Genomic DNA, 113,475 nt, shown 5'->3' on the forward strand with positions numbered 1-113,475 from the left:
GGTGCTTGGCACGGGAGGTCCCACTTGTCCCCCGTCCGAGCGCTCAACTTCACAGAGAAATCCACAGAAGACGTCCAGTGAACGTCCAGGCGGACGTCACGGAAGACCTCATGGAAGACGTCACACAGGGCCCCGCACAAGGCGTCCGCGCGGTGGGAGGAAATTCCCTCGCTCGTACCGCATTGCCCTGGTAGGCATGGTCTATGACGACTGACGTGCGGGTACTTCGGCAGACCGAGTGGGACGCGTGGTACGACAACCTGGTCCGCGCCTTCGGCGGAGTGCCGGAGCCGTCCGAGGAACGCGCACTGGACAACGCGCTCACAGAGTACGACCGTTCCATCGGGATCTGGGACGGTGACCAGGTGGTGGGCACCGCGGGCGCGTTCAGCTTCCGGGTCACGGTGCCGGGTGGCGCCTCCGTACCGGCCGCGGGCATCACCATGGTGAGCGTGGCGGCCACCCACCGGCGGCGCGGGCTGCTGCGGTCCATGATGCGGCGCCAGCTGGACGACATCCGCGGCTGGGGCGAACCCCTCGCGGTGCTGACCGCCTCGGAGCCGGCGATCTACGGCCGGTTCGGCTACGGCATCGCGACGGAGCAGCTCAACGCCGAGATCGACACCAGCCGCGTACGACTGTCCGTTCCGCCCGGCACCGACGACGTACGTCTGCGGTACGCGGCACCGGCCGACGTGCTCGACGCGTGCGAGGCGGTGTACGCGCGGCTGGTGCCGGGGCGTCCAGGCATGCTGGCGCGGCAGCCCGGCTGGGAGCGCATCCAGGTGCTCGACCCGGAGGAACACCGGCATGGCGCGTCGCCTCTGCAGTGCGTGGTCGCCGAGCGGGACGACGAGGTCGTCGGCTATGCCCGGTTCCGCGTAAAGTCCGAATACGGCCATTCCGGGCACGACGATGTGGTGCGGCTGGAGGACCTGGAGGGTCTCGACCTCGCGGCGCGGGCGGCGCTGTGGCGGTTCCTCTTCGATCTCGACCTGGCGTCCTCGCTCCATACCCGCGGCCGGCCCGTCGACGAGGACTGGCAGTATCTGGTGTCCGACATCCGCCGCTGCAACCTGAAGCTGAAGGACGCGCTGCACCTACGGCTCGTCGAGGTCGGCGCCGCGCTCGAGGCGCGGACCTACCAGACGCCGGTGGACCTGGTGTTCGAGGTCGAGGACGCGTTCTGCCCCTGGAACGAGGGGCGTTGGCGGCTCTCGGGTGACGCGAAGGGCGCGTCCTGCGTGCGTACGGAGGATCCGGCCGATCTCGCCCTGTCCGTACGGGAGTTGGGGGCGGCGTATCTGGGTGGGGTGTCGCTGGCCTCGCTCGGGGCGGCGGGGCGGGTGCGGGAGTTGCGGCAGGGGGCGCTGGCCGAGGCCTCGGTGGCGTTCTCCTCGACTGTCGCGCCTTGGCTGCCGCACGGGTTCTAGGACGGGTCCTGGGTCTGCCGGCCCTGGGTCTGCCGGCCCTAAGTCTGCCGGCCTAGCTCTGCTGACAGCGCGGGCACCAGAAGAGGTTGCGGGCGGCGAGATCGGCGGTGCGGATCTCGCCGCCACAGATGTGGCAGGGCAGATGAGCCCTGCGGTACACGTACACCTCGCCGCCGTGGTCGTCCACGCGGGGCGGGCGGGCCATGGCCTCGGGAGTGTGTTCCGGGCGGACCGTGTCGATGCGGTTGTTGCGGACGCCCTCGCGCATGAGGTCCACGAGGTCGGCCCAGATCGCGTCCCACTCGGCGCACGTGATGTCCTTGCCCGGCCGGTACGGGTCGATGCCGTGCCGGAAAAGGACTTCGGCGCGGTAGACGTTGCCGACGCCCGCGATGATTTTCTGGTCCATGAGGAGTGCGGCGATCGTCGTACGGCTGCGGGCGATTCGGTGGTACGCCGTCGACGGGTCGGCGTCGGGGCGGAGGGGGTCCGGGCCGAGGCGGTCGTGTATCGCCTGCTTCTCGTCGTCCGTGATCAGGGCGCAGGTGGTGGGGCCGCGGAGGTCGACGTACGCGGTGGGGTTGGCGAGGCGGAGGCGGACGGTGTCCGTGGGCGGGGGTGCGGGGGCGTCGCCGAAGGTGACCTTGCCGAAGAGGCCGAGGTGGATGTGGATCCAGTCCTCGGACCTGAAGCGCAGGAAGAGGTGTTTGCCGTGGGCGTCGGCGTTCTCGAACCCGGTGCCGTCCAGGAGGGCTGCGGCGTCTGCGAACTTGCCCTGTGGGCTGGTGACTTGGGTGGTTCCGCCGGCGAACCTGGCCTCGTAGTCCTCGGCCAGGCGGTGGATCGTGTGCCCTTCGGGCACGGGGGCCTCCTGCGTGTGCGCTCTGGCGGGGGGATGGGTTTTCGCCCCCTCCGCCCTTGCCCGTCCCTTGCTTCCTGGGGGCTGCCGCCCCCAGACCCCTGCTGTCGCGCTGAACGCGCTCGTCCTCAAACGCCGGACGGGCTGAAAGATCTATCCCGGCCGGAGCTGAAGAGTGCCGACCCTATGGGTGGGTGGGGGATCGGGATGGCACCGCCTCGTCCTCGTACGCCGGACGGGCTGAAAACCCCTGCCCGGCGCCGAAAGATCAGGCCTGCGGGTGGTGGGGCGGGATCGGGGGGAGGTCGCCTGTTGTTTCGTAGGTCGTGAGCATGTTGATGCGGCGGACGTGGCGTTCTTCGCCGGAGAAGGGGGTGGTGAGGAAGGTCTCGACGAACTTTGTCGCCTCTTCCTGGGAGTGCATGCGGGCGCCGACGGCCACGACGTTGGCGTTGTTGTGCTCGCGGCCCAGGGCGGCGGTCTCCTCGCTCCAGGCGAGGGCGGCACGCACGCCGGCGACCTTGTTCGCGGCGATCTGCTCGCCGTTGCCGGAGCCGCCGATCACGATGCCGAGGGAGCCGGGGTCCGCCGCCGTCCGCGTCGCGGCGCGGAGGCAGAAAGGCGGGTAGTCGTCCTGGGCGTCGTAGATGAGGGGCCCGCAGTCGACGGGCTCGTGGCCGGCGGCCTTGAGCCACTCGACGAGGTGGGTCTTCAGTTCGAGACCGGCATGATCGGAGCCGAGATACACGCGCATGGTCCGAGTGTGACACGGCGGTTTCGGATCGGCCTCGCCGGGTGTCGTCGATGAAAACTGTGAGCTGCACCATAGAACCTCAAGGAAACCTCAAGTAACGATCTGGATTCAAAGGTTCAAGAATTCCTTTGCCTCCGATTCACTGGACCGGCTCGTACGCCCCACTTGCACCGCTCGTACGGGCGATCTGCTCACCCGGCGAAAAGGAATCCCCCTCATATGACCTCGCAGCCGACCCCCACGAAGGCCGCAAGCGGCCCCGGAGACCCCGGCCCAACGGGAGAACCCGGTGGTGGCCTTCAGGCCGGGCTCAAGAACCGTCATCTCTCGATGATCGCCATCGGCGGTGTCATCGGAGCCGGGCTCTTCGTGGGCTCCAGCTCCGGTATCGCCACCGCCGGACCCGGCATCCTCCTCTCGTACGCCTTGGTGGGGACGCTCGTCGTCCTTGTCATGCGGATGCTCGGTGAGATGTCCGCCGCGAACCCGACGTCCGGCTCCTTCTCGGCGCACGCCGACCGCGCGCTCGGGCGCTGGGCCGGGTTCTCGATCGGCTGGCTGTACTGGTTCTTCTGGGTGGTCGTGCTGGCCGTCGAGGCCACCGCCGGGGCCAAGATCCTCGAAGGATGGATTCCCGCCGTTCCCCAGTGGGGGTGGGCGCTCATCGTGATGATCGTCCTCACCGCGACGAACCTCGTGTCCGTGGGGTCGTACGGAGAGTTCGAGTTCTGGTTCGCCGGGATCAAGGTCGTGGCGATCAGCGCGTTCGTCGTGGTCGGCGGGCTCGCCGTCTTCGGCCTGCTGCCGGGTGTCGACGCCGAGAAGGCCGGACTCGCGAACCTCACCGACCACGGCGGCTTCCTGCCCAACGGACCCGGCGCGATCCTCACCGGTGTGCTGCTGGTCGTCTTCTCCTTCATGGGCAGTGAGATCGCGACTCTCGCCGCCGGTGAGTCCGAGGACCCGCAGCGCGCCGTCACCAAGTCCACCAACAGCATCATCTGGCGCGTCGGCGTCTTCTACCTCGGCTCGATCTTCGTGGTCGTGGCCCTGCTGCCGTGGAACGACCCGTCGATCAAGGAGCAGGGCTCCTACGTCGCCGCCCTCGACTCCCTCGGCATCGCGCACGCCGGTCAGATCATGAACTTCATCGTGCTGACCTCCGTACTCTCCTGCCTCAACTCCGGGCTCTACACGGCCTCCCGGATGGCGTTCTCGCTCGGGCAGCGGAGGGACGCGCCGAAGGCGTTCGCCAGGACCACCTCCCGCGGTGTGCCGCTGGCCGCGATCATCGTCTCCGTCACCTTCGGCTTCGTGGCCGTCTTCTTCAACTACAAGTTCCCGGACTCGGTCTTCCTCTTCCTGGTCAACTCCTCCGGTGCGGTCGCCCTGTTCGTGTGGCTCGTCATCTGCTTCTCGCAGCTTCGGATGCGGAAGATCATCCAGCGCGAGTCGCCGGAGAAGCTGGTCGTGAAGATGTGGCTGTACCCGTATCTGACCTGGGCGACGGCCGCGCTGATCGTCTTCGTGCTCGGATACATGCTGACCGACACGGAACACGACGGCCGGGAGACGGTCCTGCTGTCCCTGCTCGTCGCGGCAGTGGTGCTCGTGATCGCCGTGATCCGGCAGAAGCGGGGAGCCGGTGCGCCGGCCGTGCACCGCGTCGCCGACGAGCCGCATGACGACGCTCCGGTGAAGGTCGGCTGAGCCGGCCGGCTCTCCCGAGGACAGTTGGGAGGGGCCCGCGGCGTTCGTCCTCGCCGCGGGCCCCTCCCTGCCGTCTGCCTCGGCGGTTCTGCGCTCTATTAGGGCGCTCTATCAGGGTTGCTCAATCTATTAGGGTTACTCAATGTTCGAAGGACGTTTGGTAAGGCTCCGTGCGCTGCGCTCCGACGACGCGGAGCATCATCTCCGGTGGCGCAACGACCCGGAAGTGGTCCGCTGGGCCGCAGCCGGCGATCCAGGTTTCGGCCCGGTCACAGCAGAGGCGATCGGGCTCGGCTTCGACACCATGCTGCGCCTGCCCCCGAGGGAGTCGGCCGTGTTCACGGTCGAGGATCTGGCAAGCGGCAGGGTGATAGGCATGGCCGACTACCGGGACCTGGACCCGCACGCCGCAGTGGCCACACTCGGAGTCACCATCGGCGAGCGGGAGTTCTGGGGTTGCGGCCATGGCAGCGACGCGTTGCGGCTGCTCGTGAGCCACCTGTTCGGCGCGTACTGCCTGAACCGGCTGGAGCTGGACACGTGGAGCGGCAACGAACGCGCCGTGCGCGCCTTCACCAGGCTGGGCTTCCGTGAGGAAGGCCGCCGCCGGTCGGCGGTACTGATGGAGGGAGAGCGCTATGACCGTGTGCTCTTCGGGATGCTTCGCGAGGAGTGGGTGCACCCCGCGTGACGCCGCAGAAGCTCTTCCAGGGCCGGCGGCACCCCCGCGCGCTCACCTCCTGTCCTACGCTCACTGATCCCTTGGAACTGATTCCTTGGAACCGATCATCTAGAGCACGGTGAAGTCCTTCTTGACCTGTTCGTAGATCTCGAGCGCCTGGTCCTCGACGTCCGGCTGGTACCAGATGTTGACCTGGTACGACTTCCCGTCGGCGTCGAAGCCGAGCAACTGGGCGTGCCAGGGCGTCCCTTGGAGCGTGAAGAGGTACTCCCAGACGATCGCGGGCCTGCCCCTGAAGGTCGTCTCCTCCAGGCGGATCTTCTGATAGCCCTGCCCCTGGCGGGCGTTCTGCTCCGAGGTCTGCCATGTCTCCATGAGGTCGCCCTTGGCGAGGGAGGACTTGGCCACGAGCTCCTGTTTGCCGTCGGGCGACGTGTAGTGCACCTCGGAGCCCGTCTTCAGGTCCCGCCGCCAGCCCTTGGGCGTCACCCACGCGTACCCGCCGGCCTCGCGGTGCGCGCCCGGGGGCAGGCTGGGCGGACGCGAGGTGCCCTCGACGGTGGGCGAGGCGCTCCCCACCGAATCGCTCGGCGCCGCTGACGTCGGGGGGCTCGCCTTGTTGTCATCGGGCGGTCCGCCGGTCGCCGCGATGACCAGCCAGACGGCCACCCCCGCCACGGCCACGGCGCTCGCGGTGACCAGCCCCAAGCGGCGCCGGCTCGGGCGCGGGCCCGCAGGCACGGCGGGGCCGGGGAGTTCGCCGGGGGGCATCGACGTGGGAGCGGACGCCGACGGCATCTGGGCCTCCGTCACCGCCTCCGCCGTTGGAGACGGAGAGGGAGAGGGGGTGAGGGAGGGGAAGGGGGAGGGGGTTGTGGAGCCGAGCTCCGCGCGTAGCTCGGAGGGGACTTCGGTGGAGGCGTTCACTGCGCCGGGGGCGCTGAAGGTCTTCCCTGTGTTGAGTGGCTCGGGCGTGGCTTCCTCGACTGCGGGCGGCGGCTGCCGGCGCTTCCTGAAGTCGAGCGAGCTCGTCCGCGTCGGGGCGTGGTGCGCCGGTATCGCGTCCTCTATGGGGTCGGGGTCAGGCTCCATTCGGGGTGGGGGCTCGGACCGGCGTTCCGGCTCGTACGCGGGCTCCGGCTCGTACGCGGGCTCCGGCTCGTACGCGGGCTCCGGCTCGTACGCGGGCTCCGGCTCGTACGCGGGCTCCGGCTGCCGTACCTCGCTCATCAACTCCGCGTCCAGGAGCACGGGTGTGGGCGCCTCGGCGTGGACCGGCGGAACGGGGGGCGCGGTCCCCGGCGCTTCGTGCGGCGGCTTTGGGTCGGGGCCGTGATCGGGACCGGGGCCGTGGCCGGGGTCGCGGTCGCGGTCGCGGTCAGCGTCGGGGCCGTGGTCGGGTCCTGATCCCTCCGTGTCCGGATCGGGAGCGGCTCCTCCGGCCTCGCCCGCCTCGCCCGCTCCCCCCGCAGCGACTGCCTCTCCCGGCGCCTCCGCGCCCAGGAACACCAACCGTCGGAGTTCCGCCTCGAGTTCCTCCAGGCCGGGTCGGGTGGACGGCTCCTTCTCCAGGAGTTCCGCCAGGATGTCCCGCAACTCGCCCGCGGACGCGGGGAGTTCGGGTTCCTCGTACAGGACGGCGTGCAGGGTGGCCAGGGTGGTGGCTCGGGAGAAGGGCGACCGGCCGCCGAGTGCCGCGCAGAGGGTCGCGCCCAGGGACCACACGTCGGAGGGCGGGCCCTGCGGGCGGCCCGAGACGCGTTCGGGCGCCATGTAGTCGGGGGAACCGACCAGCATCCCGGCCATGGTCAGCGCCTTCGCGTCCTGGATCGCGGCGATGCCGAAGTCGGTCAGGACGACTCGCCGACCGCTCCGCTCGACCAGGACGTTGCCCGGTTTGATGTCGCGGTGCAGCACTCCCCCTGCGTGCACCTGGCGCAGTGCCACGACCAGTTCGAGCCCGATACGGGCCGCCTCGCGCGCGCTGAGCGGCCCGTCCTCCACCACGATCTGCTCCAGCGAGCGGCCGGCGACCAGTTCCATGACGATCCAGAGGCGCTCGCCCTCATCCACGACGTCGTAGATGCGTACGACATTGGGGTGGTCGATCCGGGCCGTGGCCCTGGCCTCACGCAAAGTGCGTTCCCGGCGGGTGCGGGTGTCCTCCGGGTCCAGTCCGTCTATCCGCATTTCCTTGACGGCGACCTGCCGGTCGAGCATGTCGTCGGCGGCTCGCCACACCCGCCCCATTCCCCCCTGTCCAATGCTTTCGACCAACCGATAACGCCCCGTCACCAATAACCCCGGAACACCGCCCTGCACATTCCCCGACAATCCCCGCACCCCCTCAACACCCGTCACAATCGCCCGTAACACCAGAACCACTCAGAAACACAATGGTCACACTTCATGCCGTACCAGCATAGTGCGGAGAAATCTTGTGGTACCTCTTCAAGTACTGCGAATTCAGGCGCAGCCAAGGGGGACGAACATGAGTTCTCGTCGGACGACGATCATCGCTGGATCACTGCTCACGGCATCTTTCTCGGCCGTGATGATCCTTTCCTACACCGCCGTGGCGGACGACCAGGGACCGGGGAGCAGTAAAGGGGGAAAGGCGGTTGACGAGGCACCGGCGGGTGTAAAGCTGACCACCCAGCTGCCGGAGAGCATTTCCGTGGACAACAGTTCACAGAATACGGCGATCACCGCCACTGTGAAGAACGAAGGGACCGAGGAAAGCGGCGACATCAGGCTTTTGGTCGTCGGTTTCGACGGCCTGACGGTCAAAGGCGTGAAGGACTGTTCCGCGATTGCGGAAGGGGATCTTCCCGAGGGATCGAACAGTGGTTTCAGTTGCGCCGTAGGCAGGCTCGCGGCGGGCAAGTCGAAGTCGTACGACGTCGACGCCACTTTCGATCTGAGCAAGACCGGAAAGATCTGTCTGCCGGTGCAGACGAGCGACGGGGCGAAGACGTTCTGGCAGCAGGGCCCGGTGCCGTTCGGTACGACGAACCCGTCGCCGAACGCCCCGGCCACCCCGCTGCTGCTCGGCACCGACAACACACCCGTGGCACCCGGCGGTGACGAGCTGCCCAGGACCGGCGGCGGGAGCGACGTCCTGCCGCTCGGCGCGGCGGGCGCGGCGCTGGTCTCGGCGGGGGCGGCCGGCCTGTGGTGGGTTCACCGGCGGCCGCAGCAGCGCTGAATCGGGAATCGGGAGGCGAAAGGTGAAGGGGCTGGGAGCCTCGTGCGGCTCCCAGCCCCTTCACCCTGCTTCACCGGCCTTCACCGGCCTTCACCGGCTTCAAGACCTTCACCGGCCTTCAGGCGTTCACCGGCTTCACCGGCCGGACGTCAGCGGTTGATGAACTTCCAGGCCGTGGGCAGCACGCCCATCGCCAGCGCCGCCTTGAGGGCGTCGCCGAGCAGGAACGGGGTGAGGCCCACCGCGACGGCCGCGCTGAGCGACATGTCGGCGGCGGAGGCCAGATACGGGACGCCGATCGCGTAGATGATCGCCTCGCCCAGCAGCATCGTGCCCGCCATGCGCAGGACGGAGCGGTCGGCGCCGCGGCGGGCGAGTGCGCCCACGACGGTGGCGGCGAGCAGCATGCCGAGGATGTAGCCGAAGGAGACGGTGGCGCCTGAGCCGCCGCCGGCGAACCACGGGACGCCGGCCAGGCCGAGCAGCGCGTACGTGGCGAGGGAGAAGAGACCCCGGCTGGTGCCGAGGGCGGTGCCCACGAGGAGTGCCGCGAAGGTCTGGCCCGTCACCGGGACCGGAGAGCCCGGCACGGGGAGGGCGATCTGGGCGGCGAGGCCGGTGAGGGCGGCTCCGCCGAGGACCAGGGCGGTGTCCCTGACGCGGGAAGCGGGGAGCAGGTCGGCGAGGACCTCGCCGGGGCGTATGCCCGGGCGGGTGGTGGCGGCAGCGGTGCTCATGGGGACTCCGGCGGGGTGACGGCAGGTTCGGGACACGGTGACGCTATCCCAGGGGTGCGTGGGCGATCACCGTCAGCCGTCGACAAAGGGGGGAGCGGGGGGTTGGTCGGCTTCTCACAAAGAGGGTGGGGTACACCTGCGAGGGCGTGATGCTGGTCACTGAGGTGGGATCGGTCTGGGCACGGGGGTGAGGCCTGCCGGAACTGTGGGGTCCCGCCAAAAGTTCTTTCGCCCCCTCCGCCCCTGCCCGTCCCGTACCTGGGGGCTGCCGCCCCCAGACCCCCGCATCGGCCTGGACGGCCTCGTCCTCAAACGCCGGACGGGCTGAAACGGACCGGAGTGGCGAAGAAACCCGGCCCTAGCAGGATCCACCGGGCAGGCCCTACCCTTCACCCCATGGTTGCCCAGGCTGAGAACTTCGCGTCGCGTCGCTATGTCGACCTGCGCCGCCAGGGCACGGCCACCTGTCGCCGCACGGTGTAGGCGGGACGGAGCGGATCCGGCTCGCCGAGACGAAGACGGCGCAGTGTCGGACCGGCCCCGAGGAAGTTCTCCATGCTCTCCATGCCCCGTACCGCGGCACCACCCCGAACACCCCCTCCCCACACTCCCCATCGAGCCGCCGACAGCGCGCGCCGCAGGACCAGCGCCAGTGTCATCCTGCGGTCGGTCCTGGAGCACGGGCCGGTCGCGCGGAGCACCGTCGCCCGGCTGACCGGGCTGTCCCCGGCGTCGGTGACCGACTACTGCGCCGAGTTCGCGGGGCTCGGCCTGATCCAGGAGGCGCCCACGCCCCGGCAGTCGAAGGGCGTGGGACGCCCGCACGTACCGGTCGACCTGGACGACGCCCGGTTCGTGGTCGGCGGAGTGCACGTGGCGGTGCCGTACACGACGGTCGCGCTGCTCGATCTGCGCGGCCGGGTGGTGGCGGAGCGGGAGTTGAGCCACAGCGGTGACACCGAGCCGGGCCGGGTACTGGCGAACGCCGCCGACGGGCTCGGCGCGCTGCTGGCCGACGTTCCCGGCCGTACGCCGCTGGGCGTGGGCGTGGCGACCGGGGGCTGGGTGGACCGGGACTCCGGGACCATCGTCGAGCACCCCATGCTGGGCTGGCGCGAGGTCGCCGTACGGGATGCGATCGGCGCGCGCACCGGGCTGCCCGTCCATGTGGACGGCCACGCGCGCGCGTTGGTCAACGGGGAGCGGCTGTTCGGGCGGGCGCGCGGCAGCCGGAGCGTGCTGCATCTGTTCGTCGGCAACGTGGTGGACGCGGCCTTCGCCACCCATGACGAGGTGCACTACGGCCCCCGCTCCCAGGCCGGGGCGATCGCCCATCTGCCGCTCGCGGGCGGCACCGAGCGGTGCGGCTGCGGCCGGACCGGCTGCCTCCAGGCCGAGTTGAGCGAGCGGACACTGTGCCGGCGGGCCCGCGAGGCAGGGGTCATCGCCGGCGTGAACCCGATGCACGTCGTGGCCGCGGCGGCGGAGGGTGACCGGACCGCCGTACGGCTGCTGCTGGACCGCGCCCGGATGATCGGGCGGGCCGCGGGGCTGCTGCTCGACGTGCTCAATCCGGAGACCGTCGTCGTCACCGAGGTCGGTGTCATGTACCGGGAGGACTGCCTGCGGGCGCTGCGCGAGGCGGTCGGGCGCGACCGGGCGGCAGACGTCGTGCCGACCAGCTTCCCGGAATCCGTACTGGCCGTGGCGGGTGGTTCGGTGGCTCTCGACGTGTTCTACCGGGATCCGCTGGGAGCGTCACCCGAGCCGATACCGGGGCCGCCGCCGTCGGAGCCGACACCGGGACGATCGCCGAGGCCGACTCCAGGTCGGTCACCGGAGCCGACGCCAGGGCCGTCGCCAGGCCGATCACCGGAGCCGACGCCAGGCCGATCAGCGGGGCCGACGCCACGTCGGTCGCCGGAGCCCATGCCAGGCCGGTCGCCGGAGCCGCTGCCGGGACAGTCGTCGGGGCGGATACCAAGGCCGTCTTCGGGGCCTCACCGGGGCCGATTTAATTCAGAAACTCCGAATATTGACAGGCCTGACGGGCGACAAGGAGCATCCTCCTCATGAGCAGCTCGCGAGTGCAGGTTCCGCTCACCAAGTGCCGTGTCATCGACCTCATGCGGGTCGCACGCGCGCATTGTTGCTGACGCGTTGACGCACTGACGTCCACTCGCACATCCGGCTTCCCTTCTGCCGCGCCTCCGGCGTGTACCTCCTCGCCCCCGGCGTGCGCCCTCATGCGCTCATTCACCTTTTCCAGGCTCTGCCCTGTCCGGTAATTCCGCGCGTCCTCCTGCCACTTGAATCCCCGGAGTACTCCCATGTCACCACTGTCCTCCTCCGCGTCCGGTATCGACCGGCGGCTGTTCCTGTCCTCCCTGCTCGGCGCCGCCGCTGTCGCCGGCCTCAGCGGCTGCGCGGGCAGCAGTTCCGCCAGCACCTCCTCCAAGGGATCCACGTCCGCCCCGCTGGCCGCCAAGGTGCCGTCCGGTACGAGCCTCAAAATCGCCTCGTACCAGGGCAGGCAGCAGATCCAGTTCAAGCTGGCGGGCCTCGACGACCTGCCCTTCACCGTGGCCGACTGGCCGAACATCGGCGCAGGTCCCGATGTCATCAACGCCTTCCGCGCCAAGTCCCTGGACCTCGCCAACAACGCGGGCATCCCGCCGATCCAGGCGCACTACCAGGGTTTCGACGCGAAGATCGTCGCGATCAACGTCACCCGCAAGCCCAACTACGCCTTCGCCACCAAACCCGGCAGCGACATCAAGGACATCCAGGGCTTCAAGGGCAAGAAGCTGGCGTTCTCACAGGGTCAGGCACAGGGCGTCGTGCTCCTGCGCGCTCTCAAGGAGGCGGGGCTGTCGTACGACGACGCGGAGCTGGTGCCGCTGACCAGCAACCAGTTCCTCACCGCGCTCCAGTCCGGCCAGGTGGACATAGCCCCGCTCGGCAACGAGCAGGTGCCCGCCTACCTCAAGCAGTACGAGTCCAAGGGCGCGCACATCATCGCCACCGACGTGGTGGACCTCCTCAACCTCCTGTGGGCGCCCACCTCCGTGCTCGCCGACCCCGCCAAGGCCTCCGCGATCGCCGCGTACATCCCGCGCTGGGCGCAGGGCACCGTGTGGGCGTACGAGCACCCCGACGAGTGGAACGAGGAGTTCTTCGTCAAGACGCAGAACCTCACCCTCGAACAGGCTCAGTCGATCACTGAACTCGTCAACAAGCCGCTGTACCCGCCGAGTTGGGACGAGGCGGTGAAGTGGGAGCAGGAGACCGCGGATCTGCTGGCCGAGGGCGGTTTCGTGAAGGCGTTCAAGGTCGACTCACTCTTCGACCGGCGCTTCGAGGGCATCGCGGCGAAGTCCGTACCCGCCGAGTACCGGAGTTGACCGCCATGACCACCACCACGACCAGCACAGTGACCACCACGGCCCCCGCTCCTGTGGAGGTCACACGGAAGCCCGCTCGAACCCGGCGCCGCGGACTCGCCCCCGGCAAGCGGCTGCCCGCCTCCCGCATCATCGGCCCCGCCCTGTTCTTCGCCCTGTGGGCCGTCGCCTCGGCCGCCGGGCAGCTTGACCCGGGCGCGATACCGGCGCCCTGGACGGTCCTCAGCACCGCCGGTCACCTGTGGACGGACGGCACACTCCCCACGGATGTGCTCACGTCCCTGGAACGCGCCGGGTACGGGTTCGCGCTCGGCCTGACCGCCGGGGTGGTCCTGGCGCTCGCGTCCGGGCTCAGCCGGGTCGGCGAGGCACTGATCGACGGGACGGTGCAGCTCAACCGGGCCATCCCGACACTCGGTCTGATCCCGCTGTTCATCCTCTGGCTGGGCATCGGCGAGACCTTCAAGATCGCGATCATCGCCATCGTCGTCTACATCCCGATCTATCTGAACCTGCACTCGGCCCTGTCCGGCATCGACCACCGCTATGTCGAACTCGCCGAGGTCCAGGGGCTGTCCAGGGTCGCCTTCATCCGGCAGATCGTCATCCCCGGCGCGCTGCCCGGCTTCTTCGTCGGGCTGCGGCTCGGGGTGACCGGGTCCTGGCTGTCCCTGGTCGTCCTGGAGCAGATCAACGCCACCAACGGCCTCGGTTACATGATGTTCCAGGCCCAGAACTACGGCCAGAGCGACGTGATCCTCGTCGGTCTGCTGATCTACGGGGTCTTCGGTCTGGTCTCCGACAGCGCGGTCCGTCTCATCGAACGGAGGGTGCTGTCATGGCGACGCACGCTGAGCAACTGACACCTACACAAAAGCAGCCCACCGTCCAACTCCGGGGCCTGACACGCTCCTTCGAGGGCCGCAAGGTCCTCGACGACGTCGACCTCGACCTTCCGGCGGGCCAGTTCACGGCCCTGCTCGGGCACAGCGGCTCCGGCAAGAGCACCCTGCTGCGGGCCATCGCCGGCCTCGACCACACCGTCGTCGGCAGTGGCCAACTGTCCGCCCCTGAACGGGTGTCGGTCGTCTTCCAGGACTCCCGGCTGCTCCCCTGGCGCCGGGTCCTGGACAACGTACTGCTCGGCGCGGACGGCAAGGAGGCCGCCGAACGCGGTCGCGCCGCGCTCTCCGAGGTGGGCCTCGCGGGTCGCGAACGGGCCTGGCCCAACGAGCTGTCCGGCGGCGAGGCCCAGCGCGCCGCCCTGGCCCGCTCGCTGGTCCGCGAGCCCGAACTCCTCCTAGCCGACGAGCCGTTCGGCGCCCTGGACGCGCTCACCCGGATCAAGATGCACGTCCTGCTGCGCGAGCTGTGGGAGCGCCACCGGCCCTCCGTGCTGCTCGTCACGCACGACGTGGACGAGGCGATCGTGCTCGCCGACCGGGTGCTCGTGCTCGACCAGGGGCGCATCGGCCTTGACCTGACCGTCGACATCCCGCACCCCCGCTCGTATCGCGACCCGCTGCTCGGTGAGTACCGCGAGCGGCTGCTCGCCGCCCTGGGCGTCACGGAGGACCACAAGTGACCACATCACCGACCGATTCGCGTCAGCTGCACCTCAACGCCTTCCTGATGAACACCGGGCACCACGAGGCGTCCTGGCGGCTGCCCGAGAGCGATCCGTACGCGAGCGTCGACCTCGCGCACTACGTCAACCTCGCCCGAATCGCCGAACGCGGCACCTTCGACTCGCTCTTCCTCGCCGACGGCCCGGTGCTGTTCAACAGCGTCGGCCAGCGCCCGTCCGGCACCCTCGAACCCATCACCCTGCTCACCGCGATCGCCACGGCCACCCAGCACATCGGCCTGATCGCCACCGCCTCGACCTCCTACAACTCCCCCTACAACCTGGCCCGCAGATTCGCCTCCCTGGACCATCTCAGCGGCGGCCGGGCCGGCTGGAACATCGTCACCACCGCCGGCGCCGAGGCCGCCCGCAACTTCGGCCTCGACGACGAGCCCGCCCACGCCACCCGCTACGAGCGCGCCGCCGAGTTCCTCGACGTGGCGCTCAAGCTCTGGGACAGCTGGGAGGACGACCTGGTCGTCGGCGACAAGGCGACGGGCGTCTGGGGCGACGAGCGCAAGCTCCATCCGCCGCGCCACAAGGGGACGTACTTCAGTGTCGAGGGCGCCCTCAACGTCCCCCGCACACCCCAGGGTTACCCGCTCCTCGTACAGGCCGGGTCCTCCGACGACGGCAAGCGCTTCGCGGCCCGGTACGCGGAGGCGGTCTTCACCGCGCAGCAGACCCTCAAGGACGCGCAGGACTTCTACGCCGACCTCAAGTCCCGTACGGGCGCGGCGGGCCGGGACCCGGACCACATCAAGATCCTGCCCGGCATCGTCCCGGTCATCGGCTCGACCGAGGCCGAGGCGCGCGCACACGAGCGGGTCCTCGAGGACCACATCGTGTACGAGCACGGTCTGTACCGCCTGGAACACCTGCTGCATCTGGAGCCGGGCACGCTCGACCTCGACGCCCAACTGCCCGCCGACCTGCCGCCGGAGAGTGCCATCGAGGGCGCCAAGAGCCGCTACACACTCGTGGTCGAACTCGCCCGGCGCGAGCGGCTCACCGTCCGCGAGCTGATCGGCCGGCTCGGCGGGGGCCGCGGGCACCTGACGTTCACCGGTACGCCCGCGCAGGTCGCAGACGCGATCGAGGACTGGTTCCGGCTCGGCGCCGCGGACGGCTTCAACATCATGCCCGCCGTACTGCCTTCCGGCCTCGAACTCTTCGTCGACCAGGTCGTGCCGATCCTGCGCACCCGCGGTCTGCTCCGCACGGAGTACGGGCCGCGGCAGACCCTGCGGGAGCGGTACGGGCTTCCGCGGCCGGCCAATCAGTACGCAAGCCCGGTACTCGCCGCCCACTGAGACCGTCCACTGAGACCGCCCACGGAGACCGTCCGCTGAGACCGTCCGCTGAAATCGCCCACTGAGACGGCCCGCTGAAATCGCCCGCGTCCGAACCGAAAGGACCCGCACATGTCCGAGATAGAGATCCGCAAGGTCACCGCGAAGATCGGCGCCCAGGTGTCCGGCATCGACATCGCCAAGCCCCTCGACGACGAGACCATCGCCGCCGTCCGCGCGGCCCTCAACGAGCACAAGGCGCTGGTCTTCGACGCCGACGGCCTGGACGACGAGGGCCAGCAGGCCTTCGCCCGCCAGTTCGGCGACCTGACCACCGCGCACCCGACCGTGCCCGCGGTCGCCGGCGCCCCGAACGTGCTGCCCGTGGACAGCGAGCGGGGCCGCGCCAACCACTGGCACACCGACGTCACCTTCGTCCTCAACCCGCCCCAGGCCAGCACCCTGCGCAGCATCACCATCCCGCCGTACGGCGGCGAGACCCTCATCGCCAACTCGGCGGCCGCCTACCGCGATCTGCCCGAGCCGCTGCGCCAACTCGCCGACAGCCTCTGGGCCGAGCACACCAACGACTACGACTACGCGGTGCCGGACGAGGAGATCGACGCGGAACAGGCCGAGCAGCGCGCCCAGTTCACGTCCATCAACTTCCGCACGGCCCACCCGGTCGTCCGGGTCCACCCGCTGACCGGCGAACGCGGGCTGTTCATCGGCGGGTTCGCGCAGCGGATCCTCGGCCTGTCGCTGGGCGAGTCCCGCAAGATCCTCGACATCCTCCAGGCGTACGTCACCCGGCCCGAGAACATCCTTCGCTGGCGCTGGTCCCCGAATCAGCTCGTCCTCTTCGACAACCGGATCACCCAGCACTACGCCATCGACAACTACGACGGACAGCCCCGCCGTCTGCACCGCGTGACCGTCGCCGGTGACGTGCCGGTCGGCATCGAGGGCAAGGAGAGCTACTCGATCGCGGGCGACGCCTCGCACTACACCTCGGTCACAACCGTCGAGTAACAAGGCGACCGCCCCGTCCCCCGAAAGGCCCTCGCATGCGTCACGCGAGGGCCTTTTTGTTGCTAGCGTGTAGTTGCACATACATTGCAATAAGAGGTCGAGGGGACCCGCCATGCCCGTCTACACCCTGCCCGAGCTGCCGTACGACTACTCCGCACTCGCCCCCGTGATCAGCCCCGAGATCATCGAGCTGCACCACGACAAGCACCACGCGGCGTATGTGAAGGGTGCGAACGACACGCTCGAGCAGCTTGCGGAGGCGCGCGACAAGGAGTCGTGGGGTTCGGTCAACGGGCTGGAGAAGAGCCTCGCCTTCCACCTCTCCGGCCACATCCTGCACAGCATCTACTGGCAGAACATGACCGGTGAGGGCGGCGGCGAGCCGCTGGCCGCGGACGGCGTGGGCGAGCTGGCGGACGCGATCACCGACTCCTTCGGTTCCTTCGCCGGGTTCAAGGCCCAGCTCACCAAGGCCGCCGCGACCACGCAGGGTTCGGGCTGGGGCGTCCTCGCGTACGAACCGCTCAGCGGGCGTCTCGTCGTCGAGCAGGTCTACGACCACCAGGGCAACGTCGGCCAGGGCTCGGTCCCGGTCCTCGTCTTCGACGCCTGGGAGCACGCCTTCTACCTCCAGTACAAGAACCAGAAGGTCGACTTCATCGACGCCATGTGGGCCGTCGTCAACTGGCAGGACGTGGCCCGGCGTTACGCGGCGGCGAAGTCCCGCGCGGATGTCTTGCTGCTGACCCCCTGAGACGGGCCTGGCCCTTCTGGGGCATGCGTAAAGCGTCCTGCTCGTGATCGTCTTCTCAACCTTCACGTTGCAGGCGGATGGAAGGAAAGCCCCCGCGAGGACATGACTCGCGGGGGCTTTCCCTTACTCGCGGGGGGCTTCCGCTACTTGCGGGGCCTTCCCCTACTTGCGGGGCTTTCCCTTTTTCCTTACGCGCACGGCACGTTGAGCGACAGCAGGGCGACCGTCCCGTCCTCGACCCGGAGTTCGGTGATCGCCGCGTTGCGCAACTGCGGGAACACGCGGCGGTATTCGCTCAGCGGGACGGACAGCAGCGAGCAGAGGACCAGGCGGAGCAGGGTGTTGTGGGCGACGACCAGGACACGCTCGCCCGGATGCGCGGTCGCGATGCCGCGCAGGGCCTTCACGCCGCGGGCCGTCGCCGTGCGGGGGTCCTCCGCCTCCGGGAAGGGGTACGCCACCGGGTCCGTCAGGAACGCCTTCGCGCGGGCCGGGTTCTCGGCCGCGAACTCGGCGAGGGTGCGGCCCTCCAGGACCCCGAAGTCGCATTCCCTCAGGGCGGGTTCGCGGTGCGGGGTGAGGCCGAGGGTGCGGCAGGCGGGCTCCGCGGTGGCTGCGGCGCGGGACACCGTCGATGTCCAGACCGCGTCGACGCCGTGCTCGGCGGACCAGCGGCCGAGTGCCTCCGCCTGGGCGCGGCCCTCGTCGGTGAGAGCGATGTCGCTCACGCCGGCGTAGCGGCGCTCGGCGTGCCAGACGGTCTGCCCGTGGCGGGCGAGGAGAAGGGTCGTCGTTGACCCGGGGGGCGTGCTCATTCCTCGCAGTATCCAGGGCGTGAGGGTGTGGCGTGGGGTGATCGCAGGGCTTTCCTCGCCCCCTCCGCCCCTGCCCGTCCCGTACCTGGGGGCTGCCGCCCCCAGACCCCCCCAGTTGGCCCGAACGGCCTCGTCTTCAAACGCCGGACGGGCTGGAAATGGCCCCGTGGGCGCTTTCGCCGCTTACGCTCACGGGTCCGGGCGTCTTTAAGGAGGCGTACATGCCGTACAAGTGGTGCAAGAACTGCGGCAGGATGCGGGACTTCCGTCATCTGGTGAACGACGCGGAGCGCGCGGCGACCAGGGAGGTCGTGAAGCAGGCCAATGTGGACGCCTATATCCGCTGCGCCCACGAAGGCTGCCGCAGGGTCCAGCGGCGCGGCAGGAGCAGCGACGGCGGGACCCTCCCCGAAGAGCTGAGGATTCCCGCCGCCGAGTAGGACCTGGCCGGCTAGGACCTAAAGGTTGCTGAAGTCCGGCCCCACCGTCCGCGACCGCTTGATCTCGTAGAAGCCGGGCGTGGACGCAACCAGCAGCGTGCCGTCCCAGAGCCTGGCGGCGGCCTCGCCCTGGGGGGTGGGGGTGACGACCGGACCGAAGAAGGCGATCTGCTCGCCGTCGGCGCCGGGGACGGCGATGACGGGCGTGCCCACGTCCTGGCCGACCTTGTCGATGCCCTCCTTGTGGGAGGCGCGCAGCTCGGCGTCGAACTCGAACTTCTCCTGGTCGGCGTAGTCCAGCAGGGACGCCGGAAGGCCGACCTCGTCGAGCGCGGCGGCGATCGCCTCGGAGGTCGGGCCCTGGCCCTCGTTGTGGATGCGGGTGCCGAGCGCGGTGTACAGCGGGCCGAGGATGTCGTCGCCGTGCTTCTGCCAGGCGGCGGTCACCACCCGGATCGGCGTCCAGGCCTTGGTGGCGAGCAGCTCGCGGTACTCCTCGGGCAGCTCGTCCAGCTTCGGCTCGTTCAATACCGCGAGGCTCATGATGTGCCAGCGCACCTCGATGTCCCGGACCTTCTCCACTTCCAGAACCCAGCGCGAGGTCATCCAGGCCCAGGGGCACAGCGGGTCGAACCAGAAGTCGACGGGGGTCTTGCCGGAACCGGAACTCGTCTGGGCGGTCTGCTCGGGCATGCTTCTCCTCGAAAAGTGGTGTTACCGAAGCCAACACCGTCGGTCGCCCGACCCATTCCCGGGTGCCCGGTGTCAGGGGCACATGGCAGGATCGGCACTGTACCGATCTGTCCGGCCAGCCCTGAGGGAGTGCCCCCGTGCCCGGTGAGAATCTGTCCCGCGACGAGGCCCGGGAACGGGCGGCGCTGCTGTCCGTCGACGGTTACCAGGTGTCTCTCGACCTGCGCTCCGCCGTCGGGGACCAGGCCACCGGTCCGGCCGCCGACGGGGCGCCGCGCACCTTCCGCTCGGTGACCACCATCCGTTTCCGCTCCGCCGAGCCGGGCGCCACCAGCTTCGCCGACCTGATCGCGCCGAGTGTGACGGCCCTCTCGCTGAACGGCAAGGACCTCGATCCCGGCGAGGTCTTCGACGGCACCCGGATCACCCTCGAGGATCTCCAGGCGGACAACGAACTCGTCGTCGACGCTCAGTGCGCCTACTCCCGCACCGGCGAGGGCATGCACCGCTTCGTCGACCCCGAGGACGGCGAGGTGTATCTGTACACGCAGTACGAGCCCGCCGACTCCCGGCGCGTCTTCGCGAACTTCGAGCAGCCCGACCTCAAGGCCCCCTTCCGCTTCGAGGTAAGGGCCCCTGAGGGATGGACCGTCTGGAGCAACGGAGTCGGCGAACTCACCGACGGTGTCTGGAAGTTCGCCGAGACGAAGCCGATCTCGACGTACATCACCGCCTTCGCCGCCGGCCCGTACCACTATGTGACCGACAGCTACACCCGCACCTTCGACGACGGTACGACGCTGGAGATCCCGCTCGGCGCGATGTGCCGCAAGGGCCTGGCGCCCTACTTCGACGCCGAGGACGTCTTCCTCGTCACCAAGCAGGGCCTGGACTTCTTCCACGAGCACTTCGACTACCCGTACCCGTTCGGGAAGTACGACCAGGCGTTCGTGCCGGAGTACAACCTCGGCGCGATGGAGAACCCCGGACTGGTCACGTTCCGCGAGGAGTTCATCTTCCGCGGCAAGGTGACGCAGGCGTCGTACGAGGGCCGGGCGAACGTCATCCTGCACGAGATGGCGCACATGTGGTTCGGCGACCTCGTCACCATGGAGTGGTGGGACGACCTGTGGCTCAAGGAGTCCTTCGCCGACTTCATGGGCGCGTTCTCGCTGGTCGGCGCGACCCGTTTCAAGGACGGCTGGATCACCTTCGCCAACCGCCGCAAGGCATGGGCCTACCGCGCGGACCAGCTCCCCTCCACACACCCGATCACCGCCGACATCCGCGACCTCCAGGACGCCAAGCTCAACTTCGACGGCATCACGTACGCCAAGGGCGCCTCCGTACTGAAGCAGCTCGTCGCGTACGTCGGCCAGGACGCGTTCCTGGAGGGCGCGCGCCGCTACTTCAAGCGGAACGCGTACGGCAACACGCGCCTCGGCGATCTGCTGTCGGTGCTGGAGGAGACCAGTGGGCGCGACCTGGCGGCCTGGGCGCGGTCCTGGCTCCAGACGGCCGGGGTGAACTCCCTCACCCCGCAGGTGATCCTGAGCGCGGAGGGCCGGATCACCGAGCTGGCGATCCTCCAGGAGGCGGCGGAGTCCCATCCCGAACTGCGGCCGCACCGGGTGGCGGTGGGCCTGTACCGCCGGACACCGGACGGCGCGGTGGAGCGGTACGCGCGGGCCGAGCTGGACGTCGACGGACCCCGTACGGTCGTCGCCGAGCTGGTCGGCGCCGAGGCCCCGGATCTCGTCCTGGTCAACGACGACGACCTGACGTACTGCAAGATCCGTTTCGACGTGGGCTCGTTGGCGACGCTGCGGGAGCGGCTCGGTGAGATCACGGATCCACTGGCGCGCGCCCTGTGCTGGTCGGCGCTGTGGAACCTCACGCGTGACGCACTCATGCCGGCCCGCGACTTCCTCGACCTGGTGCTGCGCTTCGCGGGACGCGAGTCCGACATCGGTGTCCTGCAGATGCTGCACGCCTGGGCCGACTCCGCGCTCACCTTCTACGCGGCACCCGACTGGCGTGCGGAGGGCGAACACCTGCTCGCCGAGGGCGCGCTGAAGGAGCTGCGGTTCGCGGAGCCGGGCAGTCAGCACCAGCTCACCTGGGCCCGCTTCTTCGCGCGGGTCGCGTCCGGCCCGGCCGATCTCCAGCTCCTTCGGGGCCTGCTGGAGGGCACGGCGAAGATCGACGGTCTCGATGTCGACCAGGAGCTGCGCTGGGCGTTCCTGGAACCGCTGGCCGCGCACGGGGTCGCCGACGAGGCCGTGCTGGCCGCCGAACTCGCCCGCGACGACACGGCGTCCGGCAAGCGCCACCAGGTCCGCTGCCTCGCCGCCCGCCCCTCGGCGGCGGTCAAAGCGCAGGCCTGGGCCTCCGTGGTGGAGTCCGACGCCCTCTCCAACGCGCTCGTCGAGGCGACCATCGCGGGCTTCGACCAGTCGTCCCAGCGGGAGTTGCTCGCTCCGTACGCCGCGAAGTACTTCGCGGCGATCGAGCGCGTCTGGGCGGACCGCTCGATCCAGATCGCCATGGACGTCGTGAAGGGGCTCTTCCCCTCCTTCCAGGACTCCCAGGAGACCCTGGACGCGACGGACGCGTGGCTGGCGGCCCACGAGAACGCGGCACCGGCGCTGCGCCGGCTGGTGCTGGAGGCGCGGGACGACCTGGCCCGCGCGCTGCGGGGGCAGGCGGTCGATGTGGCCGCCGCGGGCTGACGAACGTGGCCACCAGCTGGGGGCACCGGTTGCGGCCGGTGCCCTCAGGGGGTGGTGAACACCGGCGCACTCAGTGGTTACGAAGTAAAGATATGCAGAGCCGTAACCCGTACTACTCCCTATCCGGAGCAGCGCCTTTCGGCACTCGAACGCCCGTACTTTAGGGCGGGCTTGTCCGGATTTGTCGACGAGCGTGTAACAGCGGTTAGAGCGCGGCCCCGGTGCGGGAAACCCCGGTTCATGAACCACAACACCCCGCTCTCCCACACCCCCCACTCCCCCCGCCCCCTGCGTCACCTGTCCCACGTACAGCGGCGGGTGCTGACCACCGCGCAGCTCCGGGCGCACGGTGTGAGCGCCGCCGAGACGAACGAGCAGTGCCGGCCCGGCGGCCCCTGGCAGCAGTTCCTCCCGGGCGTCTTCCTTCTCCACGCCGGGCCGCCCACCTCCGAGGAGCGGCTGCACGCGGTCCTGATGTTCGCCGCCCGCTCCCCCGCCCAGCCGGCGCCCGCGATCCCCGTCCAGCCGGGAGCCGAGGCGCCGCACGCCCCCCAGCCCTACACGGACGCGCTCATCACCGGCCTGGCGGCCCTCACCCTGCACGGCTTCACGTCGGCGCCCCCGCTGCTCTCCCTCGACAAGATCGACGTCCTGGTCCCCCGCCTGCGCCGCCTGCGCTCCACGGGCTGCGCCCGCATCGTCCGTACGCCATCCCTCCCCGCCCCCTCGTACATCACCGGCGTCCCGGTCGCCCCCGTCCCCCGCGCCCTCGCCGACGCCGTCGCGGAGCTGTCGGACGCGAACGCCGTACGCCGGCTGCTGACGGAGGCCGTGCGCGGCGGGCACTGCGAACCGGCCGCCGTGGTACGGGAGTTGACCCAGGCCAAGCTGCTGTCTCGCCCCCATGTGGTGGACGCGGTGGACTCGCTTCTCGCCGAGGGGCGCTCGATCGCCGAGGACCGGCTGTACCGGATGGTCGAGGAGTTCGGCCTGCCCGATCCCGTCTGGAATGTGGACCTCCGCCTGCCCGGCGGCCCCCACCTCGGCGGTCTCGACGCCTACTGGCCGGAACAGGCGGTGGCCGTCGAGCTCGACACCCGTGCCCCCCGCCAGGATGAGGACGCCCTCTGGTCGGAGTACGCCCGCAAACGCGAGCACCTGGAGCGCCTGGGCATCACCGTCGTGTACATCACCCCCAAGAAGCTGCGCGACGCGATGGACCAGCAGGCCACCGTCGTACGCACCGCCCTGATGGCGTCGAACGACCGCGATCCCGCGGCCTATGTCGTGGTGCTGCCCCGGTAGTGACGGACCGGGGTCGTATCAGGAGGGGAGAGGAGGGGCCGCCGGGGTGCCGGTGGCCCCTCCTCGTCGTGGGGCGGTCACTCAGGCTGTCCCCGCACGGTCGGCTTGGGCCAGCTCCGGCGCAGTTGACCATCGGTCATGGCGGAGGTGTGTGCTGCCGGGGTCTCCTCCATGCCGAAGCCATGCAGCAGTACCTCGGCGTACCGGCGCCAGGCGTCGGGCGCGACCTCGTGGGTGCGGTCGGCGACGGCGCCGACCATGTAGAAGAAGGCGTACACGTCGGCGCTTGCGAAGTCCTCGCGGACCGCGCCCGCTGCCACCGCCCGTTCCACCAGGCCGTCCACGAGGCGGCCCAGGTCGTCGCGCAGCGCGGCGATCGGCCGCGTGTCGATGCTCGCGTTCGACAGGATGAACTCCATCGCCTGGTCCCGGGCGCGCCACTGCGCCGCTTCGAGGAGGTAGTGGCGCAGCGCCTGCCCCGGGTCCGGCTGCTGCCCGGCTGCCGTGATGAACTCCAGGAGCACGGCGAACCGTTCGGCGAACAGGGCGTCGATCAGCGTGTTCAGGTCCGGGAAGCGCCGGTACACCGTGGCGACTCCGACGCCCGCCTCACGCGCGATCTCGTTGAGGGTGACGGCGGGGCCCCGTTGCGCGAACATGCGGGCTGCCGTCTGCATGATCAGCCGACGGTTTCGTTCCGCGTCCGCTCGCAGCGGGCGTTGCGTATCCGGGGTCACGCCAAGGCATTCTCCACCATGGCGGGGCTGCTCCGGCGGCTGAGCAGGAGCAGGCCGCCCGTACCGACGCTCCACAGCAGCCACGAGTAGACACCGCCGCGCTCGAACACCCCTGCCGTGCTCGTGGACATGCCCACGAAGGCCTCGCTCAGCAGGCCCAGGGAGCCGACGGTGATGCTGAAGACGCGGTACGCCGGCGGCAGCCCGAGGCTCCGCAGTGATCCCGCCATGATCGCCAGCGTGTTCGCGCACAGGATGCCGACCGCCGCCCCCGCGACGTGGATGACCAGACCGGAGTCGGGGCCGTCCTGGGATCCGTGGAACAGCCCGACGAGCACCATGCCCACCCCGTGCACGATCCCGAGGCCGATGACGACGCGCTGCACACGGCCCGTGACCAGGCCGGACAGCAGCACCACCGCGGCCGCGAACAGGATCCCCTCGGCGATGAACGACGCGTTCATCAGCTGATGCGAGGGAGAGCAGATGTCGCGACCCTGGAACTGCGTGCCGCAGTCGGGTACGCCGAGGTCGCTGATGTAGTTCGTGGCGTAGCTGTACGGCGGATCGGTCCAGGCCGCCGCGGTGACCGCCTCGGCGACCACCCATTGCACCGCGTTCACCACCAGAACCACCGCTCCCAGCGAATACCAGACCCTGCGCGACATCGGAACTCCTCTCGCCATGACATGACGACGCCAACGATGCCGTCACCCTACCAGCAAGTGGATAGATCTATCCGATTAGGCGGCCGAGTGCCGTCGACGTCCGCAAAGACCAGCCGGTCCCCTCGGCAGTGGACCGAGGGAACCGGCTCCGCCATCGGCGGCGGAAGGACAACTCGCGCTCAGGCAGCGCTACTTACCGCAGAACTCCGCCTCGATCACCGCCACGCTGTCCCCCGACCAGTCGTTGTTGAAGTTGAAGGAGAGGGCGTGGCTGCCGTCGGGGGTTGTCAGGGCGACGGAGGACGAACCGTGGATGCCTCCGTCGTGGCCCCAGAGTTCGACTCCGCAGCTGAGTTCCAGGCCGACGATGCCGAGGCCGTAGCCGCTGTTCGTGGCCTCGTCGACCAGAATGGTGGTCTTCATCTCCTTGAGCTGCTGCGGCGGGAGGAGCTTGCCGCGGAGGAGGGCCGTGTAGAAGCGGTTCAGGTCGGAGGAGCTGGAGACCATCTCGCCCGCGGAGGAGGCCAGGGAAGGGTTCAGTTCCGTGACGTCGTACGTCGGTCCCGTCGTCGTCTCGGCCAGCTTGCCGTAGGCACGGCTGCTCGGCTGGGGCACCTTGGGATTCGTGCCCGGGAGGACCGTGGCGTGCAGGCCCAGGGGCTTGATGATGCGGTCGGTGATCTCCGAGCCGTACGAGTTGCCGGTGACCTGCTTGATCACCATGCCGGCCAGCACGTAGTTCGTGTTGGAGTAGTTCCACGAGGTGCCCGGGGCGAAGTCCGGCTTGTGGGTCATGGCGATCGCGACCAGCTGGGCCGGGGTCAAGGTGTCGTAGCGGTGCTTGAGGAAGCCGTCCTTGAGGAAGTACGTACTGCCGAAGTCCTCGTCGTCCGTGTAGTTGTTGATACCGCTGGTGTGATTGAGGAGCTGGCGGATCGTGATCAGGCGTCCGTCGTGGCCGTTGCCGCGCACCACGCCCGGAAGCCACTCCTCCACCCTGTCGTCCAGCGACAACCGCCCCTCCGCCTCCAGTTGGAGCAGGACGGTGGAGACGAAGGTCTTGGTGATGCTGCCCACGCGGTAGCGGTCGGCCGTACTGCGGGGCTCCTTCGTCCTCAGGTTGCCCACACCAGAGGTGGCGGACCAGATGCCGTTCTTGTCCTTCACCGCCGCCGTGACGCCCGGTACGCCGTCCTGCACGGCGGCGTCCATGGCCGCACGGGTGGCTCTGTGGTCGCCCTTGGCGGGCGCGGCCGCCACCGCGGGTCCGGCCAGGGCAGCCGCCAGCGCCAGGGCGGTCGCCGCCACCAGTCCCGTACGCAGTGGCGTGTGATGTATGTCGTTCATGGGGTTCCCCGTTCATCGCCGAGATCGGTCGGGAAGGGGGACCCGGTGGGTGGGCGCGGAGGTTGCCCGGCCCCGTCCGGTTGAGCGAGATCTAGCCCTTTTTGAGGACCAGCTCCGTGTTGCGGTCGCGCGAGGTTCCCCCCAGAGACGTGCCGGCGCCCGGCGCGTTGAAGGAGAGCTCGCGGTAGAGGGCGGCAAGCCCCATCTGGGTGAGGTCGGTGAAGTCCGTGGCCTGCGGGGCGGCGGACTCGACGAGGGTGGTGAAGAGGGAGATTGTGCCGTCCCTGTTGTCCACCAGCTCGATGATGCGGGCCAGTTGGGGGAAGTCGACGTGCGAGGCGGTGGAGATCTCCCAGAAGGAGCGGCCGCCGGGCGCCGGGTGCGGGGTGATCTCGTTGCGGTGGATGTGACCGTTCACCCAGGCCAGGACGTTGGCGTGGCCGGCGAGCGTGGCGAGGACGTCGTCGCCGTCGTGGCGCTTCTCGTTCGGGCGGGCCGGATCGCGGCGGGTGTTGCCCATCGACTTGCTGGTGTGGTGGCTGAAGACGACGGCGTAGGAGTCCTTGTTGTCGCGGAGCGTCCTGTCGAGCCACTTCAGCTGAGCCGCCCCGAGGGAACCCTGGTAGTACCCACCCGGGTCGGTGGTGTCGAGGCTGATGCCGATGACGTCGTCGGAGATGCGGAAGGAGTAGTACTGGGTGCCCGCGGAGACGTTCGCCGACGAGTAGCCGTGTCCGATGGGGCCGACGCCCGCGTACGCCGGGTCGAGGTGCGTCTTCAGGTACTCGGCCGGGGTGAAGGGGGCGCGCTTTTCGTCCGGGGTGACCGAGCGCAGGTCGCGCGCGTGGGCCTGCACGAACTCGCGGTACCGCACACCGTTGGGGTCCGTGTCCTTCCTGATGGCGTCCTGCAGGGCCTTGGACTGCGCCGCCGACGCGTTCATCAGTTTCTTGCCGCCGACCGCGAAGTCCCTGAGGAAGGGGTCACCGTGGGAGGCGAAGGTGCCGAGCGGCATGGCGTCGTGGTTGCCGACCGTGGAGTACCAGGGGAGGTTGAGGCCGGGGCTTCGCAGTTCGGCGGTCGCGGCCGCCAGGAAGCCGCCGATGTGCGGGAAGCCGGCCTGCTTGTCGGAGTCGCGGGCGGCCGAGTCGGGCTGCCAGTACTGCTTGAGGCCGCTGTTCTGGACACCCTCGTAGGCGCGCGGGTCACCGGTGTTGGGGGTGATGCGGCCACCGCTCATCACCTTCATGAACCATTCCAGCTCGGACTTGGCGTTGTTGTCCGTGTTGTCGCCGGTGGTCATCGCGAAGTGCAGCGGGGAGCCGGTGACGGGGGCTCCCGGCAGCGAGTTGACCCGCTCGACGAGCGAGACCGCGCCCTGCACGGACAGGATCTCGTGCGGGCGCCAGGCGTGGATGTCGGCCGAGCGCAGGAACTCCAGGCGCAGCGGGTGCTGGGTGTCCATCAGGTGCAGGTCGGTGAGCTGCACGAACGCGGCGAGCGCGGTACGCCGGTCCGCCCGGCCCGACTTGGCCGAGGCCAGCTCGCTGCGCACGACCCGCTTCCAGCCGGGGCCGTCACCGAGCCGCCGGTACCCGGTGGAGCTGTTGCGCGGGGTGGCCACGCTGCTCAGGGTGGTGCCGCGCTCGTAGGGGTCGAGCCGGCCGACGGGCGCCCTGCCGGACACCGTCACCGGCGCCTCGCTCGCGTCGGCGGCGCTCACGCCGGTGGCGGCCTCCGTCGCGGCGTGCGCGTCGGGGCCGGGCCGCAGGGCGATGCCGATTCCCGCGGAGAGGGATACCGCGCCGGTGGCTGCCAGCAGGGTGCGGCGGTTGAGGTCGGATGCAGCGGCGGCGACAGAGCGTATGCGCGACATGGCGCGATCTCCCCGATTGCGAACGCGTCGACAGTGGTCGCGGGAGGCTCGCGTCGCGAACGCCCCGCTCATACTGGATCGTTGGCACCGGGGATGACCTGCGCGTTAACTGGACCACAACGAGCAGCGCCGATCACCGTACGTCGATCTTGGACCACTCCGCGCAGCCATGGGCGTCCATGGAGCCCACCTCCAACGGCTTGGAAGCGGTCACTCCGTGTTCATCTGCCGGGGGAACACGGATGCTGACGAGCGGTTGCGGGTGAGCGATCCCGGAGGAACGCGGGCGAGTGATCCCGGGGGAACGGTCACGGGCAAGTGATCGCCGGGGGAACGGTCACGGGCAAGTGATCCCCGGGGAACGGTCACGGGCAAGCGATCCCTGAGGATGAGCCGTAACAGGCAAGCTGTAACAGGCAAGCCGTCGCAGGCGACCTACTTCGCCATGCGGCCCACGGCCGGGCGCTGCCGCCACAACGCCAGTCCGATATCGACCAGTCCGACCCGGTTCAGCCCGGATACAGCGTCCAGCGGGTGCCAAGCCGCCAGATCTGTCGAGCCGTTCACCTCCGGGCGCAGTTCGCCGCCGGTGATCCGCCCCTCGTAGATGAGCCGCAGGGCGTGATGGTCGGCGACGACTCCGAGGCGGCGCGGAATCCGTCGCCGGAACGAGTCCACGCCGAGCAGCCCGGTGGCCTCGAAGACATACCCCGTCTCCTCCTCGACCTCGCGGACGACGGTGTCATAGGGGTCCTCACCGTGGTCCATGCCGCCGCCGGGCAGCATCCACTCGGGAGTGCCGTCATCGTCCCAGCCGCGGGCGAGCAGCAGCTCCCCGTCCCTGACGCATATGGCGTAGGCCGCCACCCTCAACTCCTCGCGCACTCCGTGACGTTAGCGCGCCAAGTCCGGATTGGCCGGCGAATACTCAGGCGCGGACCAGGTCAGCGGGCTGGCGGCCGGGGTTTCGAGGACCTCCTCGACGAGGAAGCGGACCGTGCGTTCCCCGTCCCCGTCGAACTCGGTGCGTGCCGTGCCAGTGAGCTGAAGCACCGTCCCCGACACCCAGTCCAGGAAGAGCAGCCCGGCCCGCGGCTCGACCGACAGGTTGCCGAGGCTCAGGAACATGGCGTTGCCGGGATAGTCGGGCCAGCTCAGCTCGCGGGCAGAAGCGGCGCACACGAAGCCCGGGTTGCCGCCACGATGGCTGGCGTCGGCGCCGTGCTCATGGACGGTGGCGAGGAAGAAGGTGTCCGAGGACTCGATGAACTCCCGCTGCTCCGGGCTGAGTTCAGGACCGCGCAGCGCCGTCGCCGAGGCGCGGTCCACCGTCTCGTACGACTCCCTGCACTGGAGGTACTTCGGGCAGTTGGAGAAGACCTGGTCGGCCACGATCGCGAGGCCGCGGGGCGTCGGACGCGCCCGGCCGTTGAGGCGCATACGGCGACGGGTGCGCGGGTCGAGCGCGATGGTGCCCACAGGGGTGTTCGGCACGGCGAGCGCGGTCGCGAGCGGGTCGCCCGCACGGACTCCGCCCGCCACCGAGATCTGGTGCGGAGCCGTGGCCCGGACGAATCCGGGCTCACCGGTGAGCAGCGAGGCCCACACGGCGCCGCTCACCGGATCCGCGGCGCCGAGCACCAGCATGGGCTGCCGTTCCAGGAAGGCGGCGGCCACCGGCCGGATGCCCTGCCCGACGGCACGGTCCATATGGTCGGCGGCCTCCCGGACGCCGACCCGGTCCTGCATGGCGCGCGAACCGGCGTGATACGTCACGACGCATCCCTCTCGTGGAAGAACCCTCTGGAAGAAACCGCAGGTTCTTTAGAAGAAACCGCAGGTAGGAGCCGACTCGGACGGTGCCGGCGCCCCCTCGGCGCCGCTCTCCGCGTAGATCTCCAGGCGGGTGCCGTCGGGGTCGTGGAAGAAGATGCCGCCGGAGGTCCCGCCCTCGTGGTGGGCAACCACACCCTCGTACGCGAACTCCACGCCGTACTCACGCAGAGCCGTTTCGTACGTCTTCACCTGGTCGATCGAGTCCACTTCCAGCGCGAGGTGGTGCAGGCCCGCGCGGCCGGTGTCGTGCGGCCCCTGCGCCTGCTGCCACAGCGTGAGGACAAGACCGCTGTCGCCTCCCAGGAACGCGTACCGCCGGTCCTCCTCCTTGCCCTCGCCCATCACGCCGAAGCCGAGCACGTCGCGGTAGAAGCCGAGTGAGCGGTCGAGGTCCGTGACGTTCAGACCGATGTGGCCGGTGCGCGGAGTCATGACAGTCCCCTCTGTCGTTGGCCAGGCCCCCCAGAGAACCTAACCTCTGTCATTGACATTAAAGGTTAGAATCAAAGAACGCAACCGGTCACATAACCTTGAGCGGTTAGCAGGGAAGGGAGCCTCCGCCATGACCGTCACCCACGACCCGCGCCCGCTCACCGGGGAGCCGGTCTCCCTCGACCTGCTCAACACCCGCTGGATGCACGAGGGGACCGTGCGGGATCTGCTGACGGACACCGACGGGCTGGCGGTGTGGCTGGCGGGCAACCGGCTCGACTTCCCGGCGAGCGGCGCCGTTCTGCGGCACACGCTCCAGGCGCGGGACGCCCTGCGAGCCGCCGTCGACGGATCCCTCGCCGAGGGCGCCGACGACATCGACGCCGTCCTCGCGCACGGGCGGGTGCGCCTCACGCTGACCGCCCGCGGGCAGGGCGAGAACCCCGAGTTCAGCGACCCCTCCTGGGGGCCGGCCTGGCTCGCCGCGCGCGACTATCTGGAGCTGCTGCGCACCGCCCCCGACCGGATCCGCGGGTGCGCGCACGAGTCGTGCATCCTGCACTTCTTCGACACCTCACGGAACGGCACGCGCCGCTGGTGCTCGATGGCGGGGTGCGGCAATCGCGCCAAGGCGTCCCGGCATTACGCGCGCCACACGAAAGGCGACTGAACGCGCCGTACGAAGGGCGACTGAACGCGCCACGCGAAGGGCGACTCAACACGCCGCACGAAGGGAGGCCGAAAAGGGGCAAGTTGCCGCCTTTCGGGATTCATCCCCCTCGTCGCACAGGGGGTTTTCCCCACACCCCCATATCGATTCGGTCAACTCTCCCTAAACATCCTTCCCATGAGTAAAGCTGAGCGATCATCCGGGATCATCTCCCGGACGTCCGCGGCCGGAACAGATCGACCCCGGTCGCTCACCCGCTCGTTCCTTTACCTACAGGGATGCTGATGACCCCCGACTCTCAGCGCGCTCCGATATCGGGCGCGAGACGCGTGGCCCGCATAGCCGTGGCCGCGGGACTGGTGGCCGCGCTTTCCGCGGCCGGGCCGATACCCATGGCCTTCTCCGCAGGAGCCGACACTCCGGCGGCGGACCCCGTCGTCAAGTCCGCGAGCGAGAAGCTCGGTTCGGACGACGCGGACCTCCTCGCCGACGCCAAGGCGGCCGGCGACAAGAACGTCACGATGATGATCGCCACCGCTCCGGGCCAGACCGAGCAGGTCGCCGGCCAGCTGGACGCGGTGAAGGGCGGCTCGGTAGGCGAGACCTACGACGAGCTCGGCTACGTCCGCGCCACCGTCCCGACGGCCAAGGCCGACTCCGCCATCGAGGCCGCGACGAAGCTGTCCTCCGTGCACGGGATCGACCTGCGCCAGGAGATCGCGCTCGACGACCCGACACCGAGCGCCGACACCGCCAAGACCTCGGGCAACGTCTCCACGGCGGCCACCTACCCGGCCCCCTCCAAGAGCACGCCCGCCGAGAACCCGTACAACCCGTCCTTCGAGACGGGCGCCGTCGACTTCGTGAAGGAGAACCCGAAGGCGGACGGCCGGGGCATCACCATCGGCATCCTCGACTCCGGTGTCGACCTCGGGCACCCGGCGCTGCAGAAGACCACCACCGGCGAGCGCAAGATCGTCGACTGGGTCACCGCGACCGACCCGATCCTGGACGGCGACGCCACCTGGCGCCCGCAGATCACCCCGGTCTCCGGGCCCACCTTCACCTACAGCGGCAAGACCTGGACGGCGCCCGCGGGCTCCTACCAGGTCAGCCTCTTCCGGGAGTCCTCGACCGCGGGCGGCGACGCCGCGGGCGACGCGAACCGGGACGGCGACACCACCGACACGTGGGGCCTCCTGTACGACGCGGCGGCCGGCACGGTCCGCGTCGACCTGAACAACAACGGCGACTTCAGCGACGACACTCCGCTGAAGCCGTACAAGGACGGCTACCAGATCGGCTACTTCGGCACGGACAACCCGTCCACCGACGTCGTCGAGAGCCAGCCGTTCGTCGTGGAGATCCGCAAGGATGTCCCGATGGACCCGTACGGCGGTTCCTGGGTCGGTCAGAAGCGTGACTTCGTCAACATCGGCGTCATCGAGTCCGAGCACGGCACGCACGTGGCGGGCATCACCGCCGCGAACGGCCTGTTCGGCGGCAAGATGAACGGCGCGGCCCCCGGCGCGAAGATCGTCTCCTCGCGCGCCTGCACCTGGAGCGGCGGCTGCACCAACATCGCGCTCACCGAGGGCATGATCGACCTCGTCGCCAACCGCGGCGTCGACATCGTCAACATGTCGATCGGCGGCCTGCCCGCGCTGAACGACGGCAACAACGCGCGCGCCGAGCTCTACACGCGCCTCATCGACACCTACGGCGTCCAGCTGGTGATCTCCGCGGGCAACTCCGGCCCCGGCGCGAACACCATCGGCGACCCCGGCCTGGCCGACAAGGTCATCTCGGTCGCGGCCTCCATCTCCAAGGAGACCTGGGCGTCCAACTACGGCTCGCAGGTCTCGAAGGACTACGCGCTGCTGCCCTTCTCCTCGCGCGGCCCGCGTGAGGACGGCGGCTTCACGCCGACCCTGACCGCCCCCGGCGCCTCCATCAACACCACGCAGACCTGGCTGCCCGGCGGCCCGGTCGCCGAGGCGGGCTACACGCTGCCGGCCGGCTACTCGATGCTGCAGGGTACGTCGATGGCGTCCCCGCAGGCCGCGGGCGCCTCGGCGCTGCTGCTGAGCGCCGCCAAGCAGAAGAACATCGACCTCACCCCGGCGACCCTGCGCACGGCGCTGACCTCGACCGCCGATCACATCAAGGGTGTTCAGGCGTACGAGGAGGGCGCGGGCCTCATCAACATCGTGGACGCGTGGACCTCCATCAAGGCCGGCGCGACCGCCCACGACTACACGGTGAAGGCGCCGGTCGACACCGCGATCGACTACGCGCTCAAGACCCCGGGCTTCGGCACGGGTCTCTACGACCGTGAGGGCGGCCTCAAGGCGGGCCAGAAGAAGACGTACGACGTCACGATCACCCGTACGTCCGGCGCCGACAAGGCGCTCACGCACGAGCTGTACTTCGAGAACAACACCGCCGGCACCTTCAAGATCGTCGGTAACGACGTGGTGAAGCTGCCGCTGAACCAGCCGGTGACCGTCAAGGTCCAGGCCGCCCCGAAGACGGCCGGTCTGAAGAGCGCGATCCTCGAGGTCGACGACCCGAAGACCGAGGGCGTCGACAAGCAGATCCTGTCGACCGTCGTCGTCTCCGCACCGCTCAACTACACCTACGCGGCGTCGGGTTCGGTGCAGCGCAACAGCTCCACGTCCTACTTCGTCACCGTCCCCGAGGGCGCCAAGTCCCTCGAGGTGGCGATCAGCGGGCTGAAGGCGACGAGCCAGACCCGGTTCATCGCGATCCACCCGTACGGCGTTCCGGTCGACAACACCTCGACTCCGTACTGCTACAACAACTACCTCAACGGCAACGGCTGCAAGCCCGACGTGCGTTCGTACGCGGACCCGCAGCCCGGTGTCTGGGAGATCGAGGTCGAGTCGCGCCGTACGTCGCCGCTGCTCGACAACCCGTACAAGCTCGACGTCTCCGTGCTCGGCGTGGCCTTCGACCCGGCCGTCGTCACCGTCCCCGAGGCCAAGGTCGGCACCCCGGCCCCCGCCTCCTGGACCGTGAAGAACAACTACGCCGCGCTCGACGGCACCCTGAAGGGCGGCCCGCTCGGCTCCTCGCTGACCACGCGGCCGACCATCGCCGACGCCGAGACGCAGACGACGACGGTCGAGGTGCCCGCGGGCGCCGCGTCCCTCGACGTCGCCATCGGCAACGTCTCGGACCAGGCGGCGGACCTCGACCTGACGGTGTACAACGCCGCCGGGACCGTCGTCGGCCAGTCCGCCGACGGTGACTCCGAGGAGGCCGTCTCCATCCCCTCGCCCGCCGCCGGTACGTACACCGTCGAGGTCGTGGGCTACGCGGTCCCGTCCGGCTCGACCGCGTACGACTACCAGGACGTGTTCTTCTCGTCCGCGCTCGGCACCGTCGACGTCGACGAGTCCACTCCGGTCAAGCTCGCCACCGGCGCCTCGGCCTCGGTGTCCGCCTCGGTCACCGCCGCGGCCGCGGCGCCCGAGGGACGCGAGTTCTTCGGTCAGGTCCAGCTGGTGAACGCCCGCGGCACGGTCGCGGGCCTCGGCAGCGTGAAGATCGAGAAGGTCACGCCGTAGCTTCTACGGCTTCGGGGCGGGCGTCCGGTCACGGGCGCCCGCCCTTTCTCATGCGCCCGGTCATGCGCGGGCGAGCCTCATACGCCCGGTCATGGACGGGCGAGCCTCGTGCACCGGGTCATGCGCAGGCGCGTCTCGTACGCCCGGTCATGGACAGGCGAGCCTCGTGCACCGGGTCATGCGCAGGCGCGCCTCGGGCACCCGGTCATTCGCAGGCGAGGTCGCCGAGTTCGCGGGAGTCGGGCAGCGCGTCGAGGATCCAGGTCCGTTCCTGGGTGATCTCCTGCTCACTCGTCGTCCAGGTGTCGGGCGAGGCCTCGCCCCGCGCGATGCCGACAAGGACGTGGTCGCCCTTGTGGAGCTGTGGCTCGGCGTCCTCGTCCATCAGGAAGGTGATCTCGTCCTTCCCCTTGTCCGGCTTGTAGTAGCGGGTCACGTCCAGCGTGATGCGGTCCTGGGCGGTGCCGGGGAGCGGCTCGACCTGCGCGACCGTGCCCTCGACGATGAGACGGGAGCAGGCGATGTATTCCGAGGCGCTGAACGAGGATCCCCCCTTGGCGTCGTCCTGAGGACCGGCCGCCTTGTCCGCCGTGCTCGACGCCCCCGAGTCGTCGCTCACGCCCTGCCCGGCCTGCACCACGAGCCAGCCCGTGCCCACCATCAGACCGGCGGCGCACGCGACGGCGAGGGCGCCGAAGGCGATCTTCAGGGGGCGCCTTTTCTTCGGGGCACGCACACGGACCGGCTTCACCGGCCCGACCACCGCCGCCGACTTCGCACCGTCCGCCAGCGCTTCCCCGATGAGCGTCAACTGCTCGCGCAGCAGCGCCACATCCGCGAGCGCCTGCCCGTGCTCCGCCATGAACTCGGCGTCGTTCTCGGCTCCTTCGGGCAGCGGTTCGTCCGTGATCGCGGCCAGGAGCGCGTCGACACCTTCGTACTCGGCCACGTCACACCACCTCGTCCTCGTGCAGGCGGGCGCGCAGAGCCCGTACCGCCGTATGCAGCCTGCTCTTGACCGTGCCCTCCGGGATGCCGAGTTCCTCGGCTATGCCCCGGACGGGCAGGTCGGCGTAGAAACGCAGGACGAGTACCTGACGCTGGGAGTCAGGCAGTTCGTCCAGCCCCCGGGCGACGGCGAGCGAGAGCACGTTGGAGTCCTCGTCACTGGAGTGCTCCGGCTGCCGCAGCGAGGCCAGGCGTTCGCCTATCCGCTCCTGGCGGCGCTTGGCCCGGTGCCAGTCCATCGCCAGGTTGGAGGCGACGACCGCGGCCCACGCGGACACGTCACGCGGCGCCTCGTCCCCCTTCGCCGCGCGCTCCAGCAACCGCAGGCGGACCTGCTGCACCCCGTCCGGCAGGTCCGCCTGCGGTACCCCGCCGAGCGCGAGCACGGCCCGCACCCGGCGTTCCTGCGCCGCGTCCAGGGGGTCGTCCACCCCATGGCCGCCCACATGGCCGCCCCCCTGGCCGCGGCGGGCCTTTCTGCGCAGCACAGCACCCCTCCCCTCCCGCGTTTCCCCTACGACGCCGGGGCGGGCGGAAACGTTCGCCTGATCCGGCGTTCTTTTTTCCCGGTCCCCTCCGGCGCCCTCTTTGGAGAGGTACGTCACACCGGTCCGGGACCCCGCGTCCCACTCCTCGGGCGACCGGGCGAAAGGATTGGACACGCGGGCCCCGGTCAGACGCATCATGGAAGCGCCGGACCACGTAATAGGCAAGCAAAGGGAGTCGCCGTGAGGGTCGGAATCGTCGGAGCCACCGGTCAGGTCGGCACAGTCATGCGCAGGATCCTGGTCGAGCGGGACTTTCCCGTCGACGAGCTGCGCCTGTTCGCCTCGGCCCGCTCAGCCGGGTCGGTCCTCGACGGGGTGACGGTCGAGGACGCTTCCACGGCGGACTACTCGGGCCTGGACATCGTGCTGTTCTCGGCGGGCGGCGCGACCTCGAAGGCGCTGGCCGAGAAGGTCGCCTCACAGGGCGCCGTCGTGATCGACAACTCCTCCGCCTGGCGCAAGGACCCGGACGTACCCCTCGTGGTCTCCGAGGTGAACCCGCACGCGATCGCCGACCGCCCCAAGGGCATCATCGCGAACCCGAACTGCACGACGATGGCCGCCATGCCGGTCCTGAAGCCGCTGCACGCGGAGGCGGGCCTCGAAGCGCTCGTCGTCGCCACCTACCAGGCGGTCTCCGGCTCCGGAGTCGCCGGCGTGGCCGAGCTGCACGGCCAGGCCCTCAAGGTCGTGGCGGAAGCCGACAAGCTCACCCACGACGGGGAAGCGGTCGACTTCCCCGAGCCGCAGGTCTACAAGCGGCCCATCGCCTTCAACGTGCTCCCCTTCGCGGGTTCGCTCGTCGACGACGGTCTGAACGAGACCGACGAGGAGCACAAGCTCCGCAACGAGTCCCGCAAGATCCTGGAGATCCCCGCCCTCAAGGTCTCCGGCACCTGTGTCCGCGTCCCGGTCTTCTCCGGGCACTCCCTCCAGGTGAACGCCCGCTTCACGCGTCCGCTGAGCGTGGAGCGCGCCACGGAGCTCCTGGCCGGCGCCCCCGGCGTCGTCCTCTCCGACATCCCCACCCCTCTCCAGGCCGCCGGCAAGGACGCCTCCTACGTCGGCCGCATCCGCCCCGACGAGACCGTCGACCACGGCATCGCCCTCTTCGTCTCCAGCGACAACCTCCGCAAGGGCGCGGCGCTGAACGCGGTCCAGATCGCGGAGCTGGTGGCGGCGGAGCTCAAGGGCTGACGTCCGGGGGTGGGGGGATTTTTTTCGCCCCCTCCGCCCTTGCCCATTCCCGTCACTTGGGGGCTCCGCCCCCGAACCCCCGCTCCTCAAACGCCGGAGGGGTTACACCTGGCCCGTCCGGCGTTTGAGGACGAGCGCCTTCAGCGCGACAGCGGGGGTCTGGGGGCGGCAGCCCCCAGAAACAAGGGACGGGCAGGGGCGGAGGGGGCGAAAAACCCCTACCCCCTACCCCCTACCCCCTGCGCACCTCGTACAGAAAGCACCCGTGCTCCACCGCCCGCACATGCACCAGCGCCACAGCCGGGTCTTCGAAGGCGTCCCGGAAAGCCCCGTCATCCAGGGCGTCGACCAGCCGTCCGCCCAGGATGCGCCCCTCGGCGGAATAGCGGCGGAGCGTCCGATGGGAGTTGGCGAAGGGGTAGCCCGGCGCGGCCGACCCCGGGCACTCCTCCGCGTGGATGAAGACCGGGCCCTGCTCGTCGTAGGCCCCCGGATCGGCGCCCGTCTGCGCGGCCCAGCGCCGCAGCGGGGCGTACGAGACCAGGGCGATCAGCTCTCCCGGCGCACTGCGGCGCAGACAGCAGCGCAGCGGCGGCCCGCCCTCCTCGTCGGTCACGGGAATCATCCCGCGCCCCGCGTCGTCAACGGAGCGCAGCTCCTTCAGGATCACGGGCGCGATGGGTCGTGCGATGTACGTCGTCATGGCTCCAGCATCACGCGCCCCCGCCCGGTTCTCCGGCGGGAAACAGACATCGCGTTCCGCGCGGCTCCCGTGGAAGGATGGCGCAACCCACCCATATCGAGGAGATGACCGCGTGCCTGGCACAAACCTGACCCGCGAAGAGGCGCAGCAGCGGGCGAAGCTGCTCACCGTTGACTCGTACGAGGTCGATCTCGACCTCTCCGGCGCGCAGGAGGGCGGCACCTACAGGTCCGCGACCACGGTGCGATTCGACGTCACCGAAGGCAGCGCCGAGTCCTTCATCGACCTCGTGGCCCCCACGGTCCACGAGGTCACCCTCAACGGCGACCCGCTGGACGTCGACGCCGTCTTCAAGGACTCACGGATCGCGCTCCCGGGTCTCCTGGCGGGGCGCAACGTCCTGCGCGTGGTCGCGGACTGCGCCTACACCAACACCGGCGAGGGTCTGCACCGGTTCGTCGACCCCGTCGACCAACAGGCCTACCTCTACACCCAGTTCGAGGTCCCGGACGCCCGACGTGTCTTCGCGTCGTTCGAGCAGCCCGACCTGAAGGCCACCTTCCAGTTCACCGTGAAGGCGCCCTCCGGCTGGACCGTCATCTCCAACTCGCCGACGCCCGAGCCCAAGGACGACATCTGGGTCTTCGAGCCGACGCCGCGGATCTCGACGTACATCACGGCCCTGATCGTCGGCCCGTACCACAGCGTGCACAGCGTGTACGAGAAGGACGGGCAGTCCGTCCCGCTCGGTATCTACTGCCGTCCCTCGCTCGCCGAGTTCCTGGACTCGGACGCGATCTTCGAGGTGACGCGGCAGGGCTTCGACTGGTTCCAGGAGAAGTTCGCCTACGCGTACCCGTTCAAGAAGTACGACCAGCTCTTCGTGCCGGAGTTCAACGCGGGCGCGATGGAGAACGCGGGCGCGGTGACGATCCGGGACCAGTACGTGTTCCGGTCCAAGGTGACCGACGCCGCGTACGAGGTGCGTGCGGAGACGATCCTGCACGAGCTGGCGCACATGTGGTTCGGCGACCTCGTGACCATGGAGTGGTGGAACGACCTGTGGCTGAACGAGTCGTTCGCCACGTACACCTCCATCGCCTGCCAGGCGTACTCCCCCGACTCGCGCTGGCCGCACTCCTGGACCACCTTCGCCAACTCCATGAAGACGTGGGCCTACCGGCAGGACCAGCTCCCGTCGACGCACCCGATCATGGCGGAGATCCGCGACCTGGACGACGTGCTCGTCAACTTCGACGGGATCACCTACGCCAAGGGTGCGAGCGTGCTCAAGCAGCTCGTCGCGTACGTCGGCATGGACGAGTTCTTCAGCGGTGTGCAGGCGTACTTCAAGGCGCACGCGTACGGCAACACGCGGCTCAGCGATCTGCTGGGCAAGCTGGAGGAGACCAGCGGGCGTGATCTGAAGACCTGGTCGCAGAAGTGGCTGCAGACGGCGGGCATCAACATCCTGCGCCCGGAGGTCGAGACGGACGCGAACGGTGTCATCACCTCGTTCGCGATCCGCCAGGAGGCCCCGGCGCTGCCCGCCGGCGCCAAGGGCGAGCCGACGCTCCGCCCGCACCGCATCGCCGTCGGCCTCTACAGCCTGGACGAGGCAAGCGGCAAGCTGCTGCGTGACGAGCGCGTCGAGCTGGACGTCGACGGCGATCTGACGGCCGTACCGGAGCTGATCGGCAAGCGCCGCCCGGACGTCTTCCTGCTCAACGACGACGACCTGTCGTACGCGAAGGTCCGTCTCGACGAGGACTCCCTCGCCTTCGTCACCGAGCACCTCGGCGACTTCGAGTCCTCCCTTCCCCGCGCCCTGTGCTGGGCCTCGGCCTGGGACATGACACGCGACGCGGAGCTCGCGACGCGCGACTACCTGTCCCTCGTCCTGTCGGGCATCGGCAAGGAGTCCGACATCGGCGTCGTGCAGTCGCTGCACCGCCAGGTGAAACTGGCGATCGAGCTGTACGCCGACCCGAACGCCCGCGAGGCCCTGCTGACCCGCTGGACGGACGCGACGCTGGCCCATCTGCGGGCCGCCGAGCCCGGCAGCGACCACCAGCTCGCGTGGGCGCGCGCCTTCGCGGCGACCGCCCGTACGCCGGAGCAGCTCGACCTCCTGGAGGGCCTGCTGGAGGACCGCGAGACCATCGAGGGCCTCGCCGTCGACACCGAGCTGCGCTGGGCGTTCGTGGGCTGCCTCGCGGCGGTCGGACGCTACGACGAGGCGGAGATCAACGCCGAGTACGAGCGGGACAAGACGGCGGCGGGTGAGCGGCACGCCGCCACCGCCCGTGCCGCGCGTCCCACCGAGGAGGCCAAGGCGGAGGCCTGGGCCCAGGTCGTCGAGTCCGACAAGCTCCCGAACGCCGTGCAGGAAGCGGTGATCGGCGGCTTCGTGCAGACCGGCCAGCGCGAGCTGCTCGCGCCGTACACGGACCAGTTCTTCGCCGTGGTGAAGGACATCTGGGACTCGCGCTCGCACGAGATCGCCCAGCAGATCGCGGTCGGCCTCTACCCGTCCATCCAGGTCTCCGAGGAGACCCTCGCCAAGACGGACGCCTGGCTGGCCTCCGCCGAGCCCAACGCTGCCCTGCGGCGGCTGATCTCGGAGTCCCGCTCGGGCGTCGAGCGGGCACTGCGGGCGCAGGCGGCGGACGCGGCGGCGTCGTCGTAGTCGGCTGACGCGGCGGCGACGAGACGTACGTGAAGGGGGGCGCCCGGCGTTGTGCCGGGTGCCCCCCTTAATTTGTTGTCTTATTTGTTGCCGAAGGGTCAGCCCGGAAAGATTCCGCCGGTGACGTTGACGAACGTGCCGGTGATGCCGCCTGCGTGGTCGGAGGCGAGGAACGCGGCCGTGGCGGCGATCTCGGCGAGGGTGGGGTTGCGGCGGGTCATGCGCATACCCGCCAGGCTGGCCAACAGGCCCTGGATGGCGCTCTCGTCGAGCTGCATCCCACTGTCGACCGCGTTGAGCTTCTCTACGGTCAGGGTCTCGGGCACCCCGGCCGCCCACAGACCCACGGCCCGCACCCCGCGCGGTCCCAGCTCCATCGCCAGATTGCGCACCAGCGTGTCGATCGCCGCGTCCGCCGGACCCGTGCCGCCCATCATCGGACTGCCGTGCGCCGAACCGCTGTTGAGGGTGAGGACCACACCGGAACCGCGCTCCGCCATGTGCCGGGCGGCGGCGCGCGCGGTGATGAAGTTGGCGCGGACACCGGTCACCACGGGCCGTACGAAGTCGTCGACAGGCATGTCGAGAAGCGAGGCGCCCTGCACGTCGCCTCGCGTGACGAGGTTGAACGACACGTCGATGCCGCCACCGTCACCGGCCACCGTCGCCGCGTGCGCCTCGACCGCCGCCTCGTCCAGCGCGTCGATCACGGCCGTCTCGGCGTCCCCGCCCGCCGCCGCGATGTCCTTGGCCACCTTGTCGAGCGTCTCCGCCGTACGCCCCACGAGGTGTACGCGGGCACCCTCGCGGGCGAAGGCACGGGCGACCGCGCCGCCGATGCTTCCGCCGGCGCCGTAGACGATCGCGGTCTTGTCGCTGAGCAGCATGCTGGTCTCTCCTCGGGATACGTGGTCGTACGTATCAGTCGTGCAGACCTGCGACGACCTCGAAACTCATCGCTGTGCATGGCCAGTTCCGACAAGTCGTGGCCCGTCATGGCTTCCTATGGCTTGCGCGCCGAGAGGACCGGCTGGAAGAAGCCGCTGCTCTCCGGTGCCGCCCACTCGGGCTCGACGAAGCCCGCCTCGGCGACGAAGCCGGCCAGTCTGCGCCGGGTCAGGGCCCAGTAGGTGGTGCGCCGCACCTTGACGCGCCAGTCGTCACCGTCGGGAAGGAGCTGGAAGAACTCCAGGTCGTAGCGTTCGCCGTCGTCGTGCCAGTCCCAGAGCTGGAAGGTGACGGCTCGGCCGCCTGGTGTCGGCGCGAGCTGGGGAGGGGTCGAGAGGGGCCGGGAGGCGAGGATCTCGTCGTAGGGGCGGGTGCTGATGATCAGGAGTCCCCCGCCGCGAAGGACGCGGCGCATCTCGGCGAGCACCGCGAGTACCTCCTCCTCGGTGAGCAGGTGGGGAAGGGCGTTGTCGGCGCACACGACGACATCGAACGCGCCGTCGGCGAAGGGCAGTTGCCGCATGTCGGCCACCGCCGTGGGCAGTCGCACCTCGCGGAGAGCCGCCTCCCGCCCCGCGCGGCGGACCGCCACCGGACTGATGTCGGAACCCGTGACCCGGTGACCGCACCGGCCGAGACCGATCGCCTGGGTACCGATCCCGCAGGAACAGTCGAGCACCGACATGGGCCCCGCGCCGAGCTCCGCCCGGATCATCGCGTCCAGGGCTCTGCCCTGCCGGGCCAGGCTCGCGTCCCAGTCGGCGTAGGTGAGGTGATAGTCGGCCGCGAGCTGATCGTAGAAACCTGCCACCGAAGCGTCGTCGCCCATACCGCTCAGGCTAGGACCTGTCCGGCCGAAGAGGCAGGTCAACTCACCTGCCTGCTCGGGCAGCTACTGACGGGCTCGCTCAGCCGGAGCCCGGCCGTCCAGCGACGCGCTGAGCGCCGCCTCGACGCTCACCGCGTCCGGCGACTCCGCGGCCCAGGCCACATACCCATCGGGCCGCACCAGCAAGGTCGTACGCCGACCACTCGCCCAACTCTCCACGGCAAGGCGGTCCTTGCGGCCCTCGTACTCCCCGACCTCGTACGACTGCGCGGTCGCCCCCGGTGTGACGAGGACGAACCTGCCGCCGCGCAGGGCCTCGTAGAGACGACCGCTCTCCAGGGCGACGTCCGGTACGCGCTTGCCGACGAAGGGATGGGAGCCGCGCGGCGCCCCGTACTCGTATCCGATGCCCGTGATCTGGCCGGCGGCCTTACGGCCGATCGGGCCGACGTGGTTGAGAATCGTGGTGGCGACGGCACGGAACGCCAGTGTCCCGGGGTGCTTGGCCATCGCGAGCCGCACGATGCCGCCACTGCTGCGCAGCACCGCCTTGCCCACGGGGTGGCGCTCGGCCTGGTAGGTGTCCAACAGGCCGGTGTCCGCATGGCCGTTGACGACCGACGCCAGTTTCCAGCTCAGGTTCGCCGCGTCCTGAAGGCCGGTGTTCATGCCCTGACCGCCGGCCGGGGTGTGGACGTGGGCGGCGTCCCCGGCGAGGAACACCCGGCCCACCCGGTATGCGGGCGCCTGGCGCTCGTCACTGTGGAACCGTGACATCCAGCGGGCGTCGCGCATTCCGTAGTCGTGGCCGAGGGCCAGCCGGACCACCTCCCTGATCTCGTCGAGCTCGACCGGCTCGCTGTCGGGGACGTCACGGCCGCGCTGCCAGCAGATCACGCGGTGGTAGCCGTCACCGAAGGGCGCGATGAAGGCGAAGGCGTCACCGGCGGCGTTGGCGGTCAGGATGTTCTCCGGCTGCTCGTCGAGCAGCACGTCCGCGAGGACGACGGACCGGATCACCGACTTGCCGGGGAACGGCAGCCCGATCGCGTCACGCACCGCACTGCGCATCCCGTCCGTACCCACGACGTAAGCGGCCCGCAGCCCCGCCGCCTTCCCGTCGGCGCCCCGGACTCGGAGGTTCACCCCGTCCGCGTCCTGGCTCAGCCCGGTCACCTCGGTCTCGTACACGAACCGCACCCCGGCCTCCTCCGCCCGCCGCCGCAACGCCTTCTCCACCTCGTACTGCGGGATGACGAGGAGGTGGTTGAAGCGGGAGGGGAGGGCGCCGAGCTGGACGGTGAGCCGCCCGAAGAGCCGGATACGGTCGAGGGTCTGCCCCTTGGCCTCCAGGTCGTCGGCGAGGCCGCGTGCGTCGAGCTGCTCCAGGCTGCGGGCGTGCAGAACGAAGGCGCGCGAGAGGTTGCTGATCTTCTGCGGGCGCTTCTCGACGAGGGTGACGGGGACGCGGGCCGTGGCGAGGTCGCCGGCCAGCAGAAGGCCGGTGGGACCGGAGCCGACGACGATGACGGCGCCGGGCTCAACGAACTCAGCAGATTCCGCAGACTCGGTGGAGCGGGTCTTGCCGTTCATTGCGACCTCCTGATGCCAACGCTTGTTGGTCAACGTTCGTTGGCCAACGCTCGTTTGCCAACATAGGGTGACCTCGCTGGACTGTCAACGGCTGTTGGCCTACGGTTGTTGGCATGGCCGTAAAGGAACCCTCCGCGAGCGCGAGCGCCGACGCCCCCCGCCGCTCCGACGCCACCCGCACCGCGATCCTCGCCGCCGCCCGCGAACGCTTCGCGGCGGACGGCTACGAGCGCGCCACGATCCGTGCCATCGCCAAGGACGCGCGGATCGACCCGTCCATGGTGATGCGCTACTACGGCTCGAAGGACGGGTTGTTCGCCGCCGTCCTCGACGTCGATCTGCGGCTGCCGGATCCGCAGGACCTGGACCCGCACGATGTGGGCCGCGTCCTGGTGGGCCACTTCCTCGACCTCTGGGAGAAGAACGAGGTGTTCACCGCGATGCTCCGCGTCGGCGTCACCAACGAGGCCGGGGCCGAGCGGATGCAGAGCGTCTTCAGGGACCAGATCGCGCCGGTCGCCCTGCGCGCCTGCCCCGATCCCGAACAGGCGCCGACACGGGCCGCGCTCTGCGCCTCACAGCTGCTCGGACTGGCGCTCACCCGCTATGTCCTGCGGTTCCCGCCGACCGTGGCGCTGTCCCGCGAGGAGATCGTGGTGTGGCTGGGACCGACGGTGCAGCGGTATCTGACGGCGCCGAACCCGTAAGGGGCACCAGTGAGCCCACCACCACCGGGCCCGGGAAACACATCGAGGGAGCCCGCGTACCCCAACGGGTGCACGGACTCCCTCGACGGAAACGGAGAGAGGTGGAAGCGGGCCTAGCTCTGCTTGTAGCCCGCCTTCTGGCCCAGGTTCTTGTCGGACTTGTCGAAGACCATCACAAGACCGGCGATGACCGCGAACAGCAGCAGCGGCGCGCCAACGAAGAGCCCCAGCGTGTCGATCACGCTCAGGCCCTTGCCGGGGTCGTCACCGTCGTCGCGGGTCAGCGCGAGCGCGGGAGACGTCATGAGCAGCATCATCAGCGTCGTACCGGCAGCCAGGGCGCCGGCGCGCAGGGCGTTCTTCTTGTCCACGGTGCCAACGTAGCGAACGCCCGAGTGGGCCGCGCGCCCGGGGGTGCCGTACGAGGTCTCCCCGACGTCTCCGCGAGGTCTCAGCCGCCCCCGCCCGCATGCCCGCCGTCTCCCGCACGGCCCCGCAGCACATCGATCAGCGCGTGCAGCCGGGGCGAGGCGGCCAACTCCTCCAGTGTCACCGGCCGCCCCTCGGCGTCGGCGATGGGCAGCCGCCAGTTCGGGTACTGGTCCCAGGTGCCCGGCAGGTTCTGCGGGCGGCGGTCGCCGACCGTGTCCGGGAGCCAGACGCCGATCATGCGGGCCGGGGTACGCAGCAGGAACCGGTGCACGGCCTGGATCTCGGCCTCCTCCGACTCCGCGGAGAGCCCCCCGGTCACGCCTTGCAGCAGCCCGAGCCGGGCAAGGAGCGCCAGCCACTCCCCCGTCTCGGCGGCCGCGGCGGCCCGCTCCTCCTCCAGGGTGCCGGTCAACAGGCCCAGCCGGTCGCGGAGTTCGACGTGCTCGCCGGTGAGCCGGGCGGCGGTGGACGGGAGGTCGTGGGTGGTGGCGGTGGCCAGGCAGTCGGCGCGCCAGCGTTCGGGCGGGAGGGGGAGTCCGTCGCCGTCCCAGTCCCGTTCGAACCACAGCACCGACGTGCCGAGCACCCCGCGCTCGTGCAGCGTCTCGCGCACCCCGGGTTCGACGGTGCCGAGGTCCTCGCCGATCACCAGCGTCCCGGCGCGTGAGGCCTCCAGGGTCAGTACCGCGAGCATCGCCTCGCCGTCGTAGCGGACGTACGTCCCCTCCGTGGGCGGCTGCCCCTGTGGGACCCACCAGAGCCGGAACAGGCCCATGACGTGGTCGATGCGCAGGGCGCCCGCGGAGCGGAAGAGGGCGCGCAGGAGGCGTCGGTAGGGGGCGTAGCCGGACTCGGCCAGGCGGTCGGGTCTCCAGGGCGGCAGGCCCCAGTCCTGACCGCGCGCGTTGAAGGCGTCCGGGGGTGCGCCGACCGACATGCCCGAGGCGAAGTACTCCTGCTGGGCCCAGGCGTCGGCCCCGTCCGGATGCACTCCGACGGCCAGGTCGTGCACGAGTCCTACGGCCATGCCCGCGTCGCGCGCGGAGCGCTGGGCGGTGGCGAGTTGGGCGTCGGTGAGCCAGGCGAGGCGGCTGTGGAAGTCGACTCGGTCCATCAACTCGCCCCGGGCGCGGGCGGTTTCGGGCGAGCGCGGATCGCGCAGCCCAACAGGCCACTGCTGCCACCGGGAGCCGTACACCTCGGCGAGTGCGCACCAGGTGGCGTGGTCCTCCAGCGCCTCGCCTTCCTCGGCGAGGAAGTCGACGTACGCGGCCCGCCGTCCGGGCCCGAGCGGCACCTCGCGCACCAGTTCCAGCGCCTCGCGCTTGAGCTCCCACACGGCGTCGCGGTCGATCAACGCGCCTTTGTGCAGCACGGATTCGCGGAGTCGGTCGGCGCGTTCCAGCAGCGTACGGATCCGGTCGCGGTCGTCGACGTACGCGAACTCCGGGATGTCCTCGACCCGCAGATGCACCGGGTCCGGGAAGCGCCGGGAGGAGGGCCGATACGGGGAGGGGTCGGTGGGGGCACCGGGTACGGCCGCGTGCAAGGGGTTGACCTGCACGAATCCGGCGCCGAGTGCCCGGCCCGCCCAGGCGGTGAGTTCGGCGAGGTCGCCCAGGTCGCCCATGCCCCAGGAGCGGCGGGAGAGGAGGGAGTAGAGCTGGACGAGGAGTCCGTACGTCCGTCCGGGCGGCGCGGGCAGTCGGGCCGGGGCCACCACGAGGTGGACGTCGGCGGTGCGGCCGTCGGGGGCGGTGGCGTGCAACGCGTGGACGCCGAGCGGGAGTTGCTCGACCGACGCGCGGGTCTCACCCTGTTCGGTGTCGATGCGGACGCGCGTGCCGTCCGGCAGTCCGGCCAGTTCCTCGGGGACTCGGCCGCCCCAGCACACCACGGTCGGCGGCAGCAGCCGGTCGCGCACCTCGGCCTCCCGGGACGCGAGGGCGGCGGCGATGGCCTCCGGCGTGCTCGCGTCGACGCCGAGCGCCGCCAGGACCGCGACGACCGCGGTGTCCGGGGCCGCGACCGTGCGGTCGGGTGACGGGCTGTAGGAGGCGGCGACGCCGTGCAGTCCGGCGAGCCGGGACAGCGGCGTCGGTGGCGGGTCCGCGGGCCGAGCCATCTAGATCCCCGACGCGGCGCCGGTGGAGGTGGGCTCGCTCGTCAGGTGCGCCACGTCGGCCAGCGGCGGCTCGCTGGTCAGCGGTTCGGCGTCGGGGAGCGGGGGTTCGCTGGTCAGCGGGGTCTCCGCGTAGGCGTCCTCCGCGCCGAGGACGCACAGCTGCGGGTCCTCACGCAGGCCCTGAAGGTCGGCGGACGGCTCCGCCCCCCGTTTCGAGAGGGCCGCGAGCAGAAGGTGTGCCGAAGCGGCCACGAGGACTCCTTGTCGTCGTACGGAGGCCCAGGACCTCCCAGGCCCTGTGCGGGTTCACCGCAGCCCTACCCAGCAGGCGCGACGGCAGACGTACCCGGACGAACAACGTGGTACTGGTCACGTTCCGTTCCCCCGCAGCCCTTCCAGGTTGGTGCAAACACGCCTGTTCGGCCACTCACCTGGTCGCAGCCCGCAGAAGCTCCCGCCGCTCAGCTATTCACTCACTACATATACCGAGTACATAATGATGCCCATGAGCACCCGCCACATCCTGCTGGGGCTGCTCGCCGGAGGTCCCAGCCACGGCTACGACCTCAAGCGACGCCACGACGAACGCTTCCCGCAGGCCCGCCCGTTGGCCTACGGGCAGGTCTACACGACCTTGCAGCGCCTGGTCCGCGACGGTCTCGCCGAGGTCAAGGGCACCGGCTCGGACGGCGGCCCGGAGCGGACGCTGTACCGCTCCACCGATGACGGATCACGTGAACTGGCCCAGTGGGCAAGTGAGATCACACCCCCGGCGCCCTTCGTGACAAACGAGATCTTCGCGAAGGTCGTCGTCGCGATCCTCGCCTCGGCGGACCCGGCCGGCTATCTGGGGGCGCAGCGCGCCGCGCACATGGCGCGGATGCGTGAGCTCACGGCGGTGAAGACCGCGCCGGGCGCCGATCTCGCGACCGTCCTCTCGGCCGACTACGCCCTCAACCACCTTGACGCCGACCTCCGTTGGATGACCACGACGGCGGCCCGGCTCACCACTCTGACCGCGGAGGTCGACGCAGCATGAGCAATCCACTCCTGGCCGCCAGGAGCCTGTTCAAGGCGCACGGTGCCACCCCGGCGCTGCGCGGCGCCTCGGTGGACCTGCGCGCCGGCGAGATCCTGGCCGTCACCGGGGCCAGCGGCAGCGGCAAGTCCACGTTGCTGCACTGCCTGGCCGGCATCGTCCGCCCGGACATGGGCACGGTGGAGTACGGCGGTGAGCGCCTCGACCTCTTCCCCGAGAAGCGGCTCAGCGAGTTGCGGCGTACCGACTTCGGGGTGGTGTTCCAGTTCGGGCAGCTGATCCCCGAGCTGACCGCCCTCGACAACGTGGCCCTGCCGCTGCTGCTGGCGGGCCTCTCGCGTACGGCGGCACAGGAGCGGGCGGGCGAGTGGCTGGAGCGGTTCGGCGTACGCGGGCAGGAGGCGCTGCGGCCCGGTGAGATGAGTGGCGGGCAGGCCCAGCGGGTGTCGCTCGCGCGGGCCCTCGTAACCGGCCCGAAGGTCGTCTTCGCGGATGAGCCGACCGGCGCGCTGGACTCCCTCGCCGGGGAGCAGGTAATGACCGCGCTGATCCACACGGCCCGCGAGTCCGGTACGGCGGTCCTGCTGATCACGCACGACGCACAGGTGGCGGCGTACGCGGACCGGGAGGTCGCGCTGCGGGACGGAGTGGTCGTCGGTTCCGAGGCCGAGCCCGTGGCCGGCTCTGAAACGGCCGACTCCGAAGCCGCCGACTCCGAAACGACCGGCTCCCAAGCCGCCGACGCGTCCGCGGAGGTGACCCCGTGAGGACCGATCTCCGGCTCGCGCTGCTGCTGACCCGTGGTTCCGACCGGCGGGAGTGGTGGCGGGTCACGCTCACAGCCGTGGGGGCGGGGCTCGCCACCGGCTTCATGCTGGCGGCGGCCGCGGTCGCCTCGCTGCGGGGGCACTACAGCGTATCCATCGGCAACGGTCTGCTCAACGACCCCGGCGAGCGCTCCGGCATCGTCCTCGCCCTGCTCCTCCTGCTCGTCCCGGTGCTCGGCTTCCTCGGGCAGTGCGCCCGGATCGGTGCCGTGCACCGCGACCGGCGGCTGGCCGGGCTGCGGCTGGCGGGGGCCGCTCCGGCGCAGGTCCGGCGGATCGCCGCGCTGGAGACGGGGCTCGCGTGTCTCGCGGGGTCGTCGGTCGCGACCGTGTTCTCCGTGCTGTTCGTGCTGGGTGAGTGGCGGAATCCGCCCGCCGCCGCCTGGGCGGCGTTCGCGAGTGTCGCGGTGGCCGTGCCGGTGCTGGGCGCCCTGGTGAGCACGCTCGCGCTGCGCCGGGTGGTCGCCTCACCGCTGGGGTGGGTGCGGCGGACGCGCCCGAGTACCGGCCGGGGTCCGGGCACCGCGTTCCTGACGGCGGCACCGGTGATCATGTTCGTGGGGCTCGCCATGGCACCGCATCAATTCGGCGGATTCGACACGGCGCCGCCGCTCGTCTTCGGCGTGGTGATCATCACCAGCGTGGGCGCCGTGCGGGCGACCGCCGCCACCGCCCGCCTCACCGGCCGCAGGCTCGCCGCCCGCACCGGAAACCCGGCGACACTCATCGCCGCCGAGCGCCTGCGCGACGACCCGTGGGCCGCCGCCCGCACCCACGCGGCGGTCCTGCTGGTGACCGTCGTGGGGACCGGATTCATCGGCATCCGGCAGGTGCTGCTCGACGAGCTGAACGGACGCGACCGGGACTCCCTCGCCGCGGACATCTCCTTCTACGTCACCGGGGTCGACCTCACCGGCGCCGCCATCCTCGTCGCCCTCGTGATCACCCTCTCCGGCCTCGCCGTAGGCACCGCGGAGTCACTGGCCACCCGCCGCCGGGGGCTGGCCGCGCAGGCCGCCGCCGGGGTGCCGCACGCCGTGCTCGGCCGGGCGCTGCTCCTGGAGACGGCTCTGCCGCTGGCCCCCGCGGTCGCACTGGCCGGTGCCGGGGGCATGGCGATCAGCACCTGGTACGCGTGGCTCGCCGCCGGCGGCTCAGCGGTGCCGCTGCTGCCCCTGCTGGCCCCCGTGGCCGTGTACGCCGCCTGCCTGCTGGCCGCCGCCACGTCACTGCCGCTGCTGCGCCGCTCCATCCACCCGACGGAACTACGCTTCACGTGACATTTCACACAGCTCCGGCGCGCGGACATGTACGGAAAAGGCCGCCGGCTCCCCGGGAGGCACAGGGGTCCTCCTGGGGAGCCGGAACGGGGCGACGGGGTGCCGTACGACGCACGGCGCCAGTGGCACCGTACGACCGTGAACGGCAACACGAAGGCCCGGATCTCAGGCGGAAATGCCGTCGATCCGGGCCATCGCGTCGTCCGCGCCGTACGGCTGCAGATAAGGCAGCCAACGCGGGTCCCTGTGTCCGGTTCCGATGATGCGCCAGGCGAGCCCCGTAGGCGGGGCGGGTTTATGGCGCAGGCGCCAGCCGATCTCGACCAGGTGACGGTCGGCCTTGGTGTGGTTGCAGCGGCGGCAGGACGCCACCACGTTGTCCCAGGCGTGCTGACCTCCGCGGGAGCGCGGGATGACGTGGTCGACGCTGGTTGCGACGCCACCGCAGTACATGCACCGGCCACCGTCGCGGGCGAAGAGCGCGCGACGGGTAAGTGGAACGGGCCCCCGATAAGGGACCCGTACGAACCTCTTCAGCCGGACCACGCTGGGTGCGGGGACAGTAACGGTCGCGCTATGCATGAAGGCGCCGGATTCCTCGAGGCTGACAGCCTTGTTCTCCAGGACGAGGACGAGCGCGCGGCGGAGCGGTACGACGCCGAGCGGCTCGTACGACGCATTGAGGACCAGGACGTGCGGCACGGATGCCTCCTTGTACGCCGGCGGCGCGTGGCTCGCGCCGGGACGATCTGTGGCCAGTGTCCCCGAATGCCTGGTGGAAGCGCCACCATGTGCCGGTAACGGGCTGGGAGTGTTTTCGACCACACCCTCTTCATCCCCAGGTGGGTACGGCCTCTCCCCCCAACATGGCAACGATCGACACACAATGCCCCGTTAGTGTGGTGGTTCTGCCCGATCGGTGCCCCTCATATGTCCCTGCCGCGGGCGGACAGCTACGCCTGGAGGTACCTGCTGTGTCCTTGCACGTCCTACTCGCCGCCGTTACGCCGTCGCCGTCCCCCACCCCCACCCCGTCGGCGACGGACCCGGCGGCGGCAACGCTTCAGGACGCCCAGGAAAGCGCGACCAACGCCGCGAGCTGGGTCGAGCAGAACTGGTCGACGTGGCTCAGCATCGGCCTGCGGGTCCTGCTGATCGTGGTCATCGCGGCGGTGCTGAGAGTGGCGGTACGGCGGGCGATCAGCAAGCTGATAGAGCACATGAACTCCACCGCCCAGGCGGTGGACGGCACGGCGCTCGGCGGGCTCCTCGTGAACAACGAGCGCCGCCGCCAGCGCTCCCAGGCCATCGGCTCGGTGCTCCGCTCGGTCGCGTCCTTCGTGATCATGGGCACGGCCTCGCTGATGGTCCTCGGCACGTTCGAGATCAACCTGGCGCCGCTGCTCGCCTCGGCGGGTGTCGCGGGCGTCGCGATCGGTTTCGGCGCCCGCAATCTCGTCACGGACTTCCTCTCCGGCGTCTTCATGATCCTGGAGGACCAGTACGGCGTCGGGGACACGATCGACGCGGGCGTCGCCTCCGGCGAGGTCATCGAGGTCGGCCTCCGCGTGACCAAGCTCAGGGGCGACAACGGCGAGATCTGGTACGTCCGCAACGGCGAGGTCAAGCGCATCGGCAACCTCTCCCAGGGCTGGGCCACCGCCGGCGTCGACGTCATGGTCCACCCCTCGGAGGACCTGGACCGCGTCCAGTCCGTCCTGAACGAGGTCGGCGAGGCCATGAGCAAGGAAGAGCCCTGGAGCGAGCGCCTCTGGGGCCCGATCGAGGTCCTCGGCCTCGACACCGTCCTCCTCGACTCGATGGTCGTCCGCGTCTCCGCGAAGACGATGCCCGGCAAGGCGCTGAGCGTCGAACGCGAGCTCCGCTGGCGCATCAAGCGCGCCTTCGACGCCGCGGACATCCGCCTGGCCGGCGGTCCCCCGGCCCAGCCGGACGACGAGCCCCCGGCCGACCCGACGGCAGGCATGTCGGCCCCGTCGGCCTACGCCTCCTCCACGTCCCCGCAGTCCCAGGCCGCTTCACCGCTGACGCCGCCGAGCGTGACGAAGTAGCCGGTCGGCAGCCGTAACGGTTCAGCACGCTCGTTCGAGTGAACGGGTGCGGTCTTTCCATGTCGTACGACGCCCGGGTGGCCCATGGTTCTGCCGGGGCATCCAGTGCGGGCGTAGCCTGGCACCACTGCGACAAGGAGAACCAGCGATGAGCGCCGAACCGATTATGGAGCCGGTCATGACGCAGGTAGACCCCATCGATCTGTTGATCGCGTTCGAAGAGGCGTCTCCGATGCCGATTCGACCCGAGTACGTCGAGGGGACGGTCATCGTGCCGCCGCAGCCGGATTACAACCACAGCAAGAGCGCCGTCAGACTCACCCTCCAGCTCTGCACCGCCGGATTCGAGTTGGCGGGTTTGGGAATGGGATTCCGCGCCGCCCATAAAGACGGCAGCACGATGGACCTCGTCATTCCCGACTTCTACGTCCTGCACCGCGAACCCACCGAGTTGGACGTGTCGTACCTCAAAGCCCACAAGGGGTGGTATGCCATCAGCATGATCGCTCTGGTCGGCGAGGTCACCTCCACCAACCACGAGACGGACACCGGCCCCAAGCTGCGCACCTACGCCGCCACCGGCGTCCCCGTCTACGTCCTGATCAACCGCAACACGAAGACGGCCCACTGTTACTCGGACCCGATCGTCCCGAGCGACGACCCCACCAAGGCGTACTACGACACCGAGGCGAAGGTCGACCTCGGGCAGCCGCTTCCACTCCCCGCGCCGTACCCGACTCTTGAGACAGCACCGTTCCTGGAAATCTGAAACGGCTCCCAGTGCCAGTCAGCCACCCGTGACCTCACGATGCGCGGCGCGCACGATGTCACCGGCCTCGCGGATGGCGCGGTCGCGGACAACCGGATCCGGGCTGCTGATGGCCTCCTCGGCAGCAGGCAGCCGCCGTGCGGTCTCCGGGTACCGCTCGATGTCGACTAAGACCCCCCACTCCCGGTAGAACATCCGGATCGGTACGACGCTGTCCTCGTCACCGGCCCGCACGAAGGCCTTCTGCAGGTCCTCGAAGAACTCCGGGAGGCGGGACGGGGCGACCGTGGCCACGGCCTGGCGCAGGGCCGGAAGCGTCAGCTCGGGCCGAGGAATGAGCGGACCGTCCCCGTCCGCGTACGGCATGGTCATCGCCCCCCCTTCTGCTCGTCGAACACCGCCGTGGCACGTGCCCACGCTAGCGCCATTCCCGTCACTCCTCCGCGCTCGCGAGCAGATCGGACCGCCGAGCCAGGTCCCACTCCCCGTACACGGTTTTGCCGACGCTCCGGGGCTCGCTTCCCCAGCGATCCGCCAGTGCCCCGACGAGTAACAGCCCCCTCCCGAACTGATCAGTCCCCTCTGCCACGCGCGGGCACGGCAGCCGCTCGCCGCGCGGGTCACTCACCTCGACCCGCAGGGCGGTGCCGGTGAGCGTGATCCGTACGCGGATGAGGCGGTCTCTCAGGCTGCCGTGCAGCAGGGCGTTGGTCATCAGCTCGGAGACGACGAGGGCGGCGTCCCCGGCGAGGTCGAGGTGCCCCCACTCGGTGACCAGCCGGGCGGTTCGACGGCGGGCGAGGGTGACACTGCGGGCGAGCGGGGTGTAGTCGAGACGGTCCTCGTGGAGAACGGGTGGGGCGTCGGCCATGGACACGTACCTCCTTGTGACACCGCCAAGTGAGCGGCTGAGCACTGAATGTAAATGGCCACTATTTCCGGAGGCAATAAACTCGGGGAAATTATTCCCGAACGAGTGAAGGAGGTCGACTCTGTGATGCCTACGGGACAAACTGTGACCGTGACGCGATCAACCCAGCCCGTGAACAACCGGGCGTCAACTGTCTTGGGCCGCAGGCTCGGTGGAGAACTCCTACGTCTGCGCGACGCGGCAGGAAAGACGCAGCAACAGGCAGCCGAGTCCATCAGCGCGACCAACACCAAGATCGTGAAGATGGAACGCGGCTGGGTACCGATGCGGGACCTGGACATCCGGGTGCTGTGCGAGTTCTACGGCGCGGAGGACCACAAAGCCGTAGGCCGACTGATGGAGTTGGCCAAGCTGGACCGCGAGCGCCGCAAGGCCAAAGGATGGTGGCAGCACTCGCCGCATCCGGGCACACTGTCCGAATACATCGCACTGGAGGACGTTGCGAGCCGGGTGCGCTCCTGGCAACTCTCCCTGGTCCCAGGCCTGTTCCAGACCGCCGAGTACGCCCGCTCGCTGATCGTCACCGAGGGCGTGGGCGTGTGGGAGGACCCGGACGAAATCGAGCGCCTCGTCGAGATCCGAATGCGCCGCCAGGCACGCCTGCATGACCCGCGCCCGCTTCAGGTGTACGCCGTCATCTGGGAAGCGGCGCTAAGACAGTTGATCGGCGGCCCCAACACCATGCGCGCACAACTGGAGCAGCTCCTGGAGGTCACCAAGCTGCCGAACGTACGCCTACAAGTAGTGCCATACCGCGCGGGCGGGCACCCCTGCATCTCGGGCCCGTTCACCATCATTTCGTTCGCCGAGAACGAGGCTGTGGACGTGGTCCACGCCGACACCATCGCGTCTACTGTGTGGGTGGAAAACGAGGCCGAGAGCGCCGCGTACAGCATGTTCTTCGAACGTACGGCGCGGCTGAGCCTCGCTCCGCACGACTCGGTCCTGCTGATCGACACCATTCGCCAGGAGATCTGACCCATGCACGAGTTCGACTTCGTCAAGTCCAACTACAGCAACGCCGGTGGCGAATGCGTCGAAGTCGCCCGCAACATCCCCCACACCATAGCCATCCGCGACTCCAAGTCCCCCGAAGGCCCGATACTCCGCCTGACCCCGACCGCCTGGGCGGAGTTCACCGCCACACTGGACCCCAAGCTTGTTTCCTGACGTCCCGCCGAGTGCTTGATCACTGGTGGACCGATGCGGTGAGTCGTTGCAATGAGGCGTGGGCGGGTGGGCCCCAGGTGGGTTTGCCTCCGAGACGGCCGCGGACGCCGTCGTTTGCGATGTGGATGTTGCTGAGGGCGCGCAGCACCGCCCAGCCGCGAGCGCGGCGGAGGGTCGCGGCATCCGGGCTTAGCCGGTAGGTCTCGTGGAAGAGGTCGGCGGCGCCGTCCGGCAGCAGGATCCAGGCGGCGGCGAGGTCGCAGGCCGGGTCGCCTGCGACGAGGTCGCCGGAGTCGATCACGCCGGAGAACGTGCCGTTCGTGGTCAGGATGTTGGCTGGGTGCAGGTCGCCATGGAGCCAGGGGCTCATCCTCATCTTCCAGTGGAACGTCGGCGGATTCGCCGTAGCGAGTCGGCGCCTGACAGGCCGAGGCCGACGGCTGCCGGAAGCGCCGGAAAACCGGTGGAGCCGTCGGAGGGCGTGTCCGTACCGTGCGTGGGGTGACCTATCTGAGCCCCCTGGGATATCTGCTGGGCATCGAAGGTGCCGCCTTGCTGCGCGGTTTCAGGGAGGGAAGCGCCGACCGGGTGTTCGTCGAGGCCCGGATCGCCGAGATCCGCGCCCTGCTGGATACGCCCTCCCTCGCGCACGCCGAAGGGGTCACGGCGACTCCAGGCACGATCAGCGCGGCCGACGTCTACCAGGAGTGGGCGCCGTACTATGACGCCCCTGGTAACCAGATGATCGACATTGAGCAGCCCGTTGTCCGCCGCATCCTGGACAGCCTGCCCATCGGCACGGCGCTGGACGCGGCCTGCGGCACCGGCCGCCACACCGCCTATCTGCATGAGCTCGGCCACCACGTCATAGGCGCGGATGCCTCACCGGGCATGCTCGCCCAGGCCCGCAAACGCCTGCCGGATGTCGACTTCCACGAGGCCGACCTGCAACGGCTGCCTCTTCCCGACAACGCGGTCGACACCGTCGTGTGCGCGCTCGCTCTGACACACGTCCCCGATCTGGCCTCGGTGCTGGCGGAGTTCGCACGAGTACTGCACCCTGGTGGGAACCTCGTGATCTCGGACGCTCACCTGCTGGTGTCCTACCTCCGGCCGACCTTGGCCCGCCGCCCCGGCCCGGACGGCCGCCCGTCCCTCCTCGCCGAGTACCACCGCCCGCTCAGCGCCTACCTCGCCGCAGCCCTCCCACTGGGCTTCCAGGTCCGACGCTTCGAGGAACCCCGCCGCCCGCAACACTCTCTCAACCCCGACACCACTCCGAACCCAGTCCCGACCCATCTGTCCTGGGACCTGCTGCACTGGTATCCGGAAGCGTCAGCTGCGGCCCTGGACGATTCCCCGATCGCGGTCATCTGGCACTTCCAGCTCGAAGACGCCCCGAAGAGCTGAGCGACCGGACCAGATCAACTGAAGCGTGGTCCGGCATCCACACCTCCAGGACCACACCACCCGAGATTCCCAGAAGCCCAGGTTCTCAACTGAACTGGTCGCCGCAGGTCACAGAGCTGAGCCGGACCAGATCGGCTGAGCCGGGACAGCGCTCGGCGAGCCTCTACCTGGTGACCGGGCCCCCTGTCCGAGGGGAGCCTCCCCGGCCTCGCGCAAGTAACGACTGTGTTGCCACCAGCGGCCGCTATTGACGCCCTCGCCGACTGCGGCTTAGTTTCCTCACACCAATAGGAAACCTTCCTAACAATGATCTTCCGGTGGACTTCCCGGCGGCCACGCTGAGAGGCTGTGCGGCTGAAAGGCAGGTGACGCAGACATGGCAGGATCCGCCGGCACGCCGGGCACTCCGAGCGTTCTGCGCGCCATGAACGACCGTGCCGCCCTGGACCTGCTGCTGGCGCACGGCCCGCTCTCGCGGACCAGGATCGGCAAGCTCACCGGACTGTCCAAACCCACCGCCTCGCAGCTCCTCGCCCGCCTGGAGGCGGCCGGACTCGTGCTCGCCACCGGGACCATCGAGGGCCGCCCGGGCCCCAACGCCCAGCTGTACGTGGTCAATCCGGGCGCGGGTTACGCGGCGGGCCTGGACGTCACCCCCGAGCGCATCCTCGCCGCCGTCGCCGACGTGACCGGGCGGACGGTGGGTGAGTACGAGCTCCCCACGCCCGGCAGGCGCCCCGCGCAGTCCGTCGTACGCCAGGTCACCGACGCCCTCGACGGCGCGGTGAAGGCGGCGGGGCTCGCCAGGGACGACGTCCGGCGGATCGTCATCGGGACGCCCGGCGCCTTCGACCCCAACACCGGGCGGCTGCGGTACGCCTCGCACCTGCCCGGCTGGCACTCCGCCGGGATCCTCGACGAGCTGGCGGCCGCGCTGCCGATGCCCGTCGAGTACGAGAACGACGTCAACCTCGTCGCCATCGCAGAGCAACGGCTCGGTGCGGCGCGCGGACACGAGGACTTCGTACTCCTGTGGAACGAAGAGGGGCTCGGTGCCGCGCTCGTCCTCGGCGGGCGGCTGCACCGCGGCTGGACCGGCGGCGCGGGCGAGGTCGGCTTCCTGCCGGTGCCGGGGGCGCCGCTGGTACGACAGGTCACCAAGGCCAACAGCGGTGGCTACCAGGAACTGGCCGGTTCGCAGGCCCTCCCCAAGCTCGCCCGCGAGCTGAACATCCGGCCCGTACCCACCGGTCCGCACGCCGAGGTCGCCGCCGCCCTCGTCCAGCAGGCCGCCGCCCATGACGACGGCCCCTACCGGCAGCTCCTTCAGACGTATGCGACCGGGCTCGCCACCGGTCTGGCCTCGCTCGTCTCCGTGCTCGACCCCGAGCTCGTCGTGCTCAGCGGCACCTCGCTCACCGCGGGCGGCGAACCGCTGCGCGCCCTGGTCCAGGCCGAGTTGGAGGAGCTGGCCGCGTCCCGGCCACGCCTCGTGCTCGGTGACGTACACGAACACCCCGTGCTGCGCGGCGCGTTGGAGAGCGCCCTGGCGGCCACCCGCGACGAGGTGTTCGACACCTCCCGCTGAACCCCGTAGATCCCTCCCACTGAACTCGTAGACCCCTTCCGCGAACACCTTCACCCTGCCCTAGGGAGACCCCGCCATGCCCGGAATGTCCCGACAGGTGGCCGTCGCGCTCGCCGCCTCCGCCTCCATAGCCCTCCTCACCTCCGCCTGTACCGGCCAGACCCAATCCGGCGCGAACGACGACGCGTCCGCGGAGACGACCATCAACTTCTGGCACGCCTGGAGCGCGCCGAGCGAGGTCGCGGCCGTGAAGTCCCTGGTCGCAGGCTTCGAGAAGGCGCACCCCAACATCCACGTGAAGATCGTCGGCAACATGACGGACGACAAGGTCAACCAGGCGCTGCGCGCGGGTGGGGACAATGCCCCCGACGTCGTCTCCTCGTTCACCACCAACAACGTGGGCAGGTTCTGCTCGTCGGGCGCCTTCGTCGACCTCAACCCCTTCTTCGAGAAGGCGGGCATCGACCCGGAGAAGACCTTCCCGAAGGCCATGAACGAATACACCCAGTTCGAGGGCAACCGCTGCACGGCCCCGCTGCTCGGTGACGCCTACGGGCTCTACTACAACAAGACCGCCTTCGAGAAGGCGGGCATCTCCAGCCCCCCGAAGACCTGGTCCGAATTCGAGGCCGACGCCAAGAAGCTGACCATCTCCAAGGGCGACAGCTACTCCCAGCTCGGCTTCATGCCGAACTACCACGGCTGGGAGTCCACGACCGAGCACTACTTCGGGCAGTTCTCGCCGACGTACTTCGACTCGTCCGGCAAGTCGAACGTCGCCAACGACCCCGCTTTCGAGGCCGGGTTCACGCTCCAGAAGAAGCTCGTCGACGAACTCGGCGGCTTCCAGAAGCTGGAGACGTACCGCTCCAAGCTCGGTGACGAGTGGGGCCCCAAGCACCCCTTCCAGACCGGCCAGGTCGCCATGCAGCTGGATGGCGAGTGGCGGCTCGGCATGGCCGAGGAGGCCAAGCCCGGCTTCGAGATCGGCGTCGCGCCGCTGCCCGTCCCCGACGACCAGGTGGACCAGTACGGCAAGGGTTACATCACCGGCACCATCGCCGGCATCGCCGCCACCAGCAAGAAGCAGAACGCGGCCTGGGAGCTGGTGAAGTACATGACCACGGACACCGCCGCCGTGGTCGGCTTCGCCAACGCCATCCACAACGTGCCCTCGACGCTCGCCGCCCTCAAGTCGCCCGACCTGAAGTACGACCCCCGCTTCAAGACCTTCCTGGACATCGCGTCGAACCCCAACTCGACGACAACTCCCGCCTCGATCAACGGCGGTTCGTATCTCGTGACGATCCAGGAGTTCGGATACGACTACGAGAGCGGCAAGGAAACCGATCTGAAGGCGGGCCTGAAGAAGGCCGCCGCGCAGATCGACACGGACATCGCGCAGGCGAAGTAGCAGCGTCATGAGCGCCACGTACACACTGCGCGCCAAGCGCCGCCGGGCGGCGCTGAAGACGGCCGCCTTCATGTCGCCCTGGCTGATCGGTTTCGCGGTCTTCTTCGCGTACCCGCTGCTGTCGACGGTCTATTTCTCGTTCATGCACTACGACGGCTTCCAGCCGCCGACGTGGGTGGGCACGAAGAACTGGAAGTACGTCTTCGAGAGCTATCCGCTCTTCTGGCCCGCCCTGCGCAACACCCTGTGGCTCGTTGTCATCATGGTGAGCCTCCGGGTGCTCTTCGGGCTGGGCGTCGGCCTGCTGATCACGAAGATCAGGACGGGCGCGGGTGTCTTCCGGACCCTCTTCTACCTGCCCTACCTCGCCCCGCCCGTCGCCGCCACGATGGCCTTCGCGTTCCTCCTCAACCCCGGTACGGGACCGGTCAACTCGATCCTGGAGAACATCGGGATCCCGGCGCCCGGCTGGTTCAACGACCCGGCCTGGTCGAAGCCCGCCCTGACCATGCTGGCCCTGTGGGGTGTCGGCGACCTGATGGTCATCTTCATGGCCGCGCTGCTCGACGTACCCAAGGAGCAGTACGAGGCTGCCGAGTTGGACGGCACGTCGGCGTGGCAGCGGTTCCGGTACGTCACGCTGCCGAACATCTCGCCCATCGTGATGTTCGCGGTGGTCACCGGCGTGATCCAGACCATGCAGTACTACACACAGCCGCTGATCGCCGGGAAGGTCGCGTCGGGCGTCATCCAGGGCGCCGGAACCCAGTTCGTGCCCGGCTATCCCGACAAGTCGACGCTCACCCTCCCCCAACTCGTCTACAACCTCGGCTTCCAGCGCTTCGACTACGGCTCCGCCTGTGTGGTCGCGCTCGTGCTCTTCGCCCTGTCCATGGCGTTCACCGCGTTCCTGATGCGGCGCCGGGGCGGTCTCATCCAGGCAGGTGACTGACCCCATGACCACTCAAGTACTGGACAAACCAACGGAGTTGAAGGCCCCCGTCTCGCCCGCCGAGCGCACCGCCCGCCGCAAGGCCCTCCTGGAGTGGGTCGCCGTACACGCCCTCGGCGTCGCGGCCGCCCTCTTCTTCGTACTCCCCTTCGTGTTCGTGTTCCTGACCTCGCTGATGAGCGACACCCAGGCACTCAGCCGCGATCTGATCCCGCACACCTGGGAATGGGGCAACTACCGCAAGGTCTTCGACACCCCGGGCTTTCTGACCTGGTGGAAGAACACCCTCCTGTACGCCGGTGCCGGCACCGTCCTGACGGTGGTCTCCTCGATCCCGGTCGCCTACGCACTCGCCAAGTTCCGCTTCCGGGGCCGGAATCTGTCGCTGATGCTGGTCATCTCGATGATGATGCTGCCGCCGCAGGTCGTCATCATCCCGATGTACCTGTTCTGGGCGAAGCAGTTGGACCTGTCCGGCACCCTGTGGCCGCTGATCATCCCGATGGCGTTCGGAGACGCGTTCTCGATCTTCCTGCTGCGCCAGTTCCTGATGACGATCCCGAACGAGTACCTGGACGCGGCGAAGGTCGACGGCTGCGGAGACCTGCGGGTGCTCCTGAGGGTCGTTCTGCCGATGGCCAAACCGGGTATTGCCGCGGTCGCCCTCTTCCAGTTCTTCTACGCGTGGAACGACTACTTCGGGCCCCAGATCTACGCTTCCGAGAACCCCGGCGCCTGGACGCTCTCCTACGGCCTGGAGTCGTTCAAGGGCGCGCACCACACCGACTGGAACCTCACCATGGCCGCGACCGTGCTGGTCATGGCCCCCGTGATCCTCGTGTTCTTCTTCGCGCAGAAGGCGTTCGTCGAGGGTGTCACGCTCACCGGAGTGAAGGGTTGACACGTATGAAACTCACCGTGGTCGGCGGAGGGTCGACCTACACACCCGAACTCATCGACGGCTTCGCCCGGTTGAGGGACACCCTGCCCGTCGAGGAACTGGTGCTCGTCGACCCTGCGGCGGAGCGCCTGGAGCTGGTGGGCGGACTGGCCCGGCGGATCTTCGCGCGGCAGGGGCACCCCGGCCGGATCGTCACGACCGCGGACCTGGACGCGGGCGTCGAGGGCGCCGACGCCGTACTGCTGCAACTGCGCGTCGGCGGGCAGGCGGCACGCAACGAGGACGAGACCTGGCCGCTGGAGTGCGGCTGCGTCGGGCAGGAGACGACGGGCGCGGGCGGCCTCGCCAAGGCGCTGCGCACGGTGCCCGTGGTCCTCGACATCGCGGAGCGCGTCCGCCGCACCAACCCGGACGCCTGGATCATCGACTTCACCAACCCGGTCGGGATCGTTACCCGCGCCCTGCTCCAGGCCGGCCACAAGACCGTCGGGCTGTGCAATGTGGCGATCGGCTTCCAGCGGAAGTTCGCCGCGCTGCTCGGGGTGACACCCGCCGAGGTGCACCTGGACCATGTGGGCCTCAACCACCTCAGCTGGGAAACCGGTGTGCGCCTGGGCGGCCCCGAGGGCGAGAACGTCCTCCCCAAACTCCTCGCCGAACACGGCGACACCATCGCCGACGACCTGCACCTGCCACGCAGCGTCGTCGACCGCCTGGGTGTCGTCCCCTCCTACTACCTGCGCTACTACTACGCGCACGACGAGGTCGTACGAGAACTGCGCACCAGCCCTTCGCGGGCCTCCGAAGTGGCGGAGATGGAACGGCAGTTGCTGAAGATGTACGGCGACCCGACGCTGGACGAGAAGCCGGAGCTGCTCGCCAAGCGCGGCGGCGCCTTCTACTCGGAGGCGGCTGTGGACCTCGCGGCGGCACTGCTCGGCGGGGGCGGCAGCCCCTACCAGGTGGTGAACACGTACAACAACGGGACGCTCCCCTTCCTGCCGGCCGACGCCGTGATAGAGGTCCAGGCCTCGGTCGGCCCCCAGGGGCCGACGCCGCTGCCGGTACCGCCCGTGGACCCGCTCTACGCGGGCCTCATGGCGAACGTGACGGCGTACGAGGACCTCGCCCTGGAAGCGGCCCTGCGCGGCGGCCGGGACCGGGTGTTCCGTGCCCTCCTCGCCCACCCCCTCATCGGCCAGCACGAGTACGCCGACACCCTCACCGACCAGCTGATCGCGCACAACCGGGAGCACCTCGCGTGGGCATGACCTCATCGGGATCCGGCGCCGGGACGGCCGCCGGATCCGCCCCCACGGCCCTGGTCCTGGCCATCGACGCGGGGAACAGCAAGACCGACGCGGCCGTGCTGGCCGCGGACGGACAGGTGGTCGGGACGGCGCGCGGCGGTGGTTTCCGCCCGCCGGCCGTCGGCGTGGAGACGGCGGTGGACTCGCTGGCCGAGACCGTCGGCCGGGCCTTCGCCGAGGCGGGCGTCAGCTCGGTCGCGCATGTCTCCGCCTGCCTCGCCAACGCCGATCTCCCCGTCGAGGAGGAGCGGTTGGCGGCCGCGCTGCACGCGCGTGCCTGGGGGGCGAGTGTGGAGGTGCGCAACGACACCTTCGCGATCCTGCGGGCCGGGATCGCCGAGCCGCGCGGAGTCGCGGTGGTGTGCGGGGCGGGTATCAACTGCGTCGGGATGCGGCCCGACGGGCTCACCGCGCGCTTTCCCGCGATCGGGCGGATCTCCGGGGACTGGGGCGGTGGTGGGGGCCTCGCCGAGGAGGCGCTGTGGCACGCGGCGCGTGCCGAGGACGGCCGGGGCGGACCCACCGCTCTCGCCCGCACCCTCCCCGCCCACTTCGGTCTGCCCTCCATGTACGCCCTGATCGAGGCACTCCATCTGGAACACCTCGGGGACGCCCGGCGGCATGAGCTGACGCCGGTTCTGTTCGCCACCGCGGACGAGGGCGACCCGGTCGCCCGCTCCCTCGTCGACCGCCTCGCGGAGGAGGTGGTCGCCATGGCCACGGTCGCCCTGACCCGCCTCGCCCTCCTGGAGGAACCCACCCCGGTCCTCCTCGGCGGCAGCATTCTCGCCGCCCGCCACCCCCAACTCGACACCCGCATCCGGGACTTGCTGGCCGACCGCGCCCCCAAAGCGGTCCCCCAGGTCGTCACCGCCCGCCCGGTCCTGGGCGCCGCCCTCCTGGGCCTGGACCACGTCGAGGCCCCGGCCTCGGCACACACCCGCGTGCGAGCGTTCTACGAGGGGAACTGAAGGCTTCTTTCGCCCCCTCCGCCCCTGCCCATTCCCGTCACTTGGGGGCTCCGCCCCCAAACCCCCGCTCCTCAAACGCCGGAGGGGCCGAATCTCTCCCGGCCGGCGCTAGAGATCTTCAGCCCGTCCGGCGTTTGAGGACGAGGCCGTCCAGGCCGACAGCGGGGGTCTGGGGGCGCAGCCCCCAGGAAGCAAGGGACGGGTAGGGGCGGAGGGGGCGAAAAAACCCTCCTCCGCCCCCACCCCGAACGGGAACCGAACACATACCGGGGACGTGTTCAGGGGAAGGGGGGCGTTGCGGGGAGCTTCGCGCTGCGCTGTGATCCGCACAAGATCGAGTGAAGAGCTGTGCGGATGACAGTCCCTGCGACGATACTTGCGGCCGTGCACCTCGTCCGTGCTCCTCGCACACGGACCATAGGTGCCCGACGGATGACCATGGGGGAGGTCGAGTGACACACCCGCCGAACGGCAGCACAGCACCACCGGGAACACCGGGGATCCCTCCGGCACGCCCGGCCGCACCCACGATGCCGGCCCTGCCGCCGCAGTCCGGTCCGCCGCCGGCCCCGCGACCGACCGGATCCGAGAAGCCCACCGGCGCACACACGCCGGCGCAGACCCCCTCCCCCGCTCCCCCACGCCGCACGGCCTGGGCGGAGGGCGTGGACACCCTGCGCGCCGCGGCGACGACGGAACCGGGCCGCCTACGGATCATCGGCGCCGTACTCGCCCTGCTGGTCGTCGCGTTCGGCGCGGTCACCGCCTGGCAGATGACGGACCGTTCGGCCGCCGCGGACAACGTGCTGAACAGCAGCCAGCCGCTGAGCGCCAGCGCGGCGGACATCTACCGCTCGCTCGCGGACGCCAACACGGCTGCCTCCAGCGGCTTCCTGGCAGGCGGTCAGGAGACGGAGGCGTCCCGCATCCGGTATGAGGCGGACATCCAGACGGCCGCCGAGAAGCTGGTGACGGCCGCTTCCAACTCGGAGCCGGGCTCGCCGTCCGCCGATACCATCGCCAAGCTCAACAAGCTGCTGCCGGAGTACAAGGGCCTGATCGAGCGGGCCCGCGCCAACAACCGGCAGGGCTTCCCGCTCGGCGGCGCCTACCTGCGGTACGCGAACGCGACGATGCAGGACGAGATGCTCCCGGCGGCCAAGGATCTCTACACCAAGGAGAACCAGCGCCTGGAGGCCGACTACGCCGACGCCACGCCCTATCCATGGGCCGCGATCGGCCTCGGCCTGCTCGCACTCGCCGGCCTCGCCTGGGCCCAGCGGCGCAACTACCGCCGTACGAACCGGGTGTTGAACCAGGGCATGGCCGCCGCAACCGCCGCCTCCGTGGTCGTACTGCTCTGGCTCGTGGTCGGGCACAGCGTGGCCCGGGCGGGACTCAACGAGTCCTACGACCACGGCGTCCGCTCCCTGAACGTGCTGAACGACGCCCGGCTCGCGTCACTGAACGCGCGCGGCAATGAGAACCTGACGCTGGTCAGCCGGGGCGCGGAGACCAAGGAGCTGAAGGACGGCACGGTCGTGGACGCCTTCGACTACGACTTCCAGCAGGAGATGGACGACCTCACCAAGAAGCTGGCCGCCGCCTCCGCCCTCGCCGACGACCAGGCGGGCGAGCAGCCCGTGGCGACCGCGACGGGCAACATGGAGGAATGGAAGCGCCGTCACCTCGTCGCCCGCGAGGCCGACGACGACGGCAACTACCAGGCGGCGCTGGACAAGGTGATCGGTTCCAAGAGCGACAAGCCGACCGGCGAGTGCTTCGACGGCGTCGACAAGAACCTGGCGCTGGCCCTGGCGCACGAACAGACCGAGTTCAAGCAGTCGGCGGGCAACGGCCTGGACGCGATGACCGGTCTGCCGGTGGGTGCGGCGATCCTCGCGGTGCTGGCCGCGGCGGGCGCGGTGCTGGGCATCGGACGCAGGCTTTCGGAGTACCGGTGAGAGGAGGAGCGGTGAGAGGAGGAGCGGCAATGAGTGCACGACGTCTGAGGGCAAGCCTGAAGGGCTGGGGCGGCGTGGGTGCGATGGCCGTCGCCTGCGCACTCACCGCGGTGTTCGCCCTGTTGCTGCCGTTGAGCAGCGCGCGCGGTGACGGCAGCACCGGGATCGGCGGCCAGGGGGTGGCCCAGGGCGAGCAGGCGAAGGCCGGCGAGTGCACCGATCCGCAGGACCAGAGTCTGGCGCCGTCCGGCCTGGACGGCCCGACGATCCAGGCCATCAAGAACCGCCCGGAGAAAGACCGGCGGCTGATCGTCGGCGTCGACCAGAACAGCTTCCGCTGGGGCTACCGCGACCCGAACAACACGGAGAGCGGCAGCGACCTCGAAGGCTTCGACATCGATCTCGTGCACGCGATCGCCAACGACATCCTGGGCGACCCGAACGCCGTGCAGTTCCGCGCCATCCCCACCAACCAGCGCATCCCCGCCATCCAGAGCGGCGAGGTCGACATGGTGGTCCGCACCATGACGATCACCTGCTCCCGGCTTGAGGAAGTCGCCTTCTCCGCGCCCTACTTCGCGACCGGCCAGCAGGTTCTGGCCCCGAAGAACTCGACCATCACGGGGTACGACAAGTCGCTGGCGGACCAGAAGATCTGCACGGCGGCGGGTTCCACCGCGTACGACAAGCTGGACGCCGACAAGAAGGCGGGCAAGCTCGCCCCCACCGCCGACATCTCGACCACGGTTCCCAACCAACTCGACTGCCTGGTAAGGCTCCAGCTCGGTGAGGTCGACGCCGTGGTGACGGACGGCGCGCTGGCCGCGAGCCAGGCCGCACAGGACCCCACGGTCGAGCTCAAGGGCAAGTCCTTCACCACCGAGTACTACGGCGTGGCGATGAAGAAGGGCGCCGACGATCTGGTACGCCGGGTCAACCAGGTCCTGGCCAACTACCGCCAGAGCGGCTGGCAGGCGTCGTACGACAAGTGGCTCTCCCCGACCCTCGGGGCCGACTCCCCCTCATCCGATCCGCCCGCCGCGCAATACAAGTAGCGGTACGGGCAGCAGTGGCAGTACTGGTAGCGGTACACGTGGCCGACACGGCCGAAAGCGAGAGGTGATCGATGGGCGTCACGGGACCCCCCGAGCCGGTGATGGACCGGGACGAGGTGGACCGTGCGCTGGCGCGGCTCGGCGCGGAGCACGAGGCCATCGAGACCTCGCTCCTCGCCCTCCAGGACCACGCGGGCCGCAGACTCCTGGAAGGCGCCGAGCTCACCGGTACGACCAAGGAGCGCTGGTCGGCCGCCGATGCGTCGATCACCTTGCTGTGGGCGTACTTCGACGCGTACACGGACGCGATGCACTCGGCCCGCGAGATCCGCTCCCGCAGACGCTGGTCCAGCCGCGAGGACCTGGTGGAACTGACCGAGCTGCTGCGCGGCGCGAGCATCACGGTCGCCGGTTCCGCGACGGCCACGGCGAACGCGCCGACGCTCGCCGGCTCCGGCAAGCTCAGCGAGCGGTTCTCGCTGGTCGCGCTGGTGGAGCGGATGAACGAGCTGTACGCCTCCTCGCTCGACATGGTCATCGCGGCGGACGCCGTCTGGTCCGCGCTGCCCGCCAGGATCGATCTGCTGGCCGCGGAGCTCCAGCGCACCCGCCGGCTCGCGCACTCCGTCGGCGTACGTCCCGGTGAGCACCCTTCGGGCGACGACCTGGAGCGGATCACCCGCACGCTGACCACCCTGCGCGAGCGCGTGGTGTCCGACCCGCTGGCCTTCTGGCTTCCCGCGCAAGGGAGTTCGGCGCCCGGCGGCGGACGCCCTGACACCGCGACGTACGACCGCGAGGCGCGCTCCCTGGAGGACGTGCGCCGGGAGATCGACGCCGTGCTCACCGTCCGGCAGGACGCCGAGGCGCGCCTGGTGAAGCTGCGGGACGTGCTGAGCCGCGCGGACCGCACCCTCGCCGAGGCGAGGAGCGCCCGTGGTGAGGTGCTCGCGAAGATCGCCGCGTCCGAGGTGCCCGCGGTCAGCGGCCCGCCGACCGTGCTGCAGGAGCAGTTGCAGACGGCCGCGGAGTACCGCAGGCATGCCCAGTGGCACCGCCTCTCGCCGCTCCTGGAGGCGCTGGAGGAGAAGGCGGAGGACGAACTGCTGCGCGCCCGCGAGTCGTTGACCGCGGTCACCCAGCCACTGGCGGTCCGCGCCGAGCTGCGCGGCCGCCTGGACGCGTACAAGGCGAAGGTCGCCCGGCACGGGCTCGCGGAGGACCCGTTCCTCATCGAGCGCTACGACGCGGCGCGCCGCATGCTGTGGAGCGCGCCCTGCGATCTGCGGGTCGCGGAGGACGCCGTACTGCGCTACCAGCACGCGGCGGCCGACCTGCTCAGCCCGCGGGTGCCCGAGCAGGGCAACGGGCCGCAGGACCGTAAGGGGGAATCGTGAGTCAGCAGTCTGTGGAGCAGCAGAAGTGCCAGCGGCCCGGTTGCTCGGGTTCGTACGAGGACATGGGCGGCGGTGAGCTGTACTGCGACACGTGCGGTCTGGCGCCGGTCGTGTCCGCGGGCGGGATGGTGGGCTCGCCGCCGACCGGGATCACGGCGGGCGGCCGGAGTTCGCGGGGCTCAAGCAGCTCCAACAGCCGTAGTTCACGGGCGAGTTCGCGTACGTCGTCACGCTCCTCGCAGTCGCGGCGCTCGGTCTCCGGGCGACTCTCGCGCTCGCTGTCCGGTTCCTCGACGGGCCGCTCGGTGTCGGTGCGCAGCTCCGGTTCGGCAGCCGGCTCCACCGGGCGCGGCCGGCTCGGTGCCGGCCTGGTCGAGGTGCCGGGGGTGCCGCGGCCCGATCCGCGCGGGATGGTCCAGGAGAACCCGGAGGTGCCCGAGCGCAAGCGGTTCTGCTCGCGCTCCGACTGCGGTGCGCCGGTGGGGCGTTCGCGCGGTGAGACGCCCGGGCGCACAGAGGGGTTCTGCACGAAGTGCGGCAACCCGTACTCGTTCGTGCCGAAGCTGGCCGCGGGCGACATCGTGCACGGCCAGTACGAGGTCGTGGGCTGTCTGGCGCACGGCGGGCTCGGCTGGGTGTATCTCGCCGTCGACCGTGCGGTGTCCGACCGCTGGGTGGTCCTCAAGGGGCTGCTCGACACGGGCGACCAGGACGCGATGGCGGCCGCGATCTCCGAGCGCCGCTTCCTCGCCGAGATCGAGCACGCCAACATCGTGCGGATCTACAACTTCGTCGAGCACCTCGACCAGCGCACCGGCTCCCTCGACGGCTACATCGTCATGGAGTACGTCGGCGGCAAGTCGCTGAAGGAGATCGCCAACGACCGTCGTACGGCGGCCGGGAAGCGGGACCCGCTGCCGGTGGAGCAGGCCTGCGCGTACGGCATCGAGGCCCTGGAGGCGCTCGGTCATCTGCACAGCCGCAACCTCCTGTACTGCGACTTCAAGGTCGACAACGCGATCCAGACCGAGGACCAGCTCAAGCTGATCGACATGGGCGCGGTGCGCAGGATGGACGACGACGAGTCGGCCATCTACGGCACGGTGGGCTACCAGGCGCCGGAGGTGGCGGAGGTCGGCCCGTCGGTCGCCTCGGACCTGTACACGGTGGCCCGCACGCTGGCCGTGATGACCTTCGACTTCCAGGGCTACACGAACGTGTTCGTGGACTCCCTGCCCGACCCGGACAACATCGAGGTCTTCCGCCAGTACGAGTCGTTCTACCGGCTCCTGGTGCGGGCCACCGACCCCGACCCGGCCCGCCGGTTCGCCTCCGCGCAGGAGATGGCCGAGCAGCTCACCGGCGTGCTGCGCGAGGTCGTCTCCGTCCAGACCGGCCGCGCCCGCCCCTCGCTCTCCACCCTGTTCGGGCCCGAACTCAAGGTCACGGACACGGAGTTGTTCGGAAAGCTGGACGGGGACGTGTCGCGTCTCGGTGCGCGGGCCCTGCCGGTGGGGCGCCGGCAACGAGCGCTGCCCGCCGCCAACGGCGGTGGACTCGCCATCACTTCGGGTGCCGCCACGGCCCTTGTCGCCTCCGGCAATCTGGTCAAGCCCGTCCCGGCCGCCGCCACCGCACTCGCGCTGCCCGTCCCCCGGGTCGACCCGGGCGACCCCAACGCCGGTTTCCTCGCCGGGCTGATGGCCTCCGCGCCCGCGGAGCTGATCACCGCACTGCACGCGGCGCCCGCCGGCTCCCTGGAGCTGCGGCTGCGCGAGCTGCGGGCCCGCCTGGAGATGGGCGAACTGGCCGCTGCCGCCACGGCACTTGAGGCCCTGGAGGCGGATCACCCGGACGACTGGCGGGTGGTCTGGTACCGGGGCGTCGCCGCGCTCGCGAACGGCGAGCAGGAGATCGCGGCGCTGTCCTTCGACGCGATCTACGACGCGTTCCCCGGCGAGCCGGCGCCCAAGCTGGCCCTCGGCGTGTGCGCGGAGGTGCTCGGGCAGCTCGACAACGCCGCCGAGTACTACCGCCTGGTGTGGACGACCGATCCCAGCTATGTGAGTTCGGCGTTCGGACTGGCCCGCGTGCAGCTCGCCTCGGGCGACCGCCGTGGCGCCGTACACACACTGGAATCCGTACCGGAGTCGTCGATCCACTACACGGCGGCGCGGGTCGCGGCCGTGCGGGCGCGGCTGCGGCAGCGACTCGCCGAGGAGGCGCCCGCCGCGCCGTTCCTCGACGAGCTGACGGCTGCCGCGGGGCAGGTCGAGGCGCTGGGCGGCTACGGTCTCGACGCGGTGCGACGCGAGCAGTTGTCCACAGAAGTACTGGGCTGCGCCCTGGACTGGGTACTCTCCGGTAGCCAGGTGTCCGCTCCGGCATCCGGCGGTGGACGTGCGCTGCTCGGCAGCGAGCTGGACGAGCGCGGCCTCCGCTTCGGTCTGGAGCGCTCGTACCGGACGCTGGCCCGCCTCGCTCAGGGCGGCGAGGAGAGAATCGATCTGGTGGAACGTGCCAACCGTTACCGCCCCCGGACGTGGGTGTGATTGATGTCCCAGATGCCCCAGCCGACGGCCCTTTCGCGGTGCCCCAGTTGCGAGGAGCCGCTGGAGGCGGGTGACCGCTTCTGCGGCGCGTGCGGGTACGACCTGTCGGCGGTGCCCGCACCGCCGCAGGACGAGCCGACGATCGCCATGAACGGCACGTCGCCGCACCCGCCTTCTGCCGTCCCGTCCGTGGACTGGCCCGTCGCGCCGGAGGTGGACAGCTCCAACACACCGGCGCCGGTGCACCGGGCGGCGGACATCCAGGGCACCGACTCGGGCGGCTCCGAACTCCCGCACCCGGTGGGCGAATCCGCGGGCGTACGGTTCGACAGGCCGCGCGAGCCGGACGAGTACCCCTTGGCGCCCCCGGCCGAAGCGCCGCTCGCCGACCCGCGCACCGCCGAGCCCGCGACACCCGCCGCGGGCACCAGGCTGTGCGTCGCCTGCCGCTCGGGCAGTGTCGACAGCGACGGCTACTGCGAGAACTGCGGGCACGCGCAGCCGCGCGAACGCGATCACATGGAGCAGGAGTTGAGCGCGGTCTCCGCGGTCAGCGACCGGGGCCTGCGCCACCACCGCAACGAGGACGCGTTCGCGATCTCCTCGACCGCGCTGCCCGACGGCTCACCCGCGGTCGTGGCGATCGTCTGCGACGGCGTCTCCTCGGCGACCCGCCCCGACGAGGCCTCGCTCGCCGCGTCCCAGGCGGCCAACGAAGCACTCCTGGCGGCCCTGCCGCTCGGTACGCATCCGCAGCAGGCCATGCACGAGGCGATCATCGCCGCCTCGGAGGCCGTCAACTCCCTTGCGGACCCGCCCGCTTCGCACGACGAGCACGCCCCGCACGTGAACGCGCCCGCCTGCACCCTCGTCGGCGCCGTCGTCACCCCCACCCTGCTGATCATCGGCTGGGTCGGCGACAGCCGCGCCTACTGGGTTCCCGTCGACCGCGCCTCGCCCCCGGCCCGGCTCACCGAGGACGACTCGTGGGCCGCGCAGATGGTCGCGGCGGGCCTGATGAACGAGGCGGAGGCGTACGCCGACGAGCGCGCCCACGCCATCACGGGGTGGCTCGGCGCCGACTCCTACGAACTGGAGCCGCACACCGCTTCCTTCAAGCCGGACCGGCCGGGTGTAGTGGTGGTGTGCACCGACGGACTGTGGAACTACGCGGAGGCGGCCGAGCACCTGGCCGAGGTCGTACCCCTGGACGCCGCCGAGCGTCCGCTGCACAGCGCACAGGTCCTGGTCGGTCACGCCCTGGACGGCGGGGGCCACGACAACGTAACAGTGGCGGTCCTGCCGTTCCCGGCCCCCGCGCAGGGGGCAGGATCGGCCTGAGGCCGCGAACGGGGAGCGGCCTCGGACCGGAGGGGACCGGTCCGGACACAGTCATCACCCCCGTAGTACGTACTACGGGGGCTTTGAGGGGGACGAAGAAGGCATGGCCAATTTCTCGAAGTCGAACGTGCCGCAGTTCTCGGTCGACGTCTACCAGAACGAGTACCTGCCCGACGGCGCCCGCGAGGTCAGCGCGATCGTCACGGTGAGCTCGACGGGCGGCGGCACCATCGGAAGCGCGGTCGCCGCGCCCCACCTGTACACCGCCGGGCAGGGCCCGGACGCGGCCGTGGCGATCATGGTCGACTGTTCGGGCTCGATGGACTACCCGCCTACCAAGATGCGGGGCGCCCGGGACGCGACGGCCGCCGCGATCGACTCCGTGCGCGACGGCGTGCACTTCGCGGTGATCGGCGGCACGCACGTCGCCAAGGAGGTCTATCCGGGCGGCGGCCGGCTCGCGGTCGCCGACGCGGCGACCCGCGACCAGGCCAAGCAGGCGCTGCGCAAGCTGAGCGCGGGCGGCGGTACGGCGATCGGCACCTGGCTGCGCCTCGCCGACCGGCTGCTGTCCTCGGCGGACGTCTCGATCCGGCACGGCATCCTGCTCACCGACGGCCGCAACGAACACGAGTCGCCGGAGGATCTGAAGGCCGCCCTGGACTCCTGCGCCGGGCGCTTCACCTGTGACGCGCGTGGCGTCGGTACCGACTGGGAGGTCAAGGAGGTCACCGGGATCGCCTCGGCCATGCTCGGCACCGCCGACATCGTCGCCGACCCGGCCGCCCTCGCCGCCGACTTCACGCACATGATGGAGACGGCCATGGGCAAGGAGGTCGCGGACGTGGCGCTGCGGCTGTGGACGCCCGTCGGCACGGAGATCAAGTTCGTCAAGCAGGTCGCGCCCACGGTCGAGGAGCTGACCGGCCGCCGTACCGAGGCGGGCCCGCGCGCCGGTGACTACCCGACCGGCTCCTGGGGTGACGAGTCCCGCGACTACCACGTGTGCGTGGAGGTTCCGTCGGCCGGCATCGGCCAGGAGATGCTGGCCGCCCGCGTCTCGCTGGTGATCCCGCAGAGCGATGGCAGCGTGCAGAACCTCGGCGCCCAGGGGCTCGTACGAGCCGTGTGGACCGACGACATGGCGGCGTCCACGTCGATCAATCCACAGGTCGCGCACTACACAGGTCAGGCGGAACTGGCACAAGTCATCCAACAGGGCCTGGACGCACGCAAAGTGGGAGATGTCGACGGAGCAACGGCCAAGCTGGGACGTGCCGTTCAGCTCGCCAGCGCCTCGGGTAACGCCGATACTGCGAAACTGCTTGCGAAGGTGGTCGACGTTGTCGATGCCGCTGCAGGTACTGTGCGATTGAAGGCAAGGGTCGAGGAAGCAGACGAAATGACCCTTGAGACACGGTCCACAAAGACTGTTCGTGTAAAGAAGTGAGCGAGCCCGGCTCTCCCAGGAGCCGGAGCAACCCGGCCGTACCGGCCGGAAACGGAGAGGGGGAAGCGCCGACATGCCGACCTGCCCGAACGGACACCAGTCGGGTTCCGACGACTGGTGCGAGGTCTGCGGTCACCGCATGGCCGGTGCCGTGCCCCCGCCCCCTCCACCCCCGCCGCCCGCGGCCGGGTACGGCTATCCGGCGGCGCCCGGCCCCGGCGGGCGCGGCCATCTCTCCGCCGTGCCCGACCCCGCTCCGGAGCTCTGCCCGCAGTGCCGTACGCCCCGTGAGGGCGCGGCGCCGTTCTGCGAGCAGTGCCGGTGGAACTTCCTCACCAACACGGCGACCTCGTACACGCCTGCGGCGCCGCGCCCGCAGGGGCCGCTGCCCGGGGGGCCTGGCGGCTCGCCTGGCGCCCCCGGTGGTCAGCCTCAGGGCCCGAATCCGGCGCAGCGGTTCCAGCAGGGACCGCCCACCGGAGCCGGTCCCGGTCCCGGTCAGGACCCGTACGAGTACCAGGGCTCACGGCCCTCGCAGATGAACCGCCCCGCCGAACCGATTCCGCCGGGTCCGCCCAACCCGTACGGCGGCGGACCCCCGCCCTTCGGCGGCGACCCGTCACGTCCGGTCCCGCCGCCTCCCGGGCCCACGCCCGGCGGCCCCGACGCCCGGCAGGCCTTCACTCAGCAGCCGGCCTCGCCCGGCTACCCCCAGAGCACCCAGCCCGGGCCCCCCGGCCCGCCCCTCGGCGGCGGTGACGACGACTCGGTGATCTCCCCGCCGTCGGCGGGCAGCCCCGCCGCACCGGGCACCCAGCCCCGCCCCGGCGGCCCGAACGGCCCCGGCCAGGCCCAGGGCGGCGGCTACGGCTACCCGCAGCCCGCCTCGACCCAGGCGCCGCCCGGCCCCGGCAGCCGGCCGCCCTACCAGCAGCAGCCGCTGTCCTGGACGGCGACGATCGGTCCCGACCGCGAGTACTTCATGGCGATGATGCAGCGCTCGGGCCCCGAGGCCGCGGGCCTGAACCTGCCCGCGTACTCGCCCGAGCAGCAGCGCCCGCTCATCGGCAACCAGATGACGATCGGCCGCCGCCGGCACTCCACCGGCGAGTCCCCCGACATCGACCTGTCGGTGCCCCCGGAGGACCCCGGCGTCTCGCACCAGCACGCGGTCCTGGTCCAGCAGCCGGACGGCAGCTGGGCGGTCGTCGACCAGAACTCGACGAACGGCACCACGGTCAACGGCGGCGAGGACCCCATCCAGCCCTTCGTACCGGTACCACTCCAGGACGGCGACCGCGTACACGTGGGCGCCTGGACGACGATCACCATCAGGCGAGGCTGACACCAAGGCCCCTTCCGTCAGCACGGCCGGCGTCAGCACGGCCGGCGTCACCACGGCCGGCGTCACCACGGCCGGCGTCACCACGGCCGGCGTCACCACGGCCGGCGTCACCACGGCCGGTCAAGGGCGTCACGGCAGTGGCCAGGCGCATGGACCCTCGGGGTCGTCCAGCCACGCCCAGGCGCGCTCGCCGCTGACCGTGACCCCGTAGCGCTCCCGCACCGGCCGCCCCTCGCGCTCCCACAGCGCGTAGGCCTCGTACGGATCCAGGCTGCCCGCCGTGAGGGTCAGCAGGAACCGGAACAGCTCGTCGCTCCTGGCCCGGGGCGCCAGTCCGCCCAGGTGCGGCGGCTCCGGCTCGGGGCGAGTGCTGCCGCGCAAGGGCACGAAGTAGGCGGCCGTGTGCAGAAAGCGCCCCTCGGCGTACCCGCCGTCCCGCACCCGCAGCGTGATCAGACCCGTGGCCAGCGGCGCGAGGATGCGGGCGCCCGGGGTGCACTGGGGCAGCCAGGCGTGCGGGACCGTGGTCAGCGTGCAGGTGGCGATGATCCGGTCGAAGGGGGCGCGCTCGGGGACTCCGCGGGCGCCGTCGCCGGTGACGACGGTCGGGTGGTGGCCGGCGGCGGCCAGATGGCGGCGCGCGGACTCGGTGATCTCCGGGTCGAGGTCGACCGTGGTCACGAGCGCGTCGCCGAGCCGATGGGCGAGGAGGGCGGCGTTGTACCCGGTGCCTGCCCCGATCTCCAGTACGGCGTCCCCGTCCCGCACCTCCAGCTCGGTCAGCATCTTCGCCATCAGCGACGGCTGGCTGCTGGACGAGAGCAGCTCGCCGTCCCGCACCCGGGTGGCCAGCGGACCGTCCGCGTACGCACCGCGCAGCCAGCGCTCCCGGTTCCGCGGGTCGGGATCCTCGCCCCACACGCGCTCGAAGCCGCTCTCTCCCCCGACGTAGTAGTACGGCACGAAGAGATGGCGCGGAACCGCCTCGAACGCCTCCCGCCAGACCGGATCGGCGTCCCAGGCCCCGCTTCTGTCGATCTCCCGCACCAGCGCCGCCCGCACCCCCATGGCGAGGTCGTCAGGTTCCCGGTCGAGAGCGTGCGCGCTCATACCTCCACTGTGCTGCCGCAGGAGCCGGGAGGCGAGCGCCGGGCCGGCGGCGGCAGGTAGACCTAAGCCTTGAGTCCTCGGTCACCCCGTCTGAGACCATGGACGGGTGACAGAGATCCGGCGCGGCACGCTTCAGGAGCAGACCTTCTACGAGCAGGTCGGCGGGGAGGAGACCTTCCGCCGCCTGGTGCACCGTTTCTACGAGGGAGTCGCCGGGGACCCGCTGCTGCGGCCCATGTATCCCGAGGAGGACCTCGGTCCTGCCGAGGAGCGCTTCACGCTGTTCCTGATCCAGTACTGGGGCGGCCCGACGACGTACAGCGAGAACCGCGGCCACCCCCGGCTGCGGATGCGGCACGCTCCCTTCGCCGTCGACCAGGCCGCGCACGACGCCTGGCTGAAGCACATGCGCGTCGCCGTGGACGAGCTCGGCCTCTCCGAGGAGCACGAGCACACGCTGTGGAACTACCTGACGTACGCGGCGGCTTCGATGGTGAACACGGCCGGCTGACCTGACTCAGGGCCCCGCGCGGGTCAGCGGACGCTGACGTCCAGGGCGCCAAGTCCCGCCCGGCGCACGGCGATCGACCCGAACGGGGTGCGCAGCCGCAGCCACGCGCCGGACGAGTACAGCCCCAACGGGCTCTCGTCGGGCGGCACTTGGCGGGCGGGGCGGAGGAACCCGAGGGACTGCGCCGCGTGCGCGGCCCGTACCGGCAGGCTGGTGTCGCCGACCGGCCGGGACCAGATCTCCCGCCCGAGCCGGTCGAGTTCGGCGCGGGTACGCCGCTCGACCGCCAACTCCTGCGTACGGAGCCGGAATTCGGCCACGGCGGCGGCGACCATCGCCCGCACGGCGTCCGGCGCGGGCAGCCCCGGCTCCGGACGCCAGCCGCGGCGAGGCGGCAGCACCCCGGCCCACGGCGGCCCCGTGACGGCCCCCGGAACGGCCATCGTGGCCGCCGACTCGTCGATGGACTCCAGGAGTTCACCGGCCGAGACGGTCACGTCCAGCAGGACGTCGAGCCCGTCCTCGTACGGCTTGGCAAGGCGCGCCGTGCGGATGGCGAGTACCTCGAAGGACGGCGGGCGCCCGAAGACCGCGAGCGTGGTGCCGGATGCCTGGAGGCGTACGGCGGCGGCGCGGTCGTAGTGGACCAGCCGTCCGAGGAAGGCGGCGAGGTCCGCCGCCTCCCCTTCGTCGGCGAGGTGCAACTGGGCCGTCATGCGGCGACGGCCTCGTCCTTGTCATCTCGGTACTCCGCGAGGAACTCCTGTTCCTCGGCGGTGAGTCGGCGCGGCCGCTGGGCCTCGAAGTCGAACGGTACGACCACGGTCGAGGCCCGGACGTAGAGCTGATCGGCGTCCTTGACCTCATAGGCGATGGTGAAGGACGCCGCGCGGATCTCCGAGATCCACAGCTCGATGTCCACCGGTGTGTGCCGGTGGACCAACTGCCTCTTGTAGTCGATCTCGTGGCGTGCCACCACAGACCCCTGCTGGAAGTCCTTCTCCGGGCGGAACAGGAAGTCGATGCGCGCCTCCTCCAGATAGCGGAGGAAGACCACGTTGTTGATGTGGCCGTACGCGTCCATGTCCGCCCAGCGCAGCGGGCAGTGGTAGATGTGCCGCAAGATCGATCAGCCCCGGGTCAGCTTCTTGTAGGTGGCACGGTGCGGGCGCGCCGCGTCCGGGCCGAGTCGCTCGACCTTGTTCTTCTCGTAGGACTCGAAGTTGCCCTCGAACCAGTACCACTTCGACTCACCCTCGTAGGCGAGGATGTGCGTCGCGACCCGGTCCAGGAACCAGCGGTCGTGGGAGATGACCACGGCCGCACCGGGGAACTCGAGCAGCGCGTTCTCGAGGGAGGACAGGGTCTCCACGTCGAGGTCGTTGGTGGGCTCGTCGAGGAGCAGCAGGTTGCCGCCCTCCTTGAGGGTCAGCGCCAGGTTCAGGCGGTTGCGCTCACCGCCGGAGAGGACACCGGCGGGCTTCTGCTGGTCCGGGCCCTTGAAGCCGAACGCGGATACGTACGCCCGCGACGGCATCTCGACCTGGCCGACGTTGATGTAGTCGAGCTCGTCGGAGACGACGGCCCACAGGGTCTTCTTGGGGTCGATGTTGGCGCGGCTCTGGTCGACGTAACTGATCTTGACGGTCTCGCCGACCTTGATCGCACCGGAGTCCGGGGTCTCAAGGCCCTGGATCATCTTGAACAGCGTGGTCTTGCCCGCGCCGTTCGGACCGATGACCCCGACGATGCCGTTACGCGGCAGCGTGAAGCTCAGGTCATCGATGAGGACCTTGTCGCCGAACGCCTTCGAGAGGTTGTTGACCTCGACGACGATGGAGCCCAGACGCGGGCCCGGCGGGATCTGGATCTCCTCGAAGTCCAGCTTCCGCATCTTGTCGGCCTCGGCCGCCATCTCCTCGTAGCGGGCGAGGCGCGCCTTGGACTTGGTCTGCCGGCCCTTGGCGTTGGACCGGACCCACTCCAGCTCTTCCTTGAGCCGCTTCTGGCGCTTCTCGTCCTTGCGGCCCTCGACCTTGAGGCGGGTGGACTTCTTGTCGAGGTACGTGGAGTAGTTGCCCTCGTAGGGGATCGCGCGGCCGCGGTCCAGTTCGAGGATCCACTCGGCGACGTTGTTCAGGAAGTACCGGTCGTGAGTGACGGCGACGACTGCGCCCGCGTACTTCGAGAGGTGCTGCTCAAGCCAGTTCACCGACTCGGCGTCGAGGTGGTTGGTGGGCTCGTCGAGGAGGAGCAGGTCCGGGGCCTCGATCAGCAGCTTGCAGAGCGCCACGCGGCGCTTCTCGCCACCGGAGAGGTTGGTGACCGGCCAGTCGCCGGGCGGGCAGCCCAGCGCGTCCATGGCCTGCTCCAGCTGCGCGTCGAGGTCCCAGGCGCCTGCGTGGTCCAGGTCTTCCTGGAGCTTGCCCATCTCGTCGAGGAGCGCGTCCGAGTAGTCGGTCGCCATCAGCTCGGCGACCTCGTTGAAGCGGCTGAGCTTGCCCATGAGCTCGGCGGCGCCGTCCTGGACGTTCTCCAGGACCGTCTTGGTCTCGTCGAGCTGCGGCTCCTGCATGAGGATGCCGACGCTGTAGCCGGGCGAGATGTAGGCCTCGCCGTTGGAGGGCTGCTCGAGACCCGCCATGATCTTGAGAACGGTGGACTTACCGGCGCCGTTCGGCCCGACCACACCGATCTTCGCTCCGGGCAGGAAGTTCAGGGTGACGTCATCAAGAATCACCTTGTCGCCGTGCGCTTTGCGCGTCTTGCGCATGGTGTAAATGAACTCAGCCAAGAGAAACCGTCCGGACGCTTGAAATCGGCAGTGAGCAGATACACCCCATCTTGCCTGACTGCCAGGCCTGGGGGGAAACCAGTTCGGGCAGCCCTCCGTGACCTGGCCCTTCCCGGCGGTGCAGGAGGACACTCGTAGACAGGGGACCCGTGGTGGACAGGGACCCGGAGGTGATCGTGATGGCGCAGACCGCTGTCGGATGGCACGTCGAGCTGGAGTTCGAGGAGGATCCGCACCGCACGCGCGCCGCAGCACTCGTACGGCTGCCGGACGGGAGTGAGGTGCGCGCGCACGGTTACGCGAGCCGCCACCCTTCCGACTCGAACCAGCCGCGGGTCGGCGAGGAGGTCGCCGGAGCCAGGGCGCTCAACGAACTGGCGATGAAGCTGCTGACCAAGGCGCACGACGAGATCGACCAGGAGTCGGGCAGGACCTCGCATCCGTTGACGTGAGGTGAGGAGAGCCGGGCCGGGCCGGGCGCCGTGCGAATCACGGTCACCCGGCCCTTAGGCCCTGCGCGCCCTCAGCGTGGATGTGCCGTGAACACCTCGTGCAGTACGTCCATGTAGGCGCCGTGGCCGGTGGAGCTGGGCCAGTCCGTGCTCGACTCGGCGGCCGTGCCCTCGCCCCACTCGTTGTAGGTCACCAGGAGCTGGAAGGGCTCACCCGAGGTGGCGACGGTGGTGGCCTCCTCGCGGAACCGGTCGAGGTCGCGCGGGACGGTCGGCTCCTTCGCGGTGTTCAGCCAGAAACCGGGTGACACGATCGCCGAGTACCCCTTCTGCACGTCCAGGCCGGAGGCGTACTGGTGCCAGCCCTCGGGCTGGTTCGCGCAGTCCTTGTAACCGCCGAACACCTTCAGGACGACGTAGTAGCCCTCGGTCTCGTTGGCCTGCGACCACCGGGTGGCCATGTCGCACGCGTCGCCGCCCCCGCCGTACACGAAGATCACCGGCTTGCCGTCGACGTGCAGCCAGGTCTGCTGGTCGGAGTACTTGCGCAGGTAGGTCAGGCTCTCCCTGATCTCCGCGGCGGAGGGGTTGGCGTACGCCTCGTGCTCGTAGTACACGGTCCAGGAGAAGCCGAGTTCCGCTCCCTTGGACATCAGCAGGGGCAGCCGTACGTCCTCGCGCTTGCCCTCGCCCCACCAGGAGGAGATACCGGCCTGGAGACCGCCGTACTGCATGTCCTTGATCTGGCGCTCGACGGTGGCCGGGTCGTCGACGTCGTACTTGCCGGCCGAGGGCGTGTACTGGCTGCCGCCGTCGGTGAAGTTCTCGTCGTACCAGGGGTAGTAGAAGGCCGCCCGTACGGGCAGTTTCGTGTCGGTGACGGTCGCTGCCTTCCCGGCGGCCGGCTTCGGTGCCGGGGCGGCCTTGGTCGAGGCCGAGGGCTTCGGCGACGCGGTCGCGGAGGGCGACGGTGTCGGGGACGTGGAGGCGGTGGCGGACGGCTGGGCGCCGGAGGCCTGCGGCGCCGATACGGTCGTGGCGGCCGAGGACTGTTCGCCGCTGCCGTCCTGCCCGAACACTCCGAGCGTGTAGGCGACGGTGGTGGCCACGAGGGACAGGGCGACGGCGGACGAGATGACGGCGGCCTTGCCGAAGGCCATGCCTCCCGACTTGCGCAGGGCGTGGCTCGTCGCCCTGCCCGCCGTGGACGGAACGTGGAAGGCCGCGGTGGCCACGTCACTTCCGCCCGCACCGGCGCCGGCTCCCGCCCCCAACGCCAACAGACCCAGCAGAGCGGGCGGTACGGCCACCAGCGCCAGGTCGGCCAGCAGCCGCTCCGCCGGAACCACGCCGACCGATACGCCGCCGCACTCCGGGCAGCCGCGCACATGCCGGGCGATCCGCTTGCGCCACAGGCCGGCGGGGCGCCCGTCCCAGCCGCGGAGCACCGTGTTCATCTCGGCGCAGCGCGGCACGGCCCCCAGCGCACGGACCACCGCCCGCGCGGATTCCAGCCGGGCCTTCATCCGCTGCACCGCGACCGCGGCATGCGGAGTCGGCACCTCCATCGCGGTGGCCAGTTCGGCCCGGGTCAGCCGGCCCGCGACCTCCATCCACCACAGGGACAGCAGGTGCCGGTCGTCGGCGTCCAGCCAGCGCGTGGCCTCGGCCGTCTCCTGCCGCTGCCCCGACAGGTTCAGCACGGTGATCGTCAGGTCGACGAAGTCGGCTCCCGGATCCGCGAGGAACGCCATGTCCTCCAGTACCTCGAACCCGGCGGTCGCGGGCGCGCTCTGCCGCAGCCGCCAGTGCCGGCGCACCTCCCGCATCGCGATGGCCACCAGCCAGGACCGGAACGCCTCCGGGTCACGCAGCTTGGGCACGTCCCGGATCATCTGCAGCATGACGTCCTGCACGACGTCGTCGGTGTCGGCGGGGGCGTCCAGCGCACGTCCCACGATGTTGTAGATCAGGGGCAGATAGTCGGCCACGAGTGTGTCGAGGGCACGCTGATCACCGCCCTGCGCGGCCCGCACCAGGGCGGCCTGCGTCCGGGGCTCGTCCGGCCCGTCGTACCCGCTGTGTGATGTCTCGGTCATGACTGGAGGAGGGTTCCTCGTCGGCGTCGGCATAACAGAAATCTCTGCGCCGTTATCATCACATCGCTTCATGAGCACTCGGCCAGGGCCCCTGGACCTGCCCCCGCCGGCCCAGCTCAACTACGGCGGGCTGCCCACACCATGCGCTCGGTGCGCACCCTCAGGTCGGTGCGGCGCAGGACGCTGTGCGGGCCGTCGGTGTCGAGGAGTTGGTCGAGAGCGGTCAGGTCCTCGGCCGTGAGCGCGGCTGCGAACGCCGGCGCGCATACGACGCAGGCTGCTGAGTGCGTAGCGACTCACCGCGTCAATTCACGTATCCCGTGGCCGCTTGCGGAATGCGCAAGACGATGACCCGCCGCCCCGCCGAACACGCCGAACACGCAAACGGTCACGGGAACGGCAGGTCGGCCTTCCCGGCGTCCTCACCGCGCTGGTGACCACGCCGGGCCTCCTGGTCGAAGATGCCCAGAATCTCGCACGGCCCGCCCTCCGCGCCGACGGCGTGCGGCAGCATCGTGGGGAACTCCGCCGCCTGGTTGGTCTCGACCCGCAGGCGCCGGTTACCCAGGAGCAGGACCGCGGTGCCGGAGAGGTCGACGAGCCACTCGCGGCCCGGGTGGGCACTCATACGCGAGGGAATGTCGGGCGCCGGATCGGTCAGGCGCCGGCGTACGACGGTCACGCCGGGCTCCGCCTTGATGGGCCAGCGCGTCAGCCCGTGGGCTCCGTCGATCATCGGGTTGGAGATGACGTCGACCGTGGCGGTCTCGACCAGTTGGTCGAGGGAGGCGTCCAGGGCGCGGGCCAGGGTGACGAGTTGGTCCAGGGCCAGCCGGCGTCCGCCATTCTCGATGCGGCTGAGCGTGGACTGGCTGATGTTGGCGCGGCCGGCCAGCTCCTCCAGGGACCAGCCCTGGGCCACACGCAGGGCACGGATGCGCTTGCGCACCAGGCTGTCCAGCTCACCGTCGCCTTGCGTCATAGGCAAAATTCCATGCCTGTACGGCAACGTGCGGCCGCCCGGCACTGTTCGCCGCGACCGGGCTGGACAGCCCATCCGGGACCGTCGGTACACCGGGGCCAGGCCCGACAGCCCACCCGGGACCGTCAAAACACCGGGACCAGACCCGCCAACCCACCCGGGACCGTCAAAACACCGGGGCCAGGCCCGACAGCCCACCCGGGACCGTCAAAACACCGGGGCCAGGCCCGACAGCCCATCCGAGACCGTCAAAACACCGAGGCCGGATCCGCCAACCCACCCGAGACCGTCAAAACACCGGGGCCAGGCCCGACAGCCCACCCGAGACCGTCAAAACACCGGGGCCGGATCCGCCAACCCACCGCGCCCCGGCCCGACAACCCACCAGGAACCGTCAACCCACCGCACCCGCTCACGCCTACCGCGTAAGCCCCGCGACGATCGTCGTGAGCGTGCCCTCGACCACCGCGTCACGCTGCTCGGCCGGCAGCCGGGCCAGCGGACCGTCGAGGATGAGCAGAGAAAGGCCGTGGACGGCCGACCACGCGGCGACCTCGGCCGCGGGCCGGTTCTCCGGCCGCATCCGGCCCGTCGCCACCAACGCGTCGAGCGTGCTCGACAGCTCCACGAACGCCGCGAACTCCGGCCTCTCCTCCGGGATTTCGAGGCCGGTGAAGTCACCGTCCTCCGTCGGCGTACGACAGAAGGCGGTGCGATAGAGCCCCGGGTGCTCGATGGCGAAGCGCACGTATCCACGCCCGATCGCCTCGGTCCTGCGCACGGCCTCCTCACCCGGATCGTCCAGTGCGGGCAGTACGCGCACCGCCTCGACCATCGACTCGGCGAGCTCCAGCTGACCACGGATCTTCACGGCCTCGAGGAGGTCCCCCTGCCCACTGAAGTGGCGGTATGCCGCGGTGGGCGACACGCCGACGCTGCGGGCCGCCTCACGCAGGACGACCCGCTCCGGGCCACCCTCCGCCGCGAGCTCGAAGGCGGCCTCGATCAGCGCGTTGCGGAGGTCGCCGTGGTGGTAGCGGGACTTGCCGCCCGTGATCGATTCCATGGGCCCATTCTGCCCCTGTCCTGGCTTCATCCTGCCTCCGTCCCGACTTCACCCTGCCCGAAGTTGACGCCATTAACTTCCTAAAGTTGACGTCGTTAACTTTGTATGCCACGGTCCATGTTAATAGCGTAAACATCAAGGGGGATGACCATGTACGACCGAATTACGGAGCTCGCCCTCCGCCGGGGCCGGCTCGTACTGACACTCACCGTGGTGGCCGTGGTCGCCATGGGGGTCATCGGCTTCGGGGCGTTCGGCAAGCTCCTGGGCGGTGGCTTCGAGGATCCGAGCGCGCCCTCGACGCAGGCCCAGGAGCTCATCGACGAGAAGTTCGGAGGTGAGAGCAACCTGGTCCTGCTGGTCCGGGCCGACGACGGCGCCATCGGTTCAGCCGCCGCCGAGCGGGCCGGCAACACCCTCACCTCGGAACTCAAGGCCGAGCCGACAGTGGCGAACGTGATCTCGTACTGGGACACCGGCGCCTCCTCGCTGACCTCCCGCGACGGGAACGAGGCGCTGGTGCTGGCCCACATCAGGGGCGGCGAGACCGAACAGGCCGACAACGCCTCGGCGATCATCGACGAGTACACCGGCGACCGGAACGGGCTGACGGTGGAGGCCGGTGGAGCGGCCGCGGTCAACAAGGATGTGACCAGCCAGGTCGCCAAGGACCTCGCGACGGCCGAGCTGATCGCGGTGCCACTGATCCTCATCCTGCTGGTGATCGCCTTCGGCAGCGTCGTCGCGGCGCTGATTCCCCTGGCCATCGGGCTGATCGCGATCGTCGGCACCTTCGCCGAGCTCTACGTCCTCGGCAGCCTCACCGACGTCTCGGTGTTCTCCATCAACCTCACCACCGCCCTGGGCCTCGGCCTCGGCATCGACTACGCGCTGCTCATGATCAGCCGGTTCCGCGAGCACCTCGCCGAGGGCGCCGACGTCCCCGAAGCACTCCGGCACACGGTGCGAACGGCCGGCCGGACGATCACCTTCGCCGCTGCGACCGTCGCCATCGCACTCTCCGCCCTGCTGGTCTTCCCGCAGTACTTCCTGCGCTCGTTCGCCTACGCGGGCATCGGCGTCGTGATCATCGCCGCCGTCAGCGCCCTGCTGGTCGTACCCGCGCTGCTCGCCGTGCTCGGCCACCGGGTCAACAACGGCCGGCTGCCCTGGGCGAAGACCGTACGCAACGCCGAGGCGCCGTTCTGGGGCCGGCTGGCCCGCACGGTCATGCGCAGGCCCGCCCTGACCGCGCTGCCGGTCCTCGCGATCCTGCTGCTCGCCGCGAGTCCACTGCTCGGTGTCACCTTCGGCACGCCGGACGAGCGGGTCCTGCCGGAGAGCGCCCAGAGCCGGCAGGTCGCCACCGCCGTGCAGAGCAACTTCACCGGCAGCGACGAGTCCGCCGTACAGATCGTCACGACCGGGCCCGTGGCTCCGGCTGGCCTGAGCGCGTACGCGACCGACCTGTCGCGGCTCGACGGCACGGCCCGCGTGGTGACCTCCGCCGGCACCTTCACCGACGGCCGGTCCACCCCGCCCGGCCCGGCGGCCGCCGCACTCGGCCGGCCGGACGCCCAGCGGATCACCGTCGTCAGCGACCTCACTCCCAAGTCCGACGAGGCGCAGACCCTGGTCAAGGACGTACGGGCGGTCGATCCGCCCGCCGGGACCGAGGTGTTGGTCGGCGGCAACGACGCGCGGCTCGTCGACTCCAGGGACTCGATCGCGGACCGGCTCCCGTTCGCCGTCGGTCTCGTGGCCGTCACCACGTTCGTGATCCTCTTCCTCTTCACCGGCAGCGTGATCCAGCCGCTGCGAGCGCTGGTCCTCAACGGCATCAGCCTGACGGCGGCCATCGGCGTCATGGTGTGGATCTTCCAGGACGGCCATCTGTCCTCGCTGCTCGGCTTCACGCCACAGCCCATGGACACCTCGATGACCGTGCTGATGTTCTGCATCGCCTTCGGTCTGTCCATGGACTACGAGGTCTTCGTGACCAGCCGGATCAAGGAGCTGCACGATGCGGGTGCCGACACCGAGACGGCCGTCACCAGCGGCCTCTCCCACACCGGCCGCATCGTGACCATGGCAGCCGGCCTGCTCGCGGTGAGCTTCTTCGCCTTCGGCACGGCCAACGTCAGCTTCATCCAGATGTTCGGGCTCGGCAGCGGCCTGGCGATCCTGATCGACGCGGTGGCCGTCCGCGGCGTACTCGTACCGGCGGCCATGCGACTCCTTGGCCGTACGGCCTGGTACGCGCCGAAGCCGCTGCGCGCGGTCCACAAGCGGCTGGGCATCTCCGAGGCAGCGCCCGCCGAGGAGAAGCGGACGCCGGCCAAGGTCTGACCCTGTCTGCGCCCTGGGTGCTCGGCCGGGATCTCCGGCCGAGCACCCAGGACATTTTATGAACGCGTTCAATTTTCTGGGCAATGCAATCCACTGGGACGTCGAGAACCCCGGGCCCTGATGGGTCCGCTCCTCGCGGGTGAGGTGCTTGGGGGACGGCGGGTTCGGGACCGGGGTGGCGGCGGGGTCAGGCAACAGGTCCGGGGACAGTTCGCTCTTGCCGGTGGCCGCCTGCGCCAGGCTGGTTCCACTCGCGACAGCGGTGAGAGAGAGCCCCGAAAGCAGGGGCACTGCCGCGCTTGCCGCGCTTGCCGCGCGTGCCACGCCAAAACACCAGGTCAGCACCGTGGCCAAAACTTGCTGACACGTGCGTGAAGTGCCAAGCGGACGGCGCAGAGCGGGCCGGCGGTCGACACCACCGGATGCCGAACCGACCGCCCCTGGAACGATCAGCGACGGATCAGCGGCGCAGCTCGTATCCGCCGAACCCCTTGGCGCCGGAGGCCTCGCTCCACCAGTGCTCGAGATCCTGCTGGTCCATCGCCGCCCAGTCCGGAGTGTGGGTCACCTGGGCCCGCCCCAGCCTGCGGCCGAGCTCCACCGTGGCCCGGCCGACCGCCACCCGCTCGGCACCGTACGTCTCCAGTGCCGACTCCCAGCTGTCGCCGGCCCGCAGCGCGCGTTCCAGCGCGGCCGCGTCCTGCAATGCCTTGACCGCGCCGCTGCCCGAGTTCGGACGGCCGACCGCGGCCGCGTCCCCGAGGAGGACGAGCCGTCCGAACGCGTAACTCGGCGCGACCATGTCGTACATCGGCTGTACGAAGGTGTCCTGAGGCAGGGTTTGGTGTACGACGTCCTGCCAGAAAGGCGGGAGGTGGTCCGCCACCAGCCGCAGGTGATAGAGCCTCAAGTCCCCGGTCATGAGCCGGGGCTGGACGGTCTGCGGATCGGCGAACCGGGATACCGCGGAGTCCGGCGGCGTCGCGTAGAGCACCCAGTTGACGGTCGCACCGCCGCCGCCCGAGCCGGGTATGCGGTAGATCAGCATGTGTCCGCCGGGGAATACGACGGTTGCCGCGTCCTCCCCCTGAAAAGCCTCCGCCGGGTCGGGGAGGCGCTCGGCGGGCAGGGTGCCGCGCCAGACGACGAATCCGCCGTACTCCGCAACGGCCCGCGGGTGCATCGCGGCCCACACCACCGAGCGGTAGCCGTCCGCTCCGATCACCAGGTCGAAGCGTTCCTCCGTGCCGTCCGCCAGGTGCACGACCGCGCCGTCGGCCTCCGGACTCACCCGTGTCACCTGGACGCCGGTCCGGTAGTCCACCCGCTCCGGGACACGATGACGCAGCTCCTCCCAGAGCGACCCCCAGTTGCACGAGCGGAACGGTAACTGCAGGACGCCTATCTCGCGGCCCCCACGAGACGCGTCATCGCGCACCACCCAGGACCGCCGCGTCAGTTGGATCCACGGTATGGCGGCGTCGAGAACCCGGCCGCCTCCAATTCGGCATACCGGTCATCGTGCAGAGCAAGGCCGACTCCGCGTTCCTCGAGCCGAGCAGCGGCCCGCTCGAAGACCACCACCTCGTCCGCTCCGATCCGCGTGGCGGCAAGTGCCGCCGCACAGCCCGCCACGCCCGTCCACGAGGCCGATTCGTCCTCCGACCACGCCCTGCCTCATCCCCGTACCCGCACCCGTGCCCATCCCCGTCCCCGTCCCCGCGGAGCATGGGCAGACGTTGGCTATCGCGCCACGGCCATCGGCCACGGAGCCCGCACGATCATCGACGTCCACCCGCCCAACGGCCCCTGGGAACCAAAAGGTTCCGCGTCTCGCGCGGTAGGTGAACTCACGTGGCGAACAGCAAAAAAGCCCTCCCGGAGGGAGGGCGGAGACTTGCGCCCCCGGCAGGACTCGAACCTGCGGCCAAGCGCTTAGAAGGCGCCTGCTCTATCCACTGAGCTACGGGGGCCGGGTGTGGTGGCCTGTGTCCTGGTGCCCAGGTGTGGGCTGATCCCTGACCTTGCCGGGGACAAGGATAAAGCTCCTGAATCCCTGTCCCTCGCGCTTCGCCTCCGTGGCTCGATGTGGAGGTTCGGTGAAGCGGTCCTGATAATCGCAGGTAGGTACGAAACGTGCACCGCTTTTGGCGTCTCACGCATCGGGTGTTGTGCACTCGTTATGCCTGCGCCCCAGTCATCCCTTCCGCCCCGTAATGCCCTGTCGGCGCGCAGACATACTCATATGCTTCAGAAATACTCCAAAATTGGGCATTCTTCACATGTGGTGACCTTGGACGTACGGCCTCAGCTGCTCGACGCACTCTCCGCCCTGCGCGACCGTGTCGCCGCCGCACGCTTCCCGCTGCCCCTGGCGGGGGCTCCACGCGCGCGTGCCAACCGCGACGAACTACTCGCACAGCTCGACGACTATTTGGTGCCCCGGTTGAGAGAACCCGAAGCACCCCTTCTCGCCGTCATTGGAGGTTCGACCGGTGCCGGGAAGTCCACGCTGGTCAACTCCCTGGTGGGGCGCCGGGTCAGCGAGGCGGGCGTGCTGCGGCCGACGACCCGTACGCCGGTCCTGGTGTGCCACCCGGAGGACCATCACTGGTTCAGCGGGATGCGGGTGCTGCCCGACCTCACGCGCGTGTGGGTGCCCCATCAGGAGCCCGGTGACGAGCTGCCCGCGCTCGGCGAGCGCGGGGAACGGGTGCTGCGGATCGAGACCGCGGACACCCTCCCCCGCGGCCTCGCCCTCCTCGACGCTCCCGACATCGACTCCCTGGTCGCCGACAACCGCGTACTCGCCGCCGAACTGATCTGCTCGGCCGACATCTGGGTCATGGTCACCACCGCCGCCCGGTACGCCGACGCCGTGCCGTGGCATCTGCTGCGTACGGCCAAGGAGCACAAGGCGACCCTGGTCACCGTGCTCGACCGGGTGCCCCACCAGGTGGTGTCCGAGGTCTCGCGGCAGTACGGCGCCCTGCTCACCAAGGCGGGACTCGGCGAGGTGCCGCGCTTCACCGTGCCCGAGCTGCCCGAGTCCGCCTGGGGCGGCGGCCTGTTGCCCGCCACCGCCGTGGCCCCGCTGCGAACGTGGCTCACGCACCAGGTGCAGGACCCGGCAGCCCGGCATGAGGCGATGGCCCGTACCGCCTACGGAGTCCTCGACTCGCTGAAGTCGCGGATGCCTGAGCTGGCCAGCGCGGCCGCCGCACAGTACGCCGCCGCGCTGCGGCTCACCGCGGTTGTCGACGGGGCGTACGACAGCGAGCACGCGCGCGTGAGGGGGCGTTTGCAGGCCGGGGCCGTGCTCTCCGGGGACGCCCTCAAGCGGTGGCGCGCCTATCCGCTCGACTGCACCGCGGGCGAACTGCTCGACGCGCTGGTCGAGAGCCTTGCCTCACTCCTGCTGTGCTCCGTGACGGCCGCCGACGAGCGCGTGGACGAGGCCTGGCGGCGTGAACCGGCCGCCGGCGCCCCGGGGCTGACCGACCGTGATCCGACGCTGGAGAGCGCCGAGCACCGGATCGGGATGGCCGTACGGCGGTGGCGGCGCATCCTCGAGGAGTACGCCGAGGAGGAGGTGCGCGACCTCGACAGGAGTGTCGCGCAGGACGCCGAGGTGGTCGCCGCACTGGTCGCCACCGCGCTGCTGGGCGGTCGACGGGCGCGGTCCGCGGGCGAGGGGCTCGCCGAGCGGATCGGGGCACATAGCGCCCTGCGGCTGCGCGACCGCGGCGGACGGCTGCTCACCGACTACCTCGACAGGGCCCTGCACACCGAACGCGAACGCCGTCTCGCCCCGCTCGACGCACTCGACGTACATCCAGAACCCCAGGCCGAACTCATCGCCGCGCTGTCCGTACTGCAGAAGGAGAGGTGACCGCGGTGACTGCCGTCACTGACCACACGGATCACGCCGACCGCCCAGACCAGCCCGGGGAGGGCCACCTCGAAAACACCTCCCCCGAAGAGGCCACATCCGAAAAAGACCTCCCCGGTGACACGAGTTCCGAAGATGCGGAAGAGAACGAGGGCAAGAAGCGCGAAGCCGAACGGAACACCGGCGAAAACGAGCCCTCCGAGGATGAGCCCTCCAGGAACGCCCCCTCAGGAGATGCCCACGCGCCCTTGGAGCGTCAGGAAGCAGGGCACGCACGCGTGAAGGCCGACGACTCCTCCGCGCGCACGGAGGGCGGCCCCGCCTGGGACGACGGGCTGATCGCGCGCCGCGTCTCCGAGACGGCCAACGCGCAGGCGGCGCCCGTCGTGGAGCCCAAGCCCGCGGTACAGGCCCCGCCGGCCCCCCTCGCGTACGACGGACCGCTGCGCTCACGCCTCGACGCGCTGCGCGAGCTGGTGGGACTGTCCCGCACCCGGCTCGACAGCAGGACACTCGCCGAGGCCGGCCGGGTCCTGGACGAGGCGGCGGCGCGGCGCAGGCTCTCCGGGCAGCACACCGTCGTCGCGATCGCCGGCGCCACCGGGAGCGGCAAGTCACAGCTCTTCAACGCGCTCGCCGGGGTGGCGATTTCGGAGACCGGTGTACGCAGGCCGACCACCGCGGCACCCATCGCCTGCAGTTGGAGCGACGGCGCCGCGACGCTCATCGACCGGCTCGGCATCCCCGGACGGCTGCGCAGACGCCCGTTGCAGAGCGCGGAGGCGGAGGCGCAGTTGCGCGGCCTCGTCCTGGTCGACCTGCCGGACCACGACTCGGCGGCGGTCCAGCACCGCGAGCAGGTGGACCGCATCCTGGCGCTCGTCGACGCGGTCATCTGGGTCGTGGACCCGGAGAAGTACGCGGACGCGATCATCCATGAGCGCTATCTGCGACCCATGGCGGGGCACGCGGAGGTCATGTTCGTCGTCCTCAACCAGGTGGACCGGCTGCCCGGAGAGGCCGCCGACCAGGTCCTCGACGACCTGCGGCGACTCCTGGACGAGGACGGGATCGCGCTCGGCGAGTACGGCGAGACGGGTGCGACCGTGCTCGCGGTGTCGGCGCTCACCGGGGACGGCGTCGGCGAACTGCGTGAGTCCCTCGGCCAGTTCGTGGCCGAGCGAGGCGCCGCCGCCCGCCGCATCTCGGCCGACGTGGCCGCCGCCGCGGCGCGACTGCGCCCGGTCTACGCGACAGGGCGGCGGGCCGGCCTCAGCGAGGAGGCGCGCGACGAGTTCGCGGCCCGCCTCGCGGACGCGGTGGGCGCCGTCGCGGCCGGCGACGCGGCCGAGCGCGCGTGGCGCCGCAACGCCAACCGCGCCTGCGGCACGCCCTGGCTGCGGCTGTGGCGCTGGTACGAGGACCGGCGCGAACCCCCGACCGGACGGCTGACGGTACGGGCGCCCGAGGACGAGGAGGCCACCGCACGCCAGCGCGTCGAGCAGGCCGTGCGTACGGTGGCGGACCGGGCGGCGTACGGACTGCCCGCGCCCTGGGCGCAGGCGGTACGCGAGGCCGCCGCACGTGGGGCGCAGGGGCTGCCCGAGGCGCTGGACGAGATGGCGGCGCGCGCCACCGCACCGGTGGGCCGGCCGCCGCGGCCCGGCTGGTGGCCGGTCGCCGTGTTCGCGCAGGCATCGATGACGATCCTGCAAGTCATCGGCGGACTGTGGCTGTTGGGGCAGATCATCGGCATCACCTCGCCCAATCTCGGGGTGCCGGTGCTGCTGATGGTGACCGGCATCATCGGTGGCCCGGCCGTCGAGTGGAGCAGCAGGATGGCGGCACGCGGGCCAGCCCGGCGCTACGGACTCGAAGCGGAACGACGGCTTCGGGAGGCCGCGGCCGGCTGCGGAAGAGCACGCGTACTCGATCCGGTGGCTGCGGAACTGCTGCGCTACCGGGAGGTCCGCGAGCAGTACGTACGGGTCATGGGGGCGGCGGCGCCTGTCGGCTGACCCGGCACGACCACGTCCGCCTGACCGAGAACACCTACGTCCACACCCCCGTCGGGTGACGCGGTTGTCCACAACCGGCGGGTAGCACACACCGCTCAGCGGGCCCGGCCCGGCGAAGGCAGTCTGAACTCGCGGCGATCGCAGCGCATGCGGTCGCCGCGACAGAAGCGGCAGACGCGACAGAGGCGTCGAACGCATCAGACGCATTCGTACGGGAGAGGTGTTCGGGGATGAACGAGACAACGGTGTGCGCGGTGGGCAATGTGGCGACGCCACCTGTGTACCGGGACTTGGCCAACGGGGCGTCGGCGAGGTTCCGGCTGGCGGTGACGTCCCGGTACTGGGACCGCGAGAAGAGCGCGTGGACGGACGGGCACACCAACTTCTTCACGGTGTGGGCCAATCGAGCGCTCGCCACGAATGTGGGGGCATCGCTGTCGGTGGGCGATCCCGTCATCGTGCAGGGCAGGCTGAAGGTACGCACCGAGCAGCGCGACGGCCAGAGCTGGACGTCGGCCGACATCGACGCGGTGGCGATCGGTCACGACCTTTCCCGCGGTACGTCAGCCTTCCGGCGTCCCTCCAAAGGAGACACGGGATCGAGCCCGGCCCCTCAGCCGGAACCCAGTTGGGAATCGGAGCCAGGAGCTCAGCCCGAACCGGCCGGCGTGACGTGATGTCAGGGTCGGAGATGATCTGACCGGACTGCGGCTTATCGACAAGTACATTCACAGCAACTCCATGGATTTGTCGATAAGCCCAGCTCACAGGCGTGTTCAGCGATAACGATTCCGAGTCGGATCGGTTATCGGATGACATCACCGGGGAGTGTGGTGCGTCACGTCCCTAGGATGCCGGACATAGCTCATGGATCACTGGGCTTCTGATTCTGCTGGCGGGACCGTCCCCCCATGTCAACGGGTCCTGCTCGAAGGGGATTCTGTGTTTCTTTCGTTCGCTGCGTTGTCCGCGCGCAGGCGAGGGGCCGCCCGCCTCGCCGCCGCGACGTTGGTGTCAGGGCTCGTCGCCGCGGGGGCGATGGCCGCCGCGGGTACGGCCGTCGCCGACGAGACGCCGCAGAACCAGGGTGGTGCGACGGCCACCATAGGCGGACTGAAGACCTACGGGTCCGCCGTGATACACGACAACGGCGAAGACCTACAGGTGTCCGCGGGCCTGTTCGAGATGTCCGTCGACAACGGCGGCACCCTGCAGACCTACTGCATCGACCTCCACAACCCGACGCAGAAGGACGCCAAGTACCAGGAGACCTCCTGGAGCGGCACCTCGCTGAACGGCAACGCGGACGCGGGCAAGATCCGCTGGATCCTGCAGAACTCCTACCCGCAGGTGAACAACCTCGCGTCGCTGGCCGAGAAGGCGGGGGCGAGCGGGCTCACCGAGCAGGACGCGGCGGCCGGCACCCAGGTGGCCATCTGGCGGTACTCGGACGGCGCCGACGTGGACGCGGTGAACCCGCAGGCGGAGAAGCTCGCGGACTACCTGGAGAAGAACGCGCAGAATCTGGCGGAGCCCGCGGCCTCGCTGACCCTGGACTCGTCCGCGGTCTCCGGCCACGCCGGCGAGAAGCTCGGCCCGGTCACGGTGCACACCAACGCGGACAGCGTGACGGTGACGCCGCCCGCGGACGCCGCCACCAGCGGAGTGCGGATCGTGGACGCGGACGGCAAGGTGATCACCTCCGCGGCCGACGGCAGCCGGCTCTACTTCGACGTACCGAAGGACAGCGCGGACGGTTCGTCCTCGCTGACTGTGCAGGCGTCGACAACCGTGCCTGTCGGACGCGCCTTCGCCTCGGAGACCCGCAGTCAGACCCAGATACTCGCCGGCTCCAGTGAGTCGACGGTCTCCGCGACGGCGACCGCCAACTGGGCCAAGGAGGGCGCGATACCCGCGCTGTCCGCCGAGAAGAACTGCGCCAGGGGCGGCCTGGACATCACGGCGGCCAACCAGGGCGACGAGGCGTTCACCTTCGAGCTGGTGGGGATCGAGCACACCATCCCGGCAGGCGAGTCCCGGACGGTGACGGTGACGCTCCAGGAGGACCAGGCGTACGACTTCACGGCCATAGGCGAGAACGGCTTCGAGCAGCGGTTCACCGGCATGCTCGACTGCGAGACACAGGGCAGTTCGAGCGATGTCACGACCCAGACGGTCAGTGAGCCGAGCCCGGCCGCGTCCGCCAGTACCTTCAGCGACGGCACCGACCTCGCCGAAACCGGCAGCTCAAGCGCCACCCCGATCATCGGCGGCATAGCCATCGCCCTCGTCGTGATCGGCGGAGCGGCGCTGATCTTCGTCAACAAGAAGAACGCACCGGAGCAGCACTGAGCGACACAGCACCTTGGCAACTCAACAGTGAGTGACGCCGCCGGGCCGCGGCGGTGGCTTCCTGGGACCTGCCGAGGTGACGGTCCGCCCCGCCGACGGGAGTTGAGGTCGGCGGGGCGGCAGTCTTTCGCGGGCTAGGAGCGGGCGGCGCGGAGGCGCACGAGGGCGAATCCGGCCGCGAGCAGGCCGAGGACACCCACGACCAGGCCGGCGATGCCGAGGCCACGAGCGGTCGAGTCACTGCTCGACGTCGAGCTCTCGGCAGCGGAAGCAGAGTCCGAGGTCGAGGACGCCGTCTCTCCGGATTCGGCCGCGGTCTTGGCCGTGAGGGTCAGCACCGGCGCCGGGTTCTCCGGCTCCTCTCCGCCCTGTTCCGCTTCCTCGATCCACCGGACGACATTGCCGTCCGAGTAGGTCTGCAGCGTCTTGAAGGTCAAATGGTCCACATCGTCCGGCAGTTGGCCGAAGGCGACGTTGAAGTCCTGGTACTCGCCGTGGCGGATCCGGCCGCCGGTCCAGGTGATCTCCGAGACGGCCTCGGTGATCGAGCCGTCGTCCGTCTTGACGGGGGTCTTCAGCTTGGTCGTCGTCACCTGCGCGGTCCAGCCTGCCTGCGGAGTTACCAGGACACCCAGGACCGGATGGTCGGTGGGCAGGAAGACCTGCACCTTCGTGGTGCTGGCGGTGTCCTCCTCGTTGGGGACACGGAAAGTCAGAACGCCGTCCGTGGCGCCCTTGGCGTAGCTCTCGGGGTGGACCGTCACATGGGCGAAGGCCGCGCCCGCGGCGGCCAGGACCGCGGCCGAGGTGAGGCCGGCGACGAGGCCGGCCCGGCGCAGGGTGGTGCGTATCGGGGACATCAGGGAAGCTCCGTACTGGTGGGGATGAGGTCAGGGCGTGTACACGAGCCCTGCGGGCGGTCCCCGGCGGGTGACGGCGTGCCGCAGCAGCAGCTGCCGAAGTTGCCGCGGCTCGGCCGTGTTCCGGCCCCCGGCGTTCCAGTGCGCCCGGGCGTGCCAAGGCCCCGTCCGCACCCGCCACCAGGCGGCCAGCCCCGGCACGAGCGTGACCGCCCGGCGCAGCAGGGACCACAGTGCGGCCTCGCCGCGCCGCAGCCACCAGGTCGCGAGGAGAGCGGCTGCCAGGTGGGCGGCGTTGGCGTGGGATGTCATGGCGTGCTGGTGCGTCATGTGCGTGCCGTGCATGTGCATCGTCATGGACGGCCGGGCGGCCTCGAACCCGAGATGCAGTCCGGCCTGCGCGGCCAGCATCCCGGCGCCGATCCCGACGAGCGACCGCTCCCGGCCGCCCAGCAGACAGCCCGCCGCGAAGAGAACGAGGACCCCGGCACCGTCCGCCCAAAGGGGCGGTGCCTCCCCCGTGGCCAGCCCGTGCCCCCCGGCGGCCAGCAGGACGCACAGCACGGCGAACACCGCCGCGCGCAGGCTCCGTACCGCCAGGGACGCTCTCATGGGTGCACAGACTGCCATGGCGAGCGAGCAGCCGTCGCGCCTTCCGGAAGAGCCGCCTCCAGGGGCCCCGCCCTGGCGTGCTTCCGACGCTCGGGTAGGGTCCGATTCAGCCTGGAAGGGACCTGACATGCGACTTCGCTGTGCCGTACTGGACGACTATCAGGCCGCCGCGACCGAGGTCGTGGACTGGTCACCGGTCGCGGACGTGGTCGAGGTCGTCGGTTTCACCCGGCACTTCGCGGACGAGGACGCGCTGGCCACCGCCCTGACGGACTTCGACATCGTCGTGACCTTGCGCGAGCGGGTGCCGTTCCCGGCGTCTCTCCTGGCCCGGCTCCCCCGCCTGAAGCTGCTGATCGCCTCGGGGATGCGCAACACGGTGATCGACTACGCGGCCGCCGCGGCGCACGGCGTGACCGTGTGCGGCACCCCGAGTTCCTCGACTCCCCCGGTCGAGCTGACCTGGGCCCTGCTGCTCGGCCTCGCGCGGGGGCTCGTCACGGAGAACCAGGCGCTGCGTACGGGCGGTCCCTGGCAGAGCACCGTCGGCGCCGATCTGCACGGCCGCCGGCTCGGTCTGCTCGGGCTCGGGAAGATCGGCGCCAGGGTGGCGCAGGTGGGGCTCGCATTCGGTATGCGGGTCAGCGCGTGGAGCCAGAACCTCACCAAGGAGCGCGCCGAGGAGGTCGGGGTGGACCTGGCCGCCTCCAAGGAGGAGTTGCTCGCGAGCAGCGACTTCGTCTCCGTCCACCTCGCGCTCGGCGACCGCACCCGCGGCCTGATCGGCGCCTCGGAGCTGGCCCTCCTCAAGCCGAGCGCCTACCTGGTCAACACCTCGCGCGCGGCGATCGTCGACCAGGACGCACTGCTCTACGCGCTGCACGAGGGCCGGATCGCCGGAGCGGGCGTCGACGTGTTCGACGTCGAGCCGCTCCCCGCCGGCCACCCGATGCGCTCCGCCCCGCGGCTGCTCGCCACCCCGCACCTCGGCTATGTGTCACGCGCCAACTACGAGGCGTACTACAACGGGGCCGTCGAGGACATCCAGGCCTTCCTCGCGGGCACACCCGTACGCCTCCTGGGCTGAACGGCTGCACCCGTCAGGCAACTCCGGGCCTCACACCTCCGCGGGCCGCCAGTAGAACCCGCGCTGCCGCCGCAGATGATGCAGGTCCACCAGATGCCGCCGAAGCGTCACATGGTCGACCGGCGCGTCCTCGCACCAGGCGCGCAGTTTCTCGTTGACGGTCCGCTCCGGGTATTCGACGCCCGGCTCGAAGGTCCGCTCGGCGATGTGCCGGAGGACGACCAGCTTGCGCTGCCATTGGGCGGGCAGCCGCACCAGACGCCCCTCGCGCACGAAGGTCCGCAGGATCGCCTCGGTGCTCTCGTCCCCGGAGCCGTGGTCCTCGGTGGACGGCACCTGTGCGGAGCGGGCGAGTTCCCTGAAGCGGTCGTAGGCGACGCTCAGTCCCCCGTCGCCGGCCGACGCGATCGCGCCCTGGTCCTGGAGGCGGCGCAACGCCACGGTCGCGTCCTTTGGAGAGAGCCCCGCCTTCTCCATCACCTTCGCGGGGGTGTCCGCGCCGAGGGCCACCGCCGCGAAGGCGCGTACCCGGGTCTCTTCGGCGAACAGGCCGATCAGTTGGTCGGTTGGCATGCCCGGCAGGCTATGCGAGGGCACACCGCGAGCCGAAGCGATTTTCCACCCGCGCCCGTCGCATGCCCGGGAGCGATCGCCCGACGAACGCCGCGACCAGCCGTGACCAGTGGTGAGTGCGCGCGTTGAAGGGGAGTGCGGTCGCGGTCGAGCGGTCGCACTCACCGAATCAAAGGAGAACGTGATGTCTCGCATCGCGAAGGTAGCCGGTGTCGCTCTCGGCACGGGTGCCGTGGTGCTCAGCGGGGCCGGTCTGGCCATGGCGGACGCCGGCGCCCAGGGCGAGGCCGTCGGCTCGCCCGGTGTCCTGTCGGGCAACGTCGTCCAGCTCCCGATCAACGTGCCGGTCAACGTGTGCGGGAACACCGTCAGCGTCATCGGTCTGCTGAACCCGGCCTTCGGCAACACCTGCGTGAACAACGGCGGCCACGACAAGGGCGGCCACCACGGCCCCAGCGGCTACGGCAGCTGACCGGACGCACGGACGAGAAGGCCCCCGGCAGTCATCACTGCCGGGGGCCTTCTCACACTCACCAACAGAGGCTCAGGCGTACCGGTAGATCCGGCTGTGGTCCTCCAGCTCGTCCGGCGTCACACCCCACGGCGGCAGCTTCTCGTGCCGCGCGACGATCCGCTCGTACTGCTCGTCGCCCGGTCCCGGCGGCCGGGCCGGCAGATAGCGCGCGCCACGGTGCCGCTTCTGCCAGCGGGACCACTGAAGGTCCACGAAGGCGTGGTGCAGCCAGAAGACGGGGTCGTTGACCGAGGCGCCGCCGAGCATGTGCCCGCCGACCCAGCGGTGCACGCGGTTGTGGTTGCGCCAGGCCGCGGGCCCGGATCCCGAACCCCACCCTTCGAGCCGGTTGCGGAACCCCTTGGCCGACGTGGAGTTCCAGGGCGCGGTGTCGTAGACGGGATCTGCCAGAGCGGAGTCGAGTTCACGCTTGGTGGGCAGCTCGATCGGCGCGTGCGGGCGGCCGAACTCACGGGTGAGGAACTCGCCGTCGGTCACCGCCTCCCTGATCCGCCACGTGCCGTGCGCGTAGGCGAAGGGCCCGGTCATGACCTGCCGGTCGGAGCGCCGCCCGTTGCCCCCGAGCAGGTCCGCGGTCCACGGCGCGGACGACGTCGTACGGTCCCGCGTCCAGTCCCAGTACGGCACGCTCACCCCGGAGTCCACGCGGCGCAGCGCCCGTTCCAGGTCCAGCAGGAACCGCCGGTGCCAGGGGAGGAAGGACGGCGCCATATGGGCCGTACGCAGCCCGTTCTCGCCGTCCGAGACGTAGTACTCAATGTGCGTGCGCACGAACTCGTCGTACTCGCCCCTGCGTTTGACCTCCAGCAGCGCGCCGACGAAGCGACGCCGCTCAGCACGGGTCAGCGTGCTGACGTCCTTACGCGTGTACACCATGCGCGTGCCCACCCCCGTCCGCGCCGCTCCCCTCGGTGTCACTCCCCTTCGCGTCCATGCCGCGCAGTTGCTCCGAGGGGCCCAGTTCGTCGACGGCCGCGCGGGCCGCTTCCAGCGCTGTCGGATACGACCGGTAGTGGTCCACCATGCTCAGGAAGCTGCCGTCCGCGCGGCGCATCAGGTGCAGCGGCCGGCCGTCCACGCTGATCTGCCACTCACCGCCACCGACCGCGGCACGGCCGCCGGCACCTGTCTTCACGCCGAGAAGATGGCGCCCTCGGTACATCTCGTCGAACGAGAGGTCCTCCGGCCGAGCGGGCCGAGGAGGCTGCGGGGGCCGCGAGGCCGCGACAACCGGGGTCAGCGCCACGGCGACGGCCGACGCGAGCAGACCGCGTACGACCTCCCGCCGGGTCCCGCGCCGTGAGCCGACCGGGCGGCCCTGCCGCCCCGTGCTCCCCGGGACGACCGGCGCCACCGCCCTGACCGACACCGCGCTCGACACTCTGCTCGGCACTCTGTTGACGAACATGGTTCTCTCCTCGCCGGATCAGCCGGATCAGCCGGGCCGGCCGCGTGCAGTCGTGGTCGGTGGCGGGGCGGCAGGCCCGGGCCGGCACCCGGGCCGCGTCCCTATATCTGTTACGCCCCCGACCCCATGACCACGTTCGCGCCCGGCACCGTCTGCAGCAGCGGTGTCAGTACGGCGACCTGGGGGAGCTTCGGCTCCGGCAGGCCGAAGTTGTCGGGGTTCGGCGGGGTGAGCGGGGTGTCAAGGGACAGCCCCGGGGTCAGGGTCCGGAGGTCGGCCGCGGGCGCTCCGATGCCGAGGTGGTCGAAGCCGTCCCCGAGGACATGCGGAAGGGGCGTGTGTACGTCGGCCCCGGGCAGCCCGGCACTGACCGGCAGTTGCGGCAGGGCACGCTCGGGGATCAGCCGACCCTCGACATACCGGGGGCCGTCGGGGCTGCCCGGCATGGGTACCGGAAGCTGCCCGGCGATCGTGGGCGTCTGCACGTTGAGGGCCCTCTCCACACCGTCCAGCGGTACGGGGACGGGTACCGTCTCGGCCGCGACGGCGGGGGCCGCGGCGGCGGCACCCACCGCTGCCGCGACGCCGGTCAGGACAGCGGCAAGAGTTCCTCGAGTGGTCGACTTCATTTCAGGTACGGTCCCTTTCAGGATTCGGGGGGTCAGCATCCGTACCGCGTAACGATCCTGAGAACGTCATCAGCGCAAGATTCCCCCAACGAGCCCAATAGTCAGCTCGTCCAGAAGTCCCACCATCGGGTCAGGATCAGCATTCCGATGACGCCGATGTGCAACACCGGCAGGACCCAGGTGAATTCCACGAGGAATCCCCTCAACCAGCCAGGTGCGGGCAGGAATTCATTCCGTACGTTGAATGACGTCACGTACCAGAACATGAGAATCGTGGCGACCCACGCCAGACAGCACCACAGGCACAGCGAGTTGATGCGGTAGAGCGACTGGAACTGCAGCCAGGTGCAGAATCCGACGCCGAACAACGTGCCCGCGTCGAAGAGCAGCCAGTACCAGCGCGGAAAGACCGCTCCGGTCAACAGGCCGGCACCGACGCAGATGACGATGCCGTACGCCACCAGGCCCAGCATCGGGTTGGGGAACCCGAAGGCCGAGGCCTGGTCGCTCTTCATGATGTTGCCGCAGGAGACGACCGGGTTCAGGCTGCAGCCGGGCACGAAGTCCGGGTTCTCCAGCAGCTTGAACTTGTCGATCGTGATGACCCAGGAGGCCAGCAGACCGGCCGCCCCGGTGATCACCAGCAGCAGGGCGAGCGCGCGGCTGCCACCCGCGGTCCGTGTCATCAGCCGCGCAGGCGACGCGCGGGCAGCAGGACGTGCGCCGCGCTGTTCAGGGTCTCCTCGTCACCCGCGAAGGCGGCCAGGTTCTCCGGGGCGACGGGCTTGCCCGGCTCGGCGTCGGGCCAGGCCCGGGTGGCGAACAGGAAGTAGGCGTAGCCGCGTTCGCCGACCGCCGCGAGCCACTCGGGGGGAACGACGCACTGGGCGTTGAGGGACGGCATGGTGACGACGGCCTGGCCGGCCTCGACGAGGAGGGTGAGCGGCAGGCTCGGGTACCGCGAACCGTCGAGGATCGTGTCGCCGACGGGCAGACCGTTGTCGCTCAGCAGCCGCTCGATGGCGGCCGAGGTGGCCTCGGGGCCGCCCTCGGTGTCACCCAGGGAATAGGCGAGGAGATACGGCATGTCGCCGTCGGGGGCGTCACCGCTGAAGGCCATCACGGCGAGCGTGCCGAGATCTGCGGCCCGGAAAGGGCGCGTTTCGCTTGAGGTTGAGGTCACCGCGGAACCTTATCGACGCACCCGAACGGGGCCACCCCTTTCTCACCCGACCGGGCGACAACCGCCCACCCGACCACACGAACGAGGGATGTTTTTCGAACACTCCGCAACAGACGGCCCACAACAGGCGGTGCACGCCCGACAACGCGAAAGGGCCGATTCCGCGAGGTGCGGAATCGGCCCTTGGAGTCTGTGTACGACTCAGCCCGCGTACGACGTCACTTGTTGACGCAGGTGTTGCCGAACGCCGGGTTCAGCAGACCGATGACGTCGACCGTGTTCCCGCAGACATTCACCGGAACGTGCACCGGGACCTGAACGACGTTGCCCGAGAGGACGCCCGGGGACTTGACCGCGGCACCCTGCGCACCGGCGTCGGCGAAGGCGCTGCCCGAAGCGGCACCGGCGGCCATTCCCGCGGTGGCGATAATCAGAGCGGCTTTCTTGGCAGTGTTCATCTTCAGCCCTTTCCTTGGAGATTTGGTCCAGCGTATGGAGGTGTCAGCAGGCCTCGCGGAAAAGACACGCGATGAAATGAACTGATTAGCTCGGGTCAGCCCTGGAGGGGAAGCCCGCCGAGGAGCGCCGTGGGACCACCGGCCGAGTTGAGCGCGTCCGTCGCGCTGCTCACGGCGCTGAGCGGCGAGCTCGCGTTCTCGGTGTTGAGCGCGTCCGACTGGTGCTGCAGGGGCTGTACGTCCTTCAGGCTGAGCGAGCGCTGGCTGGTGATGGTCTCCAGGGCGCCGTTGAGGCTGGTGGGGGTCACGTCGGAGGCCTCGTAGGCAAAGGCGGGCGCGGCGGCACCAGCGATGGCGATGGACCCGGCAACGACAGCGGCGGCCTTCAGGGACTTCATCGTGTTCCTTTCTTCGGCAACTCATGTCACCAGAGGGAATGTGTATACGCCCTGGCTAACGAGGACCGGACTCGACGGAAACCCTGTGTGCAGAAGTTTCCTGCACCCCACCCGAATGAACGGCGCGTCGCATTCTCATATAAGAGCGAATACAAAACAGCCGTCGTGCCGACCGGAACGGCCGGCACGACGGCGGGGTGGCGACTGCTTCGCCTCAGGCACCGCTCCCCGTACTCAGGAGGGCAGAAGACCGCCCGTCGGGAGGTCCGGAGCCGCAGGAACCGCGGGGACAGCGGGGACAGCGGGGACAGCGGGGGCCGCCGGAACCGCCGGCAGCGAGGACAGGCTCGGCAGGCCGGGCAGGTCCGGCACGGGCAGGCCCCCGCCGAGCACGACGGCGACGATGAGGTTGACGAGTCCCGTGACCACGGCCGTCGCCGCGGGGACCACGCCGGCGGGATCGCCGGAGGTGACCGCCGCGAGCAGTGTGTCGACCGCCTTCTGCAGGGCGGCGAGCGCGTCGGCCTTCAGGTCCGCGGGAGCCGCGGCACGCGGACCGTTCGCACCGGGAGTCTTGTCGTCGTCCTGGTCCCCGACGCTCTTGGGCAGCGCGGGCACGGCAGGCAGCGCCGGAGCTGCAGGCACCGCGGGGACGGCCGGCACCGCAGGCACGGCCGGCGCCTCCGGGACCGCCACCGGCGGCGTCACCGGAGCCACCGCGGTGAGCTTGGCGATCGCGTCCTTCACGGCCTGGCCGAGCGTGGCCGCCTGGTCGGCGGAGAGCTGGCCGTTGTCCGCCTTGAGCACGGCGTTGAGCAGATCGGTGACCGGCTTCAGTACGCCACCGATGTCGGCCAGGGACTGGACCTGTGCCAGGAGCGCGTCCGCGCCGGGGACGGGCGCAGCCGCCGCGGAGGTGCGGCCACGCGCCGAGTCGCTGTCCGCCGCCACGGCAGCCGGTGCGGCGATCCCTAGCAGGAGCGTGGCGCAGAGTGCGGAGGACGCGATGCGCCGGGCGGGCAGAGCACGCATGGATGGTTCCCTTCGATGGTTCCTTCAGGCCTTGTACTCACCGTGAAAGTGGTCATCGCCGTCTGCAACCGATCGAATGCCCTGCGTGGCGAACCTGCGCCCTTGCCGCAGCCGTCCTCCCTGGTGAGGCGCTTACCGGGAGAAGGGACCCGCTTCCCACCATTCGGGGCAACGCGAACCGGCCGCCCTCCCGTTGGGAGGACGGCCGACAGAAGGTCCGCGTTGACGTCAGTCGTTGACAGCGGTGTTGCCGAACGCGGGGTTCAGCAGACCGATGACGTTGATCGTGTTGCCGGCGACGTTGACCGGGACGTGGATCGGGGCCTGCAGGACGTTGCCCGACAGGACGCCCGGGGAGTGGGCGGCCGCGCCGTGTGCGTCGCTGTCGGCGGCGGCGATGCCGGCGGTGCCCGCCACGGCGGCGGCGGCAACGGAGGTCAGGGCCAGGCCCTTCGCGATACGCGACATGGAGAAGTGCTCCTTGAAATCGACACAACATCCGGGCGGGGATGCCCGGCTCTGGAATCAACGCGCGGCGCACGCGCGGGTTGTGCCTCCGAAAGGGTGATCTCCAAAACCGCCCGACTTCACCATTCCGACACACTTGTCAGGTTTCACCGATAAATACGGATAGCGGCTAGTGTTGCGTTCCTCCCGAGGCTGCGTGGCAGCAGGCCTCACCAGACGTCGTAAACAGACGGGGAGTCAACGCGCACATATGTGATCTGCAGATTTCCGTCGATCCGGAGTCCACCGAACGCTCCGGACGTCCGCTGGTCCAGAACCTTTTCCCCCGAAAGGGCACCGCCGGTCATGCGTAATTCCCCGGGTCCTCTGCTGCGCCGTGCCATGGTCGGCTGCTCCGTCCTCGCCACCCTCCTGGCACCCGGCTGCCCCGCGACGGCAGCGCCGTCCGGCGCCGAGACGGAGAGCGTCACCTTCACCCAGCGGTACCGCGCACTGCAGCACGGCGGAATCGTCCGCGCGGCCAACTCCTCCATCAGCTGCCGTGCGACGCTCACCCGGCCGGCGCCGTCGTGCTCCGCCGCGCGCGCCGGCAGAACGGCGGTGAACGGCGACTTCGACATGTTCTACATCGATGTCGACAAGGACCCGAACACCTACAACTCCAGCCTCGGCGAGGTCCGTCTGCCGCAGGGCGCGCGGGTCACGTACGCGCGGCTGTACTGGGGCGGCAACCTCCGGGTCGGTGAGCAGAAGCCGGCGAAGGACAACGGGCGGGTGCTGATCGCGGAGCCCGACGGCGAGTACAAGGCCGTGCTCGCGGACAGCGTGGTCGGGCACCGGGTGGCGCGCGGCGCCGACGCGTTCCAGGCCTCGGCGGACGTCACGAAGCTGGTCCGGGCGAGTGGTGCGGGGCTGTACACGGTGGCGCAGGTCAATGTGGCGATGGGCCGTTCCGCCGCGGGGGCCTGGGGCGGCTGGACGCTGATGGTGGCGTACGAGAAGAGGTCGGAGCCGCTGCGGCATCTGGCGATGTGGGACGGCTTCGACTCGCTCGGCCCGCGCGAGGACCAGGTGATCCGGCTGCGCGGGATGCGGTTCCCCGAGGGGGCCGGCGGGCGCGCGGGGCTTGTCGCCTACAACGGCGACCGCGGGAGCCGGGGCGACTCGCTGACCGTGTCGACCGGACGCGGTGCGCCGACCGCGCTGGCCGACGGGGCCAACCCGCGTGACGACGTGCTCAATTCGACGATCAGCGAGCCGGGTCCCGACGCGATGGAGCGGGTTCCCGCGTATCCGAACACGCTCGGCTACGACTCGGACGTCCTCGAACTTGGCAAGGGGATCCGCCGCGGGGGTGACCAGTTGACCTTCCGGCTCGTTTCGCAGCGGGACACGGCGTGGGTCGGGGCACTGTTCACCGCCGTCGACGCGAAGCAGTGACGCGCGCGCCCGCGCGCCGCCCGTGAGCGAGGAACCGCGCATGCAACTGTCAACCGACCCTCCGTCGCGGGTCCTGCACATCACCCAGCCGGTCGACGGCGGCGTCGCCCGGGTGGTGACGGACCTGGTGAAGGCGCAGCTCGCCGCCGGAACACACGTCAGCGTCGCGTGCCCGGGCGGCAGCGACCTCGCCCGGACGCTCCGGGCGCTCGGCGGCGACGTACGCGACTGGCCGGCGACACGTGCGCCGGGTCCCTCGCTGCCTCAGGAGGTACGGCGGCTCGGGCGCGTCGTCGCGGAGGTGCGGCCCGAACTGGTGCACGCGCACAGCGCCAAGGCCGGGCTGGCCGCCCGGATCGCCGTGCGCGGGCGGGTGCCGACCGTTTTCCAGCCGCACGCCTGGTCGTTCGAGGCCGTCGGCGGGGTCACCGCGGGGCTCGCCCGGAAGTGGGAGCGGTTGGGGGCGCGTTGGGCCTCCCGGGTGGTGTGTGTCAGTGAAGCGGAGCGCGATACCGGCGTACGCGCCGGCGTGCACGCTCCCTGGTGTGTGATCCCGAACGGGATCGATCCGGCGCGCTTCCACCCCGCGGCCGTGGACACCGTACGAGCCGGGATCCCGCTGCTCGCCGACGCGGGGGTGGGGCCGGTGACCCCGCTGGTGGTCTGTGTGGGGCGGCTGTGCCGGCAGAAGGGGCAGGACGTCCTGCTCCAGGCGTGGCCCGAGGTGGTCCGGCGGCTGCCCGCGGCCCGGCTCGTGCTGGTCGGGGACGGGCCGGACGCCGAGCGGCTGCGGGCGGGGGCGCCCGACGGGGTGTTGTTCGCCGGGGCCGCCGAGGATGCCGTCCCCTGGTACCAGGCCGCCGATCTGGTGGTGCTGCCGTCCCGTTGGGAGGGCATGGCACTGGCTCCGCTGGAGGCCATGGCCTGCGGGCGCCCGGTGGTACTCACCGACGTGGACGGCGCCCGGGAGAGCCTGCCGCCGGACCTCCGCGAGCACTGTCTGGTGCCGTCGCAGGCGCCGCGTCCGCTCGCCCACACGATCTCCGAACTGCTGTCCGACCCGTTGCTGCGCGAGTCCCTCGGCCATCAGGGCCGCCGCCACGTACTGACCACGCACGACGTGCGCCGTACGGCCGACGCGGTCGCGGACGTCTACCGCGAGCTGCTCACTCCGAGGCTCGGCGTACACGCCGCGAGCGGGGAACCCACCGAGTGCAGGGAGTCCATCCACTCGTGACTGCGGAAAGCACCGTTCCCTCCCCGGGCGGACAGCCCCGGGAGTACGGATTCTCGCCCGTCTCGGTCATCCCTCCTCGCGGGGTCGCCGACGGCTTCAGATTCCCGGCCGGACAACGGCCTTCCATGCGGCGGCCCTCGCGGCTGCCGCTGCTCGCCGTGGACGGCGGTGCGGCGCTGCTGGCCGGCCTCGCGCTCACACAGACCCAGCGCCAGCCGCTCCTGCTCCTCGCGCTGGTGCTCGGAGTGGTCTGGCTGAACGCGCACGCGTCGCTGTACCGCGCCGAGCCCGTGCCCGCCGTACTGGACGAACTGCCCGCGGTCTGCGCGCGGATCGCGGTGGCCTGGTGCGTGCCGGCGGCCCTGCTCGCCGCGCTCTTCCCCGCCAACGCGCTGTCCGCGCGGACTCTCGCCGTGGGCTGTGTCCTGCAGTCGGCGGCGAGCTGCGCGGGCCGCGGCGCGCTGCACTGGCGGCGACGCAGAGCGCTCTTGCTGCGTCCGAGCGCCGCCCTGGTGATCGGTCCGGCCGCGACGGCTCAGCGGGTGGCCGCGGCCTTCCTGCGTCATCCGGCCTGCGGAGTACGGCCGGTGGGCATCGTCTCCGGCCAGCCGGACGGAGCTGACGGGCTGCCGGTCCTCACCACCGGCGAAGAGGTGCAGCGGGCCCTCATCCAGAACAGTGTGCGGGTCGTGCTCGTGGTGAAGTCCGGCGGCGAACGCGGGCCGCTGCTGCGGGCGTTGGCCGAGGCGGGCTGCGTGGTGTGGGAGATCGACGCGGACTGGCCGTCGTACGACAGCGGGACGCACGGGCTGCACGGCCGGCTCGCGGGGTTCTCCTGTCGGCCGCTGTCCGCCCCCAAGCGCCGTGGCAGTGTCGCCAAGCGGCTGCTCGATGTCGCCGTCTCTGGAACGCTGTTGCTGCTGGTCAGCCCGCTGCTGCTGGTGTGCGCGGTCGTGCTGCGGCTGAGCGACGGGCCCGGCGTGGTCTTCCGGCAGGAGCGCATCGGCAAGGACGGGCGCCCCTTCACCCTGCTGAAGTTCCGCACCCACCGCCCGGTCGACGCGCACGAGGCCGCGACCCGCTGGAGCGTGGCGAACGAACGCGAGATGAGCCGGTTCTGCCACTTCCTGCGGCGCACCTCGCTGGACGAGCTGCTCCAGTTGTGGAACGTGTTCTGGGGCGACATGAGCCTGGTCGGGCCGCGCCCCGAACGCCCTTACTTCGTGGGCAAGTTCAGCCAGACCTACCCTGGTTACGCGGCCCGCCACCGGATGCAGACCGGCATCACAGGACTGGCCCAGATCCACGGACTGCGCGGCGACACCTCGATCGAGGACCGCTGCCGGTTCGACAACGCCTACATCGACAACTGGTCGCTGTGGCAGGACATCTGCATCCTGCTGCGCACGGCCGCCGCGCTCGTACGTCCGACGGGGAGCTGAGCCGGTGAGCCAAGTCCTGCCCCTCTCACCCCTGGGCACGCTGACGTCCGTCCTCGGGCGGGCGCTGCCCGTGCTGCCCGTCGTCGCCGTGATCGCCCTGCTCGGGCTGCCGGTCGCGCCGGGCGGCGAGGGTGGCGCGACGGTGGCCGACGCCGTCTCCGGGCTGGTCGTGCTCTGCTGCGCGGTGCGTCTCGTACGAGGCCGGCGGCGCCCCCTGTCCCGTACGGCGGCGGTGGTCATCGGGCTGCCCGTGGTCGGTATCGCGGTCGCGGCGGCCGGGGCGGCGAGCCCCGGGGCCGGGATCACCGGTCTCGCCCGCTACCTCCAGGTGTTCGTGCTGGTCCCCGCGGCGGTACTGCTGCTGGTGCGGGACCGGCGTGACTTCCGGCTGCTGGCCTGGTCGTTCGTCGGACTCGCGCTGTGGCAGGGGGCGATCGGGGTGCACCAGTACGTCACCGGGACCGGCGCCTCGTACCAGGGCGAGGACATCCGGGCGGTGGGCACGTTCGGGGCCTCCGACATCATGGGGATGGCGACCGTGGTGGCGTTCGGGCTGGTGTGTGCGGTGGGGCTGGCGCTCGGGTCGGGCGCCGCCCGGCAGCGGACGGCCGCCGTGGTGTGTTCGCTGGTGCTGCTGCTGCCGCTCGCGCTGTCTTTCAGCCGGGGCGCGTGGATCGCCACGGCGGCGGCGTGCGGGGCGCAGTTGGTGCTGGCCGGGCTGCGGCGGGCGGTGAAGGTGGGCGCGGCGGTGGCCGCCTCGGTGGTGATCCTCGTCGGCGGCTTCGGCGTCGGCTCCGCGATGCTCCAGGAGCGGATCAGCAGCATCACGCAGGTCACCGACGCGCCGGACCAGTCGGTGACCGACCGGTACACGATGTGGGCGGCAGCCGCAGACATGTGGCGTGAACACCCCCTGACCGGCGTCGGTTTGAAGGGCTTCCCCGACCACCGCGACGGCCACGCCTCTCTCGCGCTCTCCTCGGGCAGCGACACCGGAGGCGCGGGCGCCGCCTTCCGCAAGCAGCCGCTGCTCTCCCCGCACAACATGTACCTCCTCGTCCTGAGCGAACAGGGACTGATCGGCCTGCTCACCCTCGCGGGCAGCTGGCTGGCACTCCTGGCGTGCGCGCTGCGGGGGCTCGTAGGCGTGCGGCGGACTCCGCCTGTCCAGGGAGCTCCCTCGGGCCTCGACTGCGCGCTGGTCGCGTGCGGGCTGCTCGGCTGGCAGTTGATCGACTTCATGTACGCGGACATCGGCGGGCCCTCGACCGTACTGACCGCCGTCTGCTTCGGGCTCGTGGGCTGGTGGGCGCTGATGGACCCGGCTTCCTCGGCACCGGCGTCGCCGTCGCGTTCGGTGGCGGCTCCGGGATCACTGGAGGAGGCCTCGGCGCGATGACGATGACGCCGCCTCGGGCCGGGGCCGAGGGTGGGGCGGGTGGCGAGATCGACGGCGCATCCGGGCCTACGGTCAGCGGTACGGGGCGCAGCGCGGTGGCGCGCACAGCAGGGGCCGGCCGAGTTTCCGACACGACGGGCGGCAGCGCGGTGGCGCGACCGGCTGGTGCCGGCAAAGCTCCGGGCACGACCGGCGGCAGCGTCGTGGCGCGCCCGGTCGGCGTCGGCAACGCTCCAGGCACGACCGGCAGCAGCACGGTGGCACGCCCAGCCGACGCCGCCAAGGTTGCGGGCACGACAGGCAATAGCACGGGGACGTACACGACCAACACCGGCACGGCTGCGGGTACAACCAGCGGCAGCATGGTGGCGCGCGCAGGCAGCGTCGGCAAAGGCACGGGCACAACCACTCCCAGCGCCGTGGCGCGGCCGGCCAACGCCCACAACGCTCCAGGCACAACCGACGCGAGCACGGTGGCGCACGCGGAAGGCACAGGCACAACCGCTCCCAGCCCCGTTACACGGCAGGCCAACGCCCGCAAGGCTCCAGGCACGACAGGCAACAGCGCGGTGGCGCGCCCAACCGACCCCGGCAAAGGTCCGGGCGCACCCGAGCCAAGCGCGGCCGCTAGTAGCGGCAGCGGTTCCCAGGGGCGCGTGGCATCCGTCCCCCTCCCCGCCGCCCGTACCGCGCCCCCGGCCACCCCGAAGCCGGATGACCCGGCCTCCTCCTCCAGTCGCTTCCTCGCCAAGGCCGCCCTCATCACCGTGGCGCTGTCCATCGCCGGCGCGCTGCTGGGCCTCGGCAGGGACCAGGCGTTGGCGCATCTGTTCGGGGCCGGGTCGGAGACGGACGCGTTCCTGGTGGCGTGGACGGTGCCGGAGTTCGCGTCGACGCTGCTGATCGAGGACGGGCTGGCCTTCATCCTCATCCCGGCGTTCAGCATGGCGGTCGCGCGGCGGGCGCAGGGAGCCGCGGGCGATCCGGTCCGTGCGCTGGTCGCCAGTACGCTGCCCCGGCTGTCGCTGGCCTTCGTGGCCGCCTGTGCGCTGCTGATCGTCGGGGCGCCCTATCTGGTCGAGGCACTCGCACCCGGTCTGCCCGATCCCCAACTGGCCGTGGACTGCACCCGGTTGACGGCGACCTGTGTCCTGGGCTTCGGCTTCGCCGGGTACTGCAGCGCGGTGCTGCGGGCGCACCGGCGGTTCGTCGCGCCCGCGGTCATCTACGTGGCGTACAACACCGGGATCATCACGGCGATGTTCGTCCTTGGCGGTCACTGGGGCGTGCGCTCGGCGGCCCTCGGGGTCGCGGTCGGCAGCGGACTCATGGTGGCGGCCCAGGCGCCCTCGCTGTGGCGGCAGCTCAGGCGCAAGCAGGTGGCGGCCGAAGACCTGGGCGCCGTCGAAGAGGCACGCCCGATGGACCTGAGCCTCGTCACCACGGTGCTGCTCTTCGCCCTGTGCCGTCAGTCCCAGGTCCTCATCGAACGCTTCCTGGCCTCCTCGCTGCCCGCCGGCGCCATCTCGCATCTGAACTACGCCCAGAAAGTGGCCCAGATGCCGATGGTGCTCTCGCTGATGCTGTGCACGGTCACCTTCCCGGTGGTCGCGCAGGCGATCGCCGAGGGCGACACCGAGCGCGCCCGCAACCGCGTGGAGCGCGACCTCGCACTGGTCTCCTGCACGGTGCTCCTGGGCGCGGCGGTGGTCGTCGCGTGCGCGCCCCAGATGATCCAACTGCTGTTCCAGCGAGGCGCGTTCACCGCGCAGGACACAGCGGCCACCGCCTCCGTCATGCGCGTGTACGCCCTCGGGCTGCTCGGCCACACCCTGGTCGGCGCGCTCGTCCGCTCGTACTTCTCGGGCGGGCGGCCCACCTGGTACCCGCTGTTCGCGATGACCGTGGGGATCATCGCGACCTCGTGGGTCGGCGCGCTGACCGTCGGTTCCTGGGGCGTGCTGGGGATCGCCGCCGCCAACGCCCTCGGCATCACCATCAGCGCCGTGTTCCTGCTGTACGGCATGGGCCCGCGCAGCGTGCCCATCCGCACCCGCCAAGTGCTGGCCGAGATCAGCAAACCGGTGCGCGCGGCCGTGGTCGCCGCCGTGGCGGGCGGGCTCTGCGCCGGCCGCGTGGACTCCCCCGTACTCGCTCTTCTCACCGGCGGCACAGTCGTGACCGTCGTCTTCGCCCTGCTCGCCTGGGCCCTGGGGGTCCAGGGCTTCGCACCCGCCCTCCGTTCGCTCACACAAAGGCTCCCGCATGCCCGTTTCCGCTGACGCCGCCCCCGCCTCCAGACGCCTCGACACGACGGCCCCGTGGGTGGCCATGTACCACTCGGTGGGCGACCCCTCCGACGACCCGTACCGCATCACGGTCTCCCCGGACCGCCTCGACCAGCAGCTGACCTGGCTGCGGCGGCGCGGCCTGCGGGGCGTGAGCATGAGCGACCTGCTCGCGGCCCGCGCCCGGGGCAAGGGCCGCGACCTCGTCGGTCTCACCTTCGACGACGGGTACGCCGACTTCGTCGAGAACGCCCTGCCGGTCCTGCAGCGCCACGACTGCGGCGCCACCCTCTTCGTGCTGCCCGGCCGGCTGAGCGGCGACAACGCCTGGGACCCGCTCGGCCCCCGCAAACCGCTGCTGAGCAAGCAGGGCATCCGGCTCGCCGCCGCCTCCGTGGGCATCGAGATCGGCTCGCACGGGCTCACCCACGTCGACCTCACCCAGGCCGACGACGCCCTCGTGTACGCCGAGGTCGCCGAAAGCAGAGCAGTGCTCTCGGAGTTGATCGGTGCTCACGTCGAGGGCTTCTGCTATCCGTACGGGACGATCGACCAGCGGGTCGTGGACGCCGTACGGAACGCCGGATACACGTATGCCTGCGCGATCGATCCCGGCCCGCTGACCGGCCCGCACGCCCTCCCCCGCGTCCATATCGGCGAGAACGACACCGCCGTACGCCTGCTCCTGAAGCTCAAGCTGCACCGCCTGCGTCGGCGTCCGGCCGAGGGGATCTGATGAAGGCCCTGCACATCATCACGGGCCTCGGAGTCGGCGGCGCGGAGCAGCAACTCAGGCTGCTGCTGCGCCACTTGCCGGTCGACTGTGATGTCGTCACCCTCACCAACCCGGGCACGGTCGCCGACGGGCTCACCGACGACGGCGTGCGCGTCACCCACCTCGGCATGGCCGGCAACCGCGACCTCGCCGCGCTCCCCCGGCTGGTGAAGCTGATCCGCGCGGGCCAGTACGACCTGGTGCACACGCACCTCTACCGGGCCTGCGTGTACGGCCGGCTCGCCGCGCGCCTCGCGGGAGTGCGGGCCGTCGTGGCCACCGAACACTCCCTCGGCGACTCCCAGATGGAGGGGCGCAGGCTGAGCGCGGGCGTGCGGGCGCTGTACCTGGCCAGCGAGCGGCTCGGCCGGTCGACCGTCGCCGTCTCGCCGACCGTAGCCGACCGGCTGCGCCGCTGGGGCGTGCCCGCACCGCGCATCGAGGTCGTCCCGAACGGCATCGACCTGGCCCGCTTCCGCTTCGACCCGGCGCTGCGCGAGCGCACCCGGCGCCGGCTCGGACTGCCGGAAGGGGCGTACGTCGTCGGTGGCGTCGGCAGGCTCACGGCAGGCAAGCGGTTCGACGTACTCATCCGCGCGCTGGCCGAACTGCCCAGCGACTACTGGCTGTTGCTCGTCGGCGGCGGCGCGGAGGAGAGCGTGCTGCGGCGGACGGCGCAGCAGGCCGGGATCGCGGACCGGGTGCTGTTCACCGGCGAGCGCCCCACCGGCGGCCTGCCTGGCGCGGATCTGCCGTCGCTGATAGCGGCCATGGATGTCCTCGCCTCACCCTGCGCCGAGGAGGCGTTCGGGCTGGCCGTCGTCGAGGCGATGGCGGCCGGACTGCCCGTGCTGTACGTCTCCTGCCCGGCCG

Annotated in this window: 101 protein-coding genes, 1 tRNA gene and 2 pseudogenes (1 of these 104 cut by a window edge); 56 read left to right on the forward strand and 48 right to left on the reverse strand. The window is 70.3% G+C overall.

Translation table 11 applies throughout. The features are described from left to right. Positions 1–203: 203 nt before the first annotated feature. On the forward strand, positions 204–1,433 hold the full coding sequence (locus ACFVKT_RS17780; RefSeq protein ID WP_385732402.1) for a GNAT family N-acetyltransferase: 1,230 nt from the start codon (positions 204–206) through the stop codon (positions 1,431–1,433). A gap of 52 nt (positions 1,434–1,485) precedes the next feature. Here the strand turns inward: ACFVKT_RS17780 and ACFVKT_RS17785 are convergent, their stop codons facing one another. Both ACFVKT_RS17785 and ACFVKT_RS17790 read right to left on the reverse strand, forming a co-directional pair. Continuing rightward, positions 1,486–2,295, reverse strand: coding sequence for an Fpg/Nei family DNA glycosylase (locus tag ACFVKT_RS17785; RefSeq protein WP_385732404.1), 810 nt, complete (start codon positions 2,293–2,295; stop codon positions 1,486–1,488). Between the two features lie 265 nt (positions 2,296–2,560). After that, on the reverse strand, positions 2,561–3,046 hold the full coding sequence (locus ACFVKT_RS17790) for a ribose-5-phosphate isomerase (RefSeq protein WP_385732406.1): 486 nt from the start codon (positions 3,044–3,046) through the stop codon (positions 2,561–2,563). A gap of 219 nt (positions 3,047–3,265) precedes the next feature. Here ACFVKT_RS17790 and ACFVKT_RS17795 point away from each other — a divergent pair, with 219 nt between their 5' ends. Both ACFVKT_RS17795 and ACFVKT_RS17800 read left to right on the forward strand, forming a co-directional pair. Continuing rightward, complete coding sequence (locus ACFVKT_RS17795; protein WP_385732408.1) at positions 3,266–4,756, forward strand: amino acid permease; 1,491 nt, start codon at positions 3,266–3,268, stop codon at positions 4,754–4,756. 142 nt (positions 4,757–4,898) lie between these two features. Then, on the forward strand, positions 4,899–5,447 hold the full coding sequence (locus ACFVKT_RS17800) for a GNAT family N-acetyltransferase (RefSeq protein WP_385732410.1): 549 nt from the start codon (positions 4,899–4,901) through the stop codon (positions 5,445–5,447). 99 nt (positions 5,448–5,546) lie between these two features. Here the strand turns inward: ACFVKT_RS17800 and ACFVKT_RS17805 are convergent, their stop codons facing one another. Beyond that, the gene (locus ACFVKT_RS17805; RefSeq protein WP_385732412.1) at positions 5,547–7,688 is read right to left on the reverse strand and encodes a protein kinase; all 2,142 of its coding nucleotides are present in this window, start codon (positions 7,686–7,688) and stop codon (positions 5,547–5,549) included. 241 nt (positions 7,689–7,929) lie between these two features. On the opposite strand from ACFVKT_RS17805, the gene ACFVKT_RS17810 reads away from it, so the two are divergent. Then, positions 7,930–8,646, forward strand: coding sequence for a hypothetical protein (locus ACFVKT_RS17810; protein WP_385733158.1), 717 nt, complete (start codon positions 7,930–7,932; stop codon positions 8,644–8,646). Positions 8,647–8,795: 149 nt separating this feature from the next. Here the strand turns inward: ACFVKT_RS17810 and ACFVKT_RS17815 are convergent, their stop codons facing one another. Continuing rightward, positions 8,796–9,383, reverse strand: a complete 588-nt coding sequence (locus ACFVKT_RS17815) for a biotin transporter BioY (RefSeq protein WP_385732415.1) — start codon at positions 9,381–9,383, stop codon at positions 8,796–8,798. A 564-nt stretch (positions 9,384–9,947) separates the two neighbouring features. Here ACFVKT_RS17815 and ACFVKT_RS17820 point away from each other — a divergent pair. The 7 genes and pseudogenes from ACFVKT_RS17820 to ACFVKT_RS17850 form a co-directional block, all read left to right on the forward strand. Continuing rightward, positions 9,948–11,156 (forward strand): annotated as a pseudogene (locus tag ACFVKT_RS17820) (ROK family protein); the annotation flags it as partial. Positions 11,157–11,713: 557 nt separating this feature from the next. After that, on the forward strand, positions 11,714–12,787 hold the full coding sequence (locus ACFVKT_RS17825; protein ID WP_385732418.1) for an ABC transporter substrate-binding protein: 1,074 nt from the start codon (positions 11,714–11,716) through the stop codon (positions 12,785–12,787). Positions 12,788–12,792: 5 nt separating this feature from the next. Further along, positions 12,793–13,650, forward strand: coding sequence for an ABC transporter permease (locus tag ACFVKT_RS17830; protein ID WP_385732420.1), 858 nt, complete (start codon positions 12,793–12,795; stop codon positions 13,648–13,650). Beyond that, positions 13,626–14,372, forward strand: coding sequence for an ABC transporter ATP-binding protein (locus tag ACFVKT_RS17835; RefSeq protein ID WP_385732423.1), 747 nt, complete (start codon positions 13,626–13,628; stop codon positions 14,370–14,372). The genes ACFVKT_RS17830 and ACFVKT_RS17835 overlap by 25 nt, the downstream gene beginning before the upstream one ends. Further along, on the forward strand, positions 14,369–15,727 hold the full coding sequence (locus ACFVKT_RS17840) for an LLM class flavin-dependent oxidoreductase (RefSeq protein WP_385732425.1): 1,359 nt from the start codon (positions 14,369–14,371) through the stop codon (positions 15,725–15,727). The genes ACFVKT_RS17835 and ACFVKT_RS17840 overlap by 4 nt, the downstream gene beginning before the upstream one ends. A 111-nt stretch (positions 15,728–15,838) precedes the next feature. After that, positions 15,839–16,738, forward strand: coding sequence for a TauD/TfdA dioxygenase family protein (locus tag ACFVKT_RS17845; protein WP_385732427.1), 900 nt, complete (start codon positions 15,839–15,841; stop codon positions 16,736–16,738). A gap of 112 nt (positions 16,739–16,850) precedes the next feature. Next, a complete protein-coding gene (locus ACFVKT_RS17850) occupies positions 16,851–17,492 on the forward strand; it encodes a superoxide dismutase (RefSeq protein ID WP_385732430.1) in 642 nt (213 codons plus the stop codon). Between the two features lie 188 nt (positions 17,493–17,680). Here the strand turns inward: ACFVKT_RS17850 and ACFVKT_RS17855 are convergent, their stop codons facing one another. After that, positions 17,681–18,307, reverse strand: a complete 627-nt coding sequence (locus ACFVKT_RS17855; protein ID WP_385732432.1) for a histidine phosphatase family protein — start codon at positions 18,305–18,307, stop codon at positions 17,681–17,683. Positions 18,308–18,528: 221 nt separating this feature from the next. Here ACFVKT_RS17855 and ACFVKT_RS17860 point away from each other — a divergent pair, with 221 nt between their 5' ends. After that, entirely contained in the window at positions 18,529–18,747 is a 219-nt protein-coding gene (locus tag ACFVKT_RS17860; RefSeq protein WP_385732434.1) for a hypothetical protein, read from the forward strand. An 18-nt stretch (positions 18,748–18,765) separates the two neighbouring features. Here ACFVKT_RS17860 and ACFVKT_RS17865 read toward each other — a convergent pair whose 3' ends face one another. Next, complete coding sequence (locus tag ACFVKT_RS17865; protein ID WP_385732436.1) at positions 18,766–19,440, reverse strand: DsbA family protein; 675 nt, start codon at positions 19,438–19,440, stop codon at positions 18,766–18,768. A gap of 137 nt (positions 19,441–19,577) precedes the next feature. Here ACFVKT_RS17865 and pepN (ACFVKT_RS17870) point away from each other — a divergent pair, with 137 nt between their 5' ends. Both pepN (ACFVKT_RS17870) and ACFVKT_RS17875 read left to right on the forward strand, forming a co-directional pair. Further along, positions 19,578–22,172, forward strand: a complete 2,595-nt coding sequence (pepN, locus tag ACFVKT_RS17870; protein ID WP_385732438.1) for an aminopeptidase N — start codon at positions 19,578–19,580, stop codon at positions 22,170–22,172. A 240-nt stretch (positions 22,173–22,412) separates the two neighbouring features. Further along, entirely contained in the window at positions 22,413–23,477 is a 1,065-nt protein-coding gene (locus ACFVKT_RS17875) for a hypothetical protein (RefSeq protein ID WP_385732440.1), read from the forward strand. Between the two features lie 77 nt (positions 23,478–23,554). Here ACFVKT_RS17875 and ACFVKT_RS17880 read toward each other — a convergent pair whose 3' ends face one another. The 7 genes from ACFVKT_RS17880 to ACFVKT_RS17910 form a co-directional block, all read right to left on the reverse strand. After that, positions 23,555–24,154 (reverse strand): TetR/AcrR family transcriptional regulator, encoded by a 600-nt coding sequence (locus tag ACFVKT_RS17880; protein ID WP_385732441.1) that lies wholly within the window; start codon positions 24,152–24,154, stop codon positions 23,555–23,557. 56 nt (positions 24,155–24,210) lie between these two features. Then, positions 24,211–24,882 (reverse strand): DUF998 domain-containing protein, encoded by a 672-nt coding sequence (locus ACFVKT_RS17885; RefSeq protein ID WP_385732443.1) that lies wholly within the window; start codon positions 24,880–24,882, stop codon positions 24,211–24,213. 189 nt (positions 24,883–25,071) lie between these two features. Next, positions 25,072–26,229, reverse strand: coding sequence for a serine hydrolase domain-containing protein (locus tag ACFVKT_RS17890; protein ID WP_385732445.1), 1,158 nt, complete (start codon positions 26,227–26,229; stop codon positions 25,072–25,074). Between the two features lie 91 nt (positions 26,230–26,320). Beyond that, positions 26,321–28,105: a TIGR03767 family metallophosphoesterase gene (locus tag ACFVKT_RS17895; protein ID WP_385732447.1), complete on the reverse strand. Its 1,785-nt coding sequence runs from the start codon at positions 28,103–28,105 to the stop codon at positions 26,321–26,323. Between the two features lie 435 nt (positions 28,106–28,540). Then, the gene (locus tag ACFVKT_RS17900) at positions 28,541–28,990 is read right to left on the reverse strand and encodes an NUDIX hydrolase (RefSeq protein ID WP_385732449.1); all 450 of its coding nucleotides are present in this window, start codon (positions 28,988–28,990) and stop codon (positions 28,541–28,543) included. A gap of 9 nt (positions 28,991–28,999) precedes the next feature. After that, positions 29,000–29,854 (reverse strand): pyridoxamine 5'-phosphate oxidase family protein, encoded by an 855-nt coding sequence (locus tag ACFVKT_RS17905; RefSeq protein ID WP_385733160.1) that lies wholly within the window; start codon positions 29,852–29,854, stop codon positions 29,000–29,002. 75 nt (positions 29,855–29,929) lie between these two features. Next, positions 29,930–30,373, reverse strand: a complete 444-nt coding sequence (locus tag ACFVKT_RS17910; RefSeq protein WP_385732451.1) for a VOC family protein — start codon at positions 30,371–30,373, stop codon at positions 29,930–29,932. 130 nt (positions 30,374–30,503) lie between these two features. On the opposite strand from ACFVKT_RS17910, the gene ACFVKT_RS17915 reads away from it, so the two are divergent. Both ACFVKT_RS17915 and ACFVKT_RS17920 read left to right on the forward strand, forming a co-directional pair. Further along, entirely contained in the window at positions 30,504–31,043 is a 540-nt protein-coding gene (locus ACFVKT_RS17915; protein ID WP_385732453.1) for a CGNR zinc finger domain-containing protein, read from the forward strand. A 284-nt stretch (positions 31,044–31,327) separates the two neighbouring features. After that, positions 31,328–34,636, forward strand: a complete 3,309-nt coding sequence (locus tag ACFVKT_RS17920) for a S8 family serine peptidase (RefSeq protein ID WP_385732455.1) — start codon at positions 31,328–31,330, stop codon at positions 34,634–34,636. Between the two features lie 205 nt (positions 34,637–34,841). On the opposite strand, the gene ACFVKT_RS17925 is transcribed toward ACFVKT_RS17920, so the two are convergent. Next, positions 34,842–35,585, reverse strand: coding sequence for a hypothetical protein (locus tag ACFVKT_RS17925; RefSeq protein WP_385732457.1), 744 nt, complete (start codon positions 35,583–35,585; stop codon positions 34,842–34,844). 1 nt (position 35,586) lies between these two features. Then, positions 35,587–36,132, reverse strand: a complete 546-nt coding sequence (locus ACFVKT_RS17930) for a sigma-70 family RNA polymerase sigma factor (RefSeq protein ID WP_385732459.1) — start codon at positions 36,130–36,132, stop codon at positions 35,587–35,589. Between the two features lie 240 nt (positions 36,133–36,372). On the opposite strand from ACFVKT_RS17930, the gene ACFVKT_RS17935 reads away from it, so the two are divergent. Next, a complete protein-coding gene (locus ACFVKT_RS17935; RefSeq protein ID WP_385732461.1) occupies positions 36,373–37,389 on the forward strand; it encodes an aspartate-semialdehyde dehydrogenase in 1,017 nt (338 codons plus the stop codon). A gap of 232 nt (positions 37,390–37,621) precedes the next feature. Here the strand turns inward: ACFVKT_RS17935 and ACFVKT_RS17940 are convergent, their stop codons facing one another. Continuing rightward, complete coding sequence (locus tag ACFVKT_RS17940; protein ID WP_385732462.1) at positions 37,622–38,092, reverse strand: DUF1203 domain-containing protein; 471 nt, start codon at positions 38,090–38,092, stop codon at positions 37,622–37,624. Between the two features lie 112 nt (positions 38,093–38,204). On the opposite strand from ACFVKT_RS17940, the gene pepN (ACFVKT_RS17945) reads away from it, so the two are divergent. After that, the gene (pepN, locus tag ACFVKT_RS17945) at positions 38,205–40,781 is read left to right on the forward strand and encodes an aminopeptidase N (RefSeq protein WP_385732464.1); all 2,577 of its coding nucleotides are present in this window, start codon (positions 38,205–38,207) and stop codon (positions 40,779–40,781) included. A gap of 98 nt (positions 40,782–40,879) precedes the next feature. On the opposite strand, the gene ACFVKT_RS17950 is transcribed toward pepN (ACFVKT_RS17945), so the two are convergent. The 3 genes from ACFVKT_RS17950 to ACFVKT_RS17960 form a co-directional block, all read right to left on the reverse strand. Further along, on the reverse strand, positions 40,880–41,668 hold the full coding sequence (locus ACFVKT_RS17950) for an SDR family NAD(P)-dependent oxidoreductase (RefSeq protein WP_385732466.1): 789 nt from the start codon (positions 41,666–41,668) through the stop codon (positions 40,880–40,882). 116 nt (positions 41,669–41,784) lie between these two features. After that, positions 41,785–42,558 (reverse strand): class I SAM-dependent methyltransferase, encoded by a 774-nt coding sequence (locus ACFVKT_RS17955; protein ID WP_385732468.1) that lies wholly within the window; start codon positions 42,556–42,558, stop codon positions 41,785–41,787. A gap of 63 nt (positions 42,559–42,621) precedes the next feature. Beyond that, complete coding sequence (locus tag ACFVKT_RS17960; RefSeq protein ID WP_385732470.1) at positions 42,622–44,151, reverse strand: FAD-dependent monooxygenase; 1,530 nt, start codon at positions 44,149–44,151, stop codon at positions 42,622–42,624. A 113-nt stretch (positions 44,152–44,264) separates the two neighbouring features. Here ACFVKT_RS17960 and ACFVKT_RS17965 point away from each other — a divergent pair, with 113 nt between their 5' ends. Further along, positions 44,265–44,858 carry a TetR family transcriptional regulator gene (locus tag ACFVKT_RS17965; RefSeq protein ID WP_385732472.1) on the forward strand — a complete coding sequence of 198 codons (594 nt, stop codon included), beginning with the start codon at positions 44,265–44,267 and terminating at the stop codon, positions 44,856–44,858. Between the two features lie 113 nt (positions 44,859–44,971). Here the strand turns inward: ACFVKT_RS17965 and ACFVKT_RS17970 are convergent, their stop codons facing one another. The 3 genes from ACFVKT_RS17970 to ACFVKT_RS17980 all read right to left on the reverse strand — a co-directional run bounded on the left by ACFVKT_RS17970 (position 44,972) and on the right by ACFVKT_RS17980 (position 47,667). Next, positions 44,972–45,229 (reverse strand): hypothetical protein, encoded by a 258-nt coding sequence (locus ACFVKT_RS17970; protein WP_385732474.1) that lies wholly within the window; start codon positions 45,227–45,229, stop codon positions 44,972–44,974. A gap of 80 nt (positions 45,230–45,309) precedes the next feature. After that, entirely contained in the window at positions 45,310–47,415 is a 2,106-nt protein-coding gene (malQ, locus tag ACFVKT_RS17975) for a 4-alpha-glucanotransferase (protein WP_385732476.1), read from the reverse strand. Further along, complete coding sequence (locus ACFVKT_RS17980) at positions 47,416–47,667, reverse strand: hypothetical protein (RefSeq protein WP_385732477.1); 252 nt, start codon at positions 47,665–47,667, stop codon at positions 47,416–47,418. A gap of 253 nt (positions 47,668–47,920) precedes the next feature. Here ACFVKT_RS17980 and ACFVKT_RS17985 point away from each other — a divergent pair, with 253 nt between their 5' ends. The 3 genes from ACFVKT_RS17985 to ACFVKT_RS17995 are packed head-to-tail and all read left to right on the forward strand — an operon-like array spanning position 47,921 to position 50,561. After that, on the forward strand, positions 47,921–48,454 hold the full coding sequence (locus tag ACFVKT_RS17985; protein WP_385732479.1) for a PadR family transcriptional regulator: 534 nt from the start codon (positions 47,921–47,923) through the stop codon (positions 48,452–48,454). After that, positions 48,451–49,221, forward strand: a complete 771-nt coding sequence (locus tag ACFVKT_RS17990; RefSeq protein ID WP_385732481.1) for an ABC transporter ATP-binding protein — start codon at positions 48,451–48,453, stop codon at positions 49,219–49,221. The genes ACFVKT_RS17985 and ACFVKT_RS17990 overlap by 4 nt, the downstream gene beginning before the upstream one ends. Then, on the forward strand, positions 49,218–50,561 hold the full coding sequence (locus ACFVKT_RS17995) for an ABC transporter permease (RefSeq protein ID WP_385732483.1): 1,344 nt from the start codon (positions 49,218–49,220) through the stop codon (positions 50,559–50,561). The genes ACFVKT_RS17990 and ACFVKT_RS17995 overlap by 4 nt, the downstream gene beginning before the upstream one ends. 165 nt (positions 50,562–50,726) lie before the next feature. Here the strand turns inward: ACFVKT_RS17995 and ACFVKT_RS18000 are convergent, their stop codons facing one another. Beyond that, positions 50,727–51,263: an HNH endonuclease gene (locus tag ACFVKT_RS18000; RefSeq protein ID WP_358819353.1), complete on the reverse strand. Its 537-nt coding sequence runs from the start codon at positions 51,261–51,263 to the stop codon at positions 50,727–50,729. Between the two features lie 272 nt (positions 51,264–51,535). On the opposite strand from ACFVKT_RS18000, the gene ACFVKT_RS18005 reads away from it, so the two are divergent. Continuing rightward, entirely contained in the window at positions 51,536–52,633 is a 1,098-nt protein-coding gene (locus ACFVKT_RS18005; protein WP_385732485.1) for a mechanosensitive ion channel family protein, read from the forward strand. 178 nt (positions 52,634–52,811) lie between these two features. Next, the gene (locus ACFVKT_RS18010; RefSeq protein WP_385732487.1) at positions 52,812–53,402 is read left to right on the forward strand and encodes a Uma2 family endonuclease; all 591 of its coding nucleotides are present in this window, start codon (positions 52,812–52,814) and stop codon (positions 53,400–53,402) included. Positions 53,403–53,420: 18 nt separating this feature from the next. On the opposite strand, the gene ACFVKT_RS18015 is transcribed toward ACFVKT_RS18010, so the two are convergent. Beyond that, entirely contained in the window at positions 53,421–53,774 is a 354-nt protein-coding gene (locus ACFVKT_RS18015) for a hypothetical protein (protein WP_385732489.1), read from the reverse strand. A 61-nt stretch (positions 53,775–53,835) separates the two neighbouring features. Then, entirely contained in the window at positions 53,836–54,273 is a 438-nt protein-coding gene (locus ACFVKT_RS18020; RefSeq protein ID WP_385732491.1) for an ATP-binding protein, read from the reverse strand. A gap of 126 nt (positions 54,274–54,399) precedes the next feature. Here ACFVKT_RS18020 and ACFVKT_RS18025 point away from each other — a divergent pair, with 126 nt between their 5' ends. After that, a complete protein-coding gene (locus ACFVKT_RS18025) occupies positions 54,400–55,311 on the forward strand; it encodes a helix-turn-helix domain-containing protein (protein ID WP_385733162.1) in 912 nt (303 codons plus the stop codon). A 3-nt stretch (positions 55,312–55,314) separates the two neighbouring features. Further along, entirely contained in the window at positions 55,315–55,503 is a 189-nt protein-coding gene (locus tag ACFVKT_RS18030; protein ID WP_385732493.1) for a DUF397 domain-containing protein, read from the forward strand. A gap of 19 nt (positions 55,504–55,522) precedes the next feature. Here ACFVKT_RS18030 and ACFVKT_RS18035 read toward each other — a convergent pair whose 3' ends face one another. Next, positions 55,523–55,873: a phosphotransferase gene (locus ACFVKT_RS18035; protein WP_385732494.1), complete on the reverse strand. Its 351-nt coding sequence runs from the start codon at positions 55,871–55,873 to the stop codon at positions 55,523–55,525. Positions 55,874–56,004: 131 nt separating this feature from the next. Between ACFVKT_RS18035 and ACFVKT_RS18040 the strand changes: the two genes are divergently transcribed. The 14 genes from ACFVKT_RS18040 to ACFVKT_RS18105 all read left to right on the forward strand — a co-directional run bounded on the left by ACFVKT_RS18040 (position 56,005) and on the right by ACFVKT_RS18105 (position 75,153). Continuing rightward, positions 56,005–56,913: a class I SAM-dependent methyltransferase gene (locus tag ACFVKT_RS18040; protein WP_385732496.1), complete on the forward strand. Its 909-nt coding sequence runs from the start codon at positions 56,005–56,007 to the stop codon at positions 56,911–56,913. Positions 56,914–57,289: 376 nt separating this feature from the next. Continuing rightward, a complete protein-coding gene (locus ACFVKT_RS18045; RefSeq protein WP_385732498.1) occupies positions 57,290–58,501 on the forward strand; it encodes an ROK family transcriptional regulator in 1,212 nt (403 codons plus the stop codon). 76 nt (positions 58,502–58,577) lie between these two features. Beyond that, positions 58,578–59,915, forward strand: a complete 1,338-nt coding sequence (locus ACFVKT_RS18050) for an ABC transporter substrate-binding protein (RefSeq protein WP_385732500.1) — start codon at positions 58,578–58,580, stop codon at positions 59,913–59,915. 7 nt (positions 59,916–59,922) lie between these two features. Next, the gene (locus ACFVKT_RS18055; protein WP_385732503.1) at positions 59,923–60,867 is read left to right on the forward strand and encodes a carbohydrate ABC transporter permease; all 945 of its coding nucleotides are present in this window, start codon (positions 59,923–59,925) and stop codon (positions 60,865–60,867) included. A 4-nt stretch (positions 60,868–60,871) separates the two neighbouring features. Beyond that, a complete protein-coding gene (locus tag ACFVKT_RS18060; protein WP_385732505.1) occupies positions 60,872–61,768 on the forward strand; it encodes a carbohydrate ABC transporter permease in 897 nt (298 codons plus the stop codon). Positions 61,769–61,773: 5 nt separating this feature from the next. Then, positions 61,774–63,039, forward strand: coding sequence for a 6-phospho-beta-glucosidase (locus ACFVKT_RS18065; RefSeq protein ID WP_385732507.1), 1,266 nt, complete (start codon positions 61,774–61,776; stop codon positions 63,037–63,039). Further along, positions 63,036–64,049 carry an N-acetylglucosamine kinase gene (locus ACFVKT_RS18070; RefSeq protein WP_385732509.1) on the forward strand — a complete coding sequence of 338 codons (1,014 nt, stop codon included), beginning with the start codon at positions 63,036–63,038 and terminating at the stop codon, positions 64,047–64,049. The genes ACFVKT_RS18065 and ACFVKT_RS18070 overlap by 4 nt, the downstream gene beginning before the upstream one ends. A gap of 452 nt (positions 64,050–64,501) precedes the next feature. Then, entirely contained in the window at positions 64,502–66,013 is a 1,512-nt protein-coding gene (locus ACFVKT_RS18075) for a hypothetical protein (RefSeq protein WP_385732511.1), read from the forward strand. Between the two features lie 29 nt (positions 66,014–66,042). Then, entirely contained in the window at positions 66,043–67,068 is a 1,026-nt protein-coding gene (locus ACFVKT_RS18080) for a glutamate ABC transporter substrate-binding protein (RefSeq protein WP_385732513.1), read from the forward strand. Between the two features lie 71 nt (positions 67,069–67,139). Further along, positions 67,140–68,465, forward strand: a complete 1,326-nt coding sequence (locus tag ACFVKT_RS18085; protein WP_385732515.1) for a hypothetical protein — start codon at positions 67,140–67,142, stop codon at positions 68,463–68,465. A 62-nt stretch (positions 68,466–68,527) separates the two neighbouring features. After that, positions 68,528–71,017, forward strand: coding sequence for a tetratricopeptide repeat protein (locus tag ACFVKT_RS18090; protein ID WP_385733164.1), 2,490 nt, complete (start codon positions 68,528–68,530; stop codon positions 71,015–71,017). Further along, positions 71,018–72,358, forward strand: a complete 1,341-nt coding sequence (locus ACFVKT_RS18095; RefSeq protein WP_385732517.1) for a protein phosphatase 2C domain-containing protein — start codon at positions 71,018–71,020, stop codon at positions 72,356–72,358. A 103-nt stretch (positions 72,359–72,461) separates the two neighbouring features. Then, a complete protein-coding gene (locus tag ACFVKT_RS18100) occupies positions 72,462–73,808 on the forward strand; it encodes a VWA domain-containing protein (RefSeq protein ID WP_385732519.1) in 1,347 nt (448 codons plus the stop codon). A gap of 73 nt (positions 73,809–73,881) precedes the next feature. Next, complete coding sequence (locus ACFVKT_RS18105; RefSeq protein ID WP_385732521.1) at positions 73,882–75,153, forward strand: FHA domain-containing protein; 1,272 nt, start codon at positions 73,882–73,884, stop codon at positions 75,151–75,153. Positions 75,154–75,282: 129 nt separating this feature from the next. On the opposite strand, the gene ACFVKT_RS18110 is transcribed toward ACFVKT_RS18105, so the two are convergent. Beyond that, positions 75,283–76,263 carry a methyltransferase domain-containing protein gene (locus tag ACFVKT_RS18110; RefSeq protein ID WP_385732523.1) on the reverse strand — a complete coding sequence of 327 codons (981 nt, stop codon included), beginning with the start codon at positions 76,261–76,263 and terminating at the stop codon, positions 75,283–75,285. Between the two features lie 106 nt (positions 76,264–76,369). Between ACFVKT_RS18110 and ACFVKT_RS18115 the strand changes: the two genes are divergently transcribed. After that, on the forward strand, positions 76,370–76,774 hold the full coding sequence (locus ACFVKT_RS18115) for a globin (RefSeq protein ID WP_385732525.1): 405 nt from the start codon (positions 76,370–76,372) through the stop codon (positions 76,772–76,774). A gap of 23 nt (positions 76,775–76,797) precedes the next feature. Here the strand turns inward: ACFVKT_RS18115 and ACFVKT_RS18120 are convergent, their stop codons facing one another. The 3 genes from ACFVKT_RS18120 to ettA are packed head-to-tail and all read right to left on the reverse strand — an operon-like array spanning position 76,798 to position 79,568. After that, a complete protein-coding gene (locus ACFVKT_RS18120) occupies positions 76,798–77,490 on the reverse strand; it encodes a hypothetical protein (RefSeq protein ID WP_385732527.1) in 693 nt (230 codons plus the stop codon). Further along, on the reverse strand, positions 77,487–77,897 hold the full coding sequence (locus ACFVKT_RS18125) for an acyl-CoA thioesterase (RefSeq protein WP_385732529.1): 411 nt from the start codon (positions 77,895–77,897) through the stop codon (positions 77,487–77,489). The genes ACFVKT_RS18120 and ACFVKT_RS18125 overlap by 4 nt, the downstream gene beginning before the upstream one ends. A 6-nt stretch (positions 77,898–77,903) precedes the next feature. Beyond that, positions 77,904–79,568 (reverse strand): energy-dependent translational throttle protein EttA, encoded by a 1,665-nt coding sequence (ettA, locus tag ACFVKT_RS18130; RefSeq protein WP_385732531.1) that lies wholly within the window; start codon positions 79,566–79,568, stop codon positions 77,904–77,906. 179 nt (positions 79,569–79,747) lie between these two features. Here ettA and ACFVKT_RS18135 point away from each other — a divergent pair, with 179 nt between their 5' ends. Beyond that, positions 79,748–80,020, forward strand: coding sequence for a DUF1876 domain-containing protein (locus ACFVKT_RS18135; RefSeq protein ID WP_385732533.1), 273 nt, complete (start codon positions 79,748–79,750; stop codon positions 80,018–80,020). Between the two features lie 71 nt (positions 80,021–80,091). Here the strand turns inward: ACFVKT_RS18135 and ACFVKT_RS18140 are convergent, their stop codons facing one another. The 4 genes and pseudogenes from ACFVKT_RS18140 to ACFVKT_RS18155 all read right to left on the reverse strand — a co-directional run bounded on the left by ACFVKT_RS18140 (position 80,092) and on the right by ACFVKT_RS18155 (position 84,167). Next, positions 80,092–82,119, reverse strand: a complete 2,028-nt coding sequence (locus tag ACFVKT_RS18140; RefSeq protein ID WP_385732535.1) for a sigma-70 family RNA polymerase sigma factor — start codon at positions 82,117–82,119, stop codon at positions 80,092–80,094. A 116-nt stretch (positions 82,120–82,235) separates the two neighbouring features. After that, positions 82,236–82,425: pseudogene (locus ACFVKT_RS18145) on the reverse strand (SAM-dependent methyltransferase); the annotation flags it as partial. An 82-nt stretch (positions 82,426–82,507) separates the two neighbouring features. Next, entirely contained in the window at positions 82,508–83,101 is a 594-nt protein-coding gene (locus ACFVKT_RS18150; RefSeq protein ID WP_385732536.1) for a helix-turn-helix domain-containing protein, read from the reverse strand. 418 nt (positions 83,102–83,519) lie between these two features. Further along, the gene (locus ACFVKT_RS18155) at positions 83,520–84,167 is read right to left on the reverse strand and encodes a TetR/AcrR family transcriptional regulator (protein WP_385732538.1); all 648 of its coding nucleotides are present in this window, start codon (positions 84,165–84,167) and stop codon (positions 83,520–83,522) included. A 150-nt stretch (positions 84,168–84,317) separates the two neighbouring features. Between ACFVKT_RS18155 and ACFVKT_RS18160 the strand changes: the two genes are divergently transcribed. Beyond that, positions 84,318–86,516 carry an MMPL family transporter gene (locus ACFVKT_RS18160; RefSeq protein ID WP_385732540.1) on the forward strand — a complete coding sequence of 733 codons (2,199 nt, stop codon included), beginning with the start codon at positions 84,318–84,320 and terminating at the stop codon, positions 86,514–86,516. Positions 86,517–86,976: 460 nt separating this feature from the next. Here the strand turns inward: ACFVKT_RS18160 and ACFVKT_RS18165 are convergent, their stop codons facing one another. Beyond that, on the reverse strand, positions 86,977–87,807 hold the full coding sequence (locus ACFVKT_RS18165) for an FAD-dependent monooxygenase (RefSeq protein WP_385732542.1): 831 nt from the start codon (positions 87,805–87,807) through the stop codon (positions 86,977–86,979). Between the two features lie 609 nt (positions 87,808–88,416). Next, a tRNA-Arg gene (locus ACFVKT_RS18170) sits at positions 88,417–88,489 on the reverse strand. Positions 88,490–88,800: 311 nt separating this feature from the next. On the opposite strand from ACFVKT_RS18170, the gene ACFVKT_RS18175 reads away from it, so the two are divergent. The 4 genes from ACFVKT_RS18175 (at position 88,801) to ACFVKT_RS18190 (ending at position 94,778) form a co-directional block, all read left to right on the forward strand. After that, entirely contained in the window at positions 88,801–90,408 is a 1,608-nt protein-coding gene (locus ACFVKT_RS18175; protein WP_385732545.1) for a dynamin family protein, read from the forward strand. Positions 90,409–90,413: 5 nt separating this feature from the next. Then, a complete protein-coding gene (locus tag ACFVKT_RS18180) occupies positions 90,414–92,426 on the forward strand; it encodes a GTPase (protein ID WP_385732547.1) in 2,013 nt (670 codons plus the stop codon). Between the two features lie 230 nt (positions 92,427–92,656). Further along, positions 92,657–93,103, forward strand: coding sequence for a single-stranded DNA-binding protein (locus tag ACFVKT_RS18185; protein ID WP_385732549.1), 447 nt, complete (start codon positions 92,657–92,659; stop codon positions 93,101–93,103). A gap of 265 nt (positions 93,104–93,368) precedes the next feature. Continuing rightward, positions 93,369–94,778, forward strand: a complete 1,410-nt coding sequence (locus tag ACFVKT_RS18190) for a Cys-Gln thioester bond-forming surface protein (protein WP_385732551.1) — start codon at positions 93,369–93,371, stop codon at positions 94,776–94,778. Between the two features lie 134 nt (positions 94,779–94,912). Here ACFVKT_RS18190 and ACFVKT_RS18195 read toward each other — a convergent pair whose 3' ends face one another. After that, positions 94,913–95,638, reverse strand: a complete 726-nt coding sequence (locus ACFVKT_RS18195; protein WP_385732553.1) for a YcnI family protein — start codon at positions 95,636–95,638, stop codon at positions 94,913–94,915. Positions 95,639–95,668: 30 nt separating this feature from the next. Then, positions 95,669–96,250: a hypothetical protein gene (locus tag ACFVKT_RS18200; RefSeq protein WP_385732555.1), complete on the reverse strand. Its 582-nt coding sequence runs from the start codon at positions 96,248–96,250 to the stop codon at positions 95,669–95,671. 127 nt (positions 96,251–96,377) lie between these two features. Here ACFVKT_RS18200 and ACFVKT_RS18205 point away from each other — a divergent pair, with 127 nt between their 5' ends. Beyond that, entirely contained in the window at positions 96,378–97,337 is a 960-nt protein-coding gene (locus tag ACFVKT_RS18205; protein ID WP_385732557.1) for a D-2-hydroxyacid dehydrogenase family protein, read from the forward strand. 30 nt (positions 97,338–97,367) lie between these two features. Here ACFVKT_RS18205 and ACFVKT_RS18210 read toward each other — a convergent pair whose 3' ends face one another. Beyond that, positions 97,368–97,910, reverse strand: a complete 543-nt coding sequence (locus tag ACFVKT_RS18210) for a DUF2087 domain-containing protein (protein WP_385732559.1) — start codon at positions 97,908–97,910, stop codon at positions 97,368–97,370. A gap of 184 nt (positions 97,911–98,094) precedes the next feature. Here ACFVKT_RS18210 and ACFVKT_RS18215 point away from each other — a divergent pair, with 184 nt between their 5' ends. Then, positions 98,095–98,382, forward strand: coding sequence for a chaplin (locus tag ACFVKT_RS18215; RefSeq protein ID WP_385732561.1), 288 nt, complete (start codon positions 98,095–98,097; stop codon positions 98,380–98,382). A gap of 72 nt (positions 98,383–98,454) precedes the next feature. Here the strand turns inward: ACFVKT_RS18215 and ACFVKT_RS18220 are convergent, their stop codons facing one another. The 9 genes from ACFVKT_RS18220 to ACFVKT_RS18260 all read right to left on the reverse strand — a co-directional run bounded on the left by ACFVKT_RS18220 (position 98,455) and on the right by ACFVKT_RS18260 (position 104,021). Then, positions 98,455–99,321, reverse strand: coding sequence for a tyrosinase family protein (locus ACFVKT_RS18220; protein WP_385732563.1), 867 nt, complete (start codon positions 99,319–99,321; stop codon positions 98,455–98,457). Then, entirely contained in the window at positions 99,305–99,853 is a 549-nt protein-coding gene (locus ACFVKT_RS18225) for a tyrosinase family oxidase copper chaperone (RefSeq protein ID WP_385732565.1), read from the reverse strand. Before ACFVKT_RS18225 ends, ACFVKT_RS18220 begins: the two co-directional genes overlap by 17 nt. Before the next feature lie 110 nt (positions 99,854–99,963). Continuing rightward, complete coding sequence (locus ACFVKT_RS18230; protein WP_385732567.1) at positions 99,964–100,482, reverse strand: hypothetical protein; 519 nt, start codon at positions 100,480–100,482, stop codon at positions 99,964–99,966. Between the two features lie 101 nt (positions 100,483–100,583). Next, on the reverse strand, positions 100,584–101,168 hold the full coding sequence (locus ACFVKT_RS18235) for a vitamin K epoxide reductase family protein (RefSeq protein WP_385732568.1): 585 nt from the start codon (positions 101,166–101,168) through the stop codon (positions 100,584–100,586). Beyond that, a complete protein-coding gene (locus ACFVKT_RS18240; protein ID WP_385732570.1) occupies positions 101,168–101,665 on the reverse strand; it encodes a DUF5949 family protein in 498 nt (165 codons plus the stop codon). Before ACFVKT_RS18240 ends, ACFVKT_RS18235 begins: the two co-directional genes overlap by 1 nt. Positions 101,666–101,883: 218 nt before the next feature. Beyond that, positions 101,884–102,123 carry a chaplin gene (locus ACFVKT_RS18245; protein ID WP_385732572.1) on the reverse strand — a complete coding sequence of 80 codons (240 nt, stop codon included), beginning with the start codon at positions 102,121–102,123 and terminating at the stop codon, positions 101,884–101,886. A 95-nt stretch (positions 102,124–102,218) separates the two neighbouring features. Beyond that, positions 102,219–102,521: a hypothetical protein gene (locus ACFVKT_RS18250; protein ID WP_385732574.1), complete on the reverse strand. Its 303-nt coding sequence runs from the start codon at positions 102,519–102,521 to the stop codon at positions 102,219–102,221. A 234-nt stretch (positions 102,522–102,755) separates the two neighbouring features. Continuing rightward, positions 102,756–103,553, reverse strand: coding sequence for a hypothetical protein (locus ACFVKT_RS18255; RefSeq protein ID WP_385732576.1), 798 nt, complete (start codon positions 103,551–103,553; stop codon positions 102,756–102,758). A gap of 228 nt (positions 103,554–103,781) precedes the next feature. Continuing rightward, complete coding sequence (locus ACFVKT_RS18260) at positions 103,782–104,021, reverse strand: chaplin (protein ID WP_385732578.1); 240 nt, start codon at positions 104,019–104,021, stop codon at positions 103,782–103,784. 345 nt (positions 104,022–104,366) lie between these two features. On the opposite strand from ACFVKT_RS18260, the gene ACFVKT_RS18265 reads away from it, so the two are divergent. The 7 genes from ACFVKT_RS18265 to ACFVKT_RS18295 form a co-directional block, all read left to right on the forward strand. Further along, entirely contained in the window at positions 104,367–105,461 is a 1,095-nt protein-coding gene (locus ACFVKT_RS18265; RefSeq protein WP_385732580.1) for a DUF3344 domain-containing protein, read from the forward strand. Positions 105,462–105,501: 40 nt separating this feature from the next. Beyond that, on the forward strand, positions 105,502–106,698 hold the full coding sequence (locus ACFVKT_RS18270; RefSeq protein ID WP_385732582.1) for a glycosyltransferase family 4 protein: 1,197 nt from the start codon (positions 105,502–105,504) through the stop codon (positions 106,696–106,698). Next, positions 106,695–108,140 carry an exopolysaccharide biosynthesis polyprenyl glycosylphosphotransferase gene (locus ACFVKT_RS18275; RefSeq protein ID WP_385732584.1) on the forward strand — a complete coding sequence of 482 codons (1,446 nt, stop codon included), beginning with the start codon at positions 106,695–106,697 and terminating at the stop codon, positions 108,138–108,140. The genes ACFVKT_RS18270 and ACFVKT_RS18275 overlap by 4 nt, the downstream gene beginning before the upstream one ends. Positions 108,141–108,156: 16 nt before the next feature. Further along, positions 108,157–109,539, forward strand: a complete 1,383-nt coding sequence (locus tag ACFVKT_RS18280; RefSeq protein WP_385733166.1) for an O-antigen ligase family protein — start codon at positions 108,157–108,159, stop codon at positions 109,537–109,539. 656 nt (positions 109,540–110,195) lie between these two features. Then, positions 110,196–111,821, forward strand: coding sequence for a murein biosynthesis integral membrane protein MurJ (gene murJ / locus ACFVKT_RS18285; RefSeq protein WP_385732586.1), 1,626 nt, complete (start codon positions 110,196–110,198; stop codon positions 111,819–111,821). Further along, positions 111,805–112,563 (forward strand): polysaccharide deacetylase family protein, encoded by a 759-nt coding sequence (locus ACFVKT_RS18290; protein WP_385732588.1) that lies wholly within the window; start codon positions 111,805–111,807, stop codon positions 112,561–112,563. Before murJ ends, ACFVKT_RS18290 begins: the two co-directional genes overlap by 17 nt. Then, positions 112,563–113,475 carry the 5' portion of a glycosyltransferase gene (locus ACFVKT_RS18295; RefSeq protein ID WP_385732590.1) on the forward strand. Its footprint extends 200 nt past the window's final position, so only the first 913 of its 1,113 coding nucleotides appear in the window; the start codon lies at positions 112,563–112,565; the stop codon falls past the right edge of the window. Before ACFVKT_RS18290 ends, ACFVKT_RS18295 begins: the two co-directional genes overlap by 1 nt.

Source organism: Streptomyces sp. NPDC127595 (genome assembly GCF_042671685.1).
Classification (GTDB): Bacteria; Actinomycetota; Actinomycetes; order Streptomycetales; family Streptomycetaceae; genus Streptomyces.

Excerpts from the sequence above, each read along its gene's own strand:
- ACFVKT_RS17780 (WP_385732402.1), top strand. The coding sequence starts at position 204 with ATGACGACTGACGTGCGGGTACTTCGGCAGACCGAGTGGGACGCGTGG.
- ACFVKT_RS17790 (WP_385732406.1), bottom strand. The coding sequence starts at position 3,046 with ATGCGCGTGTATCTCGGCTCCGATCATGCCGGTCTCGAACTGAAGACC.
- ACFVKT_RS17795 (WP_385732408.1), top strand. The coding sequence starts at position 3,266 with ATGACCTCGCAGCCGACCCCCACGAAGGCCGCAAGCGGCCCCGGAGAC.
- ACFVKT_RS17800 (WP_385732410.1), top strand. The coding sequence starts at position 4,899 with ATGTTCGAAGGACGTTTGGTAAGGCTCCGTGCGCTGCGCTCCGACGAC.
- ACFVKT_RS17805 (WP_385732412.1), bottom strand. The coding sequence starts at position 7,688 with ATGGGGCGGGTGTGGCGAGCCGCCGACGACATGCTCGACCGGCAGGTC.
- ACFVKT_RS17810 (WP_385733158.1), top strand. The coding sequence starts at position 7,930 with ATGAGTTCTCGTCGGACGACGATCATCGCTGGATCACTGCTCACGGCA.
- ACFVKT_RS17815 (WP_385732415.1), bottom strand. The coding sequence starts at position 9,383 with ATGAGCACCGCTGCCGCCACCACCCGCCCGGGCATACGCCCCGGCGAG.
- ACFVKT_RS17825 (WP_385732418.1), top strand. The coding sequence starts at position 11,714 with ATGTCACCACTGTCCTCCTCCGCGTCCGGTATCGACCGGCGGCTGTTC.
- ACFVKT_RS17830 (WP_385732420.1), top strand. The coding sequence starts at position 12,793 with ATGACCACCACCACGACCAGCACAGTGACCACCACGGCCCCCGCTCCT.
- ACFVKT_RS17835 (WP_385732423.1), top strand. The coding sequence starts at position 13,626 with ATGGCGACGCACGCTGAGCAACTGACACCTACACAAAAGCAGCCCACC.
- ACFVKT_RS17845 (WP_385732427.1), top strand. The coding sequence starts at position 15,839 with ATGTCCGAGATAGAGATCCGCAAGGTCACCGCGAAGATCGGCGCCCAG.
- ACFVKT_RS17850 (WP_385732430.1), top strand. The coding sequence starts at position 16,851 with ATGCCCGTCTACACCCTGCCCGAGCTGCCGTACGACTACTCCGCACTC.
- ACFVKT_RS17855 (WP_385732432.1), bottom strand. The coding sequence starts at position 18,307 with ATGAGCACGCCCCCCGGGTCAACGACGACCCTTCTCCTCGCCCGCCAC.
- ACFVKT_RS17860 (WP_385732434.1), top strand. The coding sequence starts at position 18,529 with ATGCCGTACAAGTGGTGCAAGAACTGCGGCAGGATGCGGGACTTCCGT.
- ACFVKT_RS17865 (WP_385732436.1), bottom strand. The coding sequence starts at position 19,440 with ATGCCCGAGCAGACCGCCCAGACGAGTTCCGGTTCCGGCAAGACCCCC.
- ACFVKT_RS17875 (WP_385732440.1), top strand. The coding sequence starts at position 22,413 with ATGAACCACAACACCCCGCTCTCCCACACCCCCCACTCCCCCCGCCCC.
- ACFVKT_RS17880 (WP_385732441.1), bottom strand. The coding sequence starts at position 24,154 with ATGCAGACGGCAGCCCGCATGTTCGCGCAACGGGGCCCCGCCGTCACC.
- ACFVKT_RS17885 (WP_385732443.1), bottom strand. The coding sequence starts at position 24,882 with ATGTCGCGCAGGGTCTGGTATTCGCTGGGAGCGGTGGTTCTGGTGGTG.
- ACFVKT_RS17890 (WP_385732445.1), bottom strand. The coding sequence starts at position 26,229 with ATGAACGACATACATCACACGCCACTGCGTACGGGACTGGTGGCGGCG.
- ACFVKT_RS17895 (WP_385732447.1), bottom strand. The coding sequence starts at position 28,105 with ATGTCGCGCATACGCTCTGTCGCCGCCGCTGCATCCGACCTCAACCGC.
- ACFVKT_RS17905 (WP_385733160.1), bottom strand. The coding sequence starts at position 29,854 with ATGCAGGACCGGGTCGGCGTCCGGGAGGCCGCCGACCATATGGACCGT.
- ACFVKT_RS17910 (WP_385732451.1), bottom strand. The coding sequence starts at position 30,373 with ATGACTCCGCGCACCGGCCACATCGGTCTGAACGTCACGGACCTCGAC.
- ACFVKT_RS17915 (WP_385732453.1), top strand. The coding sequence starts at position 30,504 with ATGACCGTCACCCACGACCCGCGCCCGCTCACCGGGGAGCCGGTCTCC.
- ACFVKT_RS17920 (WP_385732455.1), top strand. The coding sequence starts at position 31,328 with ATGACCCCCGACTCTCAGCGCGCTCCGATATCGGGCGCGAGACGCGTG.
- ACFVKT_RS17940 (WP_385732462.1), bottom strand. The coding sequence starts at position 38,092 with ATGACGACGTACATCGCACGACCCATCGCGCCCGTGATCCTGAAGGAG.
- ACFVKT_RS17950 (WP_385732466.1), bottom strand. The coding sequence starts at position 41,668 with ATGCTGCTCAGCGACAAGACCGCGATCGTCTACGGCGCCGGCGGAAGC.
- ACFVKT_RS17955 (WP_385732468.1), bottom strand. The coding sequence starts at position 42,558 with ATGGGCGACGACGCTTCGGTGGCAGGTTTCTACGATCAGCTCGCGGCC.
- ACFVKT_RS17960 (WP_385732470.1), bottom strand. The coding sequence starts at position 44,151 with ATGAACGGCAAGACCCGCTCCACCGAGTCTGCGGAATCTGCTGAGTTC.
- ACFVKT_RS17965 (WP_385732472.1), top strand. The coding sequence starts at position 44,265 with ATGGCCGTAAAGGAACCCTCCGCGAGCGCGAGCGCCGACGCCCCCCGC.
- malQ (WP_385732476.1), bottom strand. The coding sequence starts at position 47,415 with ATGGCTCGGCCCGCGGACCCGCCACCGACGCCGCTGTCCCGGCTCGCC.
- ACFVKT_RS17985 (WP_385732479.1), top strand. The coding sequence starts at position 47,921 with ATGAGCACCCGCCACATCCTGCTGGGGCTGCTCGCCGGAGGTCCCAGC.
- ACFVKT_RS17990 (WP_385732481.1), top strand. The coding sequence starts at position 48,451 with ATGAGCAATCCACTCCTGGCCGCCAGGAGCCTGTTCAAGGCGCACGGT.
- ACFVKT_RS18010 (WP_385732487.1), top strand. The coding sequence starts at position 52,812 with ATGACGCAGGTAGACCCCATCGATCTGTTGATCGCGTTCGAAGAGGCG.
- ACFVKT_RS18015 (WP_385732489.1), bottom strand. The coding sequence starts at position 53,774 with ATGACCATGCCGTACGCGGACGGGGACGGTCCGCTCATTCCTCGGCCC.
- ACFVKT_RS18020 (WP_385732491.1), bottom strand. The coding sequence starts at position 54,273 with ATGGCCGACGCCCCACCCGTTCTCCACGAGGACCGTCTCGACTACACC.
- ACFVKT_RS18025 (WP_385733162.1), top strand. The coding sequence starts at position 54,400 with ATGCCTACGGGACAAACTGTGACCGTGACGCGATCAACCCAGCCCGTG.
- ACFVKT_RS18030 (WP_385732493.1), top strand. The coding sequence starts at position 55,315 with ATGCACGAGTTCGACTTCGTCAAGTCCAACTACAGCAACGCCGGTGGC.
- ACFVKT_RS18035 (WP_385732494.1), bottom strand. The coding sequence starts at position 55,873 with ATGAGCCCCTGGCTCCATGGCGACCTGCACCCAGCCAACATCCTGACC.
- ACFVKT_RS18045 (WP_385732498.1), top strand. The coding sequence starts at position 57,290 with ATGGCAGGATCCGCCGGCACGCCGGGCACTCCGAGCGTTCTGCGCGCC.
- ACFVKT_RS18050 (WP_385732500.1), top strand. The coding sequence starts at position 58,578 with ATGCCCGGAATGTCCCGACAGGTGGCCGTCGCGCTCGCCGCCTCCGCC.
- ACFVKT_RS18055 (WP_385732503.1), top strand. The coding sequence starts at position 59,923 with ATGAGCGCCACGTACACACTGCGCGCCAAGCGCCGCCGGGCGGCGCTG.
- ACFVKT_RS18060 (WP_385732505.1), top strand. The coding sequence starts at position 60,872 with ATGACCACTCAAGTACTGGACAAACCAACGGAGTTGAAGGCCCCCGTC.
- ACFVKT_RS18065 (WP_385732507.1), top strand. The coding sequence starts at position 61,774 with ATGAAACTCACCGTGGTCGGCGGAGGGTCGACCTACACACCCGAACTC.
- ACFVKT_RS18070 (WP_385732509.1), top strand. The coding sequence starts at position 63,036 with ATGACCTCATCGGGATCCGGCGCCGGGACGGCCGCCGGATCCGCCCCC.
- ACFVKT_RS18080 (WP_385732513.1), top strand. The coding sequence starts at position 66,043 with ATGAGTGCACGACGTCTGAGGGCAAGCCTGAAGGGCTGGGGCGGCGTG.
- ACFVKT_RS18085 (WP_385732515.1), top strand. The coding sequence starts at position 67,140 with ATGGGCGTCACGGGACCCCCCGAGCCGGTGATGGACCGGGACGAGGTG.
- ACFVKT_RS18090 (WP_385733164.1), top strand. The coding sequence starts at position 68,528 with ATGGGCGGCGGTGAGCTGTACTGCGACACGTGCGGTCTGGCGCCGGTC.
- ACFVKT_RS18100 (WP_385732519.1), top strand. The coding sequence starts at position 72,462 with ATGGCCAATTTCTCGAAGTCGAACGTGCCGCAGTTCTCGGTCGACGTC.
- ACFVKT_RS18105 (WP_385732521.1), top strand. The coding sequence starts at position 73,882 with ATGCCGACCTGCCCGAACGGACACCAGTCGGGTTCCGACGACTGGTGC.
- ACFVKT_RS18110 (WP_385732523.1), bottom strand. The coding sequence starts at position 76,263 with ATGAGCGCGCACGCTCTCGACCGGGAACCTGACGACCTCGCCATGGGG.
- ACFVKT_RS18120 (WP_385732527.1), bottom strand. The coding sequence starts at position 77,490 with ATGACGGCCCAGTTGCACCTCGCCGACGAAGGGGAGGCGGCGGACCTC.
- ACFVKT_RS18135 (WP_385732533.1), top strand. The coding sequence starts at position 79,748 with ATGGCGCAGACCGCTGTCGGATGGCACGTCGAGCTGGAGTTCGAGGAG.
- ACFVKT_RS18140 (WP_385732535.1), bottom strand. The coding sequence starts at position 82,119 with ATGACCGAGACATCACACAGCGGGTACGACGGGCCGGACGAGCCCCGG.
- ACFVKT_RS18150 (WP_385732536.1), bottom strand. The coding sequence starts at position 83,101 with ATGACGCAAGGCGACGGTGAGCTGGACAGCCTGGTGCGCAAGCGCATC.
- ACFVKT_RS18155 (WP_385732538.1), bottom strand. The coding sequence starts at position 84,167 with ATGGAATCGATCACGGGCGGCAAGTCCCGCTACCACCACGGCGACCTC.
- ACFVKT_RS18160 (WP_385732540.1), top strand. The coding sequence starts at position 84,318 with ATGTACGACCGAATTACGGAGCTCGCCCTCCGCCGGGGCCGGCTCGTA.
- ACFVKT_RS18185 (WP_385732549.1), top strand. The coding sequence starts at position 92,657 with ATGAACGAGACAACGGTGTGCGCGGTGGGCAATGTGGCGACGCCACCT.
- ACFVKT_RS18195 (WP_385732553.1), bottom strand. The coding sequence starts at position 95,638 with ATGTCCCCGATACGCACCACCCTGCGCCGGGCCGGCCTCGTCGCCGGC.
- ACFVKT_RS18200 (WP_385732555.1), bottom strand. The coding sequence starts at position 96,250 with ATGAGAGCGTCCCTGGCGGTACGGAGCCTGCGCGCGGCGGTGTTCGCC.
- ACFVKT_RS18205 (WP_385732557.1), top strand. The coding sequence starts at position 96,378 with ATGCGACTTCGCTGTGCCGTACTGGACGACTATCAGGCCGCCGCGACC.
- ACFVKT_RS18210 (WP_385732559.1), bottom strand. The coding sequence starts at position 97,910 with ATGCCAACCGACCAACTGATCGGCCTGTTCGCCGAAGAGACCCGGGTA.
- ACFVKT_RS18215 (WP_385732561.1), top strand. The coding sequence starts at position 98,095 with ATGTCTCGCATCGCGAAGGTAGCCGGTGTCGCTCTCGGCACGGGTGCC.
- ACFVKT_RS18220 (WP_385732563.1), bottom strand. The coding sequence starts at position 99,321 with ATGGTGTACACGCGTAAGGACGTCAGCACGCTGACCCGTGCTGAGCGG.
- ACFVKT_RS18225 (WP_385732565.1), bottom strand. The coding sequence starts at position 99,853 with ATGTTCGTCAACAGAGTGCCGAGCAGAGTGTCGAGCGCGGTGTCGGTC.
- ACFVKT_RS18230 (WP_385732567.1), bottom strand. The coding sequence starts at position 100,482 with ATGAAGTCGACCACTCGAGGAACTCTTGCCGCTGTCCTGACCGGCGTC.
- ACFVKT_RS18235 (WP_385732568.1), bottom strand. The coding sequence starts at position 101,168 with ATGACACGGACCGCGGGTGGCAGCCGCGCGCTCGCCCTGCTGCTGGTG.
- ACFVKT_RS18245 (WP_385732572.1), bottom strand. The coding sequence starts at position 102,123 with ATGAACACTGCCAAGAAAGCCGCTCTGATTATCGCCACCGCGGGAATG.
- ACFVKT_RS18250 (WP_385732574.1), bottom strand. The coding sequence starts at position 102,521 with ATGAAGTCCCTGAAGGCCGCCGCTGTCGTTGCCGGGTCCATCGCCATC.
- ACFVKT_RS18255 (WP_385732576.1), bottom strand. The coding sequence starts at position 103,553 with ATGCGTGCTCTGCCCGCCCGGCGCATCGCGTCCTCCGCACTCTGCGCC.
- ACFVKT_RS18260 (WP_385732578.1), bottom strand. The coding sequence starts at position 104,021 with ATGTCGCGTATCGCGAAGGGCCTGGCCCTGACCTCCGTTGCCGCCGCC.
- ACFVKT_RS18265 (WP_385732580.1), top strand. The coding sequence starts at position 104,367 with ATGCGTAATTCCCCGGGTCCTCTGCTGCGCCGTGCCATGGTCGGCTGC.
- ACFVKT_RS18270 (WP_385732582.1), top strand. The coding sequence starts at position 105,502 with ATGCAACTGTCAACCGACCCTCCGTCGCGGGTCCTGCACATCACCCAG.
- ACFVKT_RS18290 (WP_385732588.1), top strand. The coding sequence starts at position 111,805 with ATGCCCGTTTCCGCTGACGCCGCCCCCGCCTCCAGACGCCTCGACACG.